We start from the raw sequence: 115,343 nt of genomic DNA on the forward strand, positions 1-115,343 counted from the left end.
GCCTGATTGCCGCCGGCCATAAGGTTGCCGGCAACTCCCTTGCCGATCTGATCGCCGCCTTCGACGTGCATGTCGGATCGGTGGACGATGTCATCGAAAGCCTCAGCCGTGACGAAACCCTGGAGCGTGTGACCGACCTCGTGTTCCAGGTGCACTCGGTGGATCCGCCGCACCCGTTGATCCTGCGCTCGATCGAACTGATCGCGACCAAGGTTGCACCGGCGCTCGGCTGGTCGCCGCAGGAAAAGGTCCATTCGCGCCGTTTCGGAGCCGTCGGCTGAGACCGAACACCGCATTCACCCTTAGAGGAGACCAAGCATGACCCAAGTGCCACCAGACGTCATCGATCTGCTCGCCGGCATCACACCGGGATCGAACCTCGACCGCATCCGCGCCCAACGACCCGAAACGCGAGAACAGGCGCAGCAAAGCTATCTCGCGCTGTTTCGACCCAAAGCGTTTGGCGGCGTCTCCTTGGCGGAGCGGCACACGATTGCGAGCTTCATCGCCGGACTTCACCGTCAGCCGGATATCTATGAATTCTACGTCAATCCGCTGGAGGAAAGCGGTACGGACCGCTGGCTTGTCGAAGTATTGAAGGCGGAGATCGGGGCAGGGCGGGCGACGGGTCCCTACGGCGACTATCCCGCGGGTCCGTTGAGCGTCGAAAACAAGGCTGGGCCGCTTTACCGCGTCTCGGACACAAACCGCGACGTGCTTGGCGAAAGGCTCTCAGCCGCGTTGGAGGATGCCCATCTGCTCGTCTTCCGCCCGCGCGAGGCCAGCCCGCAAGCGTTGCAGGCGCTGCTCGATGCCGGCTGGACGACGGATAGCATCGTCACGTTGTCGCAACTCATCTCGTTCGTCGCGTTCCAGGTTCGCGTGATCGCCGGGCTCAGCCTGCTCTCGGCCGCTTCGAAGCGTGCCGCCGCATAAGTCATCGAGAGGAACCGAGACAATGACCGAACGTGCCATCATCCCAGACGTAGCAAATCCTCCTGTAACCTTCACTCAAGCCGAGATCGGCTGGACACCCTGGCTCCAGCCTTTGGCGGAAGACGATCTCACCGAACGACACCTCCTTGGACTTGTCGAAGCTGCGCGCGCAAAGTCTCCCTATTTTCGTCTGCTGGTGCGCGATCCGGAGGTGCTGGAGGCACGCACGAAGGCGGACAAGGACATTTTCTACAACACCCGCACGGGCCTGCCGCGTGCCGAGCGCGAACTCGCGGCCACGGCCGCCTCGCGCTCAAATGGCTGCATCTTCTGCGCATCCGTCCATTCTCGTTTCGCGTCTCACCATTCGAAACGAGGCGAGGACGTGCAAAAGCTGTTGGACGAGGGGGTGGATACCGAACTGGGCGAACGCTGGAATGCGATCGTTGCTGCCTCGGTCGCGCTGACTGCGACACCGCCGGCCTTCAGCGACGAGCACGTTAAACGGTTGACTGCGGCGGGGCTTGACGAGCTGGAAATCGCCGACGTGATCCACTGCGCCGCCTTCTTCAACTGGGCGAACCGTCTGATGCTTTCGCTGGGCGAGCCAACTCCGGCCACCTGACTAACGTCGGACCTGGCGGCTTTCGCTAGCAATAGCAAAGCCCGCAACCTCGGCAGGGGTCGCGGGCCTTTCTTTATCCGATGGGGATCGGATTAGAAGTTGCGCTGCAGGCGGACGAAGCCCGACACGTAATCGCGGTCGGTCGTAGCCGTCAGGTCTTCCTGGTTGTACTGGACCGAAATACGGGTCGCCAGACCTTCGGTGATCGCATAGTCGAGCGTCACGCCGGCGCGCCACTTGTCGAGGTCGTTGTTGAACTCATTGCCGGTGCGCAGGCTATCCCAGTACTGAACGCCAGGGGTGATCTTCAACTTGTCGGTGGCCTTGAAGGCGTACGAAGCTGCAACGCTCCATTCCGACGCACGCCAATAGGTGTTCGGGTCGGAAGCCCAGATGCCAGCGACCTGGAGAGTGCCCGGGCCGAGCTCTGCCGAAAGCAGGGCGCGGATCGCGCCTTCTTCGACTTCGGTGTCGTAGCCGCCGAGCAGATCGAAGGATACGCCGCCGAGCGAAGCCGAAACGATACCTTCGACGCCAACGCCGTTGGCCTTAGTGGTCCAACCTTCGAGTTCGTCAACTGCGATACCAGCCTGGAACGAACCGCCATCATAGAGGTAGGCGATCGAGTTGAATTCGGTGACGTTGCCGATCGAGTCGGTCTCGCCGTTCAGGCCCTTATCCCACCAGCTGTAGAAGAAACCGGCCTTAAGGCCACCGAGCTGGATGTAAGCTTCGTCGACGTCGATGCGGCTGTCGCCGGCGTCGGTATCGTTGTCGGCGTTGAACTCAGCGGCGAAGAAGCCGGTGAGCGTGCCGTACTCGGTGTCACTCTTGGCAGAGAACGAGATGTAAGCGCGGGAGAAGGCATCCCAGTCGGAGGTGCCGGCCGTGCCCCAGCCCTGACGGCCGTTGACTTCATCCGGACCGAAGGAGGTCTGGAAGCGGAGGAAGCCGCCGATCTTGAGGCAGGTTTCGGTGCCCGGGATGTAGAAGTAGCCGGTGCCGAAAGCGTCGCAAACGCGAACATATTCCATGGGCTCCGGCTCGGCTGCGACGATTGCGTCGGCTGCCTGGGCGCCGGAAACCGCTGCGAGAGCAGCGGCGGAGCCGAGAAGAAGACTTTTGATATTCATGCGGACGATCTCTCTAATGGTTTTCAAGGTCAACAAGGCCCGACCCTGGTGTCCCCCAGAGATTTACCGGCTACCTCGCTTCGCGCTGCGACGAAATGAACCGTCCACGATGACTCGCGGCGGGCAGCGGCGACAGCGCTATCACCCTGAAACGACAGTTTTGTAACAATTTCTCCTCGAATCTCCCGAGGACTTCATTGCTATATAGTGTTGCAATATGGCAACTAGCATATGTTCTAAAATATATCGGAAGGGCGGAAAATAATAATGAATCCGAACGATATTTATCGATACGAATATAATTGACAAAGAACCCTCATAAAAACTTCATGAGGCCCACATTGACGGATTATTGTCTCTATTTTACCTAAAGCCGGCCTTTGAGAAGAGAGGCTTCCGGTGAAAGGCGCCGTCAACGATCAACAGTTGGCGGCGCAATTACTTTTTAGGGGGTTGCGATTTTAGGGCGCGAACCGGCCCTTCGCGATCGGAGCGCTATGGCTCCGCACGTCGCGCCTCAAAAACTGCTAAGAAAGGAACCCTTGCGCCACCGGCTCCGGTGCGTTCCTCACGCCCGCGCGGATACCAAGGAGAAAGCCTTGTTCGACCATTGCGGCTCTTTATCGGGCAAGTGGTCAGCCTTCCGGATAGCGGTGAGGGTATCTGGCGCCTGAAAGGCGTGCCGTACCTGGAGGCGGTCGCCGCGCTATCGGCGACCGGTCGCATGTCTCCGCGGAGGGGCGCCGGCTCAGCTAGTGCTATTGCGTCGTCGGAACGCGTGAATCTGCGCTGCGCCTGACAACCTTGCCCTCCTCAGCCTTGTAGAAGAACTGACTTGAGACGAGCCATCCCTTCAAGGGTCGAAGCGGCGGGATGCATGTCAGCAGCATGAAGGGGCCTGTGACCAGCAAGTGAACCCATAGTGGCGCGCTGTACTGAACCTCAAGCCAGACGCCAAGAAGCACACTTGGCACGCAGGCAAAACAGATAACGAAGAAGGCAGGCCCGTCGGCTGGGTCGGCGAAGGAATAGTCGAGGCCGCAGACTTCGCATTCCTTGCGCATCTTCAGGAACCCCTCGAAGAGGTGTCCCTGTCCGCAGCGCGGACAACGGCCGCGCAGGCCGGTCTGCATGGGCGGGATAGGAGGCCAATCGTGATCCGAAGACATCGTCGTTCCTTTCAGGCGTCGTGTCCGGCGCATTCATGATGTTGCGCCGATGTTGCCTGGTATGCGGTCGGCCATTTCAGGCGCCGCCTCAGGTCCAGGGGATTAAGCGCCCGAAAGCATACATTGTCAATTTATTGTATGCATACATTGCTGCGACAATTTCGCCCGCAAACGTCAGGCCTCTCGTTAGACCACGAGGCTCGATGCGGCCGGGGACTGGCCGAGAAGATCGGCGATGATCAGCAGGCTGCGACGCAGTTCCTCTTGCGTCGCTGGCGCGCCAAGCCCCAGGCGTACAGCCTCCGGGGGTGGGCAGAGGGAAAAGGCGTCGCTCGGAACCACCGCAATGCCCGCCGCCTGCAGCCGCCCGCTGAACTCACCGCGTGTCCACGGTTGCGGCAGGCGCAACCAGACGTGAAAAGCGCTTTTGTCGGTAACGGCCGTGTCCTTCGAAAGGAAGTTTTCCGCCATTTGTTGCCGTACGGCCGTTTCGCTACGGATCGCGGCGAGGACGGCATCGGCCGTCCCATCCTCGATCCAGCGGGTCGCGACCGCCGCTGTGAGAGGTGAAGCAAGACCGGCGGTCGCCCGGATGGCGCCCTCGATCCGGACCGAACTGCGGCTATCCGGAACGACGAGATAGGCGACGCGGAGCGCCGGTGAAAGGCATTTCGCGAGGCCCCCGATGTAGTAGACGAGATCGGGCGCCAGAGCGGCAAGTGCGGGTGGCGGCGCGACGGGCAGGGCGCCGTAGGCGTCATCTTCAATGATCGGTACGCCGTGCCGTCTGGCGATGGCAACGATCGCTTCGCGACGCTCCAGCGGGAGCGTGGCGGTTGTCGGATTGTGAAGTGTCGGATTGCAATAAAGTGCCTTTAATGCTTGCGTTGAACATAGCTCATCAAAGGCTTCTGGTATAAGACCTTTTTCATCAACGGCGATCCCTATCAGCGTGAGGCCGAGATGGGCGGCAAGCGCCCGGAGGCCGGGGTAGGCAATTGCCTCGGCACATATGGTGTCACCTGGCTTTGCCAAGCTACTAAGCGTTGCAAGCAGCGCGCCTTGTGCGCCGGGGCAGACAAGTACGCGCTCGACCGGCGCCGCGCCGAGGCGCGGCCTCAGCCAGGCGGCGCCGACGGCTCTGTTGTGCAGAGTGCCAGCCGGCGCCTGGTAGCGCATCAGGAGGTCGAGTGCGTGTTCGGCCTGAAGTGACGCCATGTTCTCCCAGAGCCTTGCTGCAAGCGCTTGATCGTCAAACAATGGCGGCAGGTTCATGCTCATGTCGACTATGCCGCCGGTCGCCGGACGGGCATTCTTGGCGCGCCGTGCCTTAATATAGGTGCCCTGGCCGACGCGACCTTCCACGAGGCCACGATGCCTCGCTTCGTTATAAGCGCGGCTGACGGTGGTGAAATCGATTCCAAGAGCCTCGGCGAGCACGCGTTGCGGCGGCAGCCGGATGCCGTCCACAAGGCGGCCATCAGCGATATCCGCTGCAATCGCATCCGCAATCGCGAGATAGAGAGGTCCATCCGACTTGCGAAGGGTGGGGCGCCAAGAGATCTGCAGGCGTTCGCCGTTCATCACTACAATATCCGACTTTTATGATTGTATGGATATTGCATGCTTTCGTGTGATGGGCAAGTCAACCGCCTGGATACTGAACGAGGTAGACGCCCCCAGGAGCGATTCAGCGCCGCTAGGACCTGGTGACACTGGTGGACGCCAATAGCACGCCAAAGCCCACTAGCAGGGTGCCGAAGACGCGGTCGATCCAGTGCCGCAGTCGAAGCAGGCGGATACACACCGCACCGACGGAGAAGAACAATGCCACCAAGGCGAACCAGAGGATATGGGTCGTCGCGATGAACGCGCCATAGCCGATTTGCACAGAGAGCGGTGTCGACGGTCCGACCACCTGCATGAAGAGGCTGACGATGAAGACAGTCGTTTTCGGATTGAGCGCATTGGTGAAGAAACCGGTGCGCAAGGCACCGAGATCGGAGAGTGGCGGGACGTTGACCTTTTCCAGGGAGTCCGCTGGCCTCGCGCGCAACATCTTGAAACCAAGCCAGACCAGGTAGCCGGCACCGCCAAGCTTCAAGATGCTGAAAAGAAGGATCGATTGCCGAACAACGAGCCCGATACCCAGGATGGTGTAGGCGACATGAATGCAGACACCTGCGCCGATCCCGAGCGCGGTCAGGACGCCTGCCCGCCGGGAGAGCAGGAGGCTGTTGCGCGTGACCATCGCGAAATCGGGGCCGGGGCTGATGACAGCCAACATGGTAATTGTGATAACAGCTAACAGTTCCGTCATTGTAAATTTTGCCCGTTCCTTTGATGATGTGGCACTTTAAAGGACAACGTGTACGGCGACTAACGATGAGTTCTGACAACATTGGTGAGCAACACTCACAGATTCATGCCATCCGGCTGCCGCCTTTGGTGGCGCTCCGTTGCTTCGAGGCAGCGGCCAGGTTGGAGAGTTTCAGCCGTGCTGCCGACACCCTGAACCTCACCCATGGCGCGGTCAGCAGGGCAGTTCGCCTCGTCGAGGATGACCTGGGCGTGGCGCTGTTTGAAAGGCGAAGCCGGCGCGTCTTCTTGACGGATGCCGGGCGCAAGCTCGCTCAGGCCGTGCGCGAAGGGTTCGCACTGGTCGAGGCAGCAGTCCATGAAATCAAGGAGGAGGCGAGGGTGCCGGCCCTGGTGGTCTCCTGTGAGCCGACGCTCTTGATGCGCTGGCTCATTCCGCGGCTTCCGGATTTTCAGCGGCAGCACCCTGATGTCCCTGTGCATCTCGTAGCGGGAGGCGGTTCGGTGACACTTGGACGCGGCATCGATCTTGCCATACGGCGGAACGATTTCGAGCAGGCTGAGTTGGTCCATGCGATCCCGCTGTTTCGCGAACGGACCGGGCCGGTCTGCCGCGCGGACAAGGTCATGTCGTTCTTCGCCCCATCAGACGCAAGTCGCTTGCCGGAACTGCGTCACGATGCGGTTCTCCTCCATGCGCGCAGCCGCCCGGACGCGTGGGAGACCTGGGCAAGGCTCTCGGGTTGCCGCACGCTCGGGCGACGCTCCCAGAGTTTCGAGCACTTCTATATCAGCCTCCAGGCCGCGATCGCCGGGATCGGAGTCGCAGTCGGCCCGTGGCAGCTCGTCCGGGATGACATCGACAGCGGCATTCTGGCCGCGCCGATGGGATTTAGCGAGGACGGAACGGTCTACCAACTGCTTGCGCCGGCAGCCATTGCGACGCAGAGCCCGCACGCGAAATTGCGTGACTGGTTGTTGGCGGCCGCCATCTGAAACAAACCGTTTTCATTTCTGTCATTTGCATAAAGGGCAGCAACGTCATACGTTTACCAGCGAAGCACGCACAACCGGTGATGCCGATCGTCCGAAGGATGTGCATGCCATCTGAAATACAATCGATTCGACCCCGCGGGTCCCGGAGCGGCGCCATGACTATCCTCAAAACCGATCTCGACCACGGGTGCGGCACGATGCGCCAATCCACGGCGCTGCGCCAGAAAACGCTGAAAATCGCGGCGCGCACGGTGAAAAAACTGCTGGGACCGGCGGTGACCGCTTGCCTCGTTACCCTTGCGGCACCGGCAGTGGGCCACGCCGCCAGTTGCAAGGACTCGGCCACACCCGGAGCGGACTGGACCGATTGCAACAAGAAGGCGCTCATGCTTGGCGGCAGCGATCTGCAAGGCGCCAATCTGGTCAATACGGATTTCACCTTGACCGATCTGCGCGGCGCCAATCTGACAGGCGCCAACCTGGAAAAAGCCACGCTGGTGCGATCATCGGTAGCCGGCGCTCTGGCCGAGGGCGCGAATTTTTCGAAGATCGAAGCCTATCGCTGCAATTTCGCGGGTATCGCCGCCGAAAAGGCGTCCTTCGTCAATTCGGAACTGCAGCGTGCGAATTTCACCGGAGCTCGGCTGACGGGTGCGAGTTTCGAGAAAGCCGAACTCGGGCGCGCCAATTTCGATAGGGCAGAGCTGACCGGAACCCGTTTCACACACGCCAACCTGTCGCGCGCCAGCTTTACCAACTCGAGCTTTACAGGTCCGATCGACTTCGATGGCGCCTTCATGTTCCTGACGCGGATCGAGGGCGTAAACCTCTCCGAGGCGACCGGGCTCGAACAGGAGCAGATTGACTTAACCTGTGGCGATAGCTCGACCAAGTTGCCTGCGGGCTTGCGCACGCCAGCGGCCTGGCCCTGCGCCTCCGACTAGACTAGGGATATCCGCTGCTCCCCGAACATCGACGCGATACGCCACGATCGAACATCGAACTTCAGCGGAAACTCATTGTGATGACGGCGGACGGCATTTCGCGCGACTTCGCCACGCGCGTGCTTCGAAATCGACGCGGTCTCCGGAGAAAACGGCGCACCCGAGGCGAGCTATGGCATGCGGAGCCAGTCTCCGGAAAGCCGAGGCTTATTTTTGTGCCCAATCCCGGCGTGGAAAACAGCGGCTCCTTCATCAATGCTTGGGCTGGCAGATGCCACGGTGGGGATGCGCCGCCAAAGCGTCGGACGGAACAAATGGCTAATCTGAACGCGGTCCGGGTGGTATTGAAACCAGGGCTTTCAGGATTGCGGCATTAGATAGCGAAAGCCACTAAAAGCGGCTTACTCAATTGAATTAAGAAAAGAAGCAATCTCGGAGCTGCATGCAGAAAACGGCGCAGATCACGCACTGCAGTGCTAAGCTGTAACACGACGGGAGCGGCTCGGCCTTCGTGGAACTTCCGAAAAAATCTTCTCGCCGATACCCGCTAAGCGAACAGGAGCATGGTCCTTGAACTTAACGACCAGCTCTAGCTCTCCACCGAGAGCCTCCACGTAATCCCGGAGTGTTGAGAGAAGAAAATCAGAGCGCTTTTCAATCTGCGCGACCGAAACCTGCTTCTTACCCATCTTCTGTCCGATATGCTCCTGCGTTAAGTCGAGCGCTTTCCGCAGTTTTTGAAGCGTGTCATATTCCTCGAGCAATTCCTTAGCCCGTAGGTCGGATGCCTCGATCATCTCGGGAGTCATCGTTTCGGCAAAAACGTCCTTTGCTGATTTAGCCATCACTCTTTCTCCTTCTTCTTCAACTCTTTTAAATGTGCCTCGTAACGCTTGTCGGCAGTGTTGATCAGTTTCTTATAAAACTTCTTTTCATTCGTACCCGACTTGTCTCCGGCGACAAGGACAACGGCTTTCCTCTCTGGATCGAATGCAAAGGCTGCCCTCCAAACCCCATCAGCCGCATCAAACCGAAGCTCCTTCATGTTTGCGTAATCCGAACCATTCAGGGTATCAGCCCGTGGTCGTCCGAGCTCAGGTCCACGAGCCTCAAGGAGCGAAACCATGGCTCGCAGTTCAATCTTTACCTCTTTATCAAACTCCGCGAATTCCTTAGCGAAGTCATCATCAAACACCACATTCCATGTCATGGGATATAGCTTTCATATTATATAATGTCAACGTTATAAGTCGCTCCTCGCGTGTGCAGGATAGCGTTGCACAATCATTGATTAACGCATCGCGTCGATAAGCGACAGTCATTCAGAAATTCAATGTGGATGGATCACTTTGGGCAATCTGACGCTAATTCGGACAACTGGCACCTTCGATTGGGCGTCGGCCAACAATACTTTAAGCCTTAACATTGCCGCCCAAGCGACCGAGCAGCGCGATATCATTTGCAGGTGAGACGCCCAATGCTTGCGCTGCAGCCAGGCGCTGGCTCTCTTCGGGCAGCAGGCCGCCAAAAAATGGTCTGCATCACGACGGGAAAAACGTGCCGGGCGCTTCGGGAGGGAGGCTGAAAGCGGAAGTGTGCTTTCATCGTCAAGCCAAGCTTCAGCGTAGGCGAAGCCGATATCGCCGTGCCGGTCCTGGGTGAATTGCCCGACAATTCGACCATCCCACCAGACGTTGAGAACCCTTGCCGTCATTATCTGCGTTCACCAGGAGCCAGAATATCGACCGAACAGCCGAGCGTTTGCAGAACCTGCAACACTTTTCCTATCTGAGCTGTCGGCTTGCCGGCCTCGAGATCGACAATGAACCGGAGCCCGACGCCGGCAGCGCCGGCAAGTTCGTCCTGCCGCAAGTTTTGCTCCTTGCGTGCACTTCGGATCAAGGTGCCGATATCAGATGGAGTTTTAACGCGCTTTGCCATCATTATTTTCCCGCTCGGGAAAATAACAAAATATTGGGTGTCCTGTCGAGATTAATTTTCCCGAACGGGAAAATTAACGCGGTCAGGGATAGCTTCCGCAGATAATCTCCCGATCGGCAAATTTTATAGGAGATTGTCTCGGCCCGACCAATCGTTTGATGCGCATAAGCGAACGGAGAGGATTGAACCAGCCCTTGATGCCTCGATGATGCCGAAGGGATGGAGAACTACAAGCTGGCGACCGAGCGATCGGCGATAGCGGTAGATCACGGCAAAGCTTTCGCCCTTCGTGTCTAGGGCGGCGACGGGTCCGTCAAAGTCGATGACTTCTCTGACTTCGGCAGGCCCTTGCCGGACGGCAGGATCGACCGTAACTCTACCCCAGGTGCCGCCTTGCGGCGATGGCCAGGCACTCCTTGAAAGCCTCGAGATCGGTGAAGCGATCGGCCTCCGGTACTTCGCGCTTGATCAACACTCCCTCCCGGCGAAGGATGCCGCCGTCCAGCATGAGATTGTCGGCCATGTCGAAATCTTCGATGCTGAGGCCGTCGGGGCCGGCCATGCGTCCGTCAGGGCGCAGCGCAGCGTTACCCCGGTAATGGTCATCCAGGATACGTTCGTAGTAGCTGCGCGAGGTGTTGGTATAGGCGTAGACATGCTTGCCACGGCCACACATGAAGCCCAGTTCGAACACCGTGCCGACATCGGCACTGATGCCGCGAAACGGCGTCAGGTTGGCGATGATCATGTAGGATGCCAGCATCATGCCCTCATCGACGGCATAGATCGCCTGGCCGCGTTCATGCTTGGTGGGGGCTGGTGGGATTTCAAGGTCGCCGGGCACCAGAGGCGTGAAGCCGGCCGCACGCGCCAGAGCCGCTTTCTCCTTTTGGATCTCGACCGCGTTGGACAGAAAAACTTCCGGGCCAGCGAGATAGACTTTCACGCGCATTCCTCCTCACGTTTCAGGTGGCCAATCTAGGAGAGCAACGCCGGCGCGCCTAGCTGCGGACCAAAGCAAGCGTGCTTACCCACGGATTTTTCTCGCCTTTTGTCAAACCGCAACGGACACGACCCGCTCTAGGAGACCCCTTCGGGACCACCAACTGCGCGACAGATCGGCGGATCGAGAAACGGGTGGGGTGAGACGTTAAAACAGCCGACAGTTTCTTGCCGGCGATTCCAGCCGACCAGCCTTTGGTCTCCTAACTGTAGGCCTCGCCAGGCGCGCGGGGATACACGATCACGCTCGAAACTATCTCGCGAAACATTCGCGCAATTTCCATAGACGGTTCGGCTCTCCTGCGTGTTTTAGCGTCGACTGATACCACCTTTCTTGTCATTAGCCATCTACGGATGGATTCATAAGAGATTTCCCTTAGAAATAGAGTTGCTGGCTCGAAGGCTTCACCAAGGTAAATTCGGGGCAGGGGCGGGCGGCAAAGCAAAGAAATGGCCTCGCTGTCACGTGGGGCCATTGAAAGATTGTGCTGCTCAAACAGGGCGTTGTCGGCTAGTAACCGAAGTAGACTGTCACGCCTTGCCGCCGCTCGTAGCGGTAATAGTCACGATAGCCGTATCGGTAATGATCACGATATCCGTAATACCGGGAGTAACGAGGGTAGCACCTTCCGTAGTAACCGCAGAGACGATAGGCGTACCGTCGGTCCCAGTGACGATCCGCATGCCAATGGCGATGGCTCCGGTGTTTTACCTGCTCGACGTCGCCGGCCTGCATCTGTTCGGATTTTGGCACGAGGATCGGAGCGGCGTTTAGCGATGAGGCGAAGGATGCAGCTAGGACTACGGCTGCGAAGGTGGATAATAGCTTCTTCATTTTACGCATCCTCTCCAGTTCTCAGCTTTGATCCCTCAAGCCTGAACCTCCGCGCGCTCGACCTTGGCGGAACCTAGCCTTGAGGTGGACCCCAGAGCGCTGGGTCGCTTGGGGCTGGGGTCGCGCTCTGGGATCACTGGCGCCAACGGCGGGGGCCTCCGATACCGTTGGTGCTAAAACAGCAATGGCGGGGCAATGCAGATTCGGCAACGCAGCTCCGACCTTTGCGTGAGCGCGCCAGACCTAAGTCCGAGGTTCTCCGCTTCCCGATCGACCATAGGAAGACGGGCCCATGCCGTGATACTTCGGCATGAAGAATGTGCATTCGTATCTGTCGGTCAGGGCCACCAGCAGCGCGCTCGTGATCGTCCTCTTGGCGTTGTCTCTCTTGTTCGCGTCAATGCCCACGAGGTCCTTCGCCACGGCTTCGGACACCTTCCAAAGCTCGTCCGCCAGAACGCCGATGATCTCGGCTTCGTCGACGGCGGCTCCGCCACGTTCGATCCGATGATTGATGCGGATGCCCTCAACGATCGACTTCGCGAACCAATGAGCGCTGGGCTTCTCCCGGCGCCGTGACTGGCCCGTTCCGGCATACGCCCGTTTTATCGGAGTTCGCGTGGTCGTGAGGCGGATATAGATGACTTGGTCGAGGTTCTTATAATCAGGCACAGGTTCTCTCCTGGCAGGTATCTGCCGGTTGGTGTTGTGCCGCACTGTTGAGGAAAAGCGCCTCCGCCTGACGCTTGATTGTCTATGGCAGCTTCGAGGGCGGCCAGCTCTCCGGTCGGTGTTCGAAGCATAACCAATTCGGCGCTCCTCTGCCGATCGCAAAGCCGAAACTGCCCCACGCCTTGCAGCCAGGATGTTCGCACCAGTGGTTCACAAGCAAGGAATCCGCTCTCGGGTCCGTGCTCTTCTCGTCACTCATGATGCATGCCTTCCATTTGCGTGTTCCGCAAATGTTCTCATCGGCGCGCCGGCGAGTCAACGTCCAGATGTCGGTAATCGAGCTAGTCTCTCGAACCCAGTCGTCATATGTGGACGGCCGTTTATGGCAAGGCTTTTAGACGTGTGAATGACCTTGGTTACGGCGATCGTATGTCCGGCCTTCTGGTGCGGAATAGATCTCCGCTGGCCTTAATGATATCCGACAACCTGGGGCCACATCAAAGATGCGAGCTCTATAGCTCAGACGACTGGTCGGGGTTTCCCTGGTCTTCGGTAACAACCGTTGTCATTCATTAGGTCTTATGCACTTACCAAACTAACTAGAGTTCCACTGCTTCGACGGCGGCTTATGCTTTCGCGAATTTCTCCAAGCGGAAACTTTCGCCCGTTTTCTTGACCGCCCATATGATCCGAGCAAGCTTGTTTGCGAGCGCTACTGTCACGAGCCTCGCCGGCTTCTTGGCAAGGAGTCCCACAATCCAATCGCGCAAAGCACCTTTTCGTCTGCCTAAAACATTCAGGAGAGATGTCGCCGCTAGGACCAGGAGTTTCCTGATATACCGGTTACCTTGTTTAGTGATGGCTCCAAGGGATTGCTTTCCGCCACTTGAGTTCTGGCGCGGTGTAAGTCCGAGCCAAGCGGCGAAATCGCGTCCCGATCTGAACACTTCTGCATTGGGCATGCTGGCATCGATCACCGTAGCGGTCAGCATGCCGACGCCGGGTATTTCCGCGAGCAATTGGCTCATGTCACTTGACGAATGGGCTTCGGCTATTTCCCTCTCTAACCGATCGACAGAGATGTCGATCTCTCGGATCTGCTGTGCCAGCGTTTTTACCACCACCCTTGCGGCGCTCGGGAGGGTTACATCGTGTTCAGCTTTATCCAGCAAGTCGTCGACCTTGCCAATGCCCTTTGCAGAGATGATGCCAAACTCCGCCAGGTGGCTTCGCAGGGCATTGACGCTCATCGTCCGTTGCTTGACCAGAAGATCACGCGTTCTGTGTACGGCCAGTGTCGCTTGCTGTTGCGGGCTTTTGACTGGAACAAAACGCATCCCGGGCCGCGATAATGCCTCGCAGATTGCTTCTGCATCGACAGCATCGTTCTTGCCACGCTTCACATAGGGCTTGGTGTAAGCCGGGGGCATCAGGACCGCTTCATGGCCCATTGCCTTGAGTTCGCGCGCCCAATAGTGCGCTGAGCCACAGGCTTCCATGCCGACGAGGCAAGGCTCGATCCGCGAAAAGAACTCTCTCATCTTCGCTCGCGTTAGCTTGCGTCTTACGATGGAAGATCCGTCCTCACTCGCCAGTGCATGGATCTGGAAATAGTTCTTAGCAAGATCAACACCAATTCTGATAAACTGTTGCATGGGCGGTCTCCCTTCTGTGGCGCTCCGGCGACCACGTCATGGCACTATGATGCCGCTGAGGTGAGGCCGTCCACACCATCAAAGATAACGCCGCCAATGTTCTCAACTCGATCGATCGCGAAAACGTCTTCGCCGACACGGCAAACCGCGTGACGCGCGGCTCAGACACGGCGATGGGTGCCCGTTTCAATCAGTTCCTCGGCGAGGTATCGAAAGGGCAGGATATCTCCTCTGATGCGACACTGACGGGGACGGCAGGCAAATTGGTCAGGCACTCGTGAGGAGAGTGGTCCAGAAGAATGCCGATGCAAACGCCGGCAAACTGGCGGAAGATATCGGGCGCCTTAGCGTTGCAAAGGGTGCCGCGCGAGACCAGATCAATGACGCCATCCTTCGCCGTGCTCAGCAAAACGTGATAAGCAACGGATGTCGACGGTGCGAGAGGGGTGGTGGCCGGGCTGGCTATTCATTTTCTGCCGGACGTGGGGAACTGACGGATAGTATCCCATCGGCCGAGAACGAAGCCGATGCATAATCCGGCGATAATGCCGTCGACAACCTAGATCGCCTCGTCAGGGACGATGTCGAGCGGCCATCTCAACCGAGGAGGGGTACGGCAACCGCAAGTACGATCACGGCCGTAAGCACGCCGATGATCTTCAGCGTTGCGCGGGACGGCTCATGACGGTTGTGGTTGATCTGCGTCTCCACAACATAAACGAGAAATGTGGGAATTGACGAAGGCCCAGGATCGAAGAAAAACCCGAGGACTGGCCTCGGGTTTCTTTGCTGACCTACCGGAGGCCCTCGCACCGAAGCTGGTGTGTACCAGCCTGATATCGGCGAAGGTTGCCGAGCTTCATGTCCTGATGTCTCGGACAGGCGCCGTTGGCTTTATAAGGCTTGCACAGTAGGCAGCCGGCGCGCGCGTTCTTTGGTTTCCGTCGCTTGTGATGCATTTCCAACTCCGATCAATGTCGGTGCGCCCTCCAGGCGCCCGAGTGTGATCGGCAGGAACTCAATTTGAAATCTCTGGTCGCTCATCCTTGTCCCTCGGTACTTGGGGCAATGAAACCGAAAAACCGTTGACATGACAAGGCTCTCGTTTTGGGGCCTTTTTCTATGGAGAACTGGAAATGCCTCGAAACGGCTCAAGAGTATACAGCAGGCCATTAGGGACAGTTGCCGTCCCGAATACGACTATCGAGTCTGCCAAGTTCAATTCCGTGGTTGACGATGTCGCGGCCGACCTCAATCTGGCTCGGCCCATTTCCCACGTGGCACCGGGGGTGACCGCGGGCGAAGCCGCCACCAACGACGTTTGGACCTATGCCACAGCAGAGTTTGCGAAGGTCATGAGCGACCAGCGTGCCCACTGCAACCAAGAGCTTGAATGCTCGCACAGTGCACGTTACAGTCATGACTTATTAAGCTTTACCTAAACTTGATGCTCGACTGCTGAGGGGACCAGATGCGCGTCACATCCGAGGGGTTAAGCCGCCGTGCTTTGGTGCTCGGCCCACTTCTGCTTCTACTTCCACGTGACGCCGAGGCACGCAGGCGATGGCGCGCTGGAGGCGGAAACCACTCTCCTTTCGCGCTGATCATAAGCGGCGTGCTACTTTTCGCGATACTCCTCGCCAATTCCGTGTTTGGTCGCGACCTGGCTCCAAAAGGGACTGGCAAGCCGCGAGCGTTGCGGGAGGCCGAAGGGAGGTTCACCAAATCCAATCCGATCAATCGCGGGGCGACGCCCCGAAGGCGTTTATCCCCGTGGGTATTTGTCCTGCCTATCGTCGGCATCTTAATGGGTGGGGCCTATGGCTGGGCCACCATGCCGCCGGAAGACGTTATCGAAGCATCCTTCCCCGTATGCGGTGTCACGGCGCGGATTACCTGCGTCGTCGACGGTGACACCTTTTGGCTCGATGGCGTGAAGTACCGTATCGCGGACATCGATACTCCTGAGATCGGCGAGCCGCGATGCGCTGAGGAGAAAGCCCTTGGCGTGCAAGCGACGCTGCGGCTGCAGTCGCTGTTGAATGCCGGCGCCTTCGGTCTCAAAGCCGGTATGCGCGACGAGGACAAGTATGGGCGAAAGCTGCGCGAGGTCTACCGAGGCGGCCGATCGCTCGGCGCCCAACTTGTCGACGAGGGCCTGGCGCACCGTTGGATTGGTTTCAAGCAGTCGTGGTGCGGATAGAGCGCCGAGAGCAGGAGCGATCGGCGGCGCGACGATCTACCGAGGCAGGGACAGCCGTAAGCTCTATTATTGAGGAGGTCGCGGATGCAAGAAAGCTTGAAAGCGCGCAACGTGTTGATCGCATCCCTAGTCGTCTTTCAGTTCTTGGTGACGGCGGTAGACCAGTTGGTTTTGCCCTATCCATTCTACCAAACCCTGTGGTTTCTGTTTTCAGCATTCCTGCTTATCGGCTTTACCTACGTCGTCATTGTATCGGACGCGGCGTCGCTGGAGACGGCTGAGCCCTCCTGGTCGACCAAATGTGCGGTCATCCTTTTAACCCCCCTGGGCATTGCAATGTATCTTTTCCGGACGCGGCCATTCAGGAGAGCTTTGGCGGTACTTGTCGGCGTGGCGGCCGCTTGGGCCGTTACTGTTTTACTCGGAGACCTCGCCGGCAAACAGTTATTCCCCGCTTCAGCTGTTGAGTTATCGCGACAAACCGAGGGCGGCTGAAGAGCCTGCGGGCTGTGCGAGGCTAGTGCAATCACGAGAAACATCCGGGCGGGGTGATCGCCTCGACGCACGCAATCGCACTGTCCGATAACGGCATACCGTGCTCCCAGATGTCGCGCATCACGACCAACTGATAATACGGCTCCACCGTATCGCCGACCTGCTTGATCAGGCGATCCGGGGTACAGACCGTTGTAGCGCCTGCGAGCTGCGTCAAGATCGGAGTCCATAGCGAGTAGGGGGTAATGCCACGGGCAATAAAAAAGGCCGGTAAACCCGACTTTCCGCCGCCAACTCATGCCGCTACTGGCGACGTCAATGAATTGCTGAAGTCAATTCGACGTGACAAACCGTCCGAATGAAACTCGGGGGGTGCCTGAGATGGTCCCAGCGCTACCAAACACGGCTTCCCAGGGTGCGCTAAAAATGTCCAAAATTTTTGGAAGTAGTTGAGTCTATTGACTTTTCAGAATTCCCGCTCGCCCGCGATGGACAGAGGCATTGGCCATCCGCTATGTCTCGCAACCGGTCACCACTCGACGATTGAGGCGCGCCCCATGTCCATCCAAGCTTTGACAACCTATGTCGGCGTTGCCCACCCATGGATGTGCGACACGATGGGGCACATGAACGTGCGGCACTACGCAGCGATGTTCGACGATGCGAGTTTTCAGCTTCTTGGCCATATCGGCGGCGCTGAAGCAGACCCGGGCAGGGGGTGGGCCGATGTACGCTCCGAGATGGAATACAAGCACGAAACAAAGGCGGGCGCGCTGATCACCATTCGCTCGCGCGTCATCAAGCTCGGCCGTTCCTCGGTCAGTTTCGAGCAGATCATGTGCGGTACGCTTGATGGCGTGGTACACGCCATCAACAGGACCACGACCGTACGCTTCGATCTTCACGCCCGCGCGGCGATTGCGCTCGAGCCGGACGCGCGGGAGCGGGCCGAAGCGCTGTTGTCGACTGAGCCGGCGCGGCTTCGCGATCAATCGGCATAGACGCGTTCTTCAACCGGCGTTTCGGCAATCAGCGTCTGCAAGCCGGCGATCAAAGCCTTCTCGGCCCGGTTGATCGCTTTTTCAGGGTTCGTCAGCATGAAAATATCGATGGCGGGCGGATTGTCGTAGGGCGGCAGACGCCAGAGAAGCCCATCTGCGACGTCGCGGCGGGCGACATGCAGCGGTAGGGAGCCGACCCCGAGACCGGCAAGCGTCATCCGTCGCACCTCCTCGAGGCTTGACGAGACGCCAACGACATTGGCGTTGAGCTTGGCTTCGCTTCGAAGCAGCGCCACGGGCCGGAGCGCATCGGCGATATGGTCGGTATGGAAGGAAACCGACGTCTCGCCCTTGAGGTCGGCAAGCTTCAACCCCTCACGACCGAACAGCCGGTGGTGGGGGCCGCAGAAGAAGCCGAAAAACTCCCTGAAGACCATGAGATAGTCGAGCGCCGGATCCCGGACGCTGACGAGGCAAAGTCCGAAGGACGCACGCTTCTCCCGGACCTGGCGCGTGACCTCGCCGCTCGGTCCGACATTTATCGTCAGGGTCGCACGCGGATAGCTGCGGTGGAACTCCATCAGCGCCCGATCGAAGATCGGTGAGACCACGTGGCTCGCAACCGCAATCGTGACATGGCCGGTGACGTCGTCACTGACGCCGCGCACGAGTTGTGGCAGTTGCGAGATCGTGCCGAAGACCTCGACGCTCTGTTCGTAGAGCAGCTGTCCCACTTCGGTGAGTTCGAAGCGCGTCGCATCCCGCTCGACCAGGCGGCGCCCGACGCGGTCTTCAAGCCGCCGAAGTGCATTGCTCACGCTCGGTTGCTTGAGGTTTAACCGCTCGGCCGCACGCGTGATGCTTTTGACCTCGGCAATCACCACGAAGGTGCGCAAAAGGTTCCAGTCGAGCTCCCAGACGAGCCGTTCCAATCGGGGTGAAGCCATTCCTGAAATCTATGCCTTCTATTTCCATTATCTATTTGCGCAATGCTGAAGCAGAAGCAATCATGAAATTCGGAAGGCGCCTGCGTGCCAGCCCAAGCGCACCAGAAGGCGCATTCACCCAGAGGAACAAGGAACATTTCATGAAGAGCCTATTCTCCGGCCTGCTGGCCGCGACGCTGACCATCGCTGCAACTCTCTCCGCTGTCTCGGCGAAGGCCGATGACCTCGAGAACGTCAAGGCGGCCGGCGAACTGAAGATCGCCATGTCGGGCCAGTACCCGCCGTTCAATTTCGTCAATGAAGAAAACCAGGTCGTCGGTTTCGACGCGTCGATCGGCCAGGCAATTGCCGAGCGTGTCGGCGTCAAGGGCACGCTGGTCACGACCGCGTGGGACGGCATCATCGCCGGCCTGCTCGCCAACAAATACGATACGATCGTCGGCTCGATGACGATCACCCCGGAGCGGGAGAAGGTCGTCGATTTCGTCGGTCCCTATTACCATGCCGGTCGCGCCGTCTTCGTCAGCGAGGCATCGAGTGTTCAAAAACTCGACGAACTCAAGGGCAAGACGCTTGGCGTAACGCTCGGCGAAACGCACGAGAAGTGGGCACGCGAGCAGGGCGGCTGGGACGTCCGTACCTATAAGGGCTTGCCGGAGCTGCTGATGGAATTGAAGAGCGGTCGTGTCGACGCGATCGTCGTCGACAACATTCCAGTCATGGTCGCCGTCAAGGAAACAGGCGAAAAGGTCCGTCGCCTGGAAACGCCAGACATCGAAGGCGGCAGCGTCGCGATCGGCATTGCCATCCGCAAGAACAATCCGGAACTGAAGGCGGCGATGCAGAAGGCGCTTGAGGACATGCTGGCAGACGGTTCCTACGAGAAGATCTCCATGGAATGGGTCGGCAGCGATATCCGTTGATCCCCAAGCTTCCTGTCTCTCCTGCCGCCGCATGAGCCGCGGCCGGAGCTCATGAATTCGCCCTCCGGAGTTTTCCCATGGACGTTTCGCTGGTTGAGCGCGTCTTCCCGTTTTTCGTGGAAGCGGCGTGGATCACGATCGAGATCTCGATACTTGCGCTTGCGCTCGGACTGGTGGTGGCGTTCCTGATCGCCGCCGCCAAGATGTCGCGCTCGTTGCTGCTGCGCGCCTTCGGTACCGCCTATGTCAGCCTGTTTCGCGGCACGCCGTGCCTCATCCAGCTCTTCGTGCTCTATTTCGGCGGTCCGCAGATCGGAATCAATCTGGAGCCATTTGCTGCCGGCGTCATTGGCCTTGGTCTTAACATCGGCGCCTACATGGCGGAATCCATCCGCGGCGCGGTGCTTTCGGTCGATCGCGGCCAGACGGAGGCAGCACGCTCGATCGGCTTCAGCCGGTTCCAGACCATGCGCAAGGTGATCTTGCCGCAAGCTGCGCGCCTGATGATCCGGCCTCTCGGTGTCAACGCGGTCGCCCTCGTCAAAGGATCAGCACTCGTCTCGACGATTTCAGTGGTCGAGCTCACCTATACCGCGCAGCGCTACATCGGTTCGACTTACAAGCCGTTCGAGATATTCGGCGTTGCCGCCGTGCTCTACATGATCATCGTCTACATCGTCGCGCGGGTCGTCAATCTCGTCGACCGACGCTACGCCATCGCTTGAGGGGAGACGCGCATGCAAGGTCTCGATTTCAGCGTCGTTCTCCCCTATGCCGATATCCTCTGGCTGGGCGTCTGGTGGACGGTTGTCCTGACCATCTCCGCCGCCCTGATCAGCTTCGTCTTCGGCATCGTTTTCGCCCTCGTCGTGCTCTATGCACCGAAGACCGTGGCCCTGCCGGTGCGGGCGTTCATGTGGCTGTTCATGGGTACGCCGCTGCTCCTCCAGCTTTTCCTGATCTACTACGGGCTCGGACAGCTGGGCTTCAAGATCCCGGCGTTGATCGCCGGCATCATCGGCCTCGGCCTGCATTTTGCCGTCTACAATGCCGACATCCTTCGCGCCGGTATCGTGGCAGTCGATGCCGGACAGACGGAGGGCGCCCGCAGCCTTGGCTTCGGCCGCATGCAGACGCTGCGATACTTCATCGTGCCGCAGGCAATCCGCAACACCATTCCGGCAATGGGCAACAACCTGATCGTGCTGCTGAAGGAATCCTCGCTCGTCTCGATCATCGGCATCGCCGAACTCGTCCACGCCGCACAGCTCGCGATCAGCGAGACTTTCAGGCCGTTCGAATTCTACATCACGGTCGCGGCTCTCTATTACATCCTCAATCTCGTCCTCGAAGCGGGTCTGCGCCAGGTCGAAAAGAACGTGGAGGTTTCACGATGACGGCTCAGAGACCTATGGTCGAAGTCAAGGGTGCCTGCAAGAATTACGGCGCCTTGGAAGTCCTGAAGGGCATCGATCTCTCCGTGGCGCGCGGCCAGATCGTCGCGATTATCGGCCCGAGCGGTTCGGGCAAGAGCACGCTCCTGAGATCGATCAATCATCTGGAGACGCTGAATGGTGGCGAAGTCTGGCTTGATGGCGTTCAGGTCAACCAGAACCTGAGAGGTCAGGCCTTCGAAAGGCACATCAATGCGGTGCGCCAACAGATGGGCATGGTGTTCCAGCACTTCAATCTGTTCCCACACCTGACCGTGCTCCAGAACATCACCATGGGGCCGATCATTCTGAAGGGCATGGTAAAGGCGGCGGCGCGTGAACTCGCCATTGAACTCCTGTCGAAAGTCGGGCTTGCCGACAAGGTCGATGCATTTCCGTCCCGGCTTTCCGGCGGACAAAAGCAACGCGTCGCAATTGCCCGGGCGCTTGCGATGCAGCCGAAAGTGATGCTCTTCGACGAGGCGACTTCGGCCCTCGACCCGGAACTGGTCGACGAAGTGAATGCGGTCATGAAGCAACTCGCCGCCGAGCACATGACCATGCTGATTGTCACACATGAGATGCGGTTTGCTGGTGAGGTCGCCGACCGTGTCCTGTTCATGGATGGCGGCGTCGTCGTCGAGCAGGGCGCGCCAGGCGAGATCTTCCGCCAACCGACGCAGGAGCGCACGCGGGCCTTCCTCAAGAAGTATCTGGCGGCGTGAAGGGTGTCATGATGGAAAAGAACAACCAGTACCCGGATTTCGGCCTGACGCCGGAGCAGCGCCGCGAAGCGGTGCTCGGTCACTATTACGAATATCCGGGCATGGATGGGGAGCGCGGCGAGATCTGGTGCTACACCGATGCCTATGCCTATCCGCCCGGCGCCACTGTGCGCCTGCAGGTCAGCTCGACGGCACCCCGCTTCTCGCTTGAGATCGTTCGCGACGGTGCAGTCGAGCAGAGCGTTGTGAAGCGTGACGGTCTTGCGGCGCGCTGGCAAGAGACGCCTGATCAGTGCTCGGTCATCGGCTGCGGCTGGGAGACGAGCTTCGAGTTCAAAGTCGAAGACGATTGGCCTTCCGGCGCCTACCGCATCACGCTGAGAGCAGAGGGCAGGGACGGCACGCCGATCCATTGTCATCATCTCTTCATCGTGCGGCCTATCGCTGGCCGAAAGCCGGGCCGCGTGCTGCAGGTCGCCGCGACCGGCTCCTGGACCTCCTACAATACCTGGGGCGGATCCAACCACTATCAGGGCATCACGGGTCCCAACCGCGATCAGTATGCGACGACGGTCAGCATCGAGCGTCCCTTTTGCCGTGGCTTCGTCGTGCTGCCGGCCGACGCGCCGCGCGTGCCGCTTGAAATCTACGCGCCAATGGCCGTCGCTCCACGTTACCCGCATATGGAATGGGCCTACGCCAACGGCTATTCCAAGAAATATGCCTCCTCCGGTTGGGCGAGCTACGACAGCCATTTCTTTCGCTGGGCGGAGCGGCAGGGCTATTCCGTCGATCTCGCCAGCCAGCACGAACTGCATTTCAATCCTGAGATCCTTGACGGCTATGATTGCGTCGTCTTCGTCGGCCACGACGAATACTGGACCTGGGAAATGCGCGATGCGGTCGACACCTACGTCGAGCGCGGCGGCAGGGCGGCCCGCTTTGCCGGCAACTTCATGTGGCAGACGCGCCTCGAAGACGGCGGCAAGCGCCAGGTTTGTTACAAGTACCGGTCACGGGCCGAAGACCCCGCCTATCGCTCAGCCGATCCGACGCGCACCAGCGGTTCCTGGGAGGCAGCCGAGATCGGTCGGCCGGGTGCGGCGACCTTCGGGCTCAATGCCACTCGCGGGCTTTATGTCGGCTGGGGCGGTTGCGCCCCGCGCGGCGCACGGGGCTTTCCGGTCTATCGGCCCGAGCATTGGGCTTTTGCCGGAACGGGCATCTACTACGGCGATATCCTCGGCGCGGAAGGTCATGCCTTCGGCTATGAGGTCGATGGTCTCGACTACATCATCCGCGGCGGACTGCCGGAGCCTGCCGAAGACAGTGGTGCGCCGAAGGGCCTCGAAATCCTCGCGCTCGGCATGTCGTCGTTGAAGGAAGAAAGCGCCGACATTCCCGCTGACGACCAGTTCCTCTCGGATGCCGACGCGAAATTCGTCGCCGAGACGCTGATCGGCGACGATGGCCCGCGGGCCGTCGAACGCGTCAAGCGCGGCTCAGGCATGATCGTCAATTTCCCGCGCGGCAAGGGCGAGGTCTTCCACGCCGGAAGCTGCGAATGGGTGGCGGCGCTCAAACGCGGCGACGCGATGGTCGAGCGCGTCACCGCCAATGTTCTCAATCACTATCTCAACCGCTGACAGAGACTTGCCATGCTCAAGACGACAGCTTCCAACGAACGACCCGCTTCTCACCTCTTCTACCAGTCGCGCCTGCGCCGTCCACTGGTTGACCGCGCGGAAGGCATCTATCTCTGGGATCAGGACGGACGCCGGGTGATCGACGGTTCTAGCGGCGCCATGGTGGTCAATATCGGCCATGGCAACCGCAACGTACTCGACGCGATGAAGCACCAGATGGATCGGGTGACCTTCGCTTACCGCCTGCATTTCGAAAACGAGCCTGCGGAAGACTTGGCCCGCCGCGCCGCCTCAAAGCTGCCTGAGGGCATGGACAAGATCTTCTTCGTGTCAGGCGGCTCGGAAGCCGTCGAATCCTGTCTCAAGCTCGCGCGGCAATGGGCTGTCGCCACCGGTCAGAAGGATCGCTGGAAGGTAATTTCGCGCTTTCCCTCCTATCATGGTGGCACGCTCGGCGCCTTGGCCGTCACCGGTTATGCCGCACTCTCAGATCCCTTCTCGCCGATGATGCGCGAGATGCCGAAGGTGCCGGCGCCAACCGCTTATCTCGACCGGGACAACCTGACGATGGAGCAGCGCGGCATCAAATATGCCGACATGCTGGAGGAGAAGATCCAGGCGGAAGGCCCCGAAACGGTGCTGGCCTTCATCATGGAGCCGATCGGCGGCGCCTCGACCGGAGCTCTGGTGGCGCCCGACAGCTACTACCCGCGCATTCGCGAAATCTGCGACAAGTACGGCATCCTGTTGATCCATGACGAGGTGATGAGCGGCGCCGGCCGCACCGGAAAGTTCCTCGGTGGCGACCACTGGAATTGCCGCCCGGACCTGATCGCTCTCTCCAAGGGCTTCGCTTCCGGCTATTGCCCGCTCGGTGCCATGGCCGCACCGACGCGGATCGTCCAGCCGGTTCTCGATGCCGGCGGTTTCCAACATGGCTTCACTTATGCCGGCAATCCGCTTGCCTGCGCCGCCGGTCTTGCCGTCCTCGACGAGATTGATCGGCTTGGCCTTATAGACAATGCCGCCGCCATGGGCGAGGTGTTGAAGGCAGAACTGGTGGCGCTGTCCGGTCGTTTCCCTTTCATCGGCGACGTGCGCGGCAAGGGATTACTGCTGGCAGCCGAGTTCGTTTCCGACCGCGAAACGATGAGGCCGTTGCCGAGGGAATTGAACGCACACCAACGCATGGTCGATCTCGCCTATGAACGCGGCCTGATCATCTATTCCAGGCGCACGCGCGGCGGCGTCGAGGGCGACCATTTCCTCGTCTGCCCACCGATGATCATCACCCGCGAGCAGGTCGGCGAGATCGTCGGCATCCTCGGTGATGTTCTCGAAGTCCTTGCCGAAGAACTCAACCTTCCCGTCAATCGCTGAGGGCTTGACCATGACGAAAGCCAAGACATCGCGCAAAGTGATCATCACCTGCGCGGTGACGGGATCGGTGCATACGCCGACCATGTCGCCTTACCTGCCGATCACGCCCGACCAGATCGCCTCCGAAGCGATTGCAGCGGCCGAGGCCGGCGTTTCCATCCTGCATCTACACGCGCGTAACCCGGAGGACGGCCGTCCGTCGGCCGATCCGGCGCTGTTCATGCAATTCCTGCCGCGCATCAAGCAGTCGACCGATGCGGTCGTGAATATCTCCACCGGCGGCTCTTCGCTGATGGGGCTGGAAGACCGGCTTGCCGCATCCCTTCGCGCCGAACCGGAAATGTGCTCGCTGAACATGGGCTCGATGAATTTCGCGCTATTTCCGGCGCTCGACAAACCGACGGAATGGAAGCACGAATGGGAGCCGGAACTTCTGGAAGCAACGCGCAGTTCGATCTTCAAGAACACCTTCGCCGATATGGAGTTCATCCTGACGCGGCTCGGTCAGGGCTGCGGCACGCGCTTCGAGTTCGAATGTTATGACGTTGGCCATCTCTATTCTTTGGCGCATTTCCGCGATCGTGGCCTGGTGTCCGGTCATCTTTTCATCCAGTTCGTGTTCGGCGTTCTCGGTGGCATCGGCGCCGACCCCGAAAATCTCACGCACATGAAGCGCATCGCCGACAAGCTCTTCGGAGACGACTACAGCTTCTCGGTGCTGGCTGCCGGCCGCCACCAGATGCCGATGATCACAATGGCTGCTGCCATGGGCGGCAATGTGCGCGTCGGGCTAGAAGACAGTCTCTATAACGGCCGCGGGACGCTTGCGACCAGCAACGCCGAACAGGTTCACCGCATTCGCGCAGTTCTCGAGGCCTTGTCACTGGAGGTTGCAACCCCTAAGGAGGCCCGTGCTCTTCTCGGCCTCAAGGGCGGAGATCAGGTGGCATTCTGAAGCCGGCGACACGGGCATCGTTCCACTTGAGTCTTCGCCTGCCGGCAGTGAAAGGGAAAACAGTGACGACGATCAAGAGCTCAATGGCCGATGTCCGAATTCGCGCAGGCGAACCAGGGGATGCCGATACCATACATCGTGCGATCCTGGCTATGGGGCGCGGGCTCGAGATGGCGGACAATGTCACTTGCACGGTCGATGACTACCGCCGTTTCGGCTTCGGTCCGCACGCCGCCTTCCACAGTCTGATCGCCGAGGCGGGTGGCGACCTTGCCGGTCTTTGCCTGTTCTTCCCGATCTTTTCGACCTGGCGCGGGCGTCCGGGTGTCTTCGTGCAGGACCTCTATGTTGATGGTCTTTTCCGTGGCCTCGGTATCGGCGAAGCCCTGCTTCGCGAAGTCGCCGCATGGTCGAGGGCGAGTGGCGGAGACTACCTCCGGCTGGAGGTCGACGTGGACAACCTACCGGCGCAGCGGCTCTATGAGCGGCTCGGTATTACCTGGCAGGCGAAAGATCGCGCTCATGCCGCCTATGGCGAGGCCTTCTTGGCTCTGGCCGGCGGGCGGAAAATTTGAAGACGAAGGAACGAGAGAGAACATGAAAGCCTTCTACGCACTGGAACAGAAGCGACACAATCCCAAGGCCTTCCTTTCGAGCGGTGCGCCGCAGCCCAACCCCGAGCAGCCTGAACGGGTCGAGCGCCTTCTGACTGGGGCGCGGGCTGCGGGCTGCGAGATCTTGCGGCCCCTTGACCACGGGCTCGGCCCGATTGCTGCCGTGCACACGCCCGAATATCTCGATTTCCTCGAACATATCTACGCGCGCTGGCAGCGCATTGCAGAGGCTTCAGACGAGGTCATACCAAACATCCATCCGTTGGCGCGCGATGGTCGGTATCCGGCTTCGGCCGTCGGGCAGGCGGGTTATCACATGGCTGACACCGCGTGCCCGATATCCGGTGAGACATGGGACAGCGTGCGCTGGAGCGCCTGGAGTGCGGTGGAAGCGGCAGATGCAGTCATGGCGGGGGAGCGCGCGGCTTATGCGCTATGCCGGCCGCCGGGGCACCACGCCTTCGCCGACGTCGCCGGCGGCTTCTGTTTCGTCAACAATTCGGCCGTCGCCGCACAGCGCTTTCTCAAGAGCGCTGCCCGCGTCGTGATCCTCGATGTCGACCTGCATCACGGCAACGGCACGCAAGGCATCTTCTATCAGCGCGCCGACGTGCTCACCGTCTCGATCCACGCGGATCCCGTGCGTTTCTATCCGTTCTTCTGGGGCCATGCCGATGAGCGCGGCGAGGGCCCGGGTCTCGGCTACAACTTCAACCTGCCGCTCGAACGCAAATCCGGCGATGCGGAATTCCTGGCTGCACTCGATACCGCCTCTCGCCGGATCCGAGCCTACGCGCCGGATGCGCTGGTCGTGGCGCTCGGACTCGACGCCTACGAAGGAGACCCCTTCGGCGGCCTCTCCGTGTCGACGCCAGGATTTGCCCGCATTGGCGAAGCGATGGCCGGACTGGGGCTTCCCACGGCAATCGTCCAGGAAGGCGGGTATCTCTGCGATGCGCTGTCCGACAACTTGACGGCCTTCCTTACGGGCTTTGGTTCAGCCTCACATTAGCCGATTGAAGGAGCCAGTCGTCGCCAACGCGCGTGACGGTCTCGCTTCTGCGGCTCGGCAGGGTTGTCGTCTAGAGTCAGGAATACGACTGTGTCGACCACCCGACGGGCGTTGAGGGCGCCGGCTCCCTCAACGTTAACCAGCGGAAGAACGGACGACGCGCTCCGCGTGAACTGACACGACCAAGCGCTTATTTTCTCGAAATGATAGCCGTTTTAGCCGCCGGTCTCGAAGGATGTCCGGCGGCCGTTTTTTTTGACCGTTTCGCCGAAGATGCGAGGCCCTCCATTCGTGAAACCCATTGGCAACCGCGCGTTGGTTCTCCGAGCCGTATCCGACTTTCAACATTTATGCATACAAAATTGTCGACAAAATAGTTGACATTGTCGCCAGCAGCTTCAAATCTAGGCTGACTTGCTCAAGCGTGGCGAGAACGCCGGGATATGGCACTGACGAGAAAATAGAGGGAACCACATGAAACTGAGAAAGCATCTCCTTGCGGGGCTGGCATTCGCCTTCCTTGCAACCACCGCATCCGCAGAAACGCTGCGTTGGGGGAGCCCGCGGGATATCTACTCGCTCGACCCGTATTCTTACGGCAGTACCTCCAACCTGGCCTTCCTCAACCATATCTACGAGGGCCTGACCCGCTATACGCCCGAGTTCAAGGTCGAGCCGGCGCTTGCCACCAGCTGGGAGATGGTCAAGGACAAGGTCTGGCGTTTCCATCTGCGCAAGGGCGTGAAGTTCCAGAACGGCGCCGACTTCACCGCTGACGACGTCGTTGCCTCCATGGCTCGCGTCAGCCACCCGACCTCGCCGCTGCGTGGCAATATTCCGGCCTACGTCTCCACCACCAAGGTCGACGACTACACCGTCGATATTGAAGTGAACTCGCCCAACCCGCTGTTCCTCAACGACATGACCAATATCTTCATGTTCGACAAGGACTGGCTGGTCGACAACAAGTCCGAGCTGCCAACCGACGTCGGCGCCAAGGTCGAAGGTTACGCCACCCACAACACGAACGGCACCGGCCCGTTCAAGCTCGAGTCCCGTGTCCCCGACAGCAAGACGGTACTCGTCAAGAACGAGGGCTGGTGGGATACGCCGAAGCACAATCTCGACCGTATCGAGTTCATGCCGATCACTTCAGCCGCCACGCGCGTGGCAGCACTGCTCTCGGGCGAGATCGATCTCACTGACGGCGCGCCAGTACAGGATCTCGAGCGCCTGAAGAGCTCGCCGGACATCAAGGTCGTCGAGCGCACCGATTTGCGCACCGTGCATATGGTCTTCAACCGTCACGAGACCTTCGCCGACGGTCGCGAGAACTTCTTCAACAACATCAAGGTGCGCCAGGCGATCGACCATGCAATCGACCGCCAACTCATCTTCAAGCGCGTGATGCGCGGCAAATCGCATGTCGCCGGCACCATGGTCGCCCCGGAAATCCCGGGCTACAGCGCCGAGCTCGACGTGCCGACGAGCTACGATCCGGAACTCTCAAAGAAGCTGCTTGAAGAGGCCGGCGCCGTCGGCAAGGAGTTCACGCTCGTCTGCATGAACGATGAGAGCGTCAACGAAGAAGACGTCTGCAGCGCACTCGTTTCGATGCTGTCGCGCATCGGCCTCAAGCCGACCCTCGACATCGGCCCGCGCGCGGTCCAGGCACCGAAGCGTGCCGGCGGTAAATCCGACGCCTACATGATCGGCTGGGCCAACGAGCCGACGCTCGATGCCTATTCGATCCTGGTTCAGGTGCTTTCGACCCGCGAAGGTGCGGCCGGTGTCGCCAACTACGGCGGATGGTCCTATCCGGAGCTCGACGCAATGGTGAAGAAGGCCGCGCTCGAGATGGATCATGACAAGCGCCTGGCAATCGAGACCGAGGCGCTGAAGTTTGCGAAGGACGAGGTCATTATGATCCCGCTGCACCAGCAGCCGATGGCCTGGGCGATGTCCAAGAACGTCACGGATGTGACCATTCGGGCCGACAACAAGCCGCGCCACTGGCTGACCCGTATCGGCGATTGAGTTTCCTTGCCCCGGCAGGGTTCGCTCTGCCGGGCCTTCTCATTCAGCGAGAAACCCAATGATTGTCTTTCTCATCAAGCGGCTGGCCAATGCCGTGCTGGTCATGCTCGCCGTCGCGCTGCTGGCCTTCCTGATTTTCCGTTTCGCCGGCGATCCGGTCGAGCTGATGGCCAACGAGCAGATGTCGCAGGCCGACCGCATCGAACTGCGCGAAAAGCTCGGGCTCAACGATTCGTTTCTGAGCCAGTACGGCCGCTTCGTCGTGAACGCGGCGCAGGGCGACTTCGGCATCAGCTACCGCAACGGCCAGGACGTCATGACGCTCATCGCCGAGCGATTCCCGGCGACCATGGAACTTGCACTGGTTGCGACCATCCTGTCGCTTTTAATCGGCATTCCACTTGGCGTCGTCACCGCCATCCATCGAGGACGATGGTATTCGGAGGGGTTGCAATTCGTCAGCATCATCGGCGTCTCGCTGCCGAGCTTCGTCGTCGGTATCCTGCTGATCCTCGTCTTTGCCGTAACCCTCGGGCTTGTGCCGGCCTTCGGTCGCGGTGATGTCGTGCAGCTCGGCTGGTGGAGCACCGGCCTGCTGACGGCCTCGGGCCGCGCATCGCTGCTCTTGCCGTCTCTCGCGCTCGCGCTCTACCAGATCACCCTGGTGATGCGCCTCGTTCGGGCCGAGATGATGGAGGTTCTGCGCTCCGACTTCGTGAAGTTCGCGCGTGCCCGCGGCGTGCCGCGCTGGCGCATCTATTTCCGCCACGCGCTGCGCAACTGTCTGATGCCTGTCGTCACCATGACGGCGATGAATTTCGGCTCGCTGATCGCCTTTGCGCTGATCACCGAAACCGTCTTCCAGTGGCCGGGCATGGGCATGCTCTTCATCCAGGCGGTCACCTTCCTCGATATGCCCGTGATGGCGGGTTATCTCTGCATCGTCTCGTTCATCTTCGTCACGCTCAACACCCTGGTCGACATCGCCTATGCGGTCATCGACCCGCGGCTGCGCGATGCCACCCGTTGAGGTCGCTGTCATGACAGATCACGTTCAGCCAACCACGCCGCCACGCCAGCCCTCCAGGCTTGCTCGCTGGCGCCAGAGCGATCTCTGGTGGTCCTTCACCCACAAGCCCTCGGCGATCGTCGGGGCGGTTATGCTCACCTTCCTGATCGTGACGGCTTTCGCGGCACCGCTGATTGCGCCGCAGAACCCCTTCGATCCGGCTCAGCTCGAACTTTGGAATTCCGAACTACCGCCGATCTGGGAGGCCGATGGCCAGTGGCCCTACGTGCTCGGCACGGACACGCAAGGCCGCGACATGCTCTCGGCCATCCTCTACGGCTCACGCATTTCGATCCTGATCGGCGTCGCTTCCGTCATGCTGTCGCTCGCCGTTGGCCTCAGCCTCGGTCTCATTGCCGGCTATTTTGGCCGGTTTATCGACAACCTCTTGATGCGTATCGGCGATGTGCTCCTGTCGATCCCGACCATCCTGATCGCCATCCTCGTCAGCGCGGTCGCACGCCAGATGCTGCCGCCGGAACTGCGGGACGTTGGCGCCGCCGCAGTGCTGGTGCTGGCGATCACGCTGAGTGCCTGGGTGCAGTATGCCCGTACTGTGCGCGCCCAGACGATCGTCGAACGCGGTAAGGAATATGTCCAGGCCGCGCGCCTTTTGATGACGCCGGCTCGGCGCATCATGCTGAAGCATATCCTGCCGAACACGCTGACGCCGATCATGGTCGCTGCGACCTTGAACTTCGGCATGGCGATCCTGACGGAGGCAACACTTTCGTTCCTCGGTATCGGCATGCCGCCCAGCCAACCGAGCCTCGGAACGCTGATCCGCCTTGGCAACCAGTTCCTGTTCTCGGGCGTATGGTGGGTCGTCCTTTTTCCTGTCATCCAGCTTTGCCTTCTCGTCGTCTCGGTCAACCTGCTCGGTGACTGGCTGCGCGATGCGCTCAATCCGAAATTGAGGTGAATGATGTCCAGTCTCCTGATCCGAAACGTCAGGCCAAATGCCGGTGAAGCGGCCGACATTCTCGTGCGCGACGGCAAGATCGCAGCCATCGGCAAGGGGCTTTCTGCGGAAGGCGCTGCGACCGAAGAGGGCAAAGGCCATATCGTGATCTCCGGCCTCGTCGAGGCGCATACGCATCTTGATAAATCGGTCTGGGGCATGCCCTGGCATGTGAACGCCAAGTCTGCGACGCTGCGCGAACGCATCGACTTCGAGCGCGAGAAGCGGCTGGAAATCGGTATCGACCCGCATCGTCAGTCGATGCGCCAGGCGATCATGCTCGCGGCCAATGGCGCAAGCCACATCCGCAGCCATGTCGACATCGACACCACCCACGGCCTGCGCCTGATGGAAGGCATCGTCGAGACCCGCAATGCGCTCGAAGGCGTCATCGATATCGAGATCGTCGCTTTCCCGCAGTCGGGGCTCGTCACCCGCCCGGGCACGGTCGAGCTCCTCGACCAGGCTCTGAGCAATGGTGCGGAAGTCCTTGGTGGCATTGACCCCTGTGGCATCGACCGTGACCCGAAGGGTCATCTCGACGCGATCTTCGGCCTCGCAGACAAGCATGCAAAGCCGATCGATATTCACCTGCATGAACAAGGCGAGCTTGGTGCCTTCAGCATGGAGCTGATGTTCGAGCGCATCCGCGCGCTCGGCATGCAGGGCAAGGTTGCAATCAGCCATGCCTTTGCGCTCGGCGCGCCGGACTACCTGCGCGTGGCGGGTCTGATCGAACAGATCGCCGAACTTGACGTCCGCATCGTCACCACAGGCTCGCCGTCTTCGACCGTGCCTTCGATCCTCCGGTTGAAGGACGCCGGCGTGAAGGTGGCGGCCGGCTGCGACGGCATCCGCGATACCTGGGGTCCATGGGGCCAGCCCGACATGATGGACCGCGCTCGCGTTCTCGGCATGAAGAACGGGCTCCGCCGTGATGTTGATCTCGAACATGCGCTGCATGTCTGCTCCAAGGGCGGCGCGGAGGTCATGGACATCAAGGGCTACGGCCTGGACGTCGGCTGTGACGCCGACTTCACCCTGCTCACCGGCGAGACGCTCGCGCATGCTGTCGTCGACGTGGCCCCGCGGCCGCTGGTCGTCAAGCGTGGTCGCGTCATCGCGCGTAATGGCATTGCGGAGGTAGCCATCCCATGAACAGCATCAAGGATTTGACACTCGGCCGTCGCCCGGACGGCCGCACGCTTCTGACGGCCCAATGGGTGCTCGGCCACCGCGACGGCTCGCACCGGCTGATCCCGAATGGCGAGGTCGTCATCGAAGGCGGTACGCTGCTCTATGTCGGACCGCGCTTCGAGGGCGAGGTCGCCCGGCGGATCGATCTCGGTGCGGCCATGATCAGCCCCGGCCTGATCGACCTCGACGCGCTTTCCGATCTCGACACGACCGTGCTCTCGATCGATCACCAGCCGGGCTGGGCCAAGGGTCGCGTCTGGCCGCGTTCCTATATCGAACGCGGCCCCTATGAGATGTACACGCCTGAGGAGCTCGCCTTCCAGAAGCGCTTCGCCTTTGCGCAGCTCCTGTTGAATGGCATCACCACGGCGGCGCCGATTGCTTCGCTCTTCTACCGCGAGTGGGGCGAGACCGTCGCGGAGTTCGCCGCTGCTTCGGATGCTGCCGGCGATCTCGGCCTGCGCGTCTATCTGAGCCCGGCCTATCGCGCCGGCGGCATGATGGTCACGGCCCCAGGGCAGCTCGAAGCGATCTTCGACGAAGAAAGAGGACTGAAAGGCCTCGACGATGCCATCGGCTTCATTCGCGATCACGAAGGGCGTCACGGCGGCCTGATCAAGGGCCTGCTCGCTCCGGACCGGGTGGAAACCTGCACCGAAAAACTCCTGCTTCGCACCGCCGATGCGGCTCGCGATCTGGACTGCCCGATCCGCCTGCATGCGGCGCAGGGCACCATGGAGGTCGACACAGTTCGCCGCCTGCACGACAAAACTGCACCGGAATGGCTGGCAAGTTTCGGCTTCCTGAGCGACCGGCTGATTGCGCCGCATGCGACCCAGGCAACGGACAACGATCTGCGTCTCTATGCCGAGAACGGCGTCAGCATCGTTCATTGTCCGCTGGTTTCAGCCCGCGGTGGCAGCACGCTGAACTCCTTCCGCTCGGTCAAGGCCCGCGGCATCAACATCGCCATGGGCACCGACACGACGCCGCCGGACATGCTGATGAACCTGCTGGTTGGCCTGATCACCTGCCGCGTCGTCGAAAACGACGCGACCGCCGTGCGCTGCGCCGATCTCTTCGATGCCGCGACGCTTGGCGGCGCCAAGGCGCTCGGCCGCTCGGATCTCGGTCGCCTGGAGGCGGGTGCTCGCGCCGACATCGCCGTCTTCGACCTCATGGACCACCACATGGCGCCGGCGGTCGATCCGATCACCACGCTGGTGGTCGGCGGTTCCGGGCGCGTCACCAAGGCGGTTTTCGTCGACGGCCGCCTGTCGATGCGAAATGGCGAAGTCGCAGGATTCGACTTGAACGAAGCGCGCGCGAAGGCGCAGGTGCAGTTCGATGGTCTGATCGCAAAATACCCCGAGAGAAGCTGGGGCCACCCGCCGGTCAGCGAGATCTTCCCGCCGAGCTACCCTCTGGAGGAGCAGCGATGACGGAACATGCATCATCGGCCGTGCTTGACGTTCGCGGCCTCTGCGTCGAGTTCCCCGGACGCCATGGTACTGTATCGGCGCTGTCCGATGTGTCGCTCAGTATCCGCCCGGGCGAAATCCTCGGCGTCGTCGGTGAGTCCGGCGCCGGTAAGTCGATGACCGGGCTGGCGGTCCAGGGGCTGCTCGAACCCCCGGGCCGGATCTCCGGGGGCGAGGTCTGGCTCGCTGGCCGCAGGATCGACCAGCTCGACGACAAGCAGATGCAGCAGGTGCGCGGCCGGCAGATCGGCGCGATCTTCCAGGATCCGCTGACCTCGCTGAACCCCCTGTTCACGATCGGTGCGCAACTGGTCGAGACCATTCGCCTGCACCTGAAGCTCTCCAAGGCCGATGCCAAGGCGCGTGCCATCCAGCTTTTGAAGGAAGTTGGCATCCCCGCACCCGAGGCCCGCTACGACCACTATCCGCACCAGTTTTCGGGCGGCATGCGTCAGCGCGTCGTCATCGCCTTGGCGCTCGCCGCCGAGCCGAAGCTGATCATCGCCGACGAGCCGACGACTGCGCTCGACGTATCGATCCAGGCGCAGATCACTTCGCTGCTGCGTCGGCTTTGCGACGATCATGGCACCGCAGTCATGTTGGTCACCCACGACATGGGCGTCATAGCAGAGACGGCCGATCGGGTCGCGGTCATGTATGCCGGGCGGCTCGTCGAGATCGGTCCGGTTGGCGACGTGTTGAAGAAAGCCCGCCATCCCTATACCCGCGGTCTGATGGGCTCGATCCCGGCACTCGGCCGTCGCGTCGAGCGGCTGAACCAGATCGACGGTTCGATGCCGCGGCTGAACGCCATCCCGGCCGGCTGCGCCTTCAACCCGCGTTGCCCCGAGGCGGGTCCGCGCTGCCGGAAAGATCGCCCGGAACCGGCGCCGGTCGGCTCAGGCGTCAGCGCATGCTGGCTCAATGCAGGAGGAGTTCTATGAGTGATGCCCTGACGGTCAAAGACCTGACCTGCAATTTCGATGTGTCCGCGCCCTGGCTCAACCGCGTGATCGAGCGCAAGCAGAGGCAATTCGTGCGTGCTGTGGACGACATCAGCTTCACCGTGCCGATGGGGGGATGCCTCAGCCTCGTTGGCGAATCCGGCTGTGGCAAGTCGACAGTGGCAAGGCTCGTCACAGGTCTTTACCGGGCGAGTGAAGGGGAGGTGCGGTTTGCGCCGGGCAAGAGCGGGCAACCGCTCTCCGCGCAGATGATCTTCCAGGATCCCTATGCCAGCCTCAATCCGCGCTGGCGGGTGCGCAACATCATTGCCGAGCCGCTTCGCGAGTTGAAGCTGCGCAACTCGGAAGACGAGATCATGGAGCGCGTCGGCGAGCTGCTGACGATCGTCGGCCTCGCACCCTCGGATGGCGCCAAGTTCCCGCACGAATTCTCCGGCGGTCAGCGCCAGCGCATCTCGATCGCACGCGCGCTCGCCGGCGAGCCGGAGTTCCTCGTCTGCGACGAGCCGACCTCGGCGCTCGACGTCTCGGTCCAGGCCCAGATCCTGAACCTCATGCGCAAGCTGCAGGACGAGATGGGGCTGACCTATCTTTTCATCAGCCACGACATGAGCGTGGTGCGCCACATGTCCGACCGCATCGCGGTGATGTATCTCGGCCGTATCGTCGAGGAGGCGGACACGGAGACGCTCTTCGCCAATCCGCGACACCCCTATACGCAGCTGCTCCTGGAGACGATCCCGGATATCACGGACCCGAAGCGCGGGCGGAGCATCGCTGCGAGTGAGGTGCCGAGCCCGCTCAATCCGCCTACCGGCTGCACGTTCCATCCGCGCTGCCCCTTCGCGGACCAGCGCTGCAAGAGCGAGCGGCCGGAAATGCGCAATTTTGCCGACGGCTCGCGTGCCGCCTGCCACCGCATCGAAGAGACGGTGAAAGTCATCCACGCCGCTTGACGCAGCTTTCTTCCCTGAAGCCTTGGGCTCCGTGTCGTGCCAGTCGCGGAGCCTCTTTTTTTCACCGCAGTTCGAGCGAGCCTTTGCGGGGTGTTTCGCATTGCTGTCGTCAAGCGCATGCAACAGTGCTAACCGGAATTCAACGAAATAGACTGATGACCATTTCCGGACCTCGACACCCACGTTAGGGTAGGGGCCGAAAGCTGAGCCGCACCACGCTTCGCGGGCGCGGCTCGGATCAATGCGTTGATTTGAAGAGTTGGCCTATGAACACGACCTCCGACACTGATTTCCCCGTCCTCAATGCCGTTGAAGCCCGCGTTCTCGGATGCCTGATTGAAAAGAAGGAAACGACGCCCGACGTCTATCCGCTGACGCTCAATTCGGCACATTCGGCGGCCAACCAGAAGACCGCACGCGACCCCGTCATGGCGCTCGAGCAGGTGGACGTCCATCGTGCGCTCGCATCATTGGCGCAGAAGGGGTTGGTCCGGCAGGCGTTCGCGTCCAGGGTCGAGCGCTACGAGCATCTGGTGGCAAACCGCTTCTCGCTGACGTCGCCGCAGATCGTCGCGTTGGGCCTGCTGCTTCTTCGCGGTCCGCAGACGGCTTACGAACTTTGGGCGCGCAGCGAGCGCATGGCACGGTTCTCATCGATCGAGGACCTGAAGGACAACCTCGATCTGATGATGGGCCGCCGGCCGCCCCTCATCGTTCAACTGAACCGGGGCGCCGGCCAACGCGAGGACCGCTTCGCGCATCTGCTTTGCGGAGAAGTCGAGCAGCCGACCTTTGAAAGGTTGGCAGTGGCATCGGGGTCCAGCGGTTCGGCGCTATCTGCCCTTGAAGAGCGGCTGGAGGCGCTTGAGCAGAAGGTGGCGACGCTGCAGGAGCAGCTCGACGCCTTGATGCGCTGAAAAGCCTGAGGTCTCCTTTGAAGCGTGGTAGCCTGAGCTTCGTCAGCATAACAAGGTGATAGAGGCCTTGCGCCGTCAAGGCGGGGCCGCTGAAAGGGAAAGGATGCTCCCCTAGAGCCAACTCCCAACCGACGGCGAGAGCTGCGCGATCGCGGCCTTCCGCAAATCCCTGGTGCGCGGAGGGTGGCGGCCTATGATCGCATCAGGCTTCCGGTTTACTGGGCCTCTCAGTCATTTCCCCATGCGCCCATCAGCATCTCGAGAAATCTCTCCGCGGCAGGCGACAAGGTCCCGCCGCGGCGGCGGACCACGCCGATCGTGCGCGAAATCTCGGGGTCGCCAATCGGGCGCGTGATCAAAAACGGATGGTCGTCCTGGGGAGTCGCCATGCGCGGCAGGACCGAAATTCCAAGGCCGGCTTCCACCAAGCCGAGGGAGGTGGACAGATGGGTCACCTCGTAGAACCAACGTAGCTTGATATTCGATTTTGCCAGGGCTGCGTCAAGCAAGGTTCGGTTGCCGCTCGATCGATGAACTGTAATCAGATGGTAGGGCTCAAGATCTGCCCAGCCGACCACGGGCTTGGCGGCGAGGGGGTGATCCCGGCGCGCTGCAAGCACGAATGGGTCTTCCACGAGCCGGTCGAAAATCAGGTCGGGATCCGATGTGCCCATGATATTTATCCCGAACTCCACCTCGCCCCGTGCCACGGCTTGGAGGCCGTCGGTCGCCGGCAGGTCGAGGATACGGAAGCGAATGTTCGGGTACTCCTCGTTGAACTGTCGGATGACGGTCGGCAAGAAGTAGAAAGCTGCAGTGGGAAGGCATGCGATTGTTACCAATCCGCCTCGATTGGTACCGACATCCCGTACGGCGAACAAGGAACCGTCGAATTCCTCCAACATGCGCCGCACAAGCGGAATGAGTTCTGTCCCGAGCGCCGTCGACGAGACATGCCTCGTCGTTCGCTCCAGGAGGGGCGCTCCAATCGCCTGCTCAAGTTTCTGAATACGGCGGCTCAGGGCGGGTTGCGACAGGTGCAACGCATCGGCAGCGCGATGAAAGCTCTCCAACTCGACGACGCTCAAGAACGCCCGAAGATCAAGGATCTCACAATTAATGCTCATCTTGCATCAATTTCCCGATTCTTAGCATTTCACAAATCAACCATAGTTCCGATAATTGGATCAAACAGGCCGATTGATACGGCGATGACATAATTCCAATGGAAGCACAAGCGATGAACGACCTGCTGGCGATCCCTTGCGTCCTCATGAGAGGCGGAACCTCGAAAGGTCCCTTCTTTCTGGCAAGCGATCTTCCCGTCGATACTCAGGAACGGGACAAGATCTTGCTTTCCGTGATGGGTTCAGGTCATCCGCTACAGATCGATGGCATTGGGGGCGGCAATCCCGTCACGAGCAAGGTGGCCATCGTCGGCCCCGCCAGCATTCCGGGCGCCGACGTGGATTATCTTTTTGCCCAGGTGCGCGTCGATCAACAGATCGTCGACACGTCCCCGAACTGCGGCAACATGCTTGCTGCGGTCGGTCCTTTCGCCATCGAGGCGGGTCTCGTTTCGGCTCAAGGGGAAACGACGCTCGTCCGAATCCACAACGTCAACACCGGCAAGATGATCGAAGCCGACGTTCCGACGCCGAATGGCAACGTCTCCTATCTCGGTGAAGCGGCGATCGACGGTGTGCCGGGCAATGCAGCGCCAATCGCGCTGACCTTTATGGACGCAGCCGGCGCGCGTACCGGACAGCTCTTTCCCACTGGCAAGCCGATCGATTGGATCGACGGTGTGGCTGTCACGTGCATCGATTGCGCCATGCCGATGATCTTGATCGAGGCTGGCGCGGTCGGCGCAAGCGGCTTCGAGTCGGCGGCTGAGCTCAACGCCGATAAGACGTTGCTTGACCGGCTGGAGAAGCTGCGCATCGCGGCCGGAGAGCGGATGGGCCTTGGCGACGTGCGCAACCAGGTGACTCCGAAGCCCGTGCTCATTTCCCGTCCAAAGTCAGGAGGGGATGTCAACGTGCGCTATTTCATGCCGCATCAATGTCACCCTTCGCTGGCGACGACCGGGGCCGTAGGAATTGCCACCGCCTGCATCCATGAAGGCACCGTTGCTTCTCTTCTCGTAGGCACACGCAAACCGCCGGTGGTGCTTTCGATTGAACACCCGAGCGGCCATCTGGACGTCAGGCTTCACGAAAGGGACAGCAAGGTCGTCGCCGGTATCCTGCGCACCGCCAGGCGGCTGTTCGAAGGTCATGTCTTTGCAAAACCTGTCACGCAACTCGGTTGCGCGGCATAATAATCGTGGCTGCCGGGAGGGCGCCACCAACAGGAGGAGAATATCATGCGTAAGCTCATGCTCGCCCTCGCGGCAACCGTCGCCTTTGCCGGTTCGGCATTGGCGGATCCCGTCCGCATCAGCGTCGGTTCCTATAATCTTAACAATCTTCCCTTTCCGGTCGCCCAGGGGCTCGGCCTCTACGAAAAGGAAGGTTTGGAGGTGACCGTCGAAAACTTCGCATCGGGCGGCTCAAAGACGCTTCAGGCGCTTGTCGCTGGCTCGACGGATATCGCCGTTGGCTTCTACGACCATACGATCCAGATGCAGTCGCAGAAGAAGGCTGTGGTGGCGTTCGTGCAACTCGCCCGCAATTCCGGGCTCGTGTTGGCGGGCGGCAAGGACAGCACTTTCGACCCGACAAGACCGGAAACCATCAAAGGGGCAAAAGTCGGGATCACTTCCCCAGGCTCGTCTTCCGATTTCTTTGTCCGGTATTACCTGCAGCGCAACGGCATGTCCGCGGACGACGTCTCGCTGATCGGGGTTGGCTCCGGGTCTGCCGCCGTCGCGGCCCTCGAACAGGGCAAGGTTGACCTCCTCGTCAACTACGACCCCGCAGCGACCTTCATCGAGGCCAAGGGCGTCGGCAAGATCCTGATCGACGGACGCAGCGACGAGGGTGCCAGGGCGATCTATGGCGGGATCTACCCGACCTCCGTCCTCTATGCCACGCAGAGCTATATCGAGGAAAATCCGCAGACCATTCAAAAGGTGACGAATGCGACGGTCAAAGCGCTCGAGTGGATGAATAGTCACTCAGCGGAAGAGATTGTCGACAAGCTCCCCAAGGAGTTCATCTCCGGAGACCGTGATACCTACATCAAGGCGGTCGAGAATGCGAAGGCGATCTTTTCAAAGGACGGCCGTATCAACGAGGAAGATATCAAGACTCCGCTCGCCGTCTTGAAAAGCTTCAACGAGAAGGTCGCGGCGGCTGAAATCGACCTGACGAAAACCTACACGAACGAGTTCGTGGGCAAGGCCCCGAACGTCGCCGCCAACTGATAGGAGGAGGTCATGGCATTGGCTGTAGTGAAAACCGCACCGCCGGCAGACAGTCGGCATCAGGTAAAGCCGATGGTTTCCATCGACGCGGTCACCATGTCCTTCGGCGCCTATGTCGCCGTGCAGGATGTGAACTTGAGTGTCGCCGACGGCGAGTTTCTCGCGATCGTAGGTCCAACCGGCTGTGGCAAGAGCACGATTCTCAATGCGATTGCCGGACTGTTGAAACCATCGAGCGGTAATGTCGCTATTGACGGTCAGCCGGTCCGCGGGGTCCAAAATGATATCGGCTATCTGTTCCAGCAGGATGCATTGCTTCCGTGGAAGACTGCGCTCGAGAACGTGGAACTTGGCCCCATGTTCAAGGGTACAGGCGCTGCCGAACGGCGCGAGCAGTCGTTGAAGTGGTTGGCGAAGGTCGGTCTGAAGGGCTTCGAGCACCGCTATCCGCATCAGCTGTCGGGCGGTCAGCGCAAGCGTGTGCAGATGGCGCAGGCGCTGATTACTGGCCCCAAGGTCATCCTGATGGACGAGCCCTTCTCAGCGCTCGACATCCATACACGTCACCTGATGCAGAACGAGCTGTTGCGGCTCTGGCAGGAGGAACGGCGTGCCGTGGTGATGATTACCCACGATCTTGAGGAGGCAATCGCTCTTGGGGATCGAGTGGTGGTGCTTGCCGCCGGACCGCGCTCGCGCGTGATCGACAGCTTCCCCGTCGATCTCGAACGTCCACGCGACGTTGCCGAAATCAAGCTCGATCCACGCTTCATGGATCTTTATCGCAACATCTGGTCATCGCTGCGCGGCGAAGTGGAGAAAAGCTATGAACGCCATGACTGAACGCCTCATTCAAGTCGTGCTGCTGCTGGCAATCGTCGGCGGCTGGCAGCTCGGTGTCGCGGCCGGCGTCATCGACGTCTTCTTTTTCCCAGCTCCGGCCGACATCCTCAACCAGGTGGTTTCCTGGGTGGTGGACGCCAGCTTCTATAACCATGTGGCCATCACGCTGACCGAAACCGTGCTTGGCTATCTGGTCGGAACGGGACTCGGGGTGGCAGCGGGCGTCTGGCTCGGCCTCAGCCGTTCGACCGCGCGCATTCTGGACCCTTTCATCAAGGGCCTCAATGCGATCCCCCGCGTCGTGCTTGCGCCAATTTTCGTGCTCTGGCTCGGCCTTGGTCTCTGGTCCAAGGTGGCGCTCGCCGTGACGCTGGTGTTCTTCGTCACCTTCTTCAACGCCATGCAGGGCGTTCGTGAAGTCAACCCGGTGGTGCTGTCTAACGCCCGTATTCTGGGAGCCAAGCGATCGGATCTGCTTCGCCACGTCTATTTCCCGGCAGCGGCAAGCTGGATTCTCTCCTCGCTTCGCACGTCGGTCGGCTTTGCCGTCGTCGGGGCGATCATCGGCGAGTATCTTGGCTCGTCTGCCGGCCTTGGCTATCTGATCGCTCAGGCGGAAGGCAACTTCGATGCGGTCGGGGTCTTCGCAGGTATCTTCATCCTCGCGATCTTTGTCCTGATTATCGACAGCATTCTGGACGTCGCCGAGAAGCGACTCATCAAGTGGCGGCCGGGCGCTTCCGACCGGCCTGCGTGACGATCCGTAGCGGCACCCCTGGAGGCAGCATATTTACAAGCGTTCTCCCTTTTTTGCCGGAAGGGAGAACGCAGGCGTTCTGAGCACTCTCCGGGACGTATCCGTTTCCAAGCATCGTTCAAATTGCGTATTGCCCAGGGATATATAGCGTGAAGTCTACCCTGCGCTCTCTCCGCGCAGCGATGTGCCCGGTGACAGGCGGAGACTTAGCCGGCGACGTCAACCAGGCGGCAGGCTGGCGCTTCTTTGGCACGCGGATAGTCGTAGGCCCCCACCTTTGAAGTGGCATAGCCGCCGCCGACAAGGGCTTCGGCGAGCTTTACCGCAGCAGTCACTCCGTCGATGACAGGCATCCCCGTGCGCGCTTTCAGGCGGTCGCAGAGTTCGGACATGCCAGCGCAGCCGAGAATGATCGCTTCGGCGCCATCTTCCTGCCGCGCCTTGAGGATCTCTTGCACCAGCATCTCCTCGGTATGCGCGAGGTCTTCTTCCAGCGCCAGTACCGGCATGTCCACCGAGCGGACCTTGCGGCAGCGATGGCCCGCACCATAAGCCTCCGCCAAATCCTCGATGATCGGCACGGAGCGGGGCAGGGTGGTGATGATCGCAAAGCGGGTCGCGATGGTCATCGCCACCTGCACCGCCGCCTGACAGATGCCGATCACTGGACCGCTGGCAATTTCGCGCGCCGCGCCAAGGCCTGGATCATCGAAGCAGGCGATCACATAGGCGTCGATCCCGCGTGCCTCGCCCTTGCGGATCTCGGCAAGCATCGCCGGAACGGCCATCGCCTCGTCGGCGTGGCCCTCGATACTGGCCGGGCTTGACGTCGGGTTGACAGACTCCAAACGGGTCCCGGGTGCTGCGACGCGCTCGGCGCTGCGATGGGCCTGTTCCGTCATGGAGCGGGTGGAATTCGGGTTGATGAGCAGGAGGCGCATTGGGATCAGCTCGCTTTGCGACGGACGATTGCGAGGAGCGCATGGGCCGTGATGTCGAGAGTGCGCATGACGGCCCCCTCCTGGTGCGGCAGTTCAGTGAATTCAAAGTCCATCGAGGCTCTCAAGTGGCACCACGCACCGGCTTCGGGCCGATCGCGTGATCGTGTTTAAGCAGTTGCCATTGCACATCAAGTTGCGGTACACAATATTGTCTACAATTTTGTAGTCAATATCTAACTGCAGCGGATGGAATTGACTTTGAGCGCCGCACGGCGAGAGTAGGCGAACTGCTAAGGGAGATTTCATGTACAACGCGGACGAAGCCGCCGGTGCTCCGACGGCGATCATTTGCGAGAAGATCTGGCTTGCGATCGCAGAACGGCGGCTACGGCCCGGCACGCGGTTGAAGGAAGAGCAACTTGCCGAAATATTCTCCGTCAGCAGGGCCCGCATTCGCCAGGCATTGACCGCGCTGGAACGCGACGGCCTCGTGACGATCATGCCGAACCGCGGCGCCTTCGTCTCCGAGCCTTCCGTCGATGAGGCCCGCGACGTATTCGTTGCCCGACGCGCGATCGAGCAGCGCGTCGTCGAGCGCTTGTGCGAACGCGCCACCCCCAAGGATATCGTCCGCTTGCGAGGCCATATCGAAGAAGAGCGCATTGCTGGCCGCTCCGGCAATCTCTCTGATATCGTTCGGCTTTCCGGCGGTTTCCACCTGTTGCTCGCGGAACTGTCGGGCTCGGCCTTTCTCTTCGGCATTCTGCGCGACCTCGTCTCGCGCACATCTCTGATTACCGCGATGTACCGCTCGAACCACCTGCACAATTGCGGGCCGGACGAACATCTGGCCGTCGTCGAGCACATCGCGGCGCGCAATGTCGCGAGTGCGATCAAGGAAATGGCTGAACATCTGAACCACGTCGAAGCGGAGCTGGATCTGGACGAAGAGAAGGATCAGCCCCGAGATCTTCGCACCGCATTGCTTTGAGGCCGACAGCGCCGCGCGTCTCCGGCCGAGGCGCAAAGTCGCTGTAGCGCTTTGATTTGCTGCATGTTTTTGTCCTCAAGTCGGAGCCGATTTCAGGACAGACCGTAGCGCAGGACCAATTGCACCGCATTTGAAGAAGAGGCGGTGCTTGCCAGCAGACTGAAGGAAGATATGACCAACCGTAGTTACTATGCGCCGCATGGCGGCAACCCGGCACAAACCCAACTCCTGACGGATCGCGCGGTGTTCACCGAAGCCTACGCCGTGATCCCGAAGGGCGTGATGATGGACATCGTCACCAGCTACCTGCCGTTCTGGGACAAGACCCGGCTGTGGATATTGTCGCGTCCGCTCTCCGGTTTTGCTGAAACATTTTCACAATATATCATGGAAATCGCTCCGGGCGGCGGCAGCGATCGGCCGGAGCTCGACGAGGGCGCCGAAGGCGCGATCTTTGTCGTCGAGGGCGAAATGACCGTCACGCTCGACGGCAAGGCGCACAAGATGCAGCCGGGCGGCTTCGCCTTCATTCCGCCGGCCAGCAATTGGACCGTTCGCAACGCAAGCGAGGCGCCTGTTCGCTTCCACTGGGTGCGCAAGGCCTATGAGCACGTCGACGGTTTGCCCGTGCCGGAAGCCATTTTCACCAACGAGGCCGAGATCACCCCGGCGCCCATGCCCGGCACGGATGGCAAGTGGGCGACGACCCGCTTCGTCGATCCCTCGGATCTGCGCCACGATATGCACATGACCATCGTCACCTTCGAGCCCGGCGCGATCATCCCCTTTGCTGAAACCCATGTCATGGAGCACGGCCTCTACGTGCTCGAAGGCAAGGCGGTCTACCGGCTCAACCAGGATTGGGTCGAGGTCGAGGCCGGCGACTACATGTGGCTGCGCGCCTTCTGCCCGCAGGCCTGCTATGCCGGTGGCCCAGGCAAGTTCCGCTACCTGCTCTATAAGGACGTGAACCGCCATATGAAGTTGCGGTCGCGCTAAGGAAGCTCACGCAGGGCAAAGCAAAACCGCGCGTCCGATGAATGCGCGGTTTCCTTTTTCTCAATACGTTGCAGCCACATCCCGGATGTCCCGGTTGACAAGTGGCCAGGACAGGCAGTGCCGTTGCTCTTTTGCTTCAATCCACCAACTGCGGATCGGCGGGCTGTAGGCTCCTCGGCTGCAGCCGGCGCAGCGTATTGCCCGCCGGGTTCTTGTCCAGGTGCAGCACGCGGCTGAAGAAGTCGCTGCCGCGTTCCATCCGCCCGATGTTGACGATGGCGACACCTTTGAGCTCTTCGTCCATGAATTTCAGAACGCGCTGGTAGGCGTCGTCCTCGAGCGTGTCGAGCGCTTCGTCGATAATCAGCCACCGCGGTTTGTGCAGGCTGAGCCGAGCGATGGCCAGGAGGCGCTGCTCCGCTTCGCTGAGGTTCATCTGCTTTCGTGCATCCTGGTCAAGCCGGCCGCTAAGCCGACCGAGGCCGACCTTGGAGAGCACCGCCGCAAGTTCTCCTTTGCCATAGGTATCGGCCGGGCTGGGATAGGCGAGAACGTCGCCAAGGGTACCGGGCGGGAAGTAAGGTGACTTCGGAACGAAGGCGAGACCATCGTCCACCGGCAGTGCAATGCGGCCGTGACCCCAGGGCCAAAGGCCGGCGATTGCCCGGAAGAACGGGGCCTTTTCCACTTCCGGAGCACCGGTGACCAGCACCCGTTCGCCCGGGTCGATGGTGACGCTCTGTTCCCGAAGCTTGATGCAGCCGGTCGGCGAGACGATCTCGATATTGTCGAAGCGCATCTGCGGCGTTTCCGCCGTCTTGAAGTCGATACGCTTGTCGCCCTCGTGCCGTTCGTCGGTCATCAGCAATGCTGAACGGAAGGCGGCAACGCGTAGCAGCGTGGCACGCCAATCGGCGATCGCGCCGATGTTGTCGACGAACCAGCGCAGTGATGCATGCACCTGGTTGAAGGCGCCGACTGCCATCATCAGCCCGCCGAAGCTCAAGTCTCCGGAGAAATAGACCGGTGCGGCAATGACGATTGGTGCGACGACGGTGATCCAGCCGTAGCCCCCTGTCACCCATGTCAGTCGCGTGACCGCACGCAACAGGCCGTAACTGATCTCGAGTACCGAAGCGAGGTCGCGCTGCAAGCGCTTCTTTTCATTTGCTTCTCCCGACGAAAGCGACACGGCTTCGATATGTTCGTTGACCCGCATCAGCGAGAAGCGCAGCGCCGCCTCGCGGGCATAGTGTTCGCCGTTCAGTCCCACCAGCGGACGGCCGACGAGCCAGCTTAGCCAGGAGGCCGTGCCCGCATAGAGAATGGCCGCCCAGACCATATAACCGGGAATGGCAAAGGCGTAGTCCGCGACATGGAAGACGAAGCCGTCGGAGAGGGACCAGAGAACGCCGATGAAGCTCACCAGCAGAATGCCCGACTGGAAAAGGCCGATCGAAAGCCCGGCGGAAAGATCGGTCAGGTGGCGCGCATCTTCATGGATGCGTTGATCCGGATTGATACCGATCGCGCCGGCATTCGCCAGGCGAAATGCCCGCGTGGGGCGCATCCATTCGTTGATGAGATCTTCCGTCAGGCCCTCTCGCAAGCGCAGCTTGATGACCTGCCCGAGCCAGGTTTGCACGACGTTGAGCACGAGAAGCACGCCGGCGATCTGGGCGAAGACGACGAGTTGGTGAAGGAAGGCCGGCAGGTCACGCCGCTCGAGCGTGTCGTAGAACGGCTTGTACCATCGATTGAGGATGATCTGGCCGAAGGCTGTTACGACAATGACGACGATGATGCTTATGCTCAGCCAGATGATCTTGTTGCGTAGCGGCGAGGCCATGAAGGCCCGATGCATCATCCGCAATTGATCACCGAGGGGTTGTTCGTCGCTGGGTTCTATCCGGCCGTTACTCTTGCCGTTCGTCCGGTTCGACATCGGTGCGAATCTCTCCTTCCCAGTCTCCTTGGTTAGAATATAGCGTGCCTTGCCTCCCCACCCTAGAGCGGATTGTCTCAGCGCACATGTAACCATGGTCACAAAGGCCCTCGTCCCGCGGCGCAAAAGTGATTTGTAACGTTCCGCGGCGAGTTCATAGTTCCGCCAGACGAGGTCGGAAAATGGCGCCAAGGGAGGAAGCTTTATGTCCGCGCATCTCGATCAAATCCGCGACCAGCAAAGAGAAACCTGGGACCGCTTCTCCACCGGCTGGAAGAAATGGGATGCTCTGGTTCTCGGATGGCTTGCCCCCTTTGGCCAGGCGATGATCCGGCAGGCGGCCATCGAAGACGGCGATCAGGTGCTCGACGTCGCTGCCGGTACAGGAGAGCCGGGGCTCACGGTCGCAGCATTGATCCCGAATGGTCGGGTCACCGTCACGGATCTATCCGAGCGCATGCTTCAGGTGGCAAGCGAGAACGCGACGAACCGCGGCCTGACGAACTTTGAAACCAGGATCTGCGACGCCGGCGCATTGCCGTTCCCGGATGCGGCATTCGACGCGGTCCTTTGCCGGTTCGGGTTCATGTTCTTCCCTGACGTCGCGGCAGCAGCTGAACAGTTGAGACGGGTCGCGAAACCGGGCGCACATGTCTGCGCCGCCGTCTGGAGTTCACCGGAAAAGAACACCTGGGCAACCACGATCATGGCGACCATCGCGCGCAACGTGGAACTTCCGAAGCCGCCGGTTGGAGCGCCGGGCCTGTTCCGCTGTGCACCCGAACGCATGATGACGGCCGTCTTTACCGACGCCGGCTTGCATGACGTTCGGGAGGAAGAGATCACCACCACGATGGTTCACGACAGTCCCGAAGATTATTGGGCCTTCATGACGGAAATCGCAGCACCCGTGGTCGCCGGCTTGGGGCAGGCAGATATTGCGACGCGGGAGCGTATCAAGGCGGAAGTCCTGGATCTCGCCCGGCAGTCGATGCGGGCCGGCAAGGTGGAACTGCGCTCCACCGCAACCGTCGTGGTCGGGACGCGCGAACTGCCTTAGGGCCACAGCTCGGGGGCGAAACCTCCAGGCAGCGTGGAGGAACGCGCGGCCACGAGATTAGAGCAAGTTGCCGGCTCTATCGCGCCACATCGTGGACGACGACGCCGACTACCGCGGTGGAGTAGGTGAATGACCGGTATGGCGCAATATGCCGGCCACAGTACACGAATGCTTCGCCGCGGCTTTTCCGTGCAAAATTGGGAACGGCGATGACGCAATTGAGCATTGCGATGCGCTCCAATTCGCTGCGGCTGCCGTAAATCTTTAGTTCTCCGTTATCAACTTCATCTGAGCCATAACTTCGCGCAGGTACAGGGACGGCGCTTGTCTTTAGGGAGACTGTTCGAACAGTGCTTCAAGGAGAGCGCTCGCTGTTCTGCGTGTTTCTCTGCATTGTCTGTCCTGAGGCGGGCTAGGTTCTGGACTTTCCAGCGTACCGCCGGGAGGATGGCAGCCTGCGGCAGGGCGATGGCGTCGAAATCGGGTTCTGCGTCATGCAGTGATAGCAAGAAACGTTGCACCTGCTTGTCAAGCCTTCCCGCTATATCGGCGATCAGCCAGTGGCCGGGAGGAATTTTGTTGCTCCGCGAGGAATGGCGGTGGAGAACCGACAGGGGAAGAAAGTTCTGAAGGCCGTTGCGGGAAGACGATCGAGGCGAAGCCGCTCTTCGGTCAGACATGCCTCATCGAGCCCGCAGAAGGGAGTGCCGGCAGCAGTTGAGAGAAGGGGCATGGTCGTGGCGAGCCGCGTAACGTCATCGGCTAATGGCGCTAAGCCAGGTGACATGCTGTTTAGCTCAGGCCATACCAGGTTCCACGACCTGCTCCGTGCAGGGTCAGGTGTCCCTGCTCGGTTAACGCCCGCAGGTGGTCCTTTACCGTGTTCCGGCTCGCGCCCGTCGCATTGGCCGCGTCCATAACGGTCACCCTCCCACGCTCACGCGCCAGTTCGAGAATAGCAACGGAAAGCTCCGGCAGGTCGCCAAGCAAGATGCGCTCGCGCTCGATTTTGCGCTCCAGACGCTGCTTCTGGCGCTGGAGGCTTCTCAAGAAGAACTCGATCCACGGGTTCCAATCTTGCTGATCAGTGCGGATCGTGCCCTGTGTGCGGCGTAGCGCGAGATAATAGGCCTCCTTGTTCTGCTCGATGACGCTTTCGAGAGAACTATAGGCCACATAGGCATAACCAGCTCGAAGAAGCAGCAATGTCGTCAGAGCCCGCGACAGGCGGCCATTGCCGTCCTGGAACGGGTGGATTTCGAGAAAAACAACCACGAAGACAGCAACGATGAGCAGGGGATGAAAAGTGCCGTCCTTCTCCTGAGCCTGTTGCCAGGCCACAAGGTCTGCCATTCTGCCGGGCGTATCGAAAGGCGAGGCGGTTTGGAAGACAACTCCCAAGCTTCGACCGTCTTCATCGAAAGCTTCTACATTGTTGGACAGCGTCTTCCAATTTCCGCGGTGCCGTTCATCCTTGGTCGAATGGGCGAGGAGATCACGGTGCAGTTGGCGGATATGATTTTCGTTGAGCGGGATCGAGTTGAAGGCCGCGAAAATGGTCTCCATGACCTCAGCATAGCCTACGACCTCCTGCTCGTCGCGGCTGGCAAATGAGCCGATGCGCAGATTCGAGAGCAACCTCTCGACTTCACGGTCGGTTAGTTTTGCACCTTCGATGCGGGTCGACGAACCGATGCTCTCGATCGTTGCAACCCGCCGCAAGCTGGAGAGTCGATCTGGGGCGATGCGCCCCAATGCACGCCAGGCACCTTTGAACTCGTCGATCTCGGCGATCAATGACAAAATCTCAGGCGTGATCCGCAATTTTGAAAGGTCGAGTGCCGGCATCCATTATCCCATCCGTTTCCATCCAAAATGGGTATGGCATAGTCGCATCCATTAATCCATCCATTTCCATCCAATACCGCACATCGGAATGGCTTTTCGACGACGGATTGGGGCGGGGCAGGCGCTCCTCAGTCCCGGTTCGGGCGGGACCAGATGCGTTGGTAGCCATCTTCGCCCTCAACTTCCGTCAGCGTCGCGTAGCGCCGACGAAGAGGTTGTTCGGCTGGGGCAAGAGATTTTCGCGGGCGGCACAACCGTTTGGGGCCTCGTTTACTCGTGAGCGCAAGCTTCAGCGGGTCGCGGCAGGCTCTTGCGGTGGCGCTGCGTGCCCTGTCGTTCCAGCTTCGAGCATTCGGACCATTTCGCCTATCGCCACCTCCCGTTGCGGATCTTTGCCCGCCGCATAGGCAAGTGGAAACGGCACCGCCCGGTCCGGTTCGATGCCGATCCCCTCAAGCCGCAGATCGTTATCGATCACCGCGTCCGAAACCGCGAGTTCGAGCAGACTGTCATCTGGCAGCACATAGGCGCGGCCTGCGAGCAAGGCGCCCGCGCTCCGTTCACCGACCAGCGGGATGGCGTTCTGCCGCAGAGCATAGGCGAAGAGTTCCAGGCCGCTGCGCGTACCCTTGTCAATCAGCGCGACGACCGGCTTTCGCCAACGGAAGTTTGCAAGCGTCGCATCTCCGCGGCGGGGCACCAGCCGGAAGGTCGGCGTGTCGCCGACGAAAAGCTCGGCCGCATCGGCAGGGCCACCACCCCATCGTCCGCGCAGGTCAACGATAACGCCCTCGGCATCCTTGAGGCGGCCGGTCGCAAGGGCCTCCGCGACAATATCAAGGCCGTTGCGCGTCGAGAGCGTCCATAGCCGCACGTAGCCGATTTTGTGACCTTCGCGTTCGCTCAAGGCAAGGCTTTCATCGATTGCCCGCTCGAACATCGGCAGCGGCCGCAATCGCTCGACCTGGACTTTCGCCGAAAACGGTGCGGCATCGCGATGGCGTCGAAGCCGGATCTCGACACTTCGGCCTTCTTTTCCGGCGAAGGAGCCGATTTCCCGGTAGGGTAGCCCGTCAACCGAAAGGATCTCGTCACCAACGAGCAGGCCAGCCTTCTCCGCCGGCGATCCATCGTAGACATCGGCAACGAAGCGACGATCACCATCAACGGCCGTCACCATGCCGATGCCGGGATAGCTGACCTCACCGTCGGGCGGAAAGAGGCGGCGCAAATCGTCCCTGATCGCGAAACGGAAAATGTCCGAGAGTTCAAAATAGTCGATTGTATCGGGCTTGTAGCGTCCCGTATGCGAGACCCGAAGGCTGGCAAGAACCGATGTGATCGCGTCGTCGACGTCGTTGGGCGGGCTCGCTGCCGAAATCGCGTGCGTCCTCCCGTCGATCAGTGCCCGGGCAGCGGTGTTGAAGCGGGCAACCGCTGTCGTGTCGTAGAAGTTCTCATCCACCAGTTCGACGACGCGGTCAAACACGGGCTGGCCCGAACGCGTGACGTCGGCCGCATCGGGAGCAGCCGGTGTCGACAGGAGCAATGAAAAGGCCAGCAACATGCCTGAGAAGCCAGGGCGCATAGCTCGTCCTCCGGTTTCCGGTCGCTCGATTATCGGCAAAACACGGGCGACTTGGGAGGCGGCCTGCCTGCAAATTCGCGTGATCTCGACAGCGACCACCGTCCGCTCTCTCCTCCCGGTCGGTTTTCGGGTCGGACTTCCGGTGGCAGACAAGACAGTGCCACGATCTAGGATCATCGAAATGCAATTATGAATTGCAAAATCATCGATCGTTTAGCGCGCTGCGATTAACTGATACCCGAGTGGCGCGCACAAACCGGCGCTCGACAGATCGGCCCCTGATCACTTTGGGGCATCAAGAAGAGGCGGCCAAACTAGCTCGTAAGGGCTATAAAAGCCAGTCAAACCAATCCGTTAATGGCGGAAGCTATATTAGGAAATTTGTGTAACGAAGTTGTCATATGTTTTACGGCTTAAGTAAAAACCTAGCGAATTATGAAGATTTATCGACAACGAAAGATTACGGCTTGTCTTTCCGCATTAGTGTTTGTTAACATTCGAATATAGGGGTTTCATTACAGCTTTGAACGCGGGAGGGTGGCATGCCGCTGTCGTCGATGCTTGATTCCAGGAATTCCCGTCACCTTCGCCGAAAATCAGCCGCACAGGATGGGCCACCCGCTAAGGAAACGGCGATGATCGAACGCCTTTTCCGATGGTTCGGTGGCAGGAAGGCGCGAAGCTTCACACCGCGCTCCGAAACCACCCATCTGCCCGGGCTCGCGCTAGAGACGCTGGAGCCTCGCTACTTGCTGTCGGCCGATATCATGCCCTTTGCGGTGGACATGGTCGGTGATGGCGGCGCTGACTACAGCCTGCGCTATGACAATCTCATCCAGGCGGTCCAGGTCTACGACAACAGGTCGAGCCTCCTGGTTGCGCAGCGGAATGCTGCGGAGATCGACTATATCCGGGTGACCGGCACTGCGGCGAACGACACGCTGACAATCGATTTCGGTACGGATTTCCTTCAGGCGCTCGACATCGACTTTCAAGGCGGCGACGGCGACGACAAGCTCTCGCTGACGGGCGGCGTGTTCGATCTCGTCGAGTTCGCGGCCGATGGCGCAGGGTCCGGCGTGTTCACCGCCGTGGACGGCCAGATCAGCCATCGGATCGGTATCGGCGGCGTCTCGGCCGTGACCGACGCGACGACTGCGCAGGAGCGGATCTTTGCCGATGTGACGGGCGAGGGGCAGAATCTGCGCCTCAGCGACGCCGGCACGCCGGGAGATGGGTTCTCGACGCTCGACAGCATCAATGGCGGCGCGCTGGTGTCCTACACCTTTGCTTCGCCCAATCTGAAGCTGACGATCGACACCGGCGCCGGCGACGACACCTTCGTCCATAACGGCTTCGACAACGCCATTTCGGGCAAGGTTCTCCTGAGTGGCGGAGCAGGCAGCGACGCAGTGATCGGACCTCCGGTAGATACCAACTGGAACATAACCGGGCTCAACGCCGGCAACGTTTCAGGGGTGTCCTTCGTCGAGGTTGAGAATCTCAGAGGTTCTGCCGACAACGAGGACACCTTCTTCGTTTCAGCCGGCGGCGGACTGACCGGCGTCATGGACGGCGGCGCCGGCGGCTTCGACAGCCTCGTTCTCGATGGCGGTGTCTTCCATTCCGTCACTTACGTTGCGACTGGCCCCGCGTCCGGCACGATTACCCGCGATGGCCAGGTTCTGCGCTACGACGGCCTCGAGCCGATCACCGACAATACGGTCGTCGCCGATCGCGTTATTGCGACCAGCGATTTCGACGACGAAGCTCGGCTGAAGGATAACGGTGACGGCACTCTGACGCTTGAGTCCCTGTCGCTGATCCCGACCTTCGAGAAGGTCACCTTCGCCAAGCCCACCAACAGCCTGACGATCAAACTTGGCGCAGACCTCGGCATCCCGCTCCTGTCGAAGGATGTCCTGACGGTTACCGGCGTTAACCTCGGGGCTGCAAGCCTTACCGTTTTTGGCGAGAACGCTGCCGATACGGCCGGCGATGACGGCAACGACGAAGTCCTCATCGAAGGGACGAATACATTCGGCGCCTTGGCGGTTCATGCCGAAAAGATCACGGTTTCAGGTAATGTTTCGGCGACGACGGTCACCCTTGTGGCGCTCGCCGAAGACGACGGCAAAATCACCGGCGGCGCCTATTTCGCGACACCCGAGGCGATCATCGACCTCAGTGGCGCGACTATCACTGCCTCTGGCGCCGTGCAGATATCGGCGACGGCAGATGCGACCGTTTCGGCTTCGACCGCGGAAGTCGGGCCGCTCGAAGGCGTCATCGTCACGATTCTGCCGGAGGCGAGGATCAAATTTGACAACAGCACGCTGACAGCTGCGAGCCTTTCGGCCGGCAGTTCGGTCAGCGTTTCGCTGACCGCGGCCGACGAAGGCGATGCAAGCGAAAACGACACGACCAAGGATGCCGCGGTTTCCGTGACGGTCGTCGTCAGCGAATCCATCACCGAAGTGCTGGGCGGCAGCGCCCTCAACGTATCCGGCGCGGTCTCTCTGACCGCCGACACCAATCTCGCGTTGACGACAACCGCCGATGGCGGCTCCGGTTCCAAGGGTGCCAGCGTTGCCGTTTCGGAAGTGAACGCGACGACGCGCGCCTATATGGCGGGCAATTCGGCGCTCAACGCCAATAGTGGTAATCTGCCTGATTCCGTCGCCTTTAGCGCAACACTGACCAGCAATGTCAGCACCACCGCGATTTCCAGTGCCGGCGGTTCGAACCAGGGCGACGGCTCAAACGAATCCGAAAAGAGGCTCGCCGACCCGAACCAGGACAGCAACACCTCGGACAAGGCCACGACGAGTGGCGGTGACATCACCTTTGCAGGTGCCGTCACGGTTTCCGATTACCGGACCACAACCGAGGCCTATGTCGACAGTTCGACCCTTGTTTCTGCGAGCACCCTTGGCTTGACGGCAACCTCCACCGAGAGCGTCACGGCATCGGCAGACGGCTCGGCCACGGGTAGCGCCGGCACCGGCGTCGGCGTGGCTGTCGCGCTCGGCATAGCCGACGTGACCACGCGAGCCTATATCGCCGGCACCTCGGACCTGACGGCAAGCGTCGTCAACCTCAATGCCACTCTCGATGCTGGCGACAGCTTCGTCGTGACGGCGGAAGCCGGTGCCGGCGGCGCCGAAACAAATGTCGCCGGCGCTCTGGCGATCAGCATCATCATGACCGACGTCGAGGCCGTTATCGAGGCCGGTGCCTCGGTCGACCTCAATGGTGCGGACCTCAGCCTCACGGCTTCGTCGACCACCCATGCCGAGACCGCCGCGACCCCGAACGGCGACGATCTCGGTGAAGCCGGCGAGACCGGCGTTGGCGGCTCGGTCGCGCTCGCCGTCATCGACAACAATACGAACGCCCTCATCGAAAACGGCGCGACGGTCACGGCCGCAGACGGCGTGACGCTGTCGGCAACCGGCAGTCATGATTCCGAAACGACGGCGGAAGCCGGCGGCACCGGTGGCAGCACCGGCATCGGCGGCGCAGTGGCGATCGACGTGATCGACAACACCACCCGCGCCTCGCTCGGAACCGATGACGTCGAGCTTGACATAACAGGAGATTTCTCAGCAACGGCGACCCATCATGGGCTGAGCACGGCCACGGCTGACGGTACCGCTATCGGTTCGACCGCTGTCGGCGCGGCGATCGCGCTTGCCTTTGTCGACAACCGTGCAATCTCGACCACCAACCGGAATCTGCGTGCTGACGGCTCTGTCAGCCTGTCGGCGCTGGGCGACGGCTCCAGCAAGGCGGAAGCCAAGGCAAGCGCGAAGGGTGCCGACAAGAACGACGAATCCGCTGATGGCAACACCAAGGCCGACCAGCAGAAACAGAAGCAGGTCGACTTCGCCAACAGCAAATCAGGCGATGCAGACAGCACGAGCCAGACCGCCAATACCGGCGGCGGCAGCGGTGGCGATGTCGGCGTTGCTGCCGCCCTTGCGATCAACGTCTCCGACAGCGAAACGCTCGCCAGCATCGGCAATGGCCGCACCATAACGGCCGGCGACGGCGCCGGAACCGGCGGCGTGAGCCTGCAAGCGAAAAACAACATGGATGCCTCGGCGATCGCCGATGGCAGCGCGACGCTCGAAAGCGAAACTTCGGGCACGGCGGTCGGTGCTGCAGTGGCGATCAACGTCGCCGATATGAGCAACCGGGCGATCATCGGCACCGGCGCGATCATCAATGCAGACGGCAGCGTCACGCTGTCTGCCACGATGAAAAACGTCGGCGGCGACCAGAAGAACGTCTTCGAAGCGCATTCGACTTCCGGCGCCAGCGGCGGCGACACCGGCGTTGCCGGATCGTTCGCGCTCAACGTGTCGGATGCCACCGCAGAAGCGGCGATCCGGCCTTCCGCCAGCGTCACGCTCAGCAGCGACGACGCTTCGCTTACAGCCTCCAACTCGTCCGAAAGCAGCGCTGTCGCCGAGGCGGATGCCGAAAGTGCCAGCACCGGCGTCGGTGCCTCCGTCGCGATCAACGCCGCCGACAATACAGCATCGGCGAAGGTCGAGAATTCCGTTGTCCTCAGCGGCCTCGATGACCTGACGCTCAGCGCCACGGGCAGCCACAAGACCACCACGACCGCAGAATCCGGGGCAGCAGCTGAAGATGGTACCGGCGTCGGTGGCGCGATTGCGATCACCGTTGCCGACAACGTGACGGAGGCGAAGCTCGGCACCGGCGGCCTTATCGACCTTGACGGCGCCTTCAGCGCCACCGCGACCCACCATGGCGATAGCACCACATCGGCACTGGGCGATGCTCTTGGCGGTGACACGGCGGTTGGTGCGGCAATCGCGCTGGCGTTTGTCCACGACAGCGCGACCGCGACCACCGCCCGCAACCTGACCGCCGATGGCAATGTCAGCCTTGCGGCCCATGGTGACGGCGCCAGCACGGTTGAGGCTAAAGCCAGCGCTGCCGGCGCGGACAAGGACAAGGAAAACACGAGCGGCAACACGACCGCTGACGATCAGAAGAACAAGCAAAAGCAGCTCGCCAACGAGAAATCGGGCAAGACGAACACCGGCGACAAGTCCGCAACGAGCCAGGGCGGCACCGGTGGCGGCCAGGTGAGCGTCGCGGCTGCACTCGCCCTCAACGTCTCTTCGTCGCTCGCCGTCGCTTCGATCGGTGATGGCGTTACGATCATTGCCGGGCAGGGCGCGGGCATCGGAGCGCTTCAGCTCCAGTCCTCAAACAACATGAATGCCAGTGCCACCGGCGACGGCAAGGCAACGACCACGAGCAGCGGCACCGGCGTCGGTGTCGCCGTTGCCATCAACGTCGCGACCATGCGCAACGAAGCCTCGGTCGGGGCAGGCGCCCATATCACGGCCGATGGCCTCACGGCTTCTGCGACAATGAAGACGGTCGGCGGCAACGCCGAGCACAATTTCGGTGCGAAATCCACGTCGGGTGCGAGCGGAGGCGACACCGGCGTGGCGGGTTCGTTTGCCTTGAGCGTTGCAACCACCAATACGCTCGGCACGATCGGGCTCGATCACGGCGGTGGCGGCACGACGACAGTGGCGCTCACTGGCGGCAACGTCAGCCTGCAGGCGACCAACACGACAAAATCGGCCACAGAGGCGACCGCCCATGGTGCCGGCAGCGGTTCCGGAAGCACCGGCGTCGGCGCATCGATAGCGCTTGGAATTTCACTCAACACGACTTTCGCCGGGATCGAAAACGGTGAAACGGTCAGCGGCAACACCGGTAATTTCCAGGTTCTTGCGACCTCGAACGATACGGTCACCACCACGGCCAAAGCTGGCGCTGCCGGCAGCACCGCCGTCGGCGGCGCTATTGCAGTCGCCTACGTGGATAACGACACGGATGCGCATATCGGCACGGGTGCCGGGGGCGCGATCACACTCACCGGCAATCTCGCCGCGCAGGCGACCCATGCGAGCACGATCCATACCCTCGGCGACGGCGAAGCGGCCGGCAGCAATGTCGGCGTCGGTGTTTCGCTCGCTTTGAACATCGCCGAAGTGACCAACGACGCCTTTGTCGGCAGAAATTTCTCCGGCGCCAACAATGTCAGTGTCACCGCCACGTCGACCTTCGACACGAAGGCAGAATCCAAGGCCAGCGCCAAGGGCAACGATACCTCCAAGGCGAACTCCGACCAGGAGACCAGCAACCAGACGAGCATGGCGCAGAACCAGAGCGGCGGCTCGAAGGCGCCGACCCAATCTGGCAGCAGCAGCCTTAGCACCGCCGATAGCAAGAGCACGAACGAGACCGGCAAGTCGACACAGGGCGGGACGAGCGTCGCCGCAACGATCGCCGTCAATTTCCTCGACGCCGATAACACCGCGACGATCGCAAGCAATGTCGTGATCGGGTCCTCGGGTGCGATGAAAATCGAAGCGACGATGACCACCGACGCGCGCGCACTCGGCACGGCAACGGCGACCAACACCAGCGCCAACACCGGCGTCGCCGCCGCGGTCGGCCTCAACATTGCCTTGCTCGACAACACCGCGCAGGTCAATTCCGGCGCCGACCTTACCGCCGGCTCGATCAAGGTCCGGGCAGTCACGGCCGACGGCGAAAGGAATACCTTCCAGGCGCGGGCACTGGCCGGCGCCGTGTCGAAGAATACAGCCGTCGGCGGCTCCGTCGCGATCAACTATCTCGACGTCAATTCAAGTGCCAAAATCGGCAACAATGCGGATCTCGACGCCAATGCCGGTGGCATTGCCATCAATGCAGTCAGCGTCAACGAGATGCAGAGTATCGCCGGCGGCGCGGCGCTGAGCCTTAATGGTGGCACCGGCGTCGGCGTGGCGGTCTCCATCAACATCGTCAACGATCTCAACACCAAGGCCGACGTCGGAACCGGCGTCGATGCCGAGGCAACCGGCGCGATCGGTGTCACCGCGCATGCCGAGCTGTTGCCGATTACGGAGAGCCTTCCTGTCATCGGCAATCTGGCGGTGACCAGTTTTGCTGCCGGCGTTGCGGCAAGCAACGGAACGGCGGTGGGTGGCTCCTCCAGCGTCAACGTCATCTTCATGGAGACGCATGCCTTCATCAATGACGGCTCCGACTTTGACGGCGATGGCGGCGTGACCGTCGAGGCGACCGACATCTTGACGGTCGTCAGCGGTGCTGGCGGCATCGGGCTGTCCGGCGGCAGCAATGCCGGTGTCGGCATCGGCCTCGACGTGAACGTCATCATTCGCAACACCAGCGCCTGGGTCGGCGGAACCGCGGATCTTGGTGCGATTACCGGCAATATCCTGGTCAATGCGGATTCGTTCGACACCATCACCTCGATTGCCGCCACGTTTGGCCTGAGCCTCAGCGGCTCGGGCGTTGCCGCCTCCGTCGGTGTCGTCGTGCTCGACACCTCGACCGAAGCCTATGTCGAGACGGGAACGGCACTCGACAAATCCGAGCTTCATGCCGGCGGAAATGTCTCCGTCAAGGCAACCGGTGACGCCAAGATCTTTGCGCTCGCCGGCGGCGTCGCCTTCGGCCAGGGGGCCGGCATCGGTATCGCCGGCACCGTTTTCGTTCACATCGACGACGTGAAGGCCGAGATCCGCGGCTACGCCGACGTTGAAACCGGTGGACCTGTCGGTCTCGATGTCTCGGCGATTTCGACCGAGGACGTGACCACGATCGCCGCCGCCGGCGGTGTATCGACCAGCAGCGCCGCTGTGGCTGGCTCTGTCGCCGTCACGGTGCTGACGGAAACAACGATCGCACGCATCGGCTCGAATACGGCGGTGACCGCCCAGTCCGGTGCAAACGATCCGGGGGTCGCGGTCTACGCCTATGGCGAAACGGATCTGCTCACAGTCGCCGGATCGCTTGCGGTGTCCGGCGGCAGCGCGGCGGTCGGCGCCGGCGTCAATATCGCGACGCTCATCAAGACCACGCAGGCGTCGATCGACTCCGGCATGGACATGGACGCTGACGGCAACGTCAAGGTCGAGGCAACCAGCAATGAGGACATTGGTTCCTTCTCGGTCGCCGCCGGCGGTGCCTCCTCCGCCGGCATCACCGTTTCGGCGGATGTCTTCGTCTTCGACATGACCACCCGCGCCTTCATCGGTGACGATCCGTTCGACGGTATCGCCAATGCGGGCCTGACCGACGTGCGCGCGCTTGGCAGCGTGCTCGTACAAGCGATCGACGAAACGGAACTCGACCTGATCGTCGGCGGCGTCGCCGTTGGCGGCAGCGCCGGCGTTGGTGTCGCTGCCGGCGTCGCGGTCGTCGACAAGGTGACGGAATCGTTCATCGGCGAAAATGCGCGCGTGACGGGCGAGGGCCAGCACAGCGTGGCGGCACGCACCGGTCGCTTCGATATCAGCTTTGCCGGTTCGCAAAACATGGGCGACGGCTACGATCCGAAGACCGACGGCCAGGTCAGCAAGGACAGTCTCGAAGCGGGCGTGCCGGTCAAGGAAGGGGGCGGCGGCCTCGGACAATTCAACGACCTCGACCAGGATCACAGCGATGACGGGACGCCAACCGATCCGGGCCTGACCCAGCAGCGGATTGCAACAGCCTCCGTTGACAGCGGCTTCCGTGGCGTCGCGGTCTCGGCAAGCACCAAGGACGATATCGAAACGGCGGCGATCAGCGTTGGCGGTGGCGGCTCCGTCGGTGTCGCCGTCGGCGCGGCGGTCAACGTGCTCAATACGACGACCACTGCGCTGATTGGCGAGGGCGCCCGCATCAATCAGGATATGAGCGGCGGCGGCAATGGAGCGCAGTCCGTGCTCGTCGCTGCGGCCAGCGACTTCAGCCATCTCGGCGTTGGTGCTGGTGCAGCCTTCGGCGGTTCGGCCGCGGCCGCGCCTGCGGTCGACGTGTCGGTGGTTACGACGAAAACAACCGCAACGATCGGCGACGACACCCTGGTCGATGCCAACAATGACGTGGCGGTGATCGCGACGGCGAAGGAAAAGGTTCTCGTCGTCTCCGCCGGCCTGGCGCTCAGCGGCACGGTCAGCCTTGCCGGCGGCGTCTCGGTCGTGTCGATCGATGCCGACACCTTTGCGCGCATCGGGGATTCGACCGTCGAAGCCGGTGGCGACGTCGCCGTCATGGCGAAGGACGACTCCCAGTTCACGATCGTTTCCGGCGCGGTTGCCATCGGCCTTTCCGGCGGTGGCGCCGCTGGTTCCGTCGGCGTCGTTAACGTCACCAAGGACACCGAGGCGACGATTGGCGCCAACGCCACCATTGATGCGCGCGCCAACGGCGCAGGCATCACGAACGTGCTCAACGGCAACATTGCCACCAGCGGTGGCGATCCGACCGGCTTCTCGACGCTGTCCGGTGAGGCGCACGGCGTCATCGTCCAGGCGCAATCGTCCGAAGTCGTCACCCACATCGCCGTTGCCGGCGCGGGCGGGCTTTATGTCGGCATTGCCGGCGCGGTCAGCGTGACCATCATTGATTCCGATACCTTCGCCGCCATCGGCGCGGGTGCTGCGATCAACCAGGGCTTTGCCAACTATCAACTGCATCCGGCCGCTGTCGGCCTCGGGCAGGGTGTCTACGTCAACGCGGCCAACGATGTCCGCATCACGTCCTTTGCAGGTTCGGCAGCCGTCGGTTTCGTCGGCATTGGTGGCGGCATCGACTTTGGCAGCATCAAGAACGATACGACAGCCTCGATCGGCGCGAATGCCGACATCCTGGCGCGCAACGACGTCGCTGTCAGCGCGGACTCGATTCAGGTCCTCAAGGGCTTTGCCTTCAGCGGCGTTGGCGGTGTCGTCGGCCTCGGTGCGTCGGTGTCCGTCTGGTCGATCGGCCAGGACTTCAAGGACGGTTATACCAACGAGAAAGAAGGCACGTCCGACAATGCCACCACAGGCGGTGGCGACACCGCAGCGGCTGACGCTGGCGAGAAGACCGACGGCGGCGTCGGCGAGCTGACCGGTCAGATGACCGGCTTCACCGGCGACGGAAATGCGCGTACAGCCGATTCCCGCGTCCGGGACAATATGCAGGGCGCATCGAACCGGTTGAGCGATCCATCGTTCTTCTCTGCCGCCGACCTGAATGCCGCCCTGGCCCCGACGAGTGAGGAGCATGGCACCACTGCAACCATCGAAGCCGGTGCGGACGTGGAAGCCGGCCATGATATCCTGGTCGTTTCGCGCCAGAACATGAAGGTCGATCTGCTGATCGGCAACGCCGCCGTCGGCCTGGTCGGCGCCGGCGCAGCTGTTACCGTTCTCAATGTGTCCGAGCAGGTCAAGGCAAAGGCAGGCGGCAATCTCAAGGCCGGTAACCAGATCAAGGTCGAAGCTGAACTCGACGAAGAGATCGATGTAACCACCGTCGCCTTCCAGGGCGGGTTTGTTGGCCTGGGCGCCTCGGTCATCGTTATCAACGATACCAGCCGCGTACAGGCGCGCCTGCTCGACGGAACGGTCGTGGATGGCGCAAGCCTTCTTTCGGTCACCGCATCGAACACGCAGGATTTCGACGTCACGACGACGGGCATACAGATCGGCGCCGTGGCTGCGGGCGCGTCCTATGTCGACCTCAATATCGGTGATACGGACGACAGCACGATCGAGGCTCTGGCAACCATCGGCTCGGGCAGCCAGATCGGCCAGACCGACACGGTGGGCGCGATCACCGTGCATGCGGATTCGACCGTCGACGCCAAGGCGAAGACCTTCGCGCTCGCCGGCGGTGCGCTCGGCCTCTCCTTCAATTTCGCGCTGATAGATGTCGAGACCAACATCGAGGCATCGATCCTTGGTGGCGCCAACATCGATGCCTCCGGCACGGTAACGCTGGAAGCGCTCTCAAGCCACAATGCCAAGGGTGACGTTTTCGCGCTCAGCATCGGTCTCGGCGCTGTGGGCACGAGTTTCGTGACCGTCAATGTGGTGCCGACGACAAGTGCGCTGATTGGCGGCGGTTCGACCATTTCCGCCGGTGGCATCGTCATCCTCGCCTCCCATAACTTCTCCGGTGCGACCGCCACGGATCGCGGCGCCAAGGCCTTCGCGGAAGCCTCGGGCGGCGGTCTGTTCAGCGGCCAGGGCGCAGTGCCCACCGCCAGGTCCAATGCCGTTGTAACCGCTTCGATCGGTGCGGGCGGTGCCCTGACGATCACCAACGACATCGATATCAAGTCGCGGCTGCGCAACTACGCGGTCGCCAATACCGAGGCAAACTCCTTCGGTGCGGCTGCGGTGGGTGCAACCGATGCCGAGGCGGTCGCCAACGGCCAGTCGAATGCGTCGATGAACGCCAACATCGTTTCGGTCCGCGACATCGGGGTCGACGCGCTTGCGATCAACGGCGCGCTTGCGGTTGCGGAAGCGACTGGCGGCGGTGTCCTTGGAGCGCTGACGCTCAACAGCGCCACGGCAACGGCAAGCCCGTCCTCCGTGGCGGCGACCATCGGTAACAACACATCCATCCAGTCGGCCCGTCACATTCGCCTGAAGGCACTCGCCAACACGGAAGGCGACTCCAAGGTCGTCGGCGTGACGATCGGCGGCGTCTTCGGCGCCGGCGACTCCGACGCGACCACCAATGTCAGCCCGACCGTCTCCAGCAGCATTGGAACGGGCAGCGTCATCAATGCGACGGGCGACGTCTCCGTCGAGGCGATTGCCGCGCCCATTCCTGGGACGCAGCCCGACTATGCGGTCGTCGATGCCGACGGAGTGGCGAACACGATCACGGTCAACAACCACGGCCTCGTGACGGGCGATACCGTCGAATACGATGCGGGAACCGGCGGCGCGGTGATCCCTGGCCTCAACTGGCCCGATCCTCAGGATCCTGCGGTCAATCGACAGTACAATGTCATCAACGTCGTCGATGGCGGCAATGTCGACCCGAACAAGCTATACTTCGGCTCGACTTTCGATGCGGCAAGCATCGATTCCGAAACCGAGATCATTACTTTCCAGGGCGCGCATAACTTCATCAGCGGTGATGCCGTGCGTTATTACGCCGGCCCCGACGAAACGGTGAACAGCTTCGGCCTGACCGAAGGCAATCTCTACTACGTTCTGGTTATCGACGAGTCCCATATCAAACTGGTCAATACGCATGACAAGGCGGTCAATCCGCAAAATTACTTCAAGAACTTCCAGCCCGACGACATCGCCGGCAATCAGATTACGATCTCCGGTCACGGGTTCACCAATGGCATGGCCGTCACCTATGACGCGCCAGACGCCAAGACCTTCGTCAGCCGGCAAGTCGACGTCCATCCGACGGCACTCAATCCCGACGGTTCGCCGATCGACGACAGCGCGCAGAACAACATTCGCTTCTTCGACGACAATGGTAACGCGCTGAACCATGGGTTCAGCGAGGGCGAGCACGTCGTCTATCATGTCGAAACGGAAACAGGAGCGCCGGGTACGGCGATCGGTGGGCTGTCGGATGGCCAGACCTATCGCGTCCACGTCGTCAATTCGACCACGATCCAACTGAAGCGCAACGACGTCGTCACCGAACAGGTTCAGTTCGTCCGCAATGGAGCTGGCGACCGGATCATCCGCACCGACGGCGAGAACTGGGCCGATTTCGGCTTTGGAACCGGTACCCTTTTCATCAGCGGCGCCGGCGCCAACAGCGGCACCTACACCGTTACCGGCGTCAGCGGCAGCACGTTGATCCTGTCAGTCGTCAACAGCGTCACGGAAACGACGCTCACCAAGACCTTCGATCAGTCGATCATCACGCTCACGCCCAACAAGGCGAAGACCGCCGACGATATCCATTCGCTGATCAACGCCAAGAATCTGCCCATTGGCGGGCTTGAGGACGGCAAGACCTATTATGTCCGTGGCGTCAGCGGCCCCGGTGACGACACTTTCGAACTTTGGGACGCGCCGACTGGTGGCACGCAAATGACGTTGACGCCGACCGGGCTATCCGGCCCCTATGCCAACCATCGGATCGGCGCACTGGCCGTCGATATTTCGAGCGATGCCGCAAGCGAACAGCAGCTGCGCATCGATCTCAACGACGCCGTGACTTCGGCGGCCGGGGGGCAATTCCTGTTCGGCCCCGGCGGGGTGTCTCTCAGCGAAATCGCGCCGCAGTCGGGCGACGGCGTGTCGTCAGCCTATTCGAAGGGGTCGGGCGGCGGTTTTGTCGGCGTCAACGGCAACGACGCGAATATCACCAGCAACGCGAACGTGAGCGCCACGATTTCGGCAACGCTTGTGACGACGACCGGTGACGTCTCGGTCAGCACATCGGCAACCACCAACACGACAGCGCACGCGGTCAACGGCACCGGCGGCTTCGTCGCCGTTGGCGACGCCGATGCCAACAGCTACCAGGACGTCGACAGCGTCGCCTCCGTCGGCGCCGGCACCCGCATCGTCGCGGGCAAGAACGTCACCGTTGCTTCCAGCACCAACGTGAATACCGGAGCTTCGTCGCATGCAAGCGCCGGCGGTGCGGTCGGCGTGGCCTCGCCGACGACCGTTGTCTGGATTGAGTACAACAGTGCGGCAACGATCGGCGCGGACGCGATCGTCGTTGCCGGCGAGCTCGCAAAGCTGACGGCCTACTCCGAAGCCGGCGTTTCCGCCAACGCGACCGGTTCGGGCATCGGCTTCGGTGGTGATGGCGACGCCGTCACCCATGTCTATATCGGTGTCGCCGATCCGACCCCCGATCCGGATCAAGCCGATACCATCGCCACCCTCGGTGATCGGGCTGTTCTGAGCGCCAAACGCGCCGTTGCCAGCGCGAAGGTCGGACGGTTCGATGTCTTCGCGGGTAGCGACGGCCGCGGCGCAGGCTTCTATGGCGAGGGCCAGGCCGAAAGCACGCTGACGGCGCGTCCGAAGGCCGAAGTCCACATCAATGCCGATTCCGACCTGACCGGCTGGGAAGGTGTCGATCTCGTCACGCGCTACGACAACGTCAAGACCCATGCCAAGTCCTATGCCCGCGCGACCGGCCTCTTCGGCTTCGTCGACTCCGATGCGCACAACGATACCGACGTGGCGTCGAAGATATTCGGTGCGTCCGGTGCTCTGGTCACCGCTGGCCCGCGTAATAACAGCGATGCCGTGCTCGGCCATCCGGACTATCCGCAGGAGCCGGCGGCGTCGAGCGAGCATCTGGCGCTCTATGCTTCCACGGTCAACGGTTCAATTTCTCAGACGGACGATGCGGATTACAGCAAGCGCTCGCTTGCCGCCGGTGGCTCTGATGGCAGCAGCCCCGACGATCGACCGCAGCAGATCGATTTCAATTCGGATGTCCTGATCCTTTCCGGACGTTCGCCCGAACTCGTGGTCAAACAGCTCGTCATCGGCGCCGACGGCCAAATCGATGTCGCAGTCGAAGTGACCGTGAACGACAGTGCGAGCGGCGGCGGCAGCAGCGAAGGAGAGGGCGATACGATCCAGAGCGACGACATCGTCGTCAATGACATCGTCAATCCCGGCCCGGGTGATGTCGTCTTCGATTCCGACTCGATGAGCGGTTCCGGCGGCACCTGGACCTTCCGCGACACCCTCCAGCGCGTCACGATCCGCAACGAGTCCGACAAGGACATCATCATCAACAACATCGACGTCGTCACCGACGAGCAGCCGCTTGCCTGGCTGAATCCGTCGAAGACCGTGACGCTCACCTTCAACATCGAACGCGAGGTGGCGCCGACGCTGATCGAGATCACCGACACGGGTGGTCACTCGGACATCTATATCAACGGCACCATCGAAAACCCGATCGGGACCACGTCGATCGTCAATACCGACGGATCCGTATTCGCCACCAATGACCGTGGCGTGACCGGCAGCGACGGCCGTCAGTCTCTCATCCGCACGCATATCCTCAACGTCCGTGCCGAGGAAAATGTTGGAACGACAGGTAACCGCGTCAATGTTGACATCGTCGACAGTGCCGGCCTGCCGCAACTTATCAGCTTCGATACCGGCCGCGTCAGCGGGCTAACCGAGCAGATCTTCCTCGGGCACGAAAACCGCTTCTACACCGGCCAACTCGTTCGCTACGACGCGGTCAGCACTGCTATCGGCGGGCTCGTCGACGGCGGCTACTACTATGTCATCGCGTCGTCCGATGGCCTGAGCGTCAGGCTGGCGAGCACGCTTGGAAATGCCCTTGCCGGTGTCGCGATCAATCTCTCGCCGAGCGGGCCGCTCACCAACCAGCACAGCCTGATTTCGGCCGAGACCTTCACGGTTGATGCCGTCCAGAACGTCAATCTCGACCTCAAAGCACTGCTGCGCGAAGACCTCGGCGGCGGCTATTACATCGTTGAAATCGACCGGATCAGCGCCGGCGATACCGCTAACGTGCTTCTGCAGGCAAGCATCGAGCAGACCGGCGCCGGCGCGTCTGGGGGCGTGCTCGTCAAGGCGCCGAGCCAGGCGGCCGGCCTCACCCATTACAATTTCTTCCGGCCGGACAGCGGGTCCCCCGAACCGCTGAGCCGTGGTGTCTTCGGAGCGGGCAATACGACGATCGCCTCGACATATGACTTCCGTGGCATCGACCCCGCGACTGGCAGCCGGACTCTGCCCGGTCTCCAGGCCGGATCCGTAACCACTGGTGGCGACATCATCGTTGCTGCCGCAAATCCCGCGCCCATCGCAACGACTATCAACGTTCTCGGGATCACCGAGATTGCCGGTAACGGCGACATCGATGTGGTGACGAACGGCTATATCGCTCTCAGCGAAAAGACCGGCGACATGCGCGTCGAGCGCATCAAATCGACCGCGTCGGATGTACTGCTCTATTCGCCGCGGCGCATTCTCGATGCGCGGGGCCTGACGGAGGGTGACGTCGAAGCCGATGTCGCCGGCCGCAACATCACCATGGCGGCCGGCGTCGGCCTCTTCAATCCGAACCATGCGCAGGTCGCTGCGCAAGTTCTCAACCCGACGCTGCTCGACATCAATTCACCGCTTGGGGGTATCGGCCTGCCGACGGATTTCCTCGAGATCAACGTCGACATCCGCAACGGCGTCGGTGGCCTGGGCGTGCTCAGAGCCTTCGATACCACCGCCGACAACACGCTCGGCATCTTCCTCGACGAAGTTGCCGGCGATCTTCTCGTCCACACCGTTCACACGACCAGAGACATCTCGCTGCGGACCGTCGCCGGCTCGATCCTCGATGCCCGCAACAACGGCGCCGGCGACGATTTTGCCGACCTCATGGGCCAGAGCATTGATCTCGACGCCAATGGCGGCGGCTCCATCGGCGCCTTCAACAACGACCTCGAAATTGACTCCTCGCGCGGCTCGTCCAACGACGATGTCGCCCTTGAGGCTGACAACAACATCTATCTGGCGGAAGCCCCGGTTAACCCCGGCGAAAGCGCCGGCAACCTGCGCCTCGTGCTTGCGCATACTTATGATGGCGATATCCGCATTACCGTTCGCGAGACAGGGGTTCAGGGTGAGAACCTCGATCTCCTGCACAGCGGCAGCGCGCGCTTCTCCGAGGATGGCGCCACCTTCCCGACCTTCCAGGCGGATGCCGAGCGTCTCATCCCGCATGGTCAGATCTTCGCCGAGAAGGGCAATGTGCAATTGCGCGTCGGCGACAATGTCACGCTCGACTCGAACAGTGAGATCCTGGCGGCCAAGCGCATCGACATCTATGGCGACGTCACCGCCTTCGACGAAACCATCAGCCTGCTTGCCAATGCCGACATCGGTTTCGGCTCGGTCATGCTGTTGCGTGGGCGCATCATCGCCAATGCCGCAGTAACACCCGGCAACAAGAACAATGGCACTCCGGTCGGAACCGCCGCGCCGAAGACCTCTGCACCGCACGCAACGAACCTGACCTGGATCTTCGGCAATACCGATGTCGACACGATCCAGTTCGGCGATCCCTCGGGCGCCGGCGGCACCAATAGCCAGGGCAGCCCCGGTTATATCTTCCTCGGCTCGAAGACCCGCGCCTATGGCAGCCAGACGCTCAACCCGGCGGTTGCAGATGGCGAAGACCGCTTCACTGTCTATTATCTCCAGGATACGGCGACGCAAACATCGCCCAACATGACGACGGTCGCCGAGCATACGCTGACGCTCGACGGCGTCTCCGGCAGTGATCTCTACGAGGTCTACACGCTCGGCTCGAACAATCCGGGCCGCGGCACGGCCGGCACCGATTTCAACCGCAACTACGTCATCAACGTGCTCGACACCGGGCGGTCGAACGACGGCGTCGATGCACTGAACATCTACGGTTACAACTCCGCCTTCAACGGCAAGGACGGCGACGGCAACAAGCCGATCGACGACATCTTCCTGCTGCGCGGTGCGAACTATCTGCCGCACGAAACGGCCGATCGGCCCGCCTATGTTGCGATGGTCTATGGCCAGCCCACGACCTATGCGGATACCATTGAAGACAACGAGCCTTCGAACGAGAGTGCGCGCATCAACTATGACACGGCGCTCAACGGACGTGTCACCATCGAAGGCCTCGGCGGCAACGACAATTTCTATTCGGACGATACGACGGCAATCGTCTCGCTGCAGGGTGGAGCGGGCGACGACTCCTTCCAGATCGGGCAGATCTTCGGCAACAAGCGCACCGACGATCCGGAAAACGGGGCGACACCGTTCTTCGGCGGCGGCCTGCTTGCCCAGGATGTCTTCCCGGACATGGTCGCAACGACGCGCGGCTGGCTGAGCCCCGGCATCAGTGCGCCGCTGGTCGCCCAGGGCGGAACCGGCAATGACGAGTTCCGCGTCTATTCGAACCAGGCCGAGCTGAGACTGGAAGGCGACGACAACAACGACCTGTTCATCGTGCGGGCCTTTGCGATCGCCGCGGTCGCCAATCAGGATTGGAACGGCGACGGCACGATCGATCAGGACGATCTGCCGGCCGTTACCCTCGACACCAATGGCGATGGCGTCATCAACTTCGCCGATGCCGATTCCACACCCGACGACTATACCGACGACGTGATCGTGCGCGACGATCAGGGCGTTGCGATGCCGATCATCGGGCTCGGCTTCTCTGTTGCGCGGGCGCCCGATATCCGCGCCGGCGGCGGTGAGGATGAGGTTCAGTACAACGTCAACGCACCGGTTTCCGTTGACGGCGGCACAGGCTTCGACAAGCTCGTTATCCTCGGTACGGAATTTGCCGACGACTTCGCAATCACCGAACGCGGCATTTTCGGCGCCGGCCTCAATGTGCGCTACACGACGATCGAAGTGGTCGAGGTCGACGGTCTCGAAGGCGACGACGAGTTCTTCGTTCAGTCGACCGCCTTCGGCGTTGCCTATCGCGTCATCGGCGGCCTGGGATCCGATACCATCAACGTCACCGGAGACGTGACCGAAGACATCGTGACCCGGGAGCTCGAAGGAGCCTCCGGCGCTGTCGATCATCTCGTCACGTCTGGCGACGCGCTTTATGACGGCGTGCTCGTCGACGGCTTCGACTATAACGTCGCTTCCGAAGACGAAGGCATTATCCGCATCGACGAAACCGGCGGCTTCACTGCCGTGCGCGAAGGCGGTCCGGTCAATGTCGACAGCTATACGGTGAAGCTTGCCGTCGCTCCGCTTGCGGGGCAGGTCATCTATGTCACCGTCTCGGCGGCACGCTCACCGCAGGAAGAGGAAGACGGCACGCTGTTGAACCCGGCGCCCTTGCCGAACGGCCTCGGCGACACAATCTGGCTGTCCACCGTCAACCCCGGCGGAACCGTCACCGACAGCGACTTCCAGCATGTCATCACCGTCAACGGCGTATTGCGGACCATCAACGATCGCGCTGTCGTGCTCCGGTTCGACAGCAGCAACTGGATGAATGCGCAGACGGTCTATGTCTACGCGCCGGACGATCCGCGCGCAGAAGGCGACCGGGTGGTCGTTATCCAGCACAGCGTGATTTCCGATCTCAGCGGCGTCGACACCAACGTCATCGATATCGACGCCGAATACCCCGACGGCGACTCCTTTGACGCGGCTGACGTCCGCAATGTCGAAGTACTTGTCAGGGACAACGACACGCCCGGTATCTATGTGACCGAGGTCGCGGCCGGCACGAACATCGAAGACGGCCGGTCTCTCGTCATCGAAGGCAGCCCGACGACCCAGCTGACCGATGAAATCCTCGTTCAGCTGCAGACGGCGCCGGAGGTAGGCGATATCATCGTCGTCAAGCTCTTCCTCAACGAGGCGAGTGACGAGGATATCCAGATCTTCGATGTCGACGATCCGACGAACACCTTCAACTCGGTCGGCGACCGCATGTACAAACATGCCGACGGCTACTGGCGGCTGACCTTCGACCATACCAATTGGGACGATCCGGTGCGTATCGGCGTGCAGGCGCGTGACGATATCCCGCGCGAAGATCCTCATACGGCAGTCATCTACTTCCAGCGTGACGACGTACTGACGACCGATGCCGACCACGACTATGTCTTCCCGAATCTGCGGTCCGGCCCCGGCTATGTCGATATCGAAGTCATCGACAACGACACGGCGGGCGCCGTCGTGCTCGAAAGCGGCGGCACGACGGTGCTCAATGCCGATGGCAGCGACACGGACGACTACACGATCCGGCTCACGAAGGCGCCAACCACCACCGTGCAGGTCGCGATTGTTACCGACGGCCTGGCGGATGTCGTCAGCGTCAATGGTGTCGCCGTCACACCCGGCTCCGGCTATACGGTGATCGGCGGGCTGAGGCCGACGCAGATTTTCGACGGCAACCTCGTCTTCAGCAATGATGGCCTCAACGGCAAGATCACCCGCGGCACGGGCGCCGATCTCGGGAGCTTCGTCGACGAAGGCTTCTTCGTCGGCCAGCAGATCCGCATCGGCAACGCCGGTGGTAATAGCGGCGATTATTACATCACCGCGATCGACACGGTGAACGGCAAGTTCATCAAGGTCGACCGGACGTTCGGTACCGGCGGTCAGCTTGCCGACGTCATCCTTTCGGATCTCGCCAGCGAAGGTGCCTTTACCGGCAATATCCAGTTCCATACGGTTGTCGAGAACGGTACGCTCACCTATCGGATGACGATCGCCGGCGTTGCCGACGAAGCGGACGGCTGGCTCGCCTATGGCTTCCTGGAAGGCCAGTGGATCCGTGTCTTCGACGCCGCCGATAATGTTATCGGCAACTTCAAGATCGCGATCATCCGCGGCGAGAACGACACCAAGGATGCCACGATCCAGATCACCTCGGAAAACGCCGGACTGCTGCCGGTCGGCAGCACGCTTTCGGGCGTCAAGGTGCTGCGCACCGCGGCGGTCGCGACCTTCAATCCGGGGAACTACTCTGTCCAGCAGACAGTCGTCCTGCAGGCGGATGAGAACTACGACATCCCCGTCACGCGCGAAGGCGTGAAGGTCTTCCCGGTCTCGGGACATTACCTGTCGAAGTTGCGCGGCCCGCTGGCTGTCGAAGGCGGCCCGACGGGTGCCGACCGCTCACTGGAAAACGGCCTGAAACTGCCGGGTGAAGCGGACGACTTCCTGATCGCGATCGGCGCCCAGCCGCCAGAATCGCAACAGATCGACGTGCTCAACATCTTCAACGACACCAGCAAGGAAGATGTCGACGGCGTCATGACGCAAACGACGCTGACCGGCTTCAATATGGCCGACGATCTGAGCCTCGGCCTCGGTGTCAGCGGTGACCCGGCCTTTGGTGAATCCGGCTTCTTCCCGGGCGGGATCAGCTTCGGCAAGATCAGCGTCGGCGCTGACGGCCAGTTCGGCACCAATGCCACGAAGAGCACGATCGAGGTCGTCAACCTCATGCTCGGCGAGGGCAACGACGGCCTCGTCATTCAGGGCACGCTCGATCCGGCACCGTCCGTTCAGGTCACCAACACCTTCACGGTCACGCCGAACGGCAGCAATGGCGGTACGATCGTGCGCACAGGCTTCGATTGGAAGGCCATGGGCTTCCTCGTCGGCCAGACCGTGCAGATTGCCGGGCAGGCAGGCACATGGACCGTCGTCGCGATCAATGACGCGCTCATCGATCCGCTGCATCCGGAAGAAGGTGCTGATCCGAACGACAACTCGATCCTGGTCTTGAGCGGCTCGTCGCTTGCCGGCGTTGCCAGCGGCTCGCTGACGATCACCGCGATCGACAAGGACGTGATCACCGTCAACAAATCCGTCGACGTCTCCCAGACGATTGCCGGCGGGATCATCGTGCGCACCGACGGCGGCGCCTGGACCGGCTTCGCGGTCGGAGACTTCATCAGCATCAACGAGGACTTCGCCAAGGGCGAGTACCAGATCGTCTCGATTTCCGGTTCGACCATGCGTGTCGTCGGCGGCCAGCTTCCGCTGGTCAGCGATGCACCGAGGACCATCAACCGCATCAACCCGGTCACCAATGCGATCCTGCAAACGGTGATCACCGATGTCGACATCGACCCGACCTACACCGGTGGCATCGTCACCCGTCAGGACGGCATCAAGTGGGCGGATGAGGGGTATCTTGCCGGTCATCTCATCACCATGGTCGATGAAAACGGAAAGCGCGACTTCCGCATCATCGAGATCTCCGATGATGGCTTCTCGCTGAAGCTCGAAGGTGCGCTGCTTGCCACACAGAACGATGCGGTCAAGAGCTTCTATGTGCAGGGTGCGCATGGCGGCCTGACGCTCGTCCATGGCGGCGGCAACATGTACCTCGAAAGCGCCGGCAAGATGAACATCGCCAGCGCCGGCGGTGGCTCGATCGTCGTAACCCGCCTCGATGGGCGCGACTGGTCGGAAGATCGCTACCAGGTTGGCCAGGTCATCCAGCTGGAGGGCGAGACCTATACCCGGACGATCCTTGCTATCGTCGATGCGACCCTGCCGCCTCCGCCGAATTCTGCCTTGACCTGGGGCGACCTCAGCGCCCTGGTGCTGAGTGCGCCGAACACCCACGTCGGGCAGGGGGCAGGCGTCACACTGGCGGCCGATGCGTTCAACAGCTATGCCGAACGCTCGCTGCATGTCGCCGAAGCACGCACGGTCACGGCTTCCGGCACGATGAACATTGCCACCAACGGCCTGACCCGCAGCACCGGGAGCTGGTTGGCGGATGGTTTCTACGTCGGCCAGAAAGTCTATGTCGGCGGCTACGCAGGACCGTTCACGATCCAGGCGCTCACCGCTGCGGTCATGACGCTGCAGAACGTGGCGCTGACACCGGCAAGCGGCGTCTCGCTCAGCGTCTTCGGCTATGACGTGACGCTTGACGGCGGCAAGCGCGTCGGCGGCGACTACATCAAGGTCAATGGTGGTGCCGGTCCGAACTCGCCTCTTGTCGTTTACGGCGACACCAGCCAGGACGGCATCTGGTACTCCGGCCAGGCCCACAATGTGCTCGGCATGGAATTCGGCGAAAAACCGTTCGATCCCTTCCCGCAATTGCAGGACGGGGAGAACGAGGACGACGAATGGGTCTTCCCGCTCGCCAATCCCTTCAAGCTCGCCGGCAACGACATCATCGATGCCAGCGCGCTGTTTGCGAACGTTCCGGGCGGGCAACTGCCCAGCGTCGGGCTGACGATCTACGGCGGTGCCGGCAACGACACGATCTATGGCAGCCAGGCCGGCGACCATCTCGCCGGCGGCTCCGGCGACGACCTGATCATCGGCAACCGCGGCGTCGACCATATCTATGGCGACAGCGGCGTGAACGTGAACATCTTCACGCGCCAGTTGTTCATCGACACGGTCGACAACAGCCCGCTGCCTTCCGCCAACCCGAACACCGACTCCAACGGCACCACGATCAAGCCGGTGAAATCCTCGGTCCGCGATCTCATGCAGGCGGGCCGCGACCTGATCTTCGGTGATGGTGCTTCGCATCTTGGCTACGGCCCAAGCGCCGTCGCTGCGGCGGGCGTGCTCGGCGATTTCGACGACATCATCTTCGCCGACCACGGCGTCATCGAGATGTTCGTCGACGATCCGAACCTGCCGTCCGGTCTGAAGCAGCGGATCCAGACGACCGAACTCGTGCTCGTGACGGCGATCAAGTCGGCCGAGCTGCAGAACGGTGCCGATGATATCGTCTTCGGCGGACTTGACCGCGATGTGATTGTCGGCGGTGCCGGCCATGACATGCTTGACGGCGACCAGCAGGACGATCGCATCTTCGGCGACAACGTCTACCTCACCCGCCAGGGCGGCGCCGACGGCAACCTGCTGGACGACACCTTCAGCAAGCGCTTCCAGACCTTGGCCGGCGCGCTGCTCTACAGCCGCACCGATCGGCCGACCCCGGCAGGCTTTGGCACCGTCACCGGCGACAACAGCGGTCTGCTGCTTGTCGACGGTAATGCACGCCGTTACCGCGACCCGGACGGCGCGCCTTGGTGGAGCGAATATGCGGTCGACTATGCGGCCCTTCACACCTTCGCCTTCGACCAGGGAGCCGCCGGCGTCGGCAGTTTCGGCAACGACTACATCGCCGGCAGCGAAGGTCATGACGAGATCTTCGGTCAGCTCGGCAATGACGTCATCCAGGGCGATGGCGGTATCGAACTGGCGTTTGCCGGAACTTCGCATGTCGGCGCCTCCCGGACATCTGGCGGTGTTGCCGATCCGATCGGTCCACTGACGGTGATCGCATCCTTCGCCGCTGCAAGTGACGGCCAGGACTACATCGAAGGCGGCGGCGGCGATGATCAACTGTTCGGCGGCCTTGGCCAGGACGACCTGATTGGCGGCTCGTCATCGTTCTTCAGCCTGACCGATGCGAATGCACGGCCTGACGGCGACGACTACATCTTCGGCGGTACCGGCGGCGAAATCGACCGCAACGACCTTGACCTTCCGGGTGACGGCACTCTCGCGGCCGCGCGTTACGCCCGCGATGCCGACACCATGGTCGGTGACAACGGCAACATCGTTCGTATCGTCGGGATCAATGGCGTCGATATCAACCCAAGTGGGCTGGCAAACCAGCAGCTCTACGTCCAGTTCAATTACGATGTGAACGATCCGGCCCGCGTCGGTGCCGAACGCATCGTCGTTCGTGGCGTGCACCTCCTCGACTACACGCCGGGCGGCCCGGACTTCCGTCCCGACCTGTTCTCGAAGACGAATCCGAACGATCCGGCCTATCGCTACGAATTTGGTCTGTGGGCGAAGACCGACATCGGCGGCCATGACGAGTTCCATGGCGAAACCGGTGACGACATCGCCTATGGCGGCGGCGGTCACGACCGCATGTTCGGCGATGCCGAGAACGACGATCTGATCGGCGGTTGGGGCAATGACTGGATCTCCGGCGGTACCGGCCAGGACGGCATCCTCGGCGATGACGGCCGGATCTTCACAAGCCGCAACAGCGTCACCTATGCCGAACCGCTTTACGGTGTCCTGGCGCTCCTTGCCACTGACCCGGATGATCGCACAAGCCAGGGCGACGTGCTCAACGAGTTCATCTATACGCCCGGGCAGGTACAGACCGAGACGATCAACATCGGCGGTCAGTTGAAGAAGTCCGTTGATCTGACCCCCTATAACCTGAAGCCGAATGCGCAAGGGGCCGATGATCCGCTGTTCGACGCCAATGTCGTCGATGACATCATCTTCGGCGGACTTGGTGACGACTTCATCCACGGCGGGGCCGGTGACGATGCCATCGGCGGAGGCGAGGCCCTGCCGCTCAGCTATACCCAGCGCTTCGAAAACGGCGCCGTGGTCGGGCTGGTGCGCACTGACTTCACCCGGCCGTGGAACCCGGGCGACGTCCTGCGCTTCGGCGCCGACACCGATCCCTGGAACGCGCCGAAGCCGGTGCAGAGCAAGCTCGGCGAATTCTTCCTTTATGACGAGTACGATCCGCGTCGGGCCATTCTGTTCAATGCGAACGGAAGCGTCTGGAAGTCGGGTGTTGCGCCGACGCAGTTCCAGTACTTCCTCAACCTCGTCGATAATGAAGGCCCGTTGGTCAATGGCGCGATCGCGTTCTCGCCCAACGGAACGCCGATTGCCTTCGCCGACCGCAACACGGACGGCAGCGACGCCATCTTCGGCGATCTCGGCAACGACTGGATCGTCGGCGGAACCGGGCGCGACCACATCTATGGCGGCTGGGGCAACGACCTCATGAACGCCGATGACGTGCTCAGCACCAATGGTTGGCTCAATGACCAGCCAGAGACGCATCCGGTTTACGAGGACCGCGTCTTTGGTGGCGCCGGGCTCGACATCCTGATCGGAAACACCGGCGGCGACCGCCTGATCGATTGGGTCGGCGAGTTCAACAGCTACCTCGTGCCGTTCGCGCCGTTCGGTATTGCGACGGTCAGCCGCCAGGTGCCGCCACAACTCTTCGACTTCCTCTATGCCCAAGCCTTCAGCGACGGTGTCGACATCACGCGGACGGCTGACACCGGCAACGTCAACGGGAGTGACAAGTACAGCCATGTGTCGCAGTTCCAGGGTGGCGTCGAAGGCGAGCTCGGCCTTGTGACCCAGAAGGATCACGGTATCTGGCAGGACCAGACCGGTGGTCCGACCGACCCGCAGGCCGGCAACATCCCCGGCGGCAAGCGCGACGTGCTACGCACAGCTGACTTCAACGACGGGACGCTCGACGTCTTCGCCGCCGACCAGGGCAAGTTCACGGTGTCGAGTGGCATGATGTCGGTCGAATCCGCGACCTCGTCGGGGCAGGCGGCAGCGGTCTTCTACGCCGATCAATATCTGCCGATCTATTTCGAGATCTCGGCGAAGATCACGGCGCAGAAGCCGTTGGCAGGCTGGAAGGCGAACTCCTACGTCATCTTCGACTACCGCTCGCCGACGGACTTCAAATGGGCAGGCATCAACATTTCGAACGACCAGATCGAAATGGGCTATCGCGATGCCAGCGGCTGGCATCAGGTTGCCAAGTCGAACAAGCCCGTTCAGTTGAAAGCCGGCATAACCTATGACGTGCTCGTCGCCGTCAACGGCACGAACGTCACGGTGACGGTCGCGGGTGTGAACTGGTTCGGTTACACCTTCGCGCCAAGGATCGAGGACGGCGCGCCGGTGGGCCTCAACCGCGGCATGGTGGGCGTCGGCAACGATGGCTCCAAGTCGAAGGTGGACAACTTCTCGGTTCAGATCTTGCCGCCGAACCTGTCGCTCGACTATGCCGACAACTTCGACGGAACGGGGCGCTTCCCGATGACGGGGACGGCCGCAACAGGCTGGACCGTCGCCGGCGGCCGGCTTGCCGGCGCGGCGGGCGCTGCTATCAATACGTTCAACCTCGGTACCACGCTTAGGGCAGATTCCTACCTTGAGCTGGAGGCCAAGCTTTCGACCGCGGGCACCGGCGGCATTGTCTTCGACAGCTACGGTCCGAACGACTATAAGTTCATCGCGCTTGATGTTGCCGGCGACAAGGTGCTTGTCGGTCATGTCACCGCCAAGGGCGGTTACAAGGTCGATCAGTCCTTCAGCCGTGTCCTTGATGCCGGCGTCGACTATACGTTGAAGGTGGCCTTCAAGGGGGCGGCGGTCAGCGTTCAGGTGAATGGCGGCCTCGTCGGCACCTATGGCTACAATGCTGTCCTGGTTGATGGCGGTTTCGGCACGATGTCGCGTGTCGGATCAAGCTCGTTCGATCGCTTCCTGATCCGCACCAATGACCCCGCCTTCAACACGGCGGCCAATCTGCTGGCAGCGACTGGCGATGCGGCCGTCACCGGTGGCGAGATCACCAGAGGACAGGCATTCTCGGTGCTCGACGATGCCATCGCCCTCTGGGCGAAATCGGGTCTGCTCGATGCGGCAACCTTGGCGCGTCTCGGGACGATCGACCTTGAGATCGTCGATCTCGAGGGCGACCGACTGGCCGAAGCCGTGTTCGGTGCAATCAGGATCGACCGCAACGCCGCGGGCCGGGGCTGGTTCGTCGATCTCACGCCGCAGGATAACGAGGAGTACAGTCTGGTCGACGGCAAGTGGCAGGCCATCGCTGGCGGGCCGGCCGAGGGACGTTTTGACCTCCTCTCGGTCCTGCTCCATGAAATGGGTCACGAGGCCGGGTTGGCCCACTCTGCCGGCAATGCTGTCGGCGACGTGATGGCCGAAACGCTCGGCATCGGCGAGCGCCGGTTGCCGTCGGCAGTAAACCAGCCCGAAGCGCGCAACGACGCGAAGGTGTTCGACGAAGAGTTGGGTCTGTTCGTAAGCCCGACTGAGCGACGGCTGATGAAACTTGCCGGGATCAGCGTCTCGGATCTCCAGATATCGGGAGGCGGTAATGCGAGCGAGGTTGCCGCGGCATCCGGCCGGACCAGAAACGGGGGAGACGTTCCGGCTGCCACCTGGCAACCGGCAACCGGCGGAGGCCATGGCATGGCCCGCTTCGGCAATGATGACGTGAAGGCCTGGGTCTTCGACGAGGCAACCGGCACATTTGTCGATCCAACGGCCTGGACGGCCGATATCGGTGATCATGCCGTCAAGACTTCCGGCGCCGGTGAGAACGACGCCGACACCAGTGAGCAGGACGTGTTGAACGGCATGATCGAGTGGGAGGCCCGAAAGGGACTGCTTTCTCGATTGGTCAGTCTCTTTGGAGGACGATAGCGTGCGAATAAACTGTCTGGCCATCGCGTGCCGGCATGACTGATCAGATTGCCAGGGAATATTCATCACCGCCCCCGGTCGAAGGCCCGGGGGCGGTGAAGTACGCTATTTTGGATCAAGCGCTCTGGCAAAAATTCCGCAATGCGACCAAGCCGGAAGAATTCGTGGAGACATGGCTCGCCATACTCTGCCGTCAGATAGCAGGGGTCGCCAGCGGCATGGTCATGCTCGGGGAGCCGGACACCGGACCCTATACGCCGATCGCCTTCTGGCCGGAAAGGGGCCTCGACGAGGGATTGACCGCCGCCGCCGAAAAGGCGCTGAGCCAACGTCAGGGCATATCCACCGGAACCACCGGCAGCCGCATGGTGCAATTGATCGCTTCGCCCTTGATCGTCAACGAGCGCCTGTACGGCGCCTGCGCACTTTCGCTTTCCGCCGAGCCATCTGCCATCAACGAGGTGATGCGCAAGGTGCAATGGGCCTCCGGCTGGATCGAGGTGCTGCTCAGGCGCCAGCTCCAAGTCGAAAACGAAGAAATCAGTGAGCGAAACCGGCTGGCCTTCGACATGCTTGCCGCGGTGCTTGAGGCGAAGGGTTTCGTCGAGGCGGCCACAGCGCTCGTTACCGAACTCGCCATGCGGCTTGCATGCGACCCCGTCAGCGTCGGTTTCGTCCGCGGACGGCGATGTCGGGTCGCGACCGTCTCGCATGCGGCGGGCTTCGGCAACAAGGTCAACATTATTCGCGACATCGGCGCGGCGATGGACGAGGCTGTCGATCAGCGTGCGATTGTTCTCTACCCGCCGCAGGAGCACTGGGAGTATCGCGTCGTCCGGGCACACGAAGAGCTGGTCGAGACGCACAAGTGCGGAGGCGTTTTGACGATCCCCCTGCAATCGGGGCAGCAGATCGTTGGGGCGCTGACGCTGCAGCGCCCACGCGGCAGTACCTTCGACGAGACCACGGTCGACCTGTGTGACGCAGTGGCAGCGGTCGTCGGACCGGTTCTCGAGGAAAAACGCCGCAACGACAGGAACGTCCTAGTGAAGCTCTGGGAGGCCGCGGGCGACCAGTTGCGGCGGCTACTGGGGCCAGGTTATTTCGGCCGCAAGCTTGCGACGCTGATTGCTGTCGTCCTGGCCGCCTATTTCAGCGTGGCGACGACGGAATATTCCGTAACGTCTTCGGCCGTCGTTCGCGGCACAATCCAGCGAACCGTTGTGGCGCCGTTCAACGGCTATGTCTCCAGTCAGTCGGCAAGGGCCGGCGAAGTGGTCAAGCAGGGCCAGATCCTGGCGCAGCTCGACGACCAGGATCTGACACTCGAACGGCTTCGGCTGACGACCACTCGGCAGCAGAAGACGACCGAATACGACCGGGCATTGATGCAGCACGAGCGTGCCGAAGCGCTCATCGTCAAGGCGCAGATCGATCAGGCCGACGCCCAGCTCGCTTTGATCGACGAGCAACTCAAGCGCACCCGGCTGCTCGCTCCCTTTGACGGCTATGTGGTCAGCGGCGACCTCAGCCAGTCGATCGGTGCGGCGGTCGAGCGCGGGCAGGAGCTCTTCACGATCGCACCGCTGGAATCCTATCGCGTCATCCTCGAAGTCGATGAAAGCGACATCGATGATGTCGAGATCGGCCGCAAGGGCGTCCTGCGGGTTTCGGCACTTCCTCAGGAGCCGCTCACCTACCGGATCGAGCAGATCACCGCGATCTCCACCCAGAAGGAGGGCCACAATTTCTTCAAGGTCGAAGCAGCGCTGGATCACGTCAGTGATCGGCTTCGACCCGGCATGGAGGGTATTGCCAAGACCGCCGTGGACGAACGGCTCCTGATCCGCGTTTACACCGACAAGATGGTGCAATGGGCCTATCTCGCCGCGTGGCGCTGGTTGCCGTGAGGAGGCGGATATGGAACGGTCCTACTTCAGTTCGTCCTGGTACCGCGTCGCGCAACTGAAGCTGAAGCTGCGCGGCCATGTTCGCATCCACCGCACGGTCTTCCGTGGTCAGCTCTGGTACGTGCTGCAGGACCGGACCTCCGGGCGTTTCCACCGTTTCACGCCCGAGACCTATTTCATCATCAGCCTGATGGATGGCGAGCGCACGATGCAGGCGATCTGGGACATCGCCTGCGACAAGCTCATCGACAAGGTCGTCACCCAGGATGAGGTCATCCAGCTTCTCGGGCAGTTACACGCGGCGGACGTCCTGTTCGGCAATGTACCGCCCGACATCAATGAAATCGCCGAACGCGGCAAGAAGGCGCGCAATCGCAAGCTGTTGATGAGTTTCGGCAATCCGCTCGCCATTCGCTTCGGCCTGCTCGATCCGAACGAGTTTCTGAACGCCACCGCCATCGTCGGGCGGGTGCTGTTCTCGTGGTTCGGCGCGCTCGTCTTCATCTGTCTTGTCACCTATGCCGCCGTTCTTGCCGGCATGAACTGGAACGCGCTGACCGCCAATGTGACCGACCGCGTGCTGTCAACGTCAAACCTCTTCCTGATGCTGATCGCCTATCCGCTGATCAAGACCCTGCACGAACTCGGGCACGCCTACGCCGTCAAGCGATGGGGAGGCGACGTTCACGAGGTCGGCGCGATGATGCTGGTCTTCATGCCAGTACCGTATGTCGATGCATCCGACAGCCTGGCTTTTGCCAGCAAATGGCAGCGCGCCCTCGTCGGCGCTGCCGGCATTTTCGTGGAAATGACGCTCGCCGCGCTCGCCCTCATCGTGTGGGTCAATGCGGAGGAGGGGCTCGTTCGGGCCTTCGCCTTCAACGTCATGCTGATCGGCGGCGTGTCGACCTTGCTCTTCAACGGCAACCCGCTCCTGCGCTTCGACGGCTATTACGTTCTGAGTGATCTTCTGGAGATTCCCAACCTCGCGAGCCGAGCCAACAAATATCTCGCCTACCTCGTTCAGCGCTACGCCTTCAAGATCGGCGCGGTCAGTTCACCGGCGACGGCGCCCGGGGAGGAGTTCTGGTTCGTCCTCTATGGGGTCTCGGCGTTCTTCTACCGCCTCGTGGTCACGAGCGCGATCATCGCGCTCGTCAGCCAGAAGTTTTTCATTGTCGGCACGTTGCTCGCCATCTGGGCATTGATCCTGATGTTGGCCGTACCATTGGCGAAAGCCTTCTGGTTCCTGCTGACGAGCCCGCTGCTGCGAAGAAACCGGGGGCGGGCTTTCGCGGTCGTCGGATCGACGCTTGCCGTGGCCGCGCTGCTTCTCTTCGTGTTGCCCATCCCGCATGCGACCGTCGTGCAGGGCATCGTCTGGCTGCCAGGCGAAGCGATCGTCCATGTTCAGACGGACGGCACGGTCGATGAAATCGCGGCTGCACCCGCCACCGAGGTCAAGGCTGGCGATCCACTGATCCGGCTGGAGGATCCGCTGCTGGCGGCGCGCGTCGACCTGCTCGAGCTGCGTGTCGCCGAGCTCCAACGGCGTCTTACCAAGCAGGATCTCTCGGACCTTGCCCATGCGCGCATGGTCAAGGAGGAGCTGCGGCTTGCTCTCGCCGATCTGGACCTGGCACGGCAAAGGCAGGAGAATCTGATCGTCCGAGCGCAATCGAGCGGCACGCTGATCTTGCCCGACGATCACGATCTGCCCGGCAAGTTCGTGCAGCGTGGCAAGGTGATCGCCTATGTCGCGCACTTCGACAAGCCGACCATTCGGGTCATCGTCCCGGAGGAGGATGCCGACCTCGTTCGCTCGCAGACACGGGACGTAAGCCTGCGTTTCGTCGAGGATATCTCGAAGGTCTACAGGGCGTCCGTTGTCCGTGAGGTTCCGGCGCTAACCGACACATTGCCCAATGCAGCGCTCAGTACCGTGGGCGGCGGCACCATTGCACTCGACCCACGCGACCCGTCACAGCGGCGGGTGCTTGCCAATCTCTTGCATCTCGATCTGGTGCTGACCGAGAGCCCGACCGTGCCTCGGGTGGGCGGACGCGTCTTTGTGAGGTTCTCCCACGGGTCTTCCCCCATGGCAAGTAGAATTTATCGTTCAACGCGGCAAATATTCCTCCGATTATTTAAAGTTTGACTGGACACGAAGTCTAATAAAGTGTTCGATTAAATTAGCCTGAGTAAAAATCCGGCGGCTGTCTTCTCGAATACCTGAGTAACGCTTACAAGATACTAGAGGGAAAACACCATGGCAGCACAACTTCTTTTCTATCAAGACGTGCATCCCGTCTCGGCTGATCGCCACAAGGATGTCTCCATCAAGGCTGGAACTTCCTACAAGTTCGCAAAAGAAGTGAACTCGGTTCCGGTGACGGCCATCGAATTTGCTCAGGCTGCCGCCGAATATCCGATCGTCTTTGCCGGCACGGACGACACGGTCACGCCTGCGGTGGTTCTCGGCGCCCAGCAGACCCAGAACCTCTTCGTCGATGATGATGGTGCCTGGCTCGGCAAATATGTGCCGGCCTTCGTCCGTCGCTATCCGTTCGTGTTCTCGACGGACCGTGGCGGCAAGACGTTCATCCTTCACATCGATGAGAGTTTCGACGGCTTCAATCGCGAAGGCCGCGGCGAGCGCCTGTTCGACAGTGAGGGGCAGCAAACGCAATACCTGAAGAGCGTGCTGGGCTTCCTGCAGGACTATCAGGCAAGGCACCAGCGAACCCGCCAATATTGCGAGCGGTTGAAATCACTGGGGCTGCTGCAGCCGATGCAGGCCCAGTTCAACCTCAACAGTGGCGAACGCCGCTCGCTTTCCGGCTTCATGACGGTCAACCGTGAAAAGCTGAAGGCGCTGGCGAGCGAAGAGCTGCAGGCGATGTTCACCAATGACGAGTTGGAGTGCACATACCTGCATCTTCACTCGCTCAGGCATTTCTCCAGCATGCTGGAGCGCATGCCCGAAGCCGTGGATGTTGCCGGTAAGGGCGACGCTCCCCCCGCCGTGGCGAAGCAGTCGAAGAGCTACCGGAACGGCCATGATGCGCCCGTCGAGGAAGCGAGCGCCTAAGGGGGGCCGGGCAAGCGACCATGAATATCCTCGTCCCGAGCTGGTCGCCGCCTCCACTGGTCGCCTACCCCGAACGCCAGGAGCGAGCCGAGCACTGGCTTGACGGCACCGAGAAGATGGTGACCAGCGTTCCGCAGATGGTTGCCGGTCGTTTGCACCGGCGCCATCTGAGGGAACTCGTCCAGAGGATCAATGCGACGGAAGCCGCCTTGCGCGGCGAAACCGGACAGGGGCTTGCAGCCCGCATCGACGAAGTCCGTGCGGCCCTGCGGTGCCACGGCCTCACCGATGCCAATATTTGCTTCGGCTTTGCGATCGTGCGCGAAGTTTCGCGGCGCACGATCGGATTGCGCCATCTCGACGTCCAGATCCTTGCCGGTCTTGCCATGCTGAAGGGGCGCGTGGCCGAGATGGACACGGGCGAGGGCAAGACCTTGACTGCCGGCCTGACGGCCTCGATCGCCGCGCTTGCCGGGCTTCCGGTTCATGTCATCACCGTCAACGATTACTTGGCGGCGCGCGATCGGGATATACTTCGCCCCATCTACGATTTTCTTGGGCTGACGACGGGTCTCGTCAACAGTACTGTCCCACGCCCGGAGCGGCCGGCCGCCTATGCCTGCGACATCGTCTATGCCAGCAACAAGGAAATCGCCTTCGACTATCTGCGCGACCGCATCACCTTTGGCGGCCAGCCACGGCCCGTTCATGCGAAGATAAACCGCATGCTCGACGAGCGCCGCGGTCAGGAGCCGCCTTTCGTCATGCGTGGACTGCATTTCGCTATCGTCGATGAAGCCGACAGCGTGCTGGTGGACGAGGCGAGAACGCCTCTCATCATTTCCCAGGAAACGGACGCGGACGGCGAGCGGCAATGGGTGGAGCAGACCTTCGCGCTGATCGACGGTTTCAAGGAACCGACCCATTATCACCTGCTGGTCGACGAACGCAGGCTGGAATTGACCGAAGCCGGAAAGGCCAAGCTTGCGGCGCGTGCCGAAGCGATCGGCGGGATCTGGCGCAATCGCATCCGGCGAGAGGAGGCCGCCAGCCAAGCGCTCGTCGCGCTGCTGCTCTTCAGGAAGGGCGAGCACTATCTGGTCAGCGATGGCAAGGTCCAGATCATCGACGAATATACCGGCCGTGTGATGCCCGATCGCTCCTGGAGCGACGGTCTCCATCAACTGGTCGAGGGCAAGGAAGGCTGCGAGATCACCAGCCGCAAGCTAACAATGGCGCGGATGACCTATCAGCGGTTCTTCCGCCGCTACCTCCACCTGGCAGGAATGACGGGGACCGCCCGCGAAATCACCGAAGAACTGCGGCATGTCTACGGGCTGCAGGTGATGCGCATTCCCCCGAACGCGCCTTCGCGGCGGTCGAAATTGCCGACGACGATTTGCCCCACGCTCGAGGACAAATGGCTGGCAATCGTCCGACGGGTCCAGGAACTGCAAATCGCCGGTCGACCGGTCCTGATTGCGACGCGCTCGGTCTCCGCTTCCGAGGCGGTCAGCGCGGTGCTTGAGGGGCAGGGGATCGAGCATCGCGTCCTCAATGCCGAACAGAGTTCGGAAGAGGCCGAAATCATTGCACAGGCCGGCGGCGTCGGTCGGGTGACGGTCGCCACGAACATGGCGGGACGCGGCGTCGACATTGCCGTGGTCCCGGAGGCTCTCGCGCTCGGTGGCCTTCACGTTTTGCTCAGTGAGCGACATGACGCGGGGCGCATCGACAGACAGATGGAGGGGCGAACCGCCCGCAAGGGAGATCCGGGAAGTACGGAAGCAATCCTGTCCCTGGAAGACCCGCTGCTTGATCTCATTCCCTGGCAGCCGCTGCGTCTGCTCGGCCGCTGCGGACAGCGCACCGGACTTTGGCTCTTCCACTTGGCCCAGCAGCGGGCGGAACGCTCGCATGCCAGGGACCGAAAGAACCTTCTCGCTCAGGATCGACGCCTGGGCACATTGCTTGCCTTTTCGGGCCTGCCGGAGTGATGCGATGACAAAAGACCGGACGGATAAACCCCTACCGGAAAGGCCCAACGGGATGCGGCAGTTGCTGGCCGTTCTTTTTCCCCTATGGGCCCTCTTGCCGGCTTCGGCGCAAGCCTACGATTGCGTCATTGACCCTTCTGTCGTCGTCCGCATCGGGAGTCCGGTTCCCGGCCTGTTGAAAGAGGTGCTGATCGCGCGCGGCGACCATGTGAGCGAAAACCAGATCATCGCCAGGCTCCATTCGGATACGGAGCAGGCGACCGTCGAACTGATGTCCGAGCAGGCCGCGAGTACCTCCGAAATCGAGGCGCAAAAGGCGCGCCTCGATCTTGCGCGCAACCGCATGAAACGGGCGGAGGCGCTGCTGGCCCGCAACGTCACCTCGACCGACAAGCTCGAAGAGGCCGTGGCCGAGATGGAGGTCATCCAGAAGGAGCTTGCGACTGCCGAAACCCGCAAGCGCAGCGCAGAGCTGGAACTGCAAAGGGCGCAGACGGTGCTCGAGCAAAGGACGATCCGCAGTCCGATCAGCGGCGTTGTGCTCGAGCGTTCACTCTTCAATGGAGAATACCTGGACCAGGACGGCAAGCTGGCGACGATCGCCAAGCTTGACCCGCTTTTTGTCGAAGCCTTCATCCCGGTCAGCGAGTTCGGCAAGTTACAGGTGGGAATGGAGGCGCAGGTGGTCCCGAATGCGCCGATCCAGGGCCGCTTTGCGGGTAAGATCAAGGTGATTGATCAGGTCTTCGACGCAGCGAGCGGCACGTTCGGCTTGCGGATAGAGCTTCCCAACCCTGACAACTACATACCGGCCGGGCACCGCTGCACCGTGACCTTTGACGACGGAGTCGAGGGGCTCGAATAGGCGGCGCCCGAATTGGCATTCAAGTTCATAAAATCAGGGTGTTAGATTGGCGCGCCGTTCGTGTGGTGTGTGCTTTGGTGCCCCTTTCAGGTTCATGTCAGGTTTTGATGGCCCTCTAGCCCACAGATCGGTCGCTGCCGCAACGCAGGCAGGGTGCCGGCACTGGAAGTGCTTCGGAAGGACAAAGGAACCTGCGAATGGTTGGCAAGGTACCGCACCTACAGGTGCACGAGAATAACAACAGGCGGGACGAGGTTTTCGCAGCGCCGGATCAGCCGGTGGGCGACTTCGCGTTTAACGCGACCGTGGCCGCCGTCTTCGACGACATGGTCAGCCGCTCGGTTCCCTATTACGGCGAGATCCAGCGCATGGTCTGTGAACTCGCCGCGGATTTCGCAGAAGCCGGCAGCGATCTCTACGACATCGGGTGTTCGACGGCCACTACGCTCCTTGGGCTTGACGCCAAGGTCGATCCCGCCGTGCGTTTTGTCGGCATCGACAATGCACCCGACATGATCGAGAAGGCCAAGGAAAAGATCGCGCAAGCCGAGATCAGCCGGGCGATCGAATTGAGGGTCGGGGACCTGCATCAGGGGATCGACGTACACAATGCCAGCGTCGTAATGATGCTGCTGACGCTGCAGTTCGTGCGCCCGCTCTATCGCGAGCGCATCATGCGCACGATCTATGAGGGGCTCAACGAACGCGGCGCACTTCTGCTCGTCGAAAAACTGACCAGCGAAGATTCGACGTTCAATCGTCTCTTCATCGAGCATTATTACGACTTCAAGCGCCGCAACGGCTATTCCGAGACCGAGATCGCCAAGAAACGCGAAGCTCTCGAAAACGTGCTCATTCCCTACCGTCTGGAGGAAAACCTCCAGCTCCTGAAGGAAGCAGGCTTCCGCAGCGTCGAGGTCTTTTTCCGCTGGTACAATTTCTGCGGCATCATCGCGATCAAGTAGGAAAGTCAGGCCATGATCGCGATCGGCAATTTTCTCTTCCGCTTCCGGAACCAGCTCTTTCCGGCCATCATCATTGTTCTGTTCCTGCTGGCTCCGCCTCCGGCCCTGGTGCTGGATAGCCCGGCGCTGACGCTCGCCAAGGACCTTGCGGCCGTATTGGTCATCCTGGCCGGGCTCGCCTTGCGTGCGACCGTGGTCGGGTACAAATACATTCAGCGCGGCGGCCTGAAGAAAAAGGTCTATGCCAAGGATCTCGTTACGGAAGGCATGTTCGGCGTCTGCCGCAACCCGCTTTACGTTGGGAACATGCTGCTTTACTCGGGCGTGTTCCTTCTGCACGGCAACCCGCTTCTCGCCGTCTTCGGCATCGGGCTCTTTGCCTTCATGTACCAGTGCATCGTCTATGCTGAAGAAGCCTTTCTGAACAGGACATTCGGGGAAGCCTACCAGGCCTATTGCCGTGACGTGCCGCGATGGGCATTGCGCATGAGAAACTTCGCCCAGTCGACCGAGGGCATGACGTTCAACGTCAAGCGCGTCATCGGCAAGGACTATTCGACCGTCTCGGCCGCGATGATCGCGATTCTGGCAACCGAAATGTACAAATTCGCGAGCAATGCGCCGGTTGAACACAACACATTTACGCTCACGGCGCTCGGCGTTTTGATAGCGCTCGTCGGCATTGGCACGGCGATCATCAGCTACATGAAAAGGCGCGGTGCGTTTCGCGAACGCGCCGCATCCTAGCCATCCGTCAGCGCCCGTTCGCGGCTCAATCGCGATCATCATGCGCCGGCCATGCCGTTGCCGCATGGCGATACGAACCCAGCCGCGAACGCTCGAGGGCTTGACGCCCATCTCCCCGTCGAACATAGGCAAGGACGAACAAGTGTCCGGTGATATCTTGAGAGTCCTATTAGTCGAAGACGATCAGGTTCTGGGGGAAGCGCTGCGCGACCATGTCGCGGCGGGCGGTCACGCCGTCGACTGGTTTACACGCATCGTCGATGCCACGGCAGCGACGGAGACGGTTTTATACGGTCTCATACTGCTCGACCTTCGACTGCCCGATGGTTCGGGCTTGTCGTTGCTGCGATCTCTGCGAATACGCGGCGACGGCACACCCGTCATCATTCTGACGGCACACGACCAGATTTCCGATCGCATCGAAGGATTGAACAGCGGGGCCGACGACTATCTGGTCAAGCCGTTCGATCTCGGCGAACTGACTGCGCGCATGCTGGCCGTTTCCAGGCGGTATGTCGGCAATGCGACGCCAACGGTCAGGCTTCCCGGCATCGAGATCGACCAGGTTCATCGCAAGGTGCTGGTTGAAGGGGAAAGCCTGAGCCTCAGTGCCAGGGAATGGGCCGTGCTCGACAAACTCGTCGCCCATCCCGGTGCACTTGTATCGAAAGAGCAGCTCCACGACGCGCTCTACGCCTTTGGCGCCGAAATCGAGAGCAATACGGTCGAGGTCTATATCAGCCGCCTGCGCAAGAAGATCGGCTCCGACCGGATAGAGACGGTTCGGGGCCTCGGCTACAGCATCAGGTGACCCGATGGCGCGCGTGGCAAGCATGACCCGCAGGCTGACCATTGCGCTGACGAGCGTCGTCGCCGTCTTCTGGCTCGTCGCGCTCGGCCTTGGCGTTTATGTCATGCAGGATGAATTCACCGAGATTTTCGACAGCGGGGTCCAGGAGACGGCCGAGCGCCTGTTGCAGATCGTCGTCGATGACATCGCCCGTGACCGTGCCGACGGCACGCCCGCAGCCGGCCTCATTGCGCCTCCGCTGAATTCACAATATCTGATCTATCAGGTCCGCGATCGTGGCGGCAGGGTTTTGTTTGACGACGGCGCACCGGCACCCTTCGCGGTTCCGCTTGAGGTCGGCTTCTCGCAAACGGCCACGCACCGTATCTACACCGCCGGGACGACCGACGGCTCTCTTTTCGTCCAGGTGGCCGATGCCTTCGACCATCGTACCGAAGCTCTCTTCGAAGGCGGTACAGCGCTTTTCTTGCCGCTGCTGGTGCTGATCCCAACCAGCATAATTGCCATCATCCTCGTCGCGCGCCGCGCGCTTGCGCCGGTCGAACAGTTGCGCGAAGAAATCCTCACGAAGGACAGCGGCAATATGGCTCCGCTCGACGAAGCCGCGCTCCCGAGAGAACTTCGCGCAATTGCCCGTTCGGTGAACCTGCTACTGACGAGGCTCAAGGCCGCGCTCGAAGCGGAGCGGGACTTCACCTCGAACAGTGCCCATGAACTGAGGACCCCGATCGCCGGCGCGCTTGCGCAAACACAGCGGTTGATGAGTGAGGTGCCTCCGGCCTTTCGGCAGCGAGCCGGTCAGATCGAGCGCGCGCTGCTTCATCTCGGTCGACTGGCCGAGAAGCTGTTGCAGATGTCGCGAGCGGAGGCAGGGATCGCTATCGCGGACGAAAGCACGGACCTGTTGCCAGTGCTGGCTCTTGTGCTGGAAGACATGGAACGCTCGGTGCTCGGCGCAAGCCGCCTCAAGATTCATGTCGCGGACGGCGCCGAACTCGTGCGTCCGATCCGCGCCGATGCCTTTGCGATCGTGCTGCGCAATCTTCTGGAAAACGCGTTGATACACAGCCCGTCCGGCAGCCCGGTCAGCATCGACGTGGACGCGCATGGTGTGCGCGTCACCAACGACAGCGCCGTCATCGACGCGGAAACGCTGGATGGCCTGACCAAGCGTTTCAGTCGCGGGCCAACCGAAGCTTCGGGTTCCGGCCTCGGCCTTGCGATCGTGCATCGGCTGGTGGAACAAATGCACGGACGATTGCGCATCGCCTCGCCGGCCCCGGGGATGGACCGGGGCTTCCACGTCGAGGTTTGCCTCTGACGAGACAAGGTAGAGCGGCTGCTGCCGTCACTACTGCTGATCGAGTGCCCGGGAAAGGCTGAGCGCCGCGATCGTGCAGATCGCACCCGAAATCAGATATCCGCCGATGAAGATGATGCCAAAGCTGCTGGCGAGACCGAGCGCCACGAGCGGCGCAAAGGCGGCACCAACGAGCCAGGCAAGATCCGACGTCAGTGCGGCGCCGGTGTAGCGATAATACTGCGTGAAGCGCGAAGATACAGCACCGGAGGACTGGCCGAAGGAGAGCCCGAGGATCGCAAAGCCGATCAGGATATAGGCATCCTGGCCCTTGCCGCCAGCATCGAGCAGGAAGGGCGCGGAGAAGCTGAAGATTGCGATCAGGATCGCGCCGATCATCAGCTGGTTGCGGCGGCCGACCCGGTCGGCGATCACGCCGGACAGCACGATGCCGATCGCGCCGACGGCCGCACCTGCCACCTGCACCCAAAGAAATTCAGCAGCCGACTGCCCACCATTGAGCGTTACCCAGCTCAATGGGAAGATGGTGACGAGATGGAACATCGCGAAGCTTGCAAGCGGCACGAAGGCGCCGAGAACGACGTCGATGCTGTGTTTGCTCAGCATTTCGAAGATCGGCCGGGCCTCGAGTTCCTTGGCCTCCATGGCTGCGCCGAATTCCTTGCTGGCAACGATGCGCAGGCGCGCGAAGAGCGCGACGACGTTGATCGCAAAGGCGACGAAGAAGGGATAGCGCCACCCCCAGGCGAGGAAGTCCGCCTCCGAGAGGTTGCTGACGAAAAAGCCGAAGAGAATGCTCGCCAGTGCAAAGCCGATCGGCGCGCCGAGCTGCGGGATCATCGCGTACCAGCCGCGATGATTTTGCGGCACGTTGAGGTTCAACAGCGTGGCGAGGCCATCCCAGGCGCCGCCGAGGGCGAACCCCTGTCCCAATCGAAACAGCGCCAATAGGGCCACGGCCCAGTAGCCGATCGTATCGTAGCCGGGCAGAAAGGCGATCGACGCCGTCGAACCGCCGAGTATGACGAGGGCCACAGTCAGCTTCGTGCCGCGCCCGTAGTTCCGGTCGATCCACATGAAGACGAAGGAGCCGACCGGGCGAGCAAGAAAGGCGAGGGGGAACAGCGCGAAGGACATCAGCGTCGCGGTCACCGCATTGGGCGCGAACGGGAAGATCAGCTTTGGGAAGACAAGGATCGAGCCGAGGCCGTAAACGAAGAAATCGAAGAATTCCGAGGTTCGCCCGATCACCACGCCGATGGCGATGCTGCCCGGAGAGAGGGGCTTGTCATCCTCATGAATGCGACGTGCATCGCGTTCGAGACCGGACGATGTGGGGTGAGCGACCGAAACCATGAACTTCTCCGACGAACTTGCGTCTTGTCGTTAGAGTGTTGACCAATTGGCGTCTGATATCAAGAATGCCGTGCACGTACTTGCGCACATGCCTCATTCGAGTTCGCGCCCAGCGTTCGCCGGAACGGCAGGCATCGAACCGATAATAGCCATTACGCCAGTACAACGCGCATAGAGCGATAATGCCGTCACTGCACTGCGGCAAAATGCTGCGCTGCGACGATGGACCTCACTTCCATGCGCGATCGTGCCCGAGTAATGCCGACTAGACAAAACGCAAGTTGAGGCCGCAATGCCGAAGCCATTCAGTTTAGCCGGACGATCGGTGATATCAGTCCTGTTGCTCTCTGTACTCACCGGATGCAGCATGGTCGTCATGTCGCCATCCGGCGATATTGCCGCACAGCAGAGGGATCTGATCGTCATCTCGACGGTCCTGATGCTGCTGATCATCGTCCCCGTCATTTTCCTGACGCTCTTCTTCGCCTGGCGCTATCGCCAGTCGAACACGGCTGCCAAATATGATCCGGAATGGCATCATTCCACGGGCCTCGAAGTCATCATCTGGTCGGCGCCGCTGGCGATCATCATCGCGCTCGGCGCAATCACCTGGGTGAGCACCCACAAGCTCGATCCTTATCGGCCGCTCGACCGGATCGATGCGGCTCGACCGGTGAGCGAAGAGACGAAGCCGATCACGGTCGAGGTCGTAGCCCTCGATTGGAAATGGCTGTTCTTCTATCCGGACTATGGCATCGCCACCGTCAACGAGATGGCCGCGCCGGTCGACGTACCGGTCAACTTCAAGATCACCGCATCCTCGGTGATGAACTCCTTCTACGTTCCGGCGCTCGCCGGCATGATCTATGCCATGCCCGGCATGGAGACCAAGCTGCACGCCGTCATCAACAAGGCAGGCGAATACGAAGGACTTTCATCCAATTACAGCGGCGCCGGCTTCTCGCACATGCGCTTCAAGTTCCACGGTGTGGACCAAGCGGGCTTCGACCAGTGGGTCGCCCAGGTGAAGCAGAACGGCACGATGCTCAACCGTGATGCCTACCTGAAGCTCGAAAAACCGAGCGTCAAGGAACCGGTGCGCTACTTCGCCTCCGTCGAAGACGGCCTCTATGACGCCGTGCTCAACATGTGTGTGCGGGCCGGGCAGATGTGCATGAACGAGATGATGCACATCGACATGATGGGTGGCGCCGGCGTCGAAAGCCACGAGAATCGCGCCAAACTCGAGCATGACAACCGCCACGCGGGCGGCGTGATCGAAGCGGCTGCGCCCGGCGCGACGGCTTCGGAAGCTGGCAACGCCGCCGGTAGCGAGCAGCCGGGCGAAGGCAGCGAACAGCAGCCGGCGGCCGAACCGATGAACCACGACATGCACAAGACAAACTAGGACTTTCGCGCGCTTGCCAGCCCTCCGGCGGGCGCCCAGGCCTTCGGGCCGCATACAAAGATAAATTGGACGACCCATGTTTGGTGACACCAGCCTCACGCAATTCATCTTCGGACGGCTTACCTGGGAAGCAATTCCCTATCATGAGCCAATCCTCGTCGTGACCTTCGCGGTCGTGGCGGTGGTCGGTCTCGCGATCCTCGCCCTGATCACGAAGTACAAGCTCTGGGGCTATCTCTGGCACGAGTGGTTCACGAGCGTCGATCACAAGAAGATCGGCATCATGTACATCATCCTGGCGATCATCATGTTGCTGCGCGGCTTTGCCGATGCCCTCATGATGCGCCTGCAGCAGGCGATCGCCTTCAACGGCAGCGAAGGCTACCTCAACCCGCATCACTACGACCAGATCTTCACCGCCCATGGCGTGATCATGATCTTCTTCGTGGCCATGCCTTTCGTCACCGGTTTCATGAACTATGTCGTGCCGCTGCAGATCGGCGCACGCGACGTTTCCTTCCCCTTCCTCAACAACTTCTCGTTCTGGATGACCGTCGGCGGCGCCGTCATCATCATGATGTCGCTGTTCGTTGGTGAATTCGCGCGCACCGGATGGCTGGCCTATCCCCCGCTTTCGGGCGCGGATTACAGTCCCGGCGTCGGCGTCGATTATTACATCTGGGGTCTACAGGTGGCGGGCGTGGGCACGACACTATCGGGCATCAACCTGATCGCCACCATCGTCAAGATGCGCGCGCCGGGCATGACTTTCATGAAGATGCCGGTGTTCACCTGGACGTCGCTCTGCACCAACATCCTGATCGTCGCGACCTTCCCGATCCTGACCGCCACGCTGGCGCTGCTGTCGCTCGACCGCTACGTCGGCATGAACTTCTTCACCAATGACCTTGGCGGCAATCCGATGATGTACATCAACCTCATCTGGATCTGGGGCCACCCGGAGGTCTACATCCTCGTCCTGCCGGCCTTCGGCATCTTCTCCGAGGTTGTCGCAACCTTCTGCGGCAAGCGCCTGTTCGGCTACACCTCCATGGTCTACGCCACCTGCGTCATCATGATCCTGTCCTACATCGTGTGGCTGCACCACTTCTTCACGATGGGTTCGGGCGCCTCGGTCAACGCCTTCTTCGGCATTACCACGATGATCATCTCGATCCCGACGGGCGCGAAGATGTTCAACTGGCTCTTCACCATGTATCGCGGCCGCATCCGCTACGAATTACCGATGCTGTGGACCATCGGTTTCATGGTGACCTTTGTCATCGGCGGCATGACCGGCGTGATGCTGGCGATCCCGCCGGCCGACTTCGTGCTGCACAACTCGCTGTTCCTCATCGCCCACTTCCACAACGTCATCATCGGCGGCGTTCTGTTCGGGTTGATGGCCGGGCTCGTCTATTGGTGGCCGAAGGCCTTCGGCTACAAGCTCGATCCGTTCTGGGGCAAGATGAGTTTCTGGTTCTGGCAGATCGGCTTCTTCTTCGCCTTCATGCCGCTCTATGTCCTCGGCCTCATGGGCGTCACCCGCCGCGTCAGCCAGTTCGAAGACCCATCGCTGCAGATCTGGTTCATCATCGCCGCCTTCGGCGCGGTGTTGATCGCGATCGGCATCGCGTCCTTCATCATGCAACTGATCGTCAGCTTCCTTCGCCGCGACCAACTGCGCGAGACATCCGGCGACGCCTGGGATGGGCGCACGCTCGAATGGTCGACGTCATCGCCACCGCCAGACTACAATTTCGCGTTCACGCCGGTCGTGCACGATCATGACGGCTGGTATGACATGAAGAACCGCGGCTACGAGCGTCCGCTCGAAGGCTTCAAGCCGATCCACATGCCGAAGAACACTGGCACGGGCATCACCCTCGCCGGCATCAGCGTCGTGCTTGCCTTCGCACTGATCTGGTATATCTGGTGGCTGGCGGCCGTGTCCTTCATCGCCCTGCTGACGGTCGCAATTGGCCATACCTTCAACTATCAGCGAGATTTCTTCATCCCCGCAGAGACTGTTGCGGCGACTGAGGATGCGCGCTCCAAGCTGCTCGCGGAACGGACCTGAGACCGATGAACGAGACCCAAGTCCAAGAGAAAGAAAAGCCGCAGTTCTATCTGACGGAAGAGCATCATCCGGAACACAGCACCATGCTGGGCTTCTGGCTCTACCTGATGAGCGACTGCCTGATCTTCGCAGTGCTGTTTGCCACCCACGGCGTCGTCGGCCGCAACTACGCGGCGGGACCGTCGCCGGCCGACCTGTTCGACCTCGGCCTCGTTGCCTTCAACACGGCGATGCTCCTTCTGTCGTCGATCACCTATGGCTTTGCCATGCTGCAGATGGAGCGCAACGCCAAGATGGAGACGCTGTTCTGGCTCGGTGTCACCGGCGTGTTCGGCGCGACATTCCTCGCAGTCGAACTCTACGAGTTCTATCACCTCATTCATGAGGGCGCCGGTCCGACGCGCTCGGCCTTCCTGTCGTCGTTCTTCACGCTGGTCGGCACCCACGGCCTGCACGTCACCTTCGGCACGATCTGGCTGATCACGCTGATGGTGCAGGTCAGCAAACACGGGCTGATCCCGGATAACCGGCGCCGCCTGATGTGCCTGTCGATGTTCTGGCACTTCCTCGACGTCATCTGGATCGGCGTCTTCTCCTTCGTCTATTTGCTCGGAGTTCTCGGATGAGCGCACATTCTGATCATGAAAGCGCATTCGAACCTCATCACGCGCATAGCCATCACGGTGACGCTGCCGGCCACGGATCGTTCAAGAGCTATATGACGGGCTTCATCCTGTCAGTGATCCTGACGGCCATTCCATTCTGGCTGGTCATGGGCGGCGTGCTCGACAGCAAGCTTTTGACTGCCGTCATCGTCATGGGCATTGGCGTCGTCCAGATCGTCGTGCACGTCATCTACTTCCTGCACATGAACGCCCGCTCCGAAGGCGGCTGGACGCTGATGGCGCTGATCTTCACGATCGTCATCGTCGGCATCGCGCTCGCAGGATCGCTTTGGGTCATGCATCACCTCAACACGAACATGATGCCGATGAGCCACGAAATGATGAAGAACATGCCCTGAGCGCCGGACAGGCCATGCGGACACGACGATGATTGCCGATCGTGAGGTGAGGGGAACAGACCGCGCATCCTCGCGCGCCCGCCTGAAACTGATGGGCGCCCTGGTGCTTCTCACCGTCGTGTTCGCTCTGCTCGGCGGCTGGCAGGTCCAACGGCTTTTCTGGAAGCTCGATCTCATCGCTCGGGTAGAGGCGCGCGTCCATGCACAGCCGACGCCAGCGCCCATCAGAGAAAAGTGGAACGAGATCAGTCGTGAGAAGCACGAGTACCGCCGCGTCACCGCGACGGGTGCCTTCAGCTACGATAAATCGGTGCTTGTCCAGGCGGTGACGGAGCGCGGCGCCGGTTTCTGGGTGTTGACGCCCATGCTGCGCGAGGATGGTTCGGCGGTCCTCATCAATCGTGGCTTCGTCCCCTCCGATCGCCGCGATGTCGGCGACCGCGCCGGGGGCGAGCTTGCCGGAAATGTGACGGTCACGGGCCTGCTGCGTATCAGCGAGCCCGGTGGCGCCTTCCTGCGATCGAATGATCCGGCGCACGATCGCTGGTTTTCCCGCGATGTCGCGGCGATCGCCGCGGCGAAGGCCCTGCAGGATGTTGCACCCTATTTCATCGACGCGGACGCTACGCCCAATCCTGGTGGGCTGCCGATCGGCGGCCTTACGATCGTCCGCTTTCGCAACAGCCATCTGGTCTATGCGCTGACGTGGTTCGCACTCGCGACGATGAGCGCCGCAGGTGCGTATCTCGTCTATCGCCAGCGGATCAAGGCGGGCTGAGAGCCCTGGGTAAGGTCGATTGCGGCAGGAGATCGATGATTTCGCTTATCGACGACATCGCCGACAGTATTCCCGTTCAACGAAACAGGGCGCTCGACCCGTGTTCCGGGGAGCGCCCTGCTCGAACCCGGAGTGCCGTCATTGAATGCCAATGGCATCGCTGATGACAAGCTCTCGAAACGGGTGGTGGCCCTTAGATGGAGTGGGCGGCTGTAATTTCAAGGGGTCAGCGCGGAGCCGGGTTCGGCCAATCATGCTTCCTGCTGATTGAGGGGGCGGAGCGCTCGGATGTTCGCTGTCGAGTTCTCCGACATATCGCCTGATTCACAACCCCCCAGCTCTCGCCAGGGGGGTGTCAGCGGTCTGGGTGGCCGTCCTGGGACGGCCACCTCTGATGCTCTGCAGATGACTTGGCGCAGATTATTTGGCGCCGATTGCCTGGAGGCCGGCCGTTGCGCAGTTCGCGTCGATATCGCCCGACGGTGCTCCACCGACGCCGATACCGCCCACCAGGGCCTTGCCGAACTTGATCGGCACGCCACCGGCCTGGATCACCATGCGTGCGTCCATGTCGCGAAGACCTTCATTCGCCGGCTTGGAGGCGATGAACTCGCCGAGGCCAGCCGTATCGCGGCCCATGGCAGCGGAGGTGAAGGCCTTGCCCTGTGCGCTTTGACCGGTATGCGGGCCGGAATTGTCAGCCTTCAGCAGCACCTTGGTTGCGCCATCGCGACCAACCACGGCAACGCTGACATTGTGGCCTTCCGCGGCGCAGGCCTTCACCGCGGCTTCGGCAGCCTTGACGGCCATGTCGAGCGGCAGGTAGGCCGCGGTCGGCAATTCCTGCGCCGTGGCGGCGACAGGAGCGAGAAGCGCGGCGGCGAGCACGATATTGCGGATCATCATGGGTTCCTTTCCTGTTGATGCGGAAAGGTTATCCCGCCTCGGATATCGCGAATATTCGTAGGCCTTGCACGCCTATCCGTAGTTCTACGGAGTTTTCGTTCCATCCAGCCAGATGCGGGTCATCTCCGCCTGCGACGTGCTGCCGAGCTTGGCACCGATCGCCGCCCGGTGGCTTTCGACCGTGCGCGGCGAAAGACCGAGACCTTCGGCGATCTGCCGGGTGGTAAACCCCGCAGCGATGCGGTCGAGAACCTCGCGCTCACGTTGGGTGAGCGATGCCAGCAAAGCGAGCGTTTCCGCCTTCTCGGCATGCGCGCGCATCGTGCGCTCCAGCAGTTCGTGGCCCTTGTGGATCGCGTCGATCAAGTCCTGCTCGTCCACCGGCTTCGAGAGAAAGTCGATCGCGCCATTGCGAAAGGCGCGTCGGCAGGCTTCGATATCGCCGTGCCCGGAGATCACGATCGTCGGCCAGTCTATCCCATGGTCTGCCAGTTTTTCCTGCAGCTTCAGGCCGGAGATGGCGGGCATGCGGATATCGAGCACCAGGCAACCGGGGTCGAGGCGAGAAACCTGCGCGAGAAAGGCTTGCGGATCGGAAAAGCCCGTGACCTTGATGCCGACGGTCGACAGCAACAGGCTGAGCGCACGACGCACCGCGTCGTCGTCGTCAACGAGATAGACGGGGAGGGTCATCGCATCGGCTCCTCGGTTCGGCGGGGCCGGGGCAGCGTTACGCTGAAGATGGCGCCGCGCTCGCTCTCAACCAGGGCGATCTCGCCACCGGCCCGCTCCACCAGTCGCTGGCTCAGCGCCAGACCGAGCCCGGTGCCACCGGCCCGGGTCGTCACGAACGGCGTGAACAGCCGCGGCCGAAGTGTTCTCGGGACTCCGGGGCCGTTGTCGGCGACCTCGAAGACCACCGAGGTGTCGTTCTCGCTCAATGTAACGATGACACGCCCTGTGTCGCCGGCCTGGGTGGCCAATGCCTCCAGCGCGTTACGGACGAGATTGAATGTGACCTGCTCGATCTCGACAGGGTCGGCAACGACCGAAACTGGCGTTCCCGGAACCCGAAAATCAAGTTGAATGCCGCGCGATCTCGCATCCGGTTGAAGTAGCGCTTCAACATTTAAGAGCGCGTGACGGAGATCGAAAGCAGCGACCGGCGCTGCATGGGGCTGCGACCAGTTGCGGAACCTTTCCAGTATGGCGGACGCCCGGCGCGCTTGGCTCACCGTATCCTCCAGCACCGGAGCAAGTGCGGCATCCTGCCCTTGAGTAAGCAGCCGGCGCCCGGCCTGCGCCTGCGCCAGGATCGCGGTCAGGGGCTGGGTCAATTCATGCGCCATGCCGCTCGCCATTTCTCCGAGCGCGTTGACACGTGATGCGTGCGTCAGCCGCGATTCCAGGGCGCTGAGCGTTGCCGACCGTTCGGCGGCGCGCGTGCGGGCGCGCTGGCGCAACGCCGCCAAACCCGCGAGATAGGCGAGACTGACCCCAACAAGCGTCAGGCCGGTCTGCACGGGCGGGAACATGTCCGCAAGCCCTATTTCCATGCCTGTTTCCAAAAGCAACGGCTGCGATGCACTGCTCAGCGCTTTTGAGAACCGGATTGCGTCCGGCAGGGCGGTCGGCTCGAGCAGGCGGTGTCCGTCGGGCAGCGACAGGCGCACCGCGACACCCGTGCGAGACCAGAACGGCCCGCCGTCGCCGATCAATTTTGCGGCATCTATCCCGAGCATCAAACCATAGCGCGCCTCGTCTGTGTTCGGGCTGCGCTTGATCATGATGTAGTGGTCGGGGCGTTGCGGATGGGGCAGGAGCGTGATGCGCCCGTCCGATACTCTTGCTGCCGCACGGATAAGCTCTGCTGCTCCGACGTCGAGTGGGGCGGTTCCGACCGTCTCCGCATTGGAATCCAGCGGAACGAGCTGAACCTCGTCGATCCGCGGATAGAAGCGCGCAATCGTGCGGGAGACTTCCAGAAACAGGTCGTGCCTGCGGCCCTCGGAGGCGACAGCCACGGCCGACAGCGCCGTCAGGTGCGCATCGTGCTGATCGACACGCTGTGAGGCCAGGCTGTGGAGGAGCGTGCTCTCTTCCTCAAGCTCGGCCACCAGCACCTGCCGCTCCCAGCCCGCAAGCATGCCTCCGCCGAGAAGCAGAAGGAGGCACCAAAGGACGATCAGAGTAAGGGGGCGTTCGAAGATCGAACGATTGCCGTGCTTCATCGGTTCAGCGGTCTTGTCGTTATGCCTTCAGCAAAGAGCGATGGTGCTCGCCTGGATCATCTCGCCGTTGGAGTGCGCTCTGTCAATCCGTCGAGCCGCAAGCGCCGGCCAAGATGGCGTAACAGCAGGGCCGTGCCGATCGTGAATGCATGCGGTGACGGTTGCCATTCAAGCCAAAACGGTCGGCTCTCCGCGCCGCGCCTCCGCCTTCCTTCGCCGCTCTTGCGGACATGCTGAAAGAAACCCTGCGTCAGTTCATGGGTACCGCTGATCGAGATGCGTCCCGTCAGGCTGGCAAGTCTTCGCGGTAGGGTACGGGGCAATTCGGACCCCAGAGCGCGGGAATGATTGGCGGGCCGCGCTCTGGGGTCACTAGCGTCAAAGGTGCGGTTAACGCTCAACTAGTAATGGCGGCGCCGTTCAGATTCGACAATGCCGTTAGGACCTTTGCCGGAGCACACCGGACTTAAGTCGGAGTTTTCCCGTCGCCCATGGCTCTGGGAACCAATTGCGACCGGGGCGATTGGATGCTGGCCTGGATCGAACATCATCGGGCAGCCGAGAGAGTTTTGGAGGACTATAATGGATTGGGATCGCGTCGAAGGTAACTGGAAACAGGTAAAGGGCAAAGTCAAGGAACAATGGGGGCGTCTCACGGATGACGATCTGGATGAGATTGCCGGGGTGCGCGAGCAGCTCGAAGGCAAAATCCAGGAGCGCTATGGGATCGAGAAGGATCGCGTGCGCCGGGATATTGATGATTGGTATTCGCGACAGACGTGGACCTGGTAGTCTCGGGACCACGGGAAAACTGTCTTCTAAGCCATCATTTGGCTTAGCGACGCCGGTCACGGGCAACCAACTCGCATGACGATGCGGTTGGCCCCGCCAGCGTTCACGTCCCCGACCTTCATGATCGAACCGTCACAATCCAGCCTACGTGGCATGGAAGACCGCCAATTGAGCGGCAAAGGCGCGCTTGTATGCGGGCCGCGCTTCGCCGCGCGCCACATAGGCGGAAAGGTTTGGAAATTCGTCCAGCAAGGCCGATCCCTTCAATCTGAGCAGCACCGAAACCATCTGCAGATCACCGACGCTGAATTCCCCGTCGAGCCAATCGGCATCACCGAGCCGGTTGGAAAGCTCGCCCAGACGCTTGCGGATGCGGTCCTCGACGGCCGATAGTCGCTGCTTGTACCAGCTCTCGCCGCGTTCGAGCAGCCTGGTCACCTCGCGATCGAGGATCGGTGGTTCCATCGTGCTGAGTGCGGCAAACATCCATGTGATTGCGCGCGCCCTGGCATTGGCATCGTCTGGCAGCAGACCCTCGTGGTGCTCTGCAATGTGGAATACGATCGCGCCGGATTCGAACAGGGTGAGTTCGCCGTCCTCATAGGTCGGGATCTGCCCGAAGGGGTGAAGCGCAAGATGCGCCGGTTCTTTCATCGCCTCGAAAGAAAGCAGGCGAACCTCGTAGGGCTGACCAACTTCTTCGAGCGCCCAGCGAACACGCATGTCACGCGCCAAACCCTTGCCGCGGTCGGGCGACCGTTCAAAGGCGGTAATCGTGATCGGCATCGTCATCCTCCCTGGCTTGTCTGTCTTGAAGACGACTGATGGGACGAGAGTCCGACACTTGGTGAAAAACTCATTCTCTCAACGGATGCGTTTGTCACTATTTGATAGGCGGCACCATTCCCAATCCGGAAGCGAGGAAGTCCTTGCCGTTGCTGGTTCACGCCACCAGACAGGAGGGTCACTTCTCACATAGCCGCCGCCCGCCATAATAGGGCTGGTAGGTGCAGTCCGACGGCCGGAAGGAACGGTAGCTACGGGAGCAGGCGGTGATATTGCAGGACTGCGGCGCGGCCTGGCCTTCGACAAGCGCGTCTGCCGCCGGCGCTGCCATTGCTTCCCGCATGAAATCTCGCCAAATATGCGCTGGCAAGGCGCCGCCCGTAACCCCCTTCATCGGCGTGTCGTCGTCATTGCCAACCCATACGCCGGCCACGAGCGGCTCGGTGAAGCCGACGAACCAGGCGTCGCGATTGTTTTGGCTGGTGCCGGTCTTGCCGGCCGCGAACGCGCCGGGATCGGCACCACGTCCGGTTCCGCGCTCGACCACCAACTGCAGAAGGCCGAGAAGATCTGGCTGATAGGCCGAAAGATCTGTGGCCGGCGCGGCTGGCGGATCAACCCGAAACGCCTTCGGCTGTCCGGCTGCCTGAAAGTCGATGATACCCCAGGGCTTGACGGGTGCCTTGCCGAGATGGACGGACGCATAGGCACTCGTCAGGTCAAGCAAGCTGACCTCCGATGTGCCGAGTGCCAGGGACGGTGTGTTGGCGAGCGGTGTGGTGATGCCGAGCTCGCGCGCAGCGGCGATCACATTATCGAGGCCGACCTCTTGGGCAAGCGCCACCGCCGGAGCATTCAGCGACCGGGCGAAAGCTTCGGCAAGCGTCACCCAGCCGCGATAATGGCCACTGGAATTGTCCGGCGACCAGCCATTGATGTCGATCGGCGCGTCCAGGATCTGGTCAGACAGGGTGAACCCCGCCTTCAGCGCTGCATAGTAGACGAACAGCTTGAAGGTGGAGCCCGGTTGCCTCATCGCGGTCACCGCGCGGTTGAACTGGCTTTGCCTGTAGTCGCGGCCGCCAACCATGGCGACGACTGCGCCGTCGGGCGTCATCGCAACCAACGCGGCCTGAGATGCCCCAACAGCTTTTCCTTCCGTGTCCAAGGCTTTTGCCAGGACTTTTTCTGCGATCCGTTGCAGTTGTGGGGACAGTGTCGTGCGCACCGTGGTCGAACCCGGCGATGCGCCGGCGATTTCGCTCGCCTGCGGCGAAATCCAGTCCGCGAACCAGCTTCCCGAGCGTGGCGTCGGCGTCGTCGGGTGAATCGTCGCGAAGCTCATCTTGGCTTGTGCAGCCTCGGGCTCGGTGATCTTGCCATTGGCCACCATCGTGTCGAGGACGACGGAGGTGCGTTGCCGGGCGCCTTCGAAATTGTCGATTGGGTTCCATTGGCTCGGCGCCCGCAGCAACCCCGCCAGCATCGCCGATTCCGGCAAGTTGAGTGCGCCGATGTCCTTGTTGAAATAGATCCGCGCGGCCGCAGGCATGCCGGTTGCGCCGGCGCCGAGATAGGCGCTGTTAAGGTAACGTGTCAGAATTTCTTGTTTGCCGAGCTTCCACTCCAGCCAGAGAGCAATAACGAACTCCTGTATCTTTCGTTTTATCGTTCGGTCGCTGTCGAGATATTGCAGCTTGATGAGCTGCTGGGTGATCGTGCTGCCGCCCTCCACCACCGAACCCGCTTCGAAGTTCCGCACGAGCGCCCGTCCGATCCCTCTGAGATCGATGCCGAAATGATCCATGAACCGGCGGTCTTCAATAGACAGGACCGCATCGATCAACCGTGGCGGGAATTCACCGTATTGCGCATAAGGTCCTTGATAAGGGCCCTGTCTCACCAGCGGTTCTCCGTCCGCCGTTTCCAGCACCACGATAGGCTTCAGGGTGCCGTCCCTGATCTCACTCCAGGGAACATCCTTCAACGCCCACACGAGCACGCTTGCCGGAAGAAGAAGACCGGCAAGGAGGCCCACGCCCATGGCGACTTTCCACCGGCTCGACCTGGCGGAGGTGCCGCCGCGAACTTCGGAACGCCTTTCACGCAGAGCGCGAACGCGGCTCCCGACCTTGGCCAGGGCAGCAAAGAACCACCCAGGGGACACGTCGATCGTTGATGCGGCTTCGTCTCCATTCGAAGGCCGGAATTTCTTTCTCAAGCGGTTAGCCGCATGTTTGGCATTTGCACGGGCCAAGGTCAAAGTCGCCTGCAAATCATGGCCGAGCGCATGGAGAAGATGTTGGACCGCCTGACTGCTTTGGCTGAATAATCTGCGGGGCGGTGGCGTTTCAGTGGATTGGCTGACCCCTTCTGATGGGACTGAAGCCGAGATCTGCGGTTCGCTATGCTCAACGGTCGATTGCGGCCCCTCCGGGGGGGCGATCCCCGCACTTGAGCTATTGATATTCTGGGGGGAGGTTTCGGGAGGACGTGGCATCGGTTACCGCTAAAAGAATTTTCAGAATTTAGCGCGGCCTTGTGGCCTGACAATGTTCACGACGCGTTGTGAAATGGGCCGGCAGGCCCGCGATTGCGACGGCTGAGATCATCTTCCGCGCCCAATTACGCGATCCCATGGCGTACCCGCGAAAGGCGCCTATCGTTCGGCTAGGTTAACGGCAGTCGCGCGCCGTCAGCGCTTAGGACTGGTCTGGGAACAGGACCACTTAGCGCCGGCACATAGGCGATGAGGAACAGCCCCCATGCCAGCATCCAGCATGCCGCCGCGGTGACGATGGGATCGAAATAGGCGCCACCGATCCAGCCGGCCAAAACGCGTGCCATCGTCGCGACGCAAATAAGGGCGAAGGCGCACGCCATCATACGGCTGAGCAAGAGCATACCTCCGTCCCGCGCCATAGCGGCGCGCATCATGACGGCCGCCATCATTGTTCCCATTGCCCCCATCGTCGCCGAATGCAGCGCGGCCGCAGGTGGGAGCTGGTCCGGAAACATGTTTGCGAACCCGATGAGCAGGAGAGCCGCCGGCGTCCAGGCAAACGCCAGGTTCAGGATGAACAGCGCCGGGTAGCGACGGGTTTTGAGGCATTGCCAGCCGCTCATCTGTAACACCAGCGCTAAACCGGACAGCACGAGGGCAATGCCCTCTGCCTGCGTTTGTTTGGCAGCACTGAACCAGGCCGCGGAAATTACGCCGCCGATCGCCAGATAGGAAAGTTTGGGCCGGTTGCGAATGCAACGTCCGACATTGGATCGAGCGATCCAGGAATGCGTGAAAGCGGGCACGGCGCGGCCGCCGATCAGGATGATCAAAACGAGGAAAACCCGCGGCACTGAGTCTGCGACGAGATCGTTCGCCTCTCCGTCAAGCCACAGCAGCTTGAGCAGGCCAATCAGCACCATGGCGAACGGTGCCCAGATGCGTAGCCCCGCTCTGCTCGACGCAATCGCGTGAGCGAGAACGGCCGCGACAAACACAAAGTAGGCGGATGCTCCGAACACGCCGGCGGCGGCCGGCAGGTGCTGAGACAAGGCCGTAGACAGGCGGGCCACGCACCACAGAACGGTCGCGAATATGGTGACACCGGGGGAGACCGGGCCCTTCTTCGTCCAGGCGGGCAGGGCGGTCAACAAGTAGCCACCTGCCGCCGCCCCGGCCATGCCGAAGAGAAGCTCTTGGCGATGCCAGGCCACTTTGTCCAACTGAACACCTTCCGGCAGAAGCCAGACCGCAGGTGCGACAAGCGCCCACAGGCCTGCCAGAAAGAACAGGGGCCGGTGCGGAGCCTGCCACATCACTGTCCACGCCCTTGGCGCGCGTGATCATCAAACCGTCTGGAGGCCGGCCTCGAAGCGCGGAAACAGCACGGCATTTTCGAGATGCATGTGCGTGACCAGGTTCTTGGTGAGCTTGCGCAATCCGGTATAGAGCGCCGTCCAGGAACCGCAGGCGCCTTCCGGCAGCGAAAGACCGTGGGTGACATGCTCGATCATTCGCAGATGCTCCACTTCGTCATCATGCTCGCGGCGCATCTGTGCGATCGGATAGGAAATCGTCGTGCTATCGCCGCGCTGCATCATAGGGAAGAGGACGAGTTCTTCCTTCATCATGTGGCTTTCGAGTTCGTCCCGGAGCGCTTCCAGGGCCTGGGAAAGCCCGACCGGCGCCGACGGATGGCCGCCGTGCACCCGTTCCACTTTCTGGGCGAGCGGGATCAACCATGCAAACTCCGCACGGTGCGTCTGGTGGTATCTGTGGAGGAGATGAGCGATAAGGTCGGCGGTCTCCTCCGGTGCATCTCGACTTGCCGCCCGCTCAAGCATTTCCAGCTCTGAAAGCAGCGCCGAAGGGGTAAGACCGGCCTTGAGTGCGGCTTCCGAGAGCAACATCTTGCCGCCGCAACAGAAGCTGATGCCGTAACGGCGGAACAGTTCCGCGGCCCCCGGCAATTCGGCGGCGATCGTTGCGACTGTGCTTTCGAGGTTGAGAACGGTCATCATCTGTTCCTTGTTGGACGTTTGCAGACGAATTCCGAGCGACGCTTGGTCGAACCGGATGCATCGAAACCGTCTGGGACTGCAGGCAACATGTATCGGCCCCTCTGGCCATCGGCGACTGCCGGGTCGCCGTGCGGCGCAGAGATCGCCTTGATTAGGCGGGGGAGGGATCTTCGTCTTTGTGCCTGCGCAAACAGTCAGGATCGGGTGTGGGTCTCTGCGCTGACGGTAGGAGCAGATCGAGATCGCGCCGATGCGGCGAAAGCTGGTGATGCTTAACGCAGAGTAAATGTCACGCTCGGGTCACGCGACAAAAGGACGAGGTCGCGATAAGTTGCTGGGTCATTTCAAACCCTGCAATGCCGCTTATAGCGCCTTCGGTTCCTTTGGTATGGCCAGCGCCGGCGTGGCATCCCGTACGGAGTGGAATATCATGCGCCGCTATCTCTTCAATATCTATGCAGCAGGCGTCGTCAGCCGCGATGAAGTTGGCCGGAAATACCCGTCAGACGGACCCGCAGTTGCCTATGGTCAAAGACTTGTCGATGAACTGACCAAGGACGACGAGTATCACGACGCCGTCATCGATGTGATCACGGCGTCGGGGCGCCTGGTTGCGCGCCTGATATCGAGGGAAACGCCGTTGATACATCATGTGAGGCAACCAACACGCCAGGCTTCGCTGCACTGAACCCTTGCTGATCTCGGCAATCTCGGGACGCCCATGCTAGATCGATCCGGTGGGCATCCAACGGTAAAGGTTAAGCAGCCTGTTCGCGGCCTGAGTTATGATCGAATAACGTCCGCGCTGCGGCCGCCAGCAGATCCGTTTGCGAAATCAGTCCCAACACATGATGGCCCTCATCGACTATGATGACCGCGTGAATTGCTCCGCTGGTCAGCGCCGGGAGCAAGCTCATCGCCCGGTCGTCTTGGCGCGCGACGACCGGCGTCGCGACGTTGCTGCCGACGGTGGCGCCGGGCTCAGTCAACTCCCTTAGACCGACCGTGCCGACAAGCCTCTCATTCCCATCCTTCACCGGGATGGTCCGGATATTGTGTTTGAGAAGCAACGAGCGCGCGGCCCCGCTGCTGTCGTCCTGATGGACGCAGATGACGTCGCGCGACATGATATCCCGGCACAGAATGTGCGGTGTTGCCCGAATTGCCGCCTGCAATTCCACCTGGCGCAGCAACCGATCAAGATCCTCTCGGCTGATGTCAAATGTTTCATCCAGCGCTTCCAGCGCTGCATCGACGTCTGCACCGGTAAAACCGACCCGGCGACTGGCCGGCGGGTCAATGGTCGCGTGCGTGTTTGCCGGAGGAGCGACGACATGCGGGTAGTTACGCCTCGCCAGCTTGTGAAACAGGATCCCAAGGGCGACCAGGAGACACGAATTGAGCGCGACGGGCACCAACGGAAACAGGAGGCCCCAGTTCGCCACGACAGGCCCGCCAAGCACTGCTGTCAATGCGGCAGCGCCGCCGGGCGGATGAAGGCAGCGGGTGAAGGACATTACCGCAATCGCGACCGCCACGGCGATACCGGTTGCGATCAGCGGATCCGGCACGAACATCGCCGACAGGACACCGACGAAGGCAGAGATCGTGTTGCCACCGACAATCGACCACGGCTGGGCAAGCGGGCTCGCGGGAACCGCAAACAGCAGAACCGCGGATGCGCCCATGGGCGCAACGATCAACGGGAGGCTGGTACCGCCGCCGAAGATGCTGCCGCTGATCATGCCTGTCAGAAGGATACCAACCAGCGCTCCGAGACACGCAATCAGGCGCTCCCTCAACGTCGCACCCGCCAGGATCGGCGCAAAGAAGCGGCGGCCCGGCGGTTGCTGGGATGCGGGGTTGGGCGAATTGGTCATGCAGTCACCTGTGATTGGCCGTGCGTAGGTTCTATTTTTCAGTGGACGCCAACGTCGTCGAGCAATTCGCGACGCAGGATTTCAATCGCGGGGGAGCAGGCCCCCTTGCGATAGACGAGCAGTGTCTGAATTTCTCGCAAAGAATGGGTTTGAGCGTCGCCGGGCCAGTCCATGAGCTCGAATACGGAGCGTGGTACTACACCGATCGCGTCACCCGCCGCAACGCTCGCCAACATCGCGTGGTAGGAGGAAACCTCCTTGGTCGCGATCGTCGCGGACGGACGCGCCCACTGTTCCGCAACACGGCGGTACGTGCATCCCGGTTCCAACGCAGCCAACCAGGTGACGCGCACGTCGAGGGCGGTCTTGATTGGCGGATGGGATGCGGGCAAGACGATCAATACGTCTTCGCGATAGATCGGATCGCCGTCGAGTTCATCCAGCAGATCAGGTCGCGAGATGGCGATATCGCCTGGCAAACGCGCGATCAGGGCGCAGTCGATTTCTTCGGCAAGCACGGCGCGGGTCAGTTCCTCCGTCGAGCCCATCGTGAGCCTCAGCGCCAAATTCGGGTGCGCCCGGGTAATCGACTGCAGAACCGGCGGCAAGCGGCTGGCGGCGGTACTCTCCATGCTGCCCAGCCGCAAGACGTCTGGCATCAACGACGGTTTGAGCGCGTTGCGCGCTTCGTCACCAAGCGCGACCAATCGGGCGGCATAGGAACGAAAAAGTCGGCCCTCGCGCGTCAGCGTCATCTTCTTGCCGTCGCGATTGAACAGGCTGACGCCCAGCTCCTCCTCGAGTGCCCGAATACGATTGGTCACGTTGGATGGCGCGCGGCCGATCTCCGTGGCGGCGCGGGTTACGCTGGTGCGTTCGGCCACCAGAAGGAAAATCTCGAGAGTCGTGAAGTCCATTTTTATCTGCGAAGGGAATGAAGCTGCTTTATTGTTCTCGAACGGGAAACGATAATCAAGGTGATCTCGTGAAACTGCGTTCGAAACATTTCCGGAAACGGAGAAAGGCAATCGACTATGAGCATGCCTGAAGAGGACGATATTCCGCCGCGCTTTTCGTCGCCGCCATGCCTGATGCATGAGGTAGATCCAGCCTATATGGGCCTCGATCTTCCGGGGACCATCACGACTGCCGAATGGCGCGAGCAGGAGCGAAAAAGGCTGATACCCGCACGGCAGGGCATTCCCGCGAGAGAACGGTCGGCAAAGACAGATGCCATTGTCACCGCGCTCGACAAGCTTCTGTCCGACGTTCGTGGCGAAACGGTTTCATTGTATTGGCCGTTCCGCGGCGAGCCGGATCTACGCGGTTGGATGCGCACGCTCATTGCCCGAGGGGCAGACTGTGCGCTTCCGGTGGTACTCGCCAGGGCGAAACCTCTCGGCTTTCGATCCTGGCGCGCTGGGAAGGACCTCGAGCGAGGCGTTTGGGGGATCCCAATTCCGGCAAAGGGGAGGGAGGTTCAACCGACCATCGTTATCGCACCGGTCGTCGGTTTCGATGAGAGCGGCTATCGCTTGGGCTACGGCGGCGGCTATTACGACCGCACGCTCGCCGTCCTGCGACCGAAGCCGTTCGTGATCGGCGTTGGGTTCGAGCAGCAAAGGATGGAGAGCATTAGACCGCAATGGCACGACATCGCGATGGATGCCATCGTGACCGAAGAGCGAGCACCCTCACCACCCCTTGGCTAAGGGGTTTAATGATGCGAGTTCGCCAACTGCAGATAGAAGCCGAGCGAAAGGACGGCTATGGCGAGAGCAACTGTCCGTGAGGCGAACCGTGCCGCGAGCCACGAAAGCCCTATGCCAGTAACGACCGCCATCACACCCAATGACGGCCCCTGATGACTGAAGGCCAGCCCCAAGGCGGTCAAACCGGCTGACATTGCAAGCGTCGCCCGCACCGCATCGCCGCGCGCCTGCGGGCCACTGTCATTCCGCACGAAACTGAGTTCCGTCAGACTGAAAGCCATCGAAACACTCAGCAGCAACGACAGCAACAACCCACTCCACATCATCCGACAATCCCTTGGCTGGATGTTTCAGTTGGTGTGAAGCAAGAGTTGGGCCATCTGAAACGGTGCCGTATTTTCTGCGTTTGCGCGCCCGATCGGAGGGAGAAACCAGCGGGCGCCAGGCAAATGCCCGTTCCTTGTGCAAAATCACGTGCTGGCGAAAGCCTGGGCAAGATCGGCTTTCAGGTCACGCTCGCCTTCGAGGCCCACGGACATGCGAAGCAATCCTTCGCCGATGCCCGCAGCCCGACGTGCGTCGGCGCCCATCGATGCGTGCGTCATCGTCGCAGGGTGGGCGATAAGGCTCTCAACCCCGCCGAGCGACTCCGCCAGGGTGATGAGCTTGATGTTGGACACGAAGCGCCGCACCGCCTCCAGGCCACCCTGGAGTTCGAAGCTCAGCATGGCGCCGAAGCCCAATTGTTGCTTGCGAGCCAACCCGTGCCCCGAATGGGAGCAAAGACCCGGGTAGTGAACTGCGCGGACCTGCGGCTGTCCTTCCAGAAACTCTGCGAGCGCCATTGCGGTGATCTGTTGCCGTTCGATGCGCGCGAACAAGCTGCGAATGCCCCGCAGCGTGAGATAGGAATCGAAGGGCGAACCGGTCACCCCTGTCAGATTTGCCCAGTCTCGCAACGGTTCGACGTCGACCGCCTTGGCTGCAACGACGACGCCACCGACCACATCGGAGTGGCCGTTCAGATATTTGGTGGTGGAATGGACGACGAAGTCGGCACGATGCGCTATCGGGCGCTGGAGGGCCGGTGACAGAAACGTGTTGTCGACCGCAACCTTGGCACCCGCGGCGTGGGCGATGTCGGCAATCGCCCTGATGTCGGTTACCCGCATCAGCGGATTGCTCGGCGTCTCTATCAGCACCAGCGCAGCCGCTGGTGAGCAGGCTGCCGCCACGGATGCAAAATCAGACTGATCGACAAACTGCACATCGAAATGACCCTTGGCCTGCCTCGAGACCAGCAGGCGGTAGACGCCGCCGTAGCAATCATGGGGAGCAACGATCCTTTGTCCCGGGTTCAACTGGTCGAGAAGCAGGTTGACGGCCGCCATTCCCGACGACGTCACCACCGCGCCGGCTCCGCCCTCAAGCAAGGCGAGCGTTTCCGACAACAGGCTCCGCGTCGGATTGGACGTGCGGGAATACTCGAATGCCCCCGGTTTCTCCAATGCCGGAAATGCGTAGTTGCTCGACAGGTAGATCGGCGGCGTCACGGCGCCGAACGCACTGTCGGTTGCGATGCCATTGACCGCTGCGATCGTGCGCTCGTCCCTTGAGCTTGTATCCATCTGTGTCTCCTGATCTGACGTCGTCGCAAATAGAAACATCCGGAGTAATTCCGAATATGAAAATGATATGGCGATATCATTCTCACAATCCGTGAACGTCAAGCGATAAACAGATCAGCAAAAGTTATAGGGAGGGCAGAATGCATCACCGCTGATCGGCGATTGACAACCGCCCAACGCAAGCCGGCGGGTCCGATGCTGAAAGGAACTCAATTCTCGCGGCGGAGGTGATGTTTTCGTGATTTGGTTGTAGGCTTGGTGGTAGCTTCCAGAGGCAACCGGGAGGGTGTCATGAGTGACCATGTCTACAAGAAAGTAGAACTTGTCGGCAGTTCGAAGTCTTCCGTCACCGAGGCGATCGAAACGGCGATCGCGCGGGCTTCGAAAACCATGAGAAATCTCGAATGGTTCGAGGTCGAACAGATCCGGGGCCACATCAAGGATGGCGAAGTGGCGCACTACCAGGTGGTCATGAAGGTCGGGTTCCGGATTGACGACTGACCCGCGACGGGGGGGCGATCTCCGGCCCTTTCGCCAAACCACCCTATAAGCGAATAGATTATTGGCGCTTGCGTGAAGCGAGATCGTTCTCGGATTCCCTAAGCGTCGGCGCAGGCGACGAAGCAGCAGGCGTTCGCTGCACAAGCCGGGCGCAGCGGATGGATGATGATGGCTGAACGACGATATGGCGAGGCGCCACCGAAGACAGATATCAAGATTGCCGGCGCCGACTGGTATGGCCGGCAGATCGATCGCGAGCGTCATCAGAACACCTTGTTCGTCGATCTCGATCTGACCGAGGCCCAGACCGTTGGCGTCGTCTTCCACGAATGCACCTTTCGGCGCGCGCGGTTCAATGCCTCGTCGCATCAGGCGGGTGCTTTCGTGAATTGCACCTTCGTGTCCTGCAAATTCTTCGACAGCCGTTTCACCGAGTGCAAGTTCGTCGGCAGCATGTTCGACGCCTGCGACTTCGACCAGATGCAGGTCGCAGGCGGCGATTGGTCCTTCGTCGGCTTGCCCGGCGCCGCTCTCGGCCACGCATCTTTCAAGGAAACCCGCTTGCGGGAAGCAGACCTTACCGGCGCCTCCTGCAAGGGTGGTTCGCTAAGGGACGTCGACCTCTCCGGCGCCTGGCTGCACGGCGTAGACTTCACTGCCTGTGACCTCAGGGGCAGCGACCTCAGTGCAATCGAACCGGAAAACGCCCGACTCAAGGACGCGATCATCACGATCGACCAGACCATCACCATCGCCGAGGCGCTGGGCCTCGACGTACGGCGGAAATGAATCGTCCCAAAAGTGGATACATTGACGGGCTTCCACGGCCACCGAGAAAAATCAGCCGCGCCCGTCGACATAACCCGCCCTTGTGCGCGTTGCGAACAGCTAATCATGCGCCAAAACTTTAGAGCCCGCGCCGAATGATCACTGATAGCCACTTCCTCAGAACCGATTACCGCACCTTGTTCCGACTGCGTCCCGACGGGAGAATAGCACGCGAGAACGACCCGGACGAAAGCGAAGGACCCCGGTTCTGGCTCGCAGGCTGCCCGGAGGGCAATGTCTTTGGACTTCGTGCCGATCTGCCGGATGACTTGGCGGCAAGGCTTGAAGATCTCGCTTTCGCGGAACCGCCACTCGTACACCCCGCGACACCGCAGCATCTTGACCGCTACCTGTCATTGCTCGGTGGCGATGGCGCCGCTGCCTACCATCTTGGCCTAATCTACGAACTTCCACACGCACATCCCTATCCGAGCGGGGTTCGTCTCATAACCAGCGACACCAGCGACGGTCACGCTCTGGTGCGGTCCTGGGCGGGAGCAGGCATGCCCGCTGGCCTGGTTGAGCTTGGCTTCCAGACTCTGGCCGACCTATGGGCGCCCTGGTGTGTCGCGGTCATCGACGGCGAAGTCGCATCCATCGCCTTCGCTGCGCGGCTCGCCGACGACGGTGCCGAATTGGGCGTCGTAACCGTGGAAACTTTCAGAGGGCAGGGCCTCGCTGCGGCGGTGACTGCGGGCTGGTCGCGAATTCCTGCGCTTCGCTCGCGCACGCTCTTTTACGGTACAACCCTCGATAATGTCTCGTCACAACGCGTAGCAGCCCGCCTCGACCTCCCGCACCGTGGGACAAGCCTACGGATACCGTAAAGAGGACTGGCCGCACGCGAAGGCCCGCACCCCGCGCAAGCATGATCGATCGCAACTCACCAGGCCACTCTGGATGTTGGTGCCCTGCGTCTATTGAGGTTTGGGGCGCGACCCGAAGATCAGATCACTCCGCGGTAAGACCGTCAAAAATCTCAAGCATGGCATCGCTGATGGCTTGGCCGAGCGCAGCCGCCGTTTCGGCGAGCATCTCCTCGTTCATATCGCGAGCCGCCATCGCAAAGGCCGCGCCCTCGACCGTGACGATTTCCTGGGCACGCTGGATTGCCCAGAGCGCAAAGTCACTGCGGCCATTGATCTCGACGGTTTCCATAATTCCTCCTGATTGGTTCGAGCGTGCCGCTTATAGCCGATTTAACGGGAGCTGCACGCTGAGAATGAATTTGAAAACCCCTGCCTGCCATTGGATGCCTTCTCATCGAACCATCCTTTCGAGCGCCGAGTGTCCGTGGCTGCGCAGTCGCCCAGCCACCAGGGCTGTTCCCCTTGCTTTCCGCCTAGCCCAAATTGAGTAGTTCGCCACCCTTTTGATTCATTGCCTTCGACGGCTGCCGCTGTCACGTTGATAGCGCGTGAGTGGCCACCGGATGGGCGGTATCCCCCGTAGTGCTCGCCGGATTCATTGCCGGTCACTCATGGCATTGCTTGTAGGAATATTTCGAGCCTGTCGTGAACTACGGGACGGAGGAGGAGCCGCCCCGTCTTCACGCCGCAACGCACTGCTCGCGGACAAAGCTACCGTGCGTTGCCGGGCCGCGAGGATTACTTTCCAATCGCCTGTGGGATGTACACGACAACCTGATCGCTACCGTCCGAGAAGGCGCCCCCGACGGCGAGATAGGCGGTTATGGCTAATGCTGAAAGAAGCATGATGCCGACCGGCAGCCCGGTTGATGCCCTTTGTTCTGGCCAACGCTCCCTGTCGTACATCGTCCGATCCTTTCGTGGCGCTTCACAACCGGGCGAAGGCGCCCGGCGAAAATAGGAACGCTGAAAGACGGGGAGAGTTCCAACCCTGCTGCAACCGAACGCACGCATGGACCTCGTCTATAGCGCCGCGCCGCGTGTCAGACGCGCAAAGGTCGCCAACCGCGACTGCATGCCGAGAATGATGCGAATCGATGGGCGCCTGCGACCGCTTCCGACAGCGTTGCCGTGCGCGATCCCGGTCGATAGGCTGGCAGCCTGTGTCGAATCGGTCTCGTTTGGCCAGGAGCGTTTCAGGGCCTGTTCATGCACCGCGGGAGGCGCCGGCAATTG

86 protein-coding genes and 1 pseudogene (1 of these 87 only partly in view) are annotated in these 115,343 nt (G+C 61.3%); 53 read left to right on the forward strand and 34 right to left on the reverse strand.

The window, feature by feature from the left end:
• The 3 genes in view from ACQ5BM_RS26380 to ACQ5BM_RS26390 are tightly spaced (at most 37 nt apart) and all read left to right on the forward strand, a layout consistent with a single transcriptional unit that may run on beyond the window.
• Window positions 1–281, forward strand: partial view of a putative FMN-dependent luciferase-like monooxygenase gene (locus tag ACQ5BM_RS26380; RefSeq protein ID WP_429817744.1) — the end only. It extends 766 nt beyond the left edge of the window; 281 of the gene's 1,047 nt are visible here — the last part of the coding sequence; its start codon lies off the left edge, out of view; its stop codon occupies window positions 279–281.
• A 37-nt stretch (window positions 282–318) separates the two neighbouring features.
• The gene (locus tag ACQ5BM_RS26385; protein WP_429817746.1) at window positions 319–936 is read left to right on the forward strand and encodes a CMD domain protein; all 618 of its coding nucleotides are present in this window, start codon (window positions 319–321) and stop codon (window positions 934–936) included.
• A 22-nt stretch (window positions 937–958) separates the two neighbouring features.
• The gene (locus ACQ5BM_RS26390) at window positions 959–1,561 is read left to right on the forward strand and encodes an alkylhydroperoxidase domain protein (RefSeq protein WP_429817748.1); all 603 of its coding nucleotides are present in this window, start codon (window positions 959–961) and stop codon (window positions 1,559–1,561) included.
• Window positions 1,562–1,653: 92 nt separating this feature from the next.
• Here the strand turns inward: ACQ5BM_RS26390 and ACQ5BM_RS26395 are convergent, their stop codons facing one another.
• The 4 genes from ACQ5BM_RS26395 to ACQ5BM_RS26410 all read right to left on the reverse strand — a co-directional run bounded on the left by ACQ5BM_RS26395 (window position 1,654) and on the right by ACQ5BM_RS26410 (window position 6,183).
• Window positions 1,654–2,694: a porin gene (locus ACQ5BM_RS26395; RefSeq protein ID WP_429817750.1), complete on the reverse strand. Its 1,041-nt coding sequence runs from the start codon at window positions 2,692–2,694 to the stop codon at window positions 1,654–1,656.
• A 758-nt stretch (window positions 2,695–3,452) separates the two neighbouring features.
• On the reverse strand, window positions 3,453–3,863 hold the full coding sequence (locus ACQ5BM_RS26400) for a DUF983 domain-containing protein (RefSeq protein WP_429817752.1): 411 nt from the start codon (window positions 3,861–3,863) through the stop codon (window positions 3,453–3,455).
• A gap of 186 nt (window positions 3,864–4,049) precedes the next feature.
• Complete coding sequence (locus ACQ5BM_RS26405) at window positions 4,050–5,447, reverse strand: PLP-dependent aminotransferase family protein (RefSeq protein WP_429817754.1); 1,398 nt, start codon at window positions 5,445–5,447, stop codon at window positions 4,050–4,052.
• A gap of 115 nt (window positions 5,448–5,562) precedes the next feature.
• A complete protein-coding gene (locus ACQ5BM_RS26410; protein ID WP_429817756.1) occupies window positions 5,563–6,183 on the reverse strand; it encodes a LysE family translocator in 621 nt (206 codons plus the stop codon).
• 23 nt (window positions 6,184–6,206) lie between these two features.
• Between ACQ5BM_RS26410 and ACQ5BM_RS26415 the strand changes: the two genes are divergently transcribed.
• Window positions 6,207–7,178 (forward strand): LysR substrate-binding domain-containing protein, encoded by a 972-nt coding sequence (locus ACQ5BM_RS26415; protein WP_429817758.1) that lies wholly within the window; start codon window positions 6,207–6,209, stop codon window positions 7,176–7,178.
• Between the two features lie 80 nt (window positions 7,179–7,258).
• Window positions 7,259–8,122, forward strand: a complete 864-nt coding sequence (locus tag ACQ5BM_RS26420) for a pentapeptide repeat-containing protein (RefSeq protein WP_429817760.1) — start codon at window positions 7,259–7,261, stop codon at window positions 8,120–8,122.
• Window positions 8,123–8,598: 476 nt separating this feature from the next.
• Here the strand turns inward: ACQ5BM_RS26420 and ACQ5BM_RS26425 are convergent, their stop codons facing one another.
• The 7 genes from ACQ5BM_RS26425 to ACQ5BM_RS26455 form a co-directional block, all read right to left on the reverse strand.
• Window positions 8,599–8,967 (reverse strand): XRE family transcriptional regulator, encoded by a 369-nt coding sequence (locus tag ACQ5BM_RS26425; protein ID WP_429817761.1) that lies wholly within the window; start codon window positions 8,965–8,967, stop codon window positions 8,599–8,601.
• On the reverse strand, window positions 8,967–9,332 hold the full coding sequence (locus tag ACQ5BM_RS26430) for a type II toxin-antitoxin system RelE/ParE family toxin (RefSeq protein WP_429817763.1): 366 nt from the start codon (window positions 9,330–9,332) through the stop codon (window positions 8,967–8,969). Before ACQ5BM_RS26430 ends, ACQ5BM_RS26425 begins: the two co-directional genes overlap by 1 nt.
• A 120-nt stretch (window positions 9,333–9,452) precedes the next feature.
• On the reverse strand, window positions 9,453–9,836 hold the full coding sequence (locus ACQ5BM_RS26435) for a HipA N-terminal domain-containing protein (RefSeq protein WP_429817765.1): 384 nt from the start codon (window positions 9,834–9,836) through the stop codon (window positions 9,453–9,455).
• On the reverse strand, window positions 9,836–10,063 hold the full coding sequence (locus tag ACQ5BM_RS26440; protein WP_429817767.1) for a helix-turn-helix transcriptional regulator: 228 nt from the start codon (window positions 10,061–10,063) through the stop codon (window positions 9,836–9,838). The genes ACQ5BM_RS26435 and ACQ5BM_RS26440 overlap by 1 nt, the downstream gene beginning before the upstream one ends.
• Before the next feature lie 376 nt (window positions 10,064–10,439).
• Window positions 10,440–11,015: a nucleoside 2-deoxyribosyltransferase gene (locus tag ACQ5BM_RS26445; RefSeq protein ID WP_429817769.1), complete on the reverse strand. Its 576-nt coding sequence runs from the start codon at window positions 11,013–11,015 to the stop codon at window positions 10,440–10,442.
• Between the two features lie 1,128 nt (window positions 11,016–12,143).
• Window positions 12,144–12,572, reverse strand: coding sequence for a hypothetical protein (locus tag ACQ5BM_RS26450; protein WP_429817771.1), 429 nt, complete (start codon window positions 12,570–12,572; stop codon window positions 12,144–12,146).
• Window positions 12,573–13,198: 626 nt separating this feature from the next.
• The gene (locus ACQ5BM_RS26455) at window positions 13,199–14,227 is read right to left on the reverse strand and encodes an IS110 family transposase (protein WP_429817773.1); all 1,029 of its coding nucleotides are present in this window, start codon (window positions 14,225–14,227) and stop codon (window positions 13,199–13,201) included.
• Window positions 14,228–15,698: 1,471 nt separating this feature from the next.
• Here ACQ5BM_RS26455 and ACQ5BM_RS26460 point away from each other — a divergent pair.
• Entirely contained in the window at window positions 15,699–16,430 is a 732-nt protein-coding gene (locus tag ACQ5BM_RS26460; RefSeq protein WP_429817775.1) for a thermonuclease family protein, read from the forward strand.
• 84 nt (window positions 16,431–16,514) lie between these two features.
• Window positions 16,515–16,925 carry a hypothetical protein gene (locus ACQ5BM_RS26465; protein WP_429817776.1) on the forward strand — a complete coding sequence of 137 codons (411 nt, stop codon included), beginning with the start codon at window positions 16,515–16,517 and terminating at the stop codon, window positions 16,923–16,925.
• Window positions 16,926–16,956: 31 nt separating this feature from the next.
• On the opposite strand, the gene ACQ5BM_RS26470 is transcribed toward ACQ5BM_RS26465, so the two are convergent.
• Window positions 16,957–17,142, reverse strand: coding sequence for a hypothetical protein (locus ACQ5BM_RS26470; protein ID WP_429817778.1), 186 nt, complete (start codon window positions 17,140–17,142; stop codon window positions 16,957–16,959).
• 340 nt (window positions 17,143–17,482) lie between these two features.
• Here ACQ5BM_RS26470 and ACQ5BM_RS26475 point away from each other — a divergent pair, with 340 nt between their 5' ends.
• Window positions 17,483–17,926: an acyl-CoA thioesterase gene (locus ACQ5BM_RS26475; RefSeq protein WP_429817780.1), complete on the forward strand. Its 444-nt coding sequence runs from the start codon at window positions 17,483–17,485 to the stop codon at window positions 17,924–17,926.
• Here the strand turns inward: ACQ5BM_RS26475 and ACQ5BM_RS26480 are convergent.
• Window positions 17,914–18,873, reverse strand: a complete 960-nt coding sequence (locus tag ACQ5BM_RS26480) for a LysR family transcriptional regulator (RefSeq protein ID WP_429817782.1) — start codon at window positions 18,871–18,873, stop codon at window positions 17,914–17,916. The genes ACQ5BM_RS26475 and ACQ5BM_RS26480 overlap by 13 nt on opposite strands.
• 140 nt (window positions 18,874–19,013) lie before the next feature.
• Here ACQ5BM_RS26480 and ACQ5BM_RS26485 point away from each other — a divergent pair, with 140 nt between their 5' ends.
• The 17 genes from ACQ5BM_RS26485 to ACQ5BM_RS26565 all read left to right on the forward strand — a co-directional run bounded on the left by ACQ5BM_RS26485 (window position 19,014) and on the right by ACQ5BM_RS26565 (window position 37,144).
• Window positions 19,014–19,796: an ABC transporter substrate-binding protein gene (locus ACQ5BM_RS26485; protein WP_429817784.1), complete on the forward strand. Its 783-nt coding sequence runs from the start codon at window positions 19,014–19,016 to the stop codon at window positions 19,794–19,796.
• A 77-nt stretch (window positions 19,797–19,873) separates the two neighbouring features.
• A complete protein-coding gene (locus ACQ5BM_RS26490) occupies window positions 19,874–20,521 on the forward strand; it encodes an amino acid ABC transporter permease (protein ID WP_429817786.1) in 648 nt (215 codons plus the stop codon).
• A 12-nt stretch (window positions 20,522–20,533) separates the two neighbouring features.
• Window positions 20,534–21,193, forward strand: coding sequence for an amino acid ABC transporter permease (locus tag ACQ5BM_RS26495; RefSeq protein WP_429817788.1), 660 nt, complete (start codon window positions 20,534–20,536; stop codon window positions 21,191–21,193).
• Window positions 21,190–21,954 carry an amino acid ABC transporter ATP-binding protein gene (locus tag ACQ5BM_RS26500; RefSeq protein WP_429817790.1) on the forward strand — a complete coding sequence of 255 codons (765 nt, stop codon included), beginning with the start codon at window positions 21,190–21,192 and terminating at the stop codon, window positions 21,952–21,954. The genes ACQ5BM_RS26495 and ACQ5BM_RS26500 overlap by 4 nt, the downstream gene beginning before the upstream one ends.
• 8 nt (window positions 21,955–21,962) lie before the next feature.
• On the forward strand, window positions 21,963–23,600 hold the full coding sequence (locus ACQ5BM_RS26505) for a N,N-dimethylformamidase beta subunit family domain-containing protein (RefSeq protein ID WP_429817792.1): 1,638 nt from the start codon (window positions 21,963–21,965) through the stop codon (window positions 23,598–23,600).
• A gap of 12 nt (window positions 23,601–23,612) precedes the next feature.
• Window positions 23,613–24,980: an aspartate aminotransferase family protein gene (locus ACQ5BM_RS26510; protein WP_429817794.1), complete on the forward strand. Its 1,368-nt coding sequence runs from the start codon at window positions 23,613–23,615 to the stop codon at window positions 24,978–24,980.
• A 10-nt stretch (window positions 24,981–24,990) separates the two neighbouring features.
• Window positions 24,991–25,935, forward strand: coding sequence for a 3-keto-5-aminohexanoate cleavage protein (locus tag ACQ5BM_RS26515; RefSeq protein ID WP_429817796.1), 945 nt, complete (start codon window positions 24,991–24,993; stop codon window positions 25,933–25,935).
• Between the two features lie 83 nt (window positions 25,936–26,018).
• A complete protein-coding gene (locus ACQ5BM_RS26520; protein WP_429817974.1) occupies window positions 26,019–26,510 on the forward strand; it encodes an N-acetyltransferase family protein in 492 nt (163 codons plus the stop codon).
• Window positions 26,511–26,532: 22 nt separating this feature from the next.
• The gene (locus ACQ5BM_RS26525) at window positions 26,533–27,561 is read left to right on the forward strand and encodes a histone deacetylase family protein (RefSeq protein ID WP_429817798.1); all 1,029 of its coding nucleotides are present in this window, start codon (window positions 26,533–26,535) and stop codon (window positions 27,559–27,561) included.
• Between the two features lie 474 nt (window positions 27,562–28,035).
• Entirely contained in the window at window positions 28,036–29,598 is a 1,563-nt protein-coding gene (locus tag ACQ5BM_RS26530) for an ABC transporter substrate-binding protein (RefSeq protein WP_429817800.1), read from the forward strand.
• Window positions 29,599–29,656: 58 nt separating this feature from the next.
• Window positions 29,657–30,628, forward strand: a complete 972-nt coding sequence (locus ACQ5BM_RS26535; RefSeq protein WP_429817802.1) for an ABC transporter permease — start codon at window positions 29,657–29,659, stop codon at window positions 30,626–30,628.
• 10 nt (window positions 30,629–30,638) lie between these two features.
• A complete protein-coding gene (locus ACQ5BM_RS26540) occupies window positions 30,639–31,589 on the forward strand; it encodes an ABC transporter permease (RefSeq protein ID WP_429817804.1) in 951 nt (316 codons plus the stop codon).
• Window positions 31,590–31,592: 3 nt separating this feature from the next.
• Entirely contained in the window at window positions 31,593–32,786 is a 1,194-nt protein-coding gene (locus tag ACQ5BM_RS26545) for an amidohydrolase family protein (protein ID WP_429817806.1), read from the forward strand.
• Window positions 32,783–34,267, forward strand: a complete 1,485-nt coding sequence (locus tag ACQ5BM_RS26550; RefSeq protein WP_429817808.1) for an amidohydrolase family protein — start codon at window positions 32,783–32,785, stop codon at window positions 34,265–34,267. Before ACQ5BM_RS26545 ends, ACQ5BM_RS26550 begins: the two co-directional genes overlap by 4 nt.
• Complete coding sequence (locus ACQ5BM_RS26555) at window positions 34,264–35,250, forward strand: ABC transporter ATP-binding protein (protein WP_429817810.1); 987 nt, start codon at window positions 34,264–34,266, stop codon at window positions 35,248–35,250. The genes ACQ5BM_RS26550 and ACQ5BM_RS26555 overlap by 4 nt, the downstream gene beginning before the upstream one ends.
• Window positions 35,247–36,227, forward strand: a complete 981-nt coding sequence (locus tag ACQ5BM_RS26560; RefSeq protein WP_429817812.1) for an ABC transporter ATP-binding protein — start codon at window positions 35,247–35,249, stop codon at window positions 36,225–36,227. The genes ACQ5BM_RS26555 and ACQ5BM_RS26560 overlap by 4 nt, the downstream gene beginning before the upstream one ends.
• A 266-nt stretch (window positions 36,228–36,493) precedes the next feature.
• Window positions 36,494–37,144: a YceH family protein gene (locus ACQ5BM_RS26565; protein ID WP_429817814.1), complete on the forward strand. Its 651-nt coding sequence runs from the start codon at window positions 36,494–36,496 to the stop codon at window positions 37,142–37,144.
• Window positions 37,145–37,371: 227 nt separating this feature from the next.
• Here the strand turns inward: ACQ5BM_RS26565 and ACQ5BM_RS26570 are convergent, their stop codons facing one another.
• Window positions 37,372–38,271, reverse strand: coding sequence for a LysR substrate-binding domain-containing protein (locus ACQ5BM_RS26570; RefSeq protein ID WP_429817816.1), 900 nt, complete (start codon window positions 38,269–38,271; stop codon window positions 37,372–37,374).
• A gap of 113 nt (window positions 38,272–38,384) precedes the next feature.
• Between ACQ5BM_RS26570 and ACQ5BM_RS26575 the strand changes: the two genes are divergently transcribed.
• The 4 genes from ACQ5BM_RS26575 to ACQ5BM_RS26590 are packed head-to-tail and all read left to right on the forward strand — an operon-like array spanning window position 38,385 to window position 42,114.
• Window positions 38,385–39,467, forward strand: a complete 1,083-nt coding sequence (locus ACQ5BM_RS26575; RefSeq protein WP_429817818.1) for a 4-oxalomesaconate tautomerase — start codon at window positions 38,385–38,387, stop codon at window positions 39,465–39,467.
• Between the two features lie 45 nt (window positions 39,468–39,512).
• Complete coding sequence (locus ACQ5BM_RS26580) at window positions 39,513–40,514, forward strand: ABC transporter substrate-binding protein (RefSeq protein ID WP_429817820.1); 1,002 nt, start codon at window positions 39,513–39,515, stop codon at window positions 40,512–40,514.
• Between the two features lie 12 nt (window positions 40,515–40,526).
• Window positions 40,527–41,357 (forward strand): ABC transporter ATP-binding protein, encoded by an 831-nt coding sequence (locus tag ACQ5BM_RS26585; protein ID WP_429817822.1) that lies wholly within the window; start codon window positions 40,527–40,529, stop codon window positions 41,355–41,357.
• Complete coding sequence (locus tag ACQ5BM_RS26590; RefSeq protein WP_429817824.1) at window positions 41,341–42,114, forward strand: ABC transporter permease; 774 nt, start codon at window positions 41,341–41,343, stop codon at window positions 42,112–42,114. Before ACQ5BM_RS26585 ends, ACQ5BM_RS26590 begins: the two co-directional genes overlap by 17 nt.
• Window positions 42,115–42,320: 206 nt before the next feature.
• Here the strand turns inward: ACQ5BM_RS26590 and ACQ5BM_RS26595 are convergent, their stop codons facing one another.
• On the reverse strand, window positions 42,321–43,055 hold the full coding sequence (locus ACQ5BM_RS26595; protein WP_429817826.1) for an aspartate/glutamate racemase family protein: 735 nt from the start codon (window positions 43,053–43,055) through the stop codon (window positions 42,321–42,323).
• Between the two features lie 304 nt (window positions 43,056–43,359).
• Here ACQ5BM_RS26595 and ACQ5BM_RS26600 point away from each other — a divergent pair, with 304 nt between their 5' ends.
• Window positions 43,360–44,046 carry a GntR family transcriptional regulator gene (locus ACQ5BM_RS26600; RefSeq protein WP_173518295.1) on the forward strand — a complete coding sequence of 229 codons (687 nt, stop codon included), beginning with the start codon at window positions 43,360–43,362 and terminating at the stop codon, window positions 44,044–44,046.
• 171 nt (window positions 44,047–44,217) lie between these two features.
• Window positions 44,218–45,045, forward strand: coding sequence for a bifunctional allantoicase/(S)-ureidoglycine aminohydrolase (locus tag ACQ5BM_RS26605; protein WP_429817828.1), 828 nt, complete (start codon window positions 44,218–44,220; stop codon window positions 45,043–45,045).
• Between the two features lie 136 nt (window positions 45,046–45,181).
• Here the strand turns inward: ACQ5BM_RS26605 and ACQ5BM_RS26610 are convergent, their stop codons facing one another.
• Complete coding sequence (locus ACQ5BM_RS26610; protein ID WP_429817830.1) at window positions 45,182–46,990, reverse strand: ABC transporter ATP-binding protein/permease; 1,809 nt, start codon at window positions 46,988–46,990, stop codon at window positions 45,182–45,184.
• A 205-nt stretch (window positions 46,991–47,195) separates the two neighbouring features.
• Here ACQ5BM_RS26610 and ACQ5BM_RS26615 point away from each other — a divergent pair, with 205 nt between their 5' ends.
• Window positions 47,196–48,050: a class I SAM-dependent methyltransferase gene (locus ACQ5BM_RS26615; protein WP_429817832.1), complete on the forward strand. Its 855-nt coding sequence runs from the start codon at window positions 47,196–47,198 to the stop codon at window positions 48,048–48,050.
• 792 nt (window positions 48,051–48,842) lie between these two features.
• On the opposite strand, the gene ACQ5BM_RS26620 is transcribed toward ACQ5BM_RS26615, so the two are convergent.
• The 3 genes and pseudogenes from ACQ5BM_RS26620 to ACQ5BM_RS26630 all read right to left on the reverse strand — a co-directional run bounded on the left by ACQ5BM_RS26620 (window position 48,843) and on the right by ACQ5BM_RS26630 (window position 51,486).
• Entirely contained in the window at window positions 48,843–49,898 is a 1,056-nt protein-coding gene (locus ACQ5BM_RS26620; protein ID WP_429817834.1) for a Fic family protein, read from the reverse strand.
• A gap of 128 nt (window positions 49,899–50,026) precedes the next feature.
• Window positions 50,027–50,098 (reverse strand): annotated as a pseudogene (locus ACQ5BM_RS26625) (DUF736 domain-containing protein); the annotation flags it as partial.
• An 89-nt stretch (window positions 50,099–50,187) separates the two neighbouring features.
• Window positions 50,188–51,486 (reverse strand): S41 family peptidase, encoded by a 1,299-nt coding sequence (locus ACQ5BM_RS26630; protein WP_429817836.1) that lies wholly within the window; start codon window positions 51,484–51,486, stop codon window positions 50,188–50,190.
• Window positions 51,487–52,121: 635 nt separating this feature from the next.
• On the opposite strand from ACQ5BM_RS26630, the gene ACQ5BM_RS26635 reads away from it, so the two are divergent.
• From ACQ5BM_RS26635 to ACQ5BM_RS26680, 10 genes are all read left to right on the forward strand, one after another.
• Window positions 52,122–79,097 (forward strand): LEPR-XLL domain-containing protein, encoded by a 26,976-nt coding sequence (locus ACQ5BM_RS26635; RefSeq protein ID WP_429817838.1) that lies wholly within the window; start codon window positions 52,122–52,124, stop codon window positions 79,095–79,097.
• 164 nt (window positions 79,098–79,261) lie between these two features.
• Complete coding sequence (locus ACQ5BM_RS26640) at window positions 79,262–81,007, forward strand: HlyD family efflux transporter periplasmic adaptor subunit (RefSeq protein ID WP_429817840.1); 1,746 nt, start codon at window positions 79,262–79,264, stop codon at window positions 81,005–81,007.
• A 10-nt stretch (window positions 81,008–81,017) separates the two neighbouring features.
• Entirely contained in the window at window positions 81,018–83,165 is a 2,148-nt protein-coding gene (locus ACQ5BM_RS26645) for an efflux RND transporter periplasmic adaptor subunit (RefSeq protein WP_429817842.1), read from the forward strand.
• A gap of 111 nt (window positions 83,166–83,276) precedes the next feature.
• Window positions 83,277–84,098 carry a SapC family protein gene (locus tag ACQ5BM_RS26650; RefSeq protein WP_429817844.1) on the forward strand — a complete coding sequence of 274 codons (822 nt, stop codon included), beginning with the start codon at window positions 83,277–83,279 and terminating at the stop codon, window positions 84,096–84,098.
• Between the two features lie 20 nt (window positions 84,099–84,118).
• Complete coding sequence (locus tag ACQ5BM_RS26655; RefSeq protein ID WP_429817846.1) at window positions 84,119–86,095, forward strand: preprotein translocase subunit SecA; 1,977 nt, start codon at window positions 84,119–84,121, stop codon at window positions 86,093–86,095.
• Window positions 86,070–86,960, forward strand: coding sequence for an efflux RND transporter periplasmic adaptor subunit (locus ACQ5BM_RS26660; RefSeq protein ID WP_429817847.1), 891 nt, complete (start codon window positions 86,070–86,072; stop codon window positions 86,958–86,960). Before ACQ5BM_RS26655 ends, ACQ5BM_RS26660 begins: the two co-directional genes overlap by 26 nt.
• Window positions 86,961–87,157: 197 nt before the next feature.
• Window positions 87,158–87,925 carry a carboxy-S-adenosyl-L-methionine synthase CmoA gene (cmoA, locus tag ACQ5BM_RS26665; RefSeq protein ID WP_429817849.1) on the forward strand — a complete coding sequence of 256 codons (768 nt, stop codon included), beginning with the start codon at window positions 87,158–87,160 and terminating at the stop codon, window positions 87,923–87,925.
• A 12-nt stretch (window positions 87,926–87,937) separates the two neighbouring features.
• Window positions 87,938–88,672, forward strand: coding sequence for a methyltransferase family protein (locus tag ACQ5BM_RS26670; RefSeq protein ID WP_429817851.1), 735 nt, complete (start codon window positions 87,938–87,940; stop codon window positions 88,670–88,672).
• A 157-nt stretch (window positions 88,673–88,829) separates the two neighbouring features.
• The gene (locus tag ACQ5BM_RS26675) at window positions 88,830–89,483 is read left to right on the forward strand and encodes a response regulator (RefSeq protein WP_429817976.1); all 654 of its coding nucleotides are present in this window, start codon (window positions 88,830–88,832) and stop codon (window positions 89,481–89,483) included.
• A gap of 4 nt (window positions 89,484–89,487) precedes the next feature.
• Window positions 89,488–90,804, forward strand: a complete 1,317-nt coding sequence (locus ACQ5BM_RS26680; RefSeq protein ID WP_429817853.1) for a sensor histidine kinase — start codon at window positions 89,488–89,490, stop codon at window positions 90,802–90,804.
• Between the two features lie 30 nt (window positions 90,805–90,834).
• Here the strand turns inward: ACQ5BM_RS26680 and ACQ5BM_RS26685 are convergent, their stop codons facing one another.
• Together ACQ5BM_RS26685 and ACQ5BM_RS26690 are read right to left on the reverse strand one after the other, a co-directional pair.
• Window positions 90,835–92,160 carry an MFS transporter gene (locus tag ACQ5BM_RS26685; protein ID WP_429817855.1) on the reverse strand — a complete coding sequence of 442 codons (1,326 nt, stop codon included), beginning with the start codon at window positions 92,158–92,160 and terminating at the stop codon, window positions 90,835–90,837.
• A 93-nt stretch (window positions 92,161–92,253) separates the two neighbouring features.
• Complete coding sequence (locus ACQ5BM_RS26690) at window positions 92,254–92,538, reverse strand: hypothetical protein (protein ID WP_429817984.1); 285 nt, start codon at window positions 92,536–92,538, stop codon at window positions 92,254–92,256.
• Here ACQ5BM_RS26690 and cyoA point away from each other — a divergent pair.
• The 5 genes from cyoA to ACQ5BM_RS26715 all read left to right on the forward strand — a co-directional run bounded on the left by cyoA (window position 92,453) and on the right by ACQ5BM_RS26715 (window position 97,450).
• Window positions 92,453–93,568 (forward strand): ubiquinol oxidase subunit II, encoded by a 1,116-nt coding sequence (cyoA, locus tag ACQ5BM_RS26695; RefSeq protein WP_429817857.1) that lies wholly within the window; start codon window positions 92,453–92,455, stop codon window positions 93,566–93,568. The two genes, ACQ5BM_RS26690 and cyoA, sit on opposite strands and share 86 nt — an antisense overlap.
• Window positions 93,569–93,644: 76 nt before the next feature.
• Entirely contained in the window at window positions 93,645–95,648 is a 2,004-nt protein-coding gene (gene cyoB, locus ACQ5BM_RS26700; protein ID WP_429817859.1) for a cytochrome o ubiquinol oxidase subunit I, read from the forward strand.
• A gap of 5 nt (window positions 95,649–95,653) precedes the next feature.
• A complete protein-coding gene (gene cyoC / locus ACQ5BM_RS26705) occupies window positions 95,654–96,274 on the forward strand; it encodes a cytochrome o ubiquinol oxidase subunit III (protein ID WP_429817861.1) in 621 nt (206 codons plus the stop codon).
• Entirely contained in the window at window positions 96,271–96,672 is a 402-nt protein-coding gene (cyoD, locus tag ACQ5BM_RS26710) for a cytochrome o ubiquinol oxidase subunit IV (RefSeq protein ID WP_429817863.1), read from the forward strand. The genes cyoC and cyoD overlap by 4 nt, the downstream gene beginning before the upstream one ends.
• A gap of 28 nt (window positions 96,673–96,700) precedes the next feature.
• Window positions 96,701–97,450 (forward strand): SURF1 family protein, encoded by a 750-nt coding sequence (locus ACQ5BM_RS26715; RefSeq protein ID WP_429817865.1) that lies wholly within the window; start codon window positions 96,701–96,703, stop codon window positions 97,448–97,450.
• A gap of 420 nt (window positions 97,451–97,870) precedes the next feature.
• On the opposite strand, the gene ACQ5BM_RS26720 is transcribed toward ACQ5BM_RS26715, so the two are convergent.
• The 3 genes from ACQ5BM_RS26720 to ACQ5BM_RS26730 form a co-directional block, all read right to left on the reverse strand.
• Entirely contained in the window at window positions 97,871–98,353 is a 483-nt protein-coding gene (locus tag ACQ5BM_RS26720) for a GlcG/HbpS family heme-binding protein (RefSeq protein ID WP_429817978.1), read from the reverse strand.
• Between the two features lie 87 nt (window positions 98,354–98,440).
• On the reverse strand, window positions 98,441–99,049 hold the full coding sequence (locus tag ACQ5BM_RS26725) for a response regulator transcription factor (RefSeq protein WP_429817867.1): 609 nt from the start codon (window positions 99,047–99,049) through the stop codon (window positions 98,441–98,443).
• Window positions 99,046–100,479 (reverse strand): sensor histidine kinase, encoded by a 1,434-nt coding sequence (locus tag ACQ5BM_RS26730; RefSeq protein ID WP_429817869.1) that lies wholly within the window; start codon window positions 100,477–100,479, stop codon window positions 99,046–99,048. Before ACQ5BM_RS26730 ends, ACQ5BM_RS26725 begins: the two co-directional genes overlap by 4 nt.
• Window positions 100,480–101,169: 690 nt before the next feature.
• Here ACQ5BM_RS26730 and ACQ5BM_RS26735 point away from each other — a divergent pair.
• Window positions 101,170–101,379, forward strand: coding sequence for a CsbD family protein (locus ACQ5BM_RS26735; RefSeq protein WP_429817871.1), 210 nt, complete (start codon window positions 101,170–101,172; stop codon window positions 101,377–101,379).
• Between the two features lie 144 nt (window positions 101,380–101,523).
• On the opposite strand, the gene ACQ5BM_RS26740 is transcribed toward ACQ5BM_RS26735, so the two are convergent.
• The 4 genes from ACQ5BM_RS26740 to ric all read right to left on the reverse strand — a co-directional run bounded on the left by ACQ5BM_RS26740 (window position 101,524) and on the right by ric (window position 106,686).
• On the reverse strand, window positions 101,524–102,165 hold the full coding sequence (locus ACQ5BM_RS26740) for a glutathione S-transferase family protein (protein ID WP_429817873.1): 642 nt from the start codon (window positions 102,163–102,165) through the stop codon (window positions 101,524–101,526).
• 178 nt (window positions 102,166–102,343) lie between these two features.
• Window positions 102,344–104,665, reverse strand: a complete 2,322-nt coding sequence (locus ACQ5BM_RS26745) for a PBP1A family penicillin-binding protein (protein WP_429817875.1) — start codon at window positions 104,663–104,665, stop codon at window positions 102,344–102,346.
• A 170-nt stretch (window positions 104,666–104,835) separates the two neighbouring features.
• Entirely contained in the window at window positions 104,836–105,984 is a 1,149-nt protein-coding gene (locus tag ACQ5BM_RS26750) for an NnrS family protein (protein ID WP_429817877.1), read from the reverse strand.
• Between the two features lie 30 nt (window positions 105,985–106,014).
• Entirely contained in the window at window positions 106,015–106,686 is a 672-nt protein-coding gene (gene ric / locus ACQ5BM_RS26755) for an iron-sulfur cluster repair di-iron protein (protein WP_429817879.1), read from the reverse strand.
• Window positions 106,687–107,119: 433 nt separating this feature from the next.
• On the opposite strand from ric, the gene ACQ5BM_RS26760 reads away from it, so the two are divergent.
• The gene (locus ACQ5BM_RS26760) at window positions 107,120–107,377 is read left to right on the forward strand and encodes a DUF6894 family protein (RefSeq protein ID WP_334198469.1); all 258 of its coding nucleotides are present in this window, start codon (window positions 107,120–107,122) and stop codon (window positions 107,375–107,377) included.
• Window positions 107,378–107,447: 70 nt separating this feature from the next.
• Here the strand turns inward: ACQ5BM_RS26760 and ACQ5BM_RS26765 are convergent, their stop codons facing one another.
• A complete protein-coding gene (locus ACQ5BM_RS26765; protein WP_429817882.1) occupies window positions 107,448–108,569 on the reverse strand; it encodes an HPP family protein in 1,122 nt (373 codons plus the stop codon).
• 38 nt (window positions 108,570–108,607) lie between these two features.
• Window positions 108,608–109,486 (reverse strand): LysR family transcriptional regulator, encoded by an 879-nt coding sequence (locus ACQ5BM_RS26770; protein WP_429817884.1) that lies wholly within the window; start codon window positions 109,484–109,486, stop codon window positions 108,608–108,610.
• Between the two features lie 117 nt (window positions 109,487–109,603).
• Between ACQ5BM_RS26770 and ACQ5BM_RS26775 the strand changes: the two genes are divergently transcribed.
• The gene (locus tag ACQ5BM_RS26775; RefSeq protein ID WP_429817886.1) at window positions 109,604–110,281 is read left to right on the forward strand and encodes a 5-formyltetrahydrofolate cyclo-ligase; all 678 of its coding nucleotides are present in this window, start codon (window positions 109,604–109,606) and stop codon (window positions 110,279–110,281) included.
• 5 nt (window positions 110,282–110,286) lie between these two features.
• Here ACQ5BM_RS26775 and ACQ5BM_RS26780 read toward each other — a convergent pair whose 3' ends face one another.
• Together ACQ5BM_RS26780 and metB are read right to left on the reverse strand one after the other, a co-directional pair.
• Window positions 110,287–110,589 (reverse strand): hypothetical protein, encoded by a 303-nt coding sequence (locus ACQ5BM_RS26780; RefSeq protein WP_429817888.1) that lies wholly within the window; start codon window positions 110,587–110,589, stop codon window positions 110,287–110,289.
• A gap of 162 nt (window positions 110,590–110,751) precedes the next feature.
• Window positions 110,752–111,909, reverse strand: a complete 1,158-nt coding sequence (gene metB / locus ACQ5BM_RS26785; protein ID WP_429817890.1) for a cystathionine gamma-synthase — start codon at window positions 111,907–111,909, stop codon at window positions 110,752–110,754.
• A gap of 291 nt (window positions 111,910–112,200) precedes the next feature.
• On the opposite strand from metB, the gene ACQ5BM_RS26790 reads away from it, so the two are divergent.
• The 3 genes from ACQ5BM_RS26790 to ACQ5BM_RS26800 all read left to right on the forward strand — a co-directional run bounded on the left by ACQ5BM_RS26790 (window position 112,201) and on the right by ACQ5BM_RS26800 (window position 114,065).
• Complete coding sequence (locus tag ACQ5BM_RS26790; RefSeq protein ID WP_429817892.1) at window positions 112,201–112,410, forward strand: dodecin; 210 nt, start codon at window positions 112,201–112,203, stop codon at window positions 112,408–112,410.
• A 168-nt stretch (window positions 112,411–112,578) separates the two neighbouring features.
• Window positions 112,579–113,199 carry a pentapeptide repeat-containing protein gene (locus ACQ5BM_RS26795; protein ID WP_429817894.1) on the forward strand — a complete coding sequence of 207 codons (621 nt, stop codon included), beginning with the start codon at window positions 112,579–112,581 and terminating at the stop codon, window positions 113,197–113,199.
• A 134-nt stretch (window positions 113,200–113,333) separates the two neighbouring features.
• The gene (locus ACQ5BM_RS26800; RefSeq protein ID WP_429817896.1) at window positions 113,334–114,065 is read left to right on the forward strand and encodes a GNAT family N-acetyltransferase; all 732 of its coding nucleotides are present in this window, start codon (window positions 113,334–113,336) and stop codon (window positions 114,063–114,065) included.
• A 124-nt stretch (window positions 114,066–114,189) separates the two neighbouring features.
• Here ACQ5BM_RS26800 and ACQ5BM_RS26805 read toward each other — a convergent pair whose 3' ends face one another.
• Window positions 114,190–114,396, reverse strand: coding sequence for a hypothetical protein (locus tag ACQ5BM_RS26805; RefSeq protein WP_429817898.1), 207 nt, complete (start codon window positions 114,394–114,396; stop codon window positions 114,190–114,192).
• Between the two features lie 449 nt (window positions 114,397–114,845).
• A complete protein-coding gene (locus tag ACQ5BM_RS26810; protein WP_429817900.1) occupies window positions 114,846–115,013 on the reverse strand; it encodes a hypothetical protein in 168 nt (55 codons plus the stop codon).
• Window positions 115,014–115,343 lie beyond the last annotated feature (330 nt).

Origin of the sequence: Ensifer sp. B1-9, assembly GCF_050474445.1 — a bacterium.
In the GTDB taxonomy this organism is placed as follows: domain Bacteria; phylum Pseudomonadota; class Alphaproteobacteria; order Rhizobiales; family Rhizobiaceae; genus Ensifer.

Bases quoted from the DNA above. Each gene is read 5' to 3' on its own strand.
- ACQ5BM_RS26635 (WP_429817838.1), top strand. From the start codon at position 52,122: ATGATCGAACGCCTTTTCCGATGGTTCGGTGGCAGGAAGGCGCGAAGC.
- ACQ5BM_RS26560 (WP_429817812.1), top strand. From the start codon at position 35,247: ATGAGTGATGCCCTGACGGTCAAAGACCTGACCTGCAATTTCGATGTG.
- ACQ5BM_RS26515 (WP_429817796.1), top strand. From the start codon at position 24,991: ATGACGAAAGCCAAGACATCGCGCAAAGTGATCATCACCTGCGCGGTG.
- ACQ5BM_RS26670 (WP_429817851.1), top strand. From the start codon at position 87,938: ATGATCGCGATCGGCAATTTTCTCTTCCGCTTCCGGAACCAGCTCTTT.
- ACQ5BM_RS26615 (WP_429817832.1), top strand. From the start codon at position 47,196: ATGTCCGCGCATCTCGATCAAATCCGCGACCAGCAAAGAGAAACCTGG.
- ACQ5BM_RS26430 (WP_429817763.1), bottom strand. From the start codon at position 9,332: ATGACATGGAATGTGGTGTTTGATGATGACTTCGCTAAGGAATTCGCG.
- ACQ5BM_RS26400 (WP_429817752.1), bottom strand. From the start codon at position 3,863: ATGTCTTCGGATCACGATTGGCCTCCTATCCCGCCCATGCAGACCGGC.
- ACQ5BM_RS26690 (WP_429817984.1), bottom strand. From the start codon at position 92,538: ATGACGACCATGCTGCATCCGGTGAGTACAGAGAGCAACAGGACTGAT.
- ACQ5BM_RS26720 (WP_429817978.1), bottom strand. From the start codon at position 98,353: ATGATCCGCAATATCGTGCTCGCCGCCGCGCTTCTCGCTCCTGTCGCC.
- ACQ5BM_RS26775 (WP_429817886.1), top strand. From the start codon at position 109,604: ATGAGCATGCCTGAAGAGGACGATATTCCGCCGCGCTTTTCGTCGCCG.
- ACQ5BM_RS26510 (WP_429817794.1), top strand. From the start codon at position 23,613: ATGCTCAAGACGACAGCTTCCAACGAACGACCCGCTTCTCACCTCTTC.
- ric (WP_429817879.1), bottom strand. From the start codon at position 106,686: ATGACCGTTCTCAACCTCGAAAGCACAGTCGCAACGATCGCCGCCGAA.
- ACQ5BM_RS26750 (WP_429817877.1), bottom strand. From the start codon at position 105,984: ATGTGGCAGGCTCCGCACCGGCCCCTGTTCTTTCTGGCAGGCCTGTGG.
- ACQ5BM_RS26460 (WP_429817775.1), top strand. From the start codon at position 15,699: ATGCGCGTCACATCCGAGGGGTTAAGCCGCCGTGCTTTGGTGCTCGGC.
- ACQ5BM_RS26385 (WP_429817746.1), top strand. From the start codon at position 319: ATGACCCAAGTGCCACCAGACGTCATCGATCTGCTCGCCGGCATCACA.
- ACQ5BM_RS26475 (WP_429817780.1), top strand. From the start codon at position 17,483: ATGTCCATCCAAGCTTTGACAACCTATGTCGGCGTTGCCCACCCATGG.
- ACQ5BM_RS26795 (WP_429817894.1), top strand. From the start codon at position 112,579: ATGGCTGAACGACGATATGGCGAGGCGCCACCGAAGACAGATATCAAG.
- ACQ5BM_RS26595 (WP_429817826.1), bottom strand. From the start codon at position 43,055: ATGCGCCTCCTGCTCATCAACCCGAATTCCACCCGCTCCATGACGGAA.
- ACQ5BM_RS26680 (WP_429817853.1), top strand. From the start codon at position 89,488: ATGGCGCGCGTGGCAAGCATGACCCGCAGGCTGACCATTGCGCTGACG.
- ACQ5BM_RS26415 (WP_429817758.1), top strand. From the start codon at position 6,207: ATGATGTGGCACTTTAAAGGACAACGTGTACGGCGACTAACGATGAGT.
- ACQ5BM_RS26655 (WP_429817846.1), top strand. From the start codon at position 84,119: ATGAATATCCTCGTCCCGAGCTGGTCGCCGCCTCCACTGGTCGCCTAC.
- ACQ5BM_RS26715 (WP_429817865.1), top strand. From the start codon at position 96,701: ATGATTGCCGATCGTGAGGTGAGGGGAACAGACCGCGCATCCTCGCGC.
- ACQ5BM_RS26810 (WP_429817900.1), bottom strand. From the start codon at position 115,013: ATGTACGACAGGGAGCGTTGGCCAGAACAAAGGGCATCAACCGGGCTG.
- metB (WP_429817890.1), bottom strand. From the start codon at position 111,909: ATGGATACAAGCTCAAGGGACGAGCGCACGATCGCAGCGGTCAATGGC.
- ACQ5BM_RS26620 (WP_429817834.1), bottom strand. From the start codon at position 49,898: ATGCCGGCACTCGACCTTTCAAAATTGCGGATCACGCCTGAGATTTTG.
- ACQ5BM_RS26395 (WP_429817750.1), bottom strand. From the start codon at position 2,694: ATGAATATCAAAAGTCTTCTTCTCGGCTCCGCCGCTGCTCTCGCAGCG.
- ACQ5BM_RS26520 (WP_429817974.1), top strand. From the start codon at position 26,019: ATGGCCGATGTCCGAATTCGCGCAGGCGAACCAGGGGATGCCGATACC.
- ACQ5BM_RS26760 (WP_334198469.1), top strand. From the start codon at position 107,120: ATGCGCCGCTATCTCTTCAATATCTATGCAGCAGGCGTCGTCAGCCGC.
- ACQ5BM_RS26570 (WP_429817816.1), bottom strand. From the start codon at position 38,271: ATGAGCATTAATTGTGAGATCCTTGATCTTCGGGCGTTCTTGAGCGTC.
- ACQ5BM_RS26580 (WP_429817820.1), top strand. From the start codon at position 39,513: ATGCGTAAGCTCATGCTCGCCCTCGCGGCAACCGTCGCCTTTGCCGGT.
- ACQ5BM_RS26555 (WP_429817810.1), top strand. From the start codon at position 34,264: ATGACGGAACATGCATCATCGGCCGTGCTTGACGTTCGCGGCCTCTGC.
- ACQ5BM_RS26485 (WP_429817784.1), top strand. From the start codon at position 19,014: ATGAAGAGCCTATTCTCCGGCCTGCTGGCCGCGACGCTGACCATCGCT.
- ACQ5BM_RS26435 (WP_429817765.1), bottom strand. From the start codon at position 9,836: ATGACGGCAAGGGTTCTCAACGTCTGGTGGGATGGTCGAATTGTCGGG.
- ACQ5BM_RS26440 (WP_429817767.1), bottom strand. From the start codon at position 10,063: ATGGCAAAGCGCGTTAAAACTCCATCTGATATCGGCACCTTGATCCGA.
- ACQ5BM_RS26535 (WP_429817802.1), top strand. From the start codon at position 29,657: ATGATTGTCTTTCTCATCAAGCGGCTGGCCAATGCCGTGCTGGTCATG.
- ACQ5BM_RS26790 (WP_429817892.1), top strand. From the start codon at position 112,201: ATGAGTGACCATGTCTACAAGAAAGTAGAACTTGTCGGCAGTTCGAAG.
- ACQ5BM_RS26465 (WP_429817776.1), top strand. From the start codon at position 16,515: ATGCAAGAAAGCTTGAAAGCGCGCAACGTGTTGATCGCATCCCTAGTC.
- cyoD (WP_429817863.1), top strand. From the start codon at position 96,271: ATGAGCGCACATTCTGATCATGAAAGCGCATTCGAACCTCATCACGCG.
- ACQ5BM_RS26685 (WP_429817855.1), bottom strand. From the start codon at position 92,160: ATGGTTTCGGTCGCTCACCCCACATCGTCCGGTCTCGAACGCGATGCA.
- ACQ5BM_RS26805 (WP_429817898.1), bottom strand. From the start codon at position 114,396: ATGGAAACCGTCGAGATCAATGGCCGCAGTGACTTTGCGCTCTGGGCA.
- ACQ5BM_RS26645 (WP_429817842.1), top strand. From the start codon at position 81,018: ATGGAACGGTCCTACTTCAGTTCGTCCTGGTACCGCGTCGCGCAACTG.
- ACQ5BM_RS26590 (WP_429817824.1), top strand. From the start codon at position 41,341: ATGAACGCCATGACTGAACGCCTCATTCAAGTCGTGCTGCTGCTGGCA.
- ACQ5BM_RS26800 (WP_429817896.1), top strand. From the start codon at position 113,334: ATGATCACTGATAGCCACTTCCTCAGAACCGATTACCGCACCTTGTTC.
- ACQ5BM_RS26610 (WP_429817830.1), bottom strand. From the start codon at position 46,990: ATGTCGAACCGGACGAACGGCAAGAGTAACGGCCGGATAGAACCCAGC.
- ACQ5BM_RS26600 (WP_173518295.1), top strand. From the start codon at position 43,360: ATGTACAACGCGGACGAAGCCGCCGGTGCTCCGACGGCGATCATTTGC.
- ACQ5BM_RS26550 (WP_429817808.1), top strand. From the start codon at position 32,783: ATGAACAGCATCAAGGATTTGACACTCGGCCGTCGCCCGGACGGCCGC.
- ACQ5BM_RS26490 (WP_429817786.1), top strand. From the start codon at position 19,874: ATGGACGTTTCGCTGGTTGAGCGCGTCTTCCCGTTTTTCGTGGAAGCG.
- ACQ5BM_RS26500 (WP_429817790.1), top strand. From the start codon at position 21,190: ATGACGGCTCAGAGACCTATGGTCGAAGTCAAGGGTGCCTGCAAGAAT.
- ACQ5BM_RS26605 (WP_429817828.1), top strand. From the start codon at position 44,218: ATGACCAACCGTAGTTACTATGCGCCGCATGGCGGCAACCCGGCACAA.
- cyoC (WP_429817861.1), top strand. From the start codon at position 95,654: ATGAACGAGACCCAAGTCCAAGAGAAAGAAAAGCCGCAGTTCTATCTG.
- ACQ5BM_RS26405 (WP_429817754.1), bottom strand. From the start codon at position 5,447: ATGAACGGCGAACGCCTGCAGATCTCTTGGCGCCCCACCCTTCGCAAG.
- ACQ5BM_RS26480 (WP_429817782.1), bottom strand. From the start codon at position 18,873: ATGGCTTCACCCCGATTGGAACGGCTCGTCTGGGAGCTCGACTGGAAC.
- ACQ5BM_RS26650 (WP_429817844.1), top strand. From the start codon at position 83,277: ATGGCAGCACAACTTCTTTTCTATCAAGACGTGCATCCCGTCTCGGCT.
- ACQ5BM_RS26455 (WP_429817773.1), bottom strand. From the start codon at position 14,227: ATGCAACAGTTTATCAGAATTGGTGTTGATCTTGCTAAGAACTATTTC.
- ACQ5BM_RS26425 (WP_429817761.1), bottom strand. From the start codon at position 8,967: ATGGCTAAATCAGCAAAGGACGTTTTTGCCGAAACGATGACTCCCGAG.
- ACQ5BM_RS26445 (WP_429817769.1), bottom strand. From the start codon at position 11,015: ATGCGCGTGAAAGTCTATCTCGCTGGCCCGGAAGTTTTTCTGTCCAAC.
- ACQ5BM_RS26495 (WP_429817788.1), top strand. From the start codon at position 20,534: ATGCAAGGTCTCGATTTCAGCGTCGTTCTCCCCTATGCCGATATCCTC.
- ACQ5BM_RS26765 (WP_429817882.1), bottom strand. From the start codon at position 108,569: ATGACCAATTCGCCCAACCCCGCATCCCAGCAACCGCCGGGCCGCCGC.
- ACQ5BM_RS26575 (WP_429817818.1), top strand. From the start codon at position 38,385: ATGAACGACCTGCTGGCGATCCCTTGCGTCCTCATGAGAGGCGGAACC.
- ACQ5BM_RS26735 (WP_429817871.1), top strand. From the start codon at position 101,170: ATGGATTGGGATCGCGTCGAAGGTAACTGGAAACAGGTAAAGGGCAAA.
- cyoA (WP_429817857.1), top strand. From the start codon at position 92,453: ATGCCGAAGCCATTCAGTTTAGCCGGACGATCGGTGATATCAGTCCTG.
- ACQ5BM_RS26390 (WP_429817748.1), top strand. From the start codon at position 959: ATGACCGAACGTGCCATCATCCCAGACGTAGCAAATCCTCCTGTAACC.
- cyoB (WP_429817859.1), top strand. From the start codon at position 93,645: ATGTTTGGTGACACCAGCCTCACGCAATTCATCTTCGGACGGCTTACC.
- ACQ5BM_RS26505 (WP_429817792.1), top strand. From the start codon at position 21,963: ATGATGGAAAAGAACAACCAGTACCCGGATTTCGGCCTGACGCCGGAG.
- ACQ5BM_RS26630 (WP_429817836.1), bottom strand. From the start codon at position 51,486: ATGCGCCCTGGCTTCTCAGGCATGTTGCTGGCCTTTTCATTGCTCCTG.
- ACQ5BM_RS26530 (WP_429817800.1), top strand. From the start codon at position 28,036: ATGAAACTGAGAAAGCATCTCCTTGCGGGGCTGGCATTCGCCTTCCTT.
- ACQ5BM_RS26420 (WP_429817760.1), top strand. From the start codon at position 7,259: ATGCCGATCGTCCGAAGGATGTGCATGCCATCTGAAATACAATCGATT.
- ACQ5BM_RS26540 (WP_429817804.1), top strand. From the start codon at position 30,639: ATGACAGATCACGTTCAGCCAACCACGCCGCCACGCCAGCCCTCCAGG.
- ACQ5BM_RS26525 (WP_429817798.1), top strand. From the start codon at position 26,533: ATGAAAGCCTTCTACGCACTGGAACAGAAGCGACACAATCCCAAGGCC.
- ACQ5BM_RS26745 (WP_429817875.1), bottom strand. From the start codon at position 104,665: ATGCCACGTCCTCCCGAAACCTCCCCCCAGAATATCAATAGCTCAAGT.
- ACQ5BM_RS26545 (WP_429817806.1), top strand. From the start codon at position 31,593: ATGTCCAGTCTCCTGATCCGAAACGTCAGGCCAAATGCCGGTGAAGCG.
- ACQ5BM_RS26725 (WP_429817867.1), bottom strand. From the start codon at position 99,049: ATGACCCTCCCCGTCTATCTCGTTGACGACGACGACGCGGTGCGTCGT.
- ACQ5BM_RS26740 (WP_429817873.1), bottom strand. From the start codon at position 102,165: ATGCCGATCACGATTACCGCCTTTGAACGGTCGCCCGACCGCGGCAAG.
- ACQ5BM_RS26770 (WP_429817884.1), bottom strand. From the start codon at position 109,486: ATGGACTTCACGACTCTCGAGATTTTCCTTCTGGTGGCCGAACGCACC.
- cmoA (WP_429817849.1), top strand. From the start codon at position 87,158: ATGGTTGGCAAGGTACCGCACCTACAGGTGCACGAGAATAACAACAGG.
- ACQ5BM_RS26585 (WP_429817822.1), top strand. From the start codon at position 40,527: ATGGCATTGGCTGTAGTGAAAACCGCACCGCCGGCAGACAGTCGGCAT.
- ACQ5BM_RS26410 (WP_429817756.1), bottom strand. From the start codon at position 6,183: ATGACGGAACTGTTAGCTGTTATCACAATTACCATGTTGGCTGTCATC.
- ACQ5BM_RS26565 (WP_429817814.1), top strand. From the start codon at position 36,494: ATGAACACGACCTCCGACACTGATTTCCCCGTCCTCAATGCCGTTGAA.